106 protein-coding genes (2 of these 106 only partly in view) are annotated in these 113814 nt (G+C 70.8%); 48 read left to right on the forward strand and 58 right to left on the reverse strand.

The genetic code is table 11. The features are described from left to right. Together INT49_RS03850 and INT49_RS03855 are read left to right on the forward strand one after the other, a co-directional pair. Nucleotides 1–171 carry the end of a serine protein kinase RIO gene (locus INT49_RS03850; protein ID WP_193116406.1) on the forward strand. The gene continues 729 nt to the left of window position 1, outside the view, so the window shows 171 of its 900 coding nt (coding positions 730–900); its start codon lies off the left edge, out of view; its stop codon occupies nt 169–171. Then, the gene (locus tag INT49_RS03855) at nt 168–1004 is read left to right on the forward strand and encodes a nucleotidyltransferase family protein (RefSeq protein WP_193116407.1); all 837 of its coding nucleotides are present in this window, start codon (nt 168–170) and stop codon (nt 1002–1004) included. Before INT49_RS03850 ends, INT49_RS03855 begins: the two co-directional genes overlap by 4 nt. A 25-nt stretch (nt 1005–1029) precedes the next feature. On the opposite strand, the gene INT49_RS03860 is transcribed toward INT49_RS03855, so the two are convergent. From INT49_RS03860 to INT49_RS03875, 4 genes are all read right to left on the reverse strand, one after another. Next, a complete protein-coding gene (locus INT49_RS03860) occupies nt 1030–1503 on the reverse strand; it encodes a DnaJ family domain-containing protein (protein WP_193116408.1) in 474 nt (157 codons plus the stop codon). Beyond that, complete coding sequence (locus INT49_RS03865; protein WP_193116409.1) at nt 1500–1982, reverse strand: SRPBCC family protein; 483 nt, start codon at nt 1980–1982, stop codon at nt 1500–1502. The genes INT49_RS03860 and INT49_RS03865 overlap by 4 nt, the downstream gene beginning before the upstream one ends. 2 nt (nt 1983–1984) lie before the next feature. Next, entirely contained in the window at nt 1985–3142 is a 1158-nt protein-coding gene (locus INT49_RS03870) for a YncE family protein (protein WP_193116410.1), read from the reverse strand. A gap of 154 nt (nt 3143–3296) precedes the next feature. Next, nucleotides 3297–4337 carry a GNAT family N-acetyltransferase gene (locus INT49_RS03875; RefSeq protein WP_193116411.1) on the reverse strand — a complete coding sequence of 347 codons (1041 nt, stop codon included), beginning with the start codon at nt 4335–4337 and terminating at the stop codon, nt 3297–3299. A 160-nt stretch (nt 4338–4497) separates the two neighbouring features. Between INT49_RS03875 and INT49_RS20995 the strand changes: the two genes are divergently transcribed. Together INT49_RS20995 and INT49_RS21000 are read left to right on the forward strand one after the other, a co-directional pair. After that, nucleotides 4498–5217 carry a MerR family transcriptional regulator gene (locus INT49_RS20995; protein WP_226849709.1) on the forward strand — a complete coding sequence of 240 codons (720 nt, stop codon included), beginning with the start codon at nt 4498–4500 and terminating at the stop codon, nt 5215–5217. Then, a complete protein-coding gene (locus INT49_RS21000; RefSeq protein ID WP_319021503.1) occupies nt 5184–5639 on the forward strand; it encodes a PP2C family protein-serine/threonine phosphatase in 456 nt (151 codons plus the stop codon). Before INT49_RS20995 ends, INT49_RS21000 begins: the two co-directional genes overlap by 34 nt. Before the next feature lie 33 nt (nt 5640–5672). On the opposite strand, the gene INT49_RS03885 is transcribed toward INT49_RS21000, so the two are convergent. After that, nucleotides 5673–6176 (reverse strand): DUF1648 domain-containing protein, encoded by a 504-nt coding sequence (locus INT49_RS03885; protein WP_193116412.1) that lies wholly within the window; start codon nt 6174–6176, stop codon nt 5673–5675. Nucleotides 6177–6192: 16 nt separating this feature from the next. Further along, complete coding sequence (locus tag INT49_RS03890) at nt 6193–7377, reverse strand: ATP-binding protein (protein ID WP_193116413.1); 1185 nt, start codon at nt 7375–7377, stop codon at nt 6193–6195. An 857-nt stretch (nt 7378–8234) separates the two neighbouring features. On the opposite strand from INT49_RS03890, the gene INT49_RS03895 reads away from it, so the two are divergent. The 3 genes from INT49_RS03895 to INT49_RS03905 all read left to right on the forward strand — a co-directional run bounded on the left by INT49_RS03895 (nt 8235) and on the right by INT49_RS03905 (nt 12735). Further along, the gene (locus tag INT49_RS03895) at nt 8235–10001 is read left to right on the forward strand and encodes an HNH endonuclease (protein ID WP_193116414.1); all 1767 of its coding nucleotides are present in this window, start codon (nt 8235–8237) and stop codon (nt 9999–10001) included. Between the two features lie 119 nt (nt 10002–10120). Then, the gene (locus tag INT49_RS03900; protein ID WP_193116415.1) at nt 10121–12220 is read left to right on the forward strand and encodes an NADPH-dependent 2,4-dienoyl-CoA reductase; all 2100 of its coding nucleotides are present in this window, start codon (nt 10121–10123) and stop codon (nt 12218–12220) included. Between the two features lie 38 nt (nt 12221–12258). Beyond that, nucleotides 12259–12735 carry a nucleoside deaminase gene (locus tag INT49_RS03905; protein ID WP_193116416.1) on the forward strand — a complete coding sequence of 159 codons (477 nt, stop codon included), beginning with the start codon at nt 12259–12261 and terminating at the stop codon, nt 12733–12735. A 9-nt stretch (nt 12736–12744) separates the two neighbouring features. Here the strand turns inward: INT49_RS03905 and INT49_RS03910 are convergent, their stop codons facing one another. Continuing rightward, nucleotides 12745–14673 (reverse strand): penicillin-binding transpeptidase domain-containing protein, encoded by a 1929-nt coding sequence (locus tag INT49_RS03910; protein WP_193116417.1) that lies wholly within the window; start codon nt 14671–14673, stop codon nt 12745–12747. A 29-nt stretch (nt 14674–14702) separates the two neighbouring features. Between INT49_RS03910 and INT49_RS03915 the strand changes: the two genes are divergently transcribed. From INT49_RS03915 to INT49_RS03955, 9 genes are all read left to right on the forward strand, one after another. Continuing rightward, complete coding sequence (locus INT49_RS03915; RefSeq protein ID WP_193116418.1) at nt 14703–15614, forward strand: PfkB family carbohydrate kinase; 912 nt, start codon at nt 14703–14705, stop codon at nt 15612–15614. A 75-nt stretch (nt 15615–15689) separates the two neighbouring features. Next, nucleotides 15690–16175, forward strand: a complete 486-nt coding sequence (locus tag INT49_RS03920) for a glutathione peroxidase (RefSeq protein ID WP_193116419.1) — start codon at nt 15690–15692, stop codon at nt 16173–16175. 60 nt (nt 16176–16235) lie between these two features. Continuing rightward, the gene (locus INT49_RS03925) at nt 16236–17378 is read left to right on the forward strand and encodes an SPFH domain-containing protein (protein WP_193116420.1); all 1143 of its coding nucleotides are present in this window, start codon (nt 16236–16238) and stop codon (nt 17376–17378) included. A 70-nt stretch (nt 17379–17448) separates the two neighbouring features. Next, nucleotides 17449–18912: an arylsulfatase gene (locus tag INT49_RS03930; protein WP_193116421.1), complete on the forward strand. Its 1464-nt coding sequence runs from the start codon at nt 17449–17451 to the stop codon at nt 18910–18912. Nucleotides 18913–19018: 106 nt separating this feature from the next. Next, nucleotides 19019–20098, forward strand: coding sequence for a hypothetical protein (locus tag INT49_RS03935; RefSeq protein ID WP_193116422.1), 1080 nt, complete (start codon nt 19019–19021; stop codon nt 20096–20098). Nucleotides 20099–20122: 24 nt separating this feature from the next. Beyond that, nucleotides 20123–20656, forward strand: a complete 534-nt coding sequence (locus INT49_RS03940) for a hypothetical protein (protein ID WP_193116423.1) — start codon at nt 20123–20125, stop codon at nt 20654–20656. Between the two features lie 33 nt (nt 20657–20689). Next, on the forward strand, nt 20690–23377 hold the full coding sequence (locus tag INT49_RS03945; RefSeq protein WP_193116424.1) for a PD-(D/E)XK nuclease family protein: 2688 nt from the start codon (nt 20690–20692) through the stop codon (nt 23375–23377). Next, complete coding sequence (locus tag INT49_RS03950; protein ID WP_193116425.1) at nt 23374–26619, forward strand: UvrD-helicase domain-containing protein; 3246 nt, start codon at nt 23374–23376, stop codon at nt 26617–26619. The genes INT49_RS03945 and INT49_RS03950 overlap by 4 nt, the downstream gene beginning before the upstream one ends. Then, nucleotides 26603–27265 (forward strand): nucleoside/nucleotide kinase family protein, encoded by a 663-nt coding sequence (locus tag INT49_RS03955; protein ID WP_193116426.1) that lies wholly within the window; start codon nt 26603–26605, stop codon nt 27263–27265. The genes INT49_RS03950 and INT49_RS03955 overlap by 17 nt, the downstream gene beginning before the upstream one ends. Nucleotides 27266–27288: 23 nt before the next feature. Here INT49_RS03955 and INT49_RS03960 read toward each other — a convergent pair whose 3' ends face one another. From INT49_RS03960 to INT49_RS04010, 11 genes are all read right to left on the reverse strand, one after another. Further along, nucleotides 27289–27789, reverse strand: a complete 501-nt coding sequence (locus INT49_RS03960; RefSeq protein ID WP_193116427.1) for an FBP domain-containing protein — start codon at nt 27787–27789, stop codon at nt 27289–27291. 582 nt (nt 27790–28371) lie between these two features. Then, nucleotides 28372–29259, reverse strand: a complete 888-nt coding sequence (locus INT49_RS03965; RefSeq protein WP_193116428.1) for an aldo/keto reductase — start codon at nt 29257–29259, stop codon at nt 28372–28374. Between the two features lie 49 nt (nt 29260–29308). Beyond that, nucleotides 29309–30040 (reverse strand): urease accessory protein UreD, encoded by a 732-nt coding sequence (locus tag INT49_RS03970; protein ID WP_193116429.1) that lies wholly within the window; start codon nt 30038–30040, stop codon nt 29309–29311. Continuing rightward, nucleotides 30037–30813: an urease accessory protein UreG gene (ureG, locus tag INT49_RS03975; protein WP_319021504.1), complete on the reverse strand. Its 777-nt coding sequence runs from the start codon at nt 30811–30813 to the stop codon at nt 30037–30039. The genes INT49_RS03970 and ureG overlap by 4 nt, the downstream gene beginning before the upstream one ends. Next, nucleotides 30806–31462 (reverse strand): urease accessory protein UreF, encoded by a 657-nt coding sequence (locus INT49_RS03980; RefSeq protein WP_193116430.1) that lies wholly within the window; start codon nt 31460–31462, stop codon nt 30806–30808. The genes ureG and INT49_RS03980 overlap by 8 nt, the downstream gene beginning before the upstream one ends. 65 nt (nt 31463–31527) lie before the next feature. Further along, nucleotides 31528–33231, reverse strand: a complete 1704-nt coding sequence (locus INT49_RS03985; RefSeq protein ID WP_193116431.1) for an urease subunit alpha — start codon at nt 33229–33231, stop codon at nt 31528–31530. A 3-nt stretch (nt 33232–33234) separates the two neighbouring features. Beyond that, on the reverse strand, nt 33235–33588 hold the full coding sequence (locus INT49_RS03990; protein ID WP_193116432.1) for an urease subunit beta: 354 nt from the start codon (nt 33586–33588) through the stop codon (nt 33235–33237). Nucleotides 33589–33597: 9 nt separating this feature from the next. Continuing rightward, a complete protein-coding gene (locus INT49_RS03995; protein WP_193116433.1) occupies nt 33598–33900 on the reverse strand; it encodes an urease subunit gamma in 303 nt (100 codons plus the stop codon). A 3-nt stretch (nt 33901–33903) separates the two neighbouring features. Further along, nucleotides 33904–35568: a purine-cytosine permease family protein gene (locus INT49_RS04000; protein ID WP_193116434.1), complete on the reverse strand. Its 1665-nt coding sequence runs from the start codon at nt 35566–35568 to the stop codon at nt 33904–33906. A 131-nt stretch (nt 35569–35699) separates the two neighbouring features. Next, nucleotides 35700–36692, reverse strand: coding sequence for a LacI family DNA-binding transcriptional regulator (locus INT49_RS04005; RefSeq protein ID WP_193116435.1), 993 nt, complete (start codon nt 36690–36692; stop codon nt 35700–35702). 28 nt (nt 36693–36720) lie between these two features. Next, nucleotides 36721–37845, reverse strand: coding sequence for a glycoside hydrolase family 172 protein (locus INT49_RS04010; protein WP_193116436.1), 1125 nt, complete (start codon nt 37843–37845; stop codon nt 36721–36723). Between the two features lie 352 nt (nt 37846–38197). Here INT49_RS04010 and INT49_RS04015 point away from each other — a divergent pair, with 352 nt between their 5' ends. The 4 genes from INT49_RS04015 to INT49_RS04030 all read left to right on the forward strand — a co-directional run bounded on the left by INT49_RS04015 (nt 38198) and on the right by INT49_RS04030 (nt 43172). Then, nucleotides 38198–39547 (forward strand): ABC transporter substrate-binding protein, encoded by a 1350-nt coding sequence (locus INT49_RS04015; RefSeq protein WP_193116437.1) that lies wholly within the window; start codon nt 38198–38200, stop codon nt 39545–39547. Nucleotides 39548–39550: 3 nt separating this feature from the next. Further along, nucleotides 39551–40474 (forward strand): carbohydrate ABC transporter permease, encoded by a 924-nt coding sequence (locus INT49_RS04020; protein WP_319021505.1) that lies wholly within the window; start codon nt 39551–39553, stop codon nt 40472–40474. After that, nucleotides 40474–41376, forward strand: a complete 903-nt coding sequence (locus INT49_RS04025) for a carbohydrate ABC transporter permease (RefSeq protein ID WP_193116438.1) — start codon at nt 40474–40476, stop codon at nt 41374–41376. Before INT49_RS04020 ends, INT49_RS04025 begins: the two co-directional genes overlap by 1 nt. A gap of 401 nt (nt 41377–41777) precedes the next feature. Next, nucleotides 41778–43172 (forward strand): extracellular solute-binding protein, encoded by a 1395-nt coding sequence (locus tag INT49_RS04030; RefSeq protein WP_193116439.1) that lies wholly within the window; start codon nt 41778–41780, stop codon nt 43170–43172. 30 nt (nt 43173–43202) lie between these two features. On the opposite strand, the gene INT49_RS04035 is transcribed toward INT49_RS04030, so the two are convergent. The 3 genes from INT49_RS04035 to INT49_RS04045 form a co-directional block, all read right to left on the reverse strand. Continuing rightward, nucleotides 43203–43418 (reverse strand): hypervirulence associated TUDOR domain-containing protein, encoded by a 216-nt coding sequence (locus tag INT49_RS04035; protein ID WP_193116440.1) that lies wholly within the window; start codon nt 43416–43418, stop codon nt 43203–43205. Continuing rightward, on the reverse strand, nt 43415–44227 hold the full coding sequence (locus INT49_RS04040; protein WP_193116441.1) for an SDR family oxidoreductase: 813 nt from the start codon (nt 44225–44227) through the stop codon (nt 43415–43417). The genes INT49_RS04035 and INT49_RS04040 overlap by 4 nt, the downstream gene beginning before the upstream one ends. A 70-nt stretch (nt 44228–44297) precedes the next feature. Beyond that, on the reverse strand, nt 44298–45221 hold the full coding sequence (locus INT49_RS04045; RefSeq protein ID WP_193116442.1) for a phosphotransferase: 924 nt from the start codon (nt 45219–45221) through the stop codon (nt 44298–44300). A gap of 62 nt (nt 45222–45283) precedes the next feature. Here INT49_RS04045 and INT49_RS04050 point away from each other — a divergent pair, with 62 nt between their 5' ends. Continuing rightward, a complete protein-coding gene (locus INT49_RS04050) occupies nt 45284–45682 on the forward strand; it encodes an NUDIX domain-containing protein (protein WP_193116443.1) in 399 nt (132 codons plus the stop codon). Between the two features lie 81 nt (nt 45683–45763). On the opposite strand, the gene INT49_RS04055 is transcribed toward INT49_RS04050, so the two are convergent. The 3 genes from INT49_RS04055 to INT49_RS04065 all read right to left on the reverse strand — a co-directional run bounded on the left by INT49_RS04055 (nt 45764) and on the right by INT49_RS04065 (nt 48553). Continuing rightward, nucleotides 45764–46882: a mandelate racemase/muconate lactonizing enzyme family protein gene (locus INT49_RS04055; RefSeq protein WP_319021506.1), complete on the reverse strand. Its 1119-nt coding sequence runs from the start codon at nt 46880–46882 to the stop codon at nt 45764–45766. 157 nt (nt 46883–47039) lie between these two features. After that, nucleotides 47040–47927, reverse strand: coding sequence for a glycoside hydrolase family protein (locus INT49_RS04060; protein ID WP_193116444.1), 888 nt, complete (start codon nt 47925–47927; stop codon nt 47040–47042). A gap of 62 nt (nt 47928–47989) precedes the next feature. Further along, a complete protein-coding gene (locus INT49_RS04065; protein WP_226849710.1) occupies nt 47990–48553 on the reverse strand; it encodes a helix-turn-helix domain-containing protein in 564 nt (187 codons plus the stop codon). 140 nt (nt 48554–48693) lie between these two features. Between INT49_RS04065 and INT49_RS04070 the strand changes: the two genes are divergently transcribed. Both INT49_RS04070 and INT49_RS04075 read left to right on the forward strand, forming a co-directional pair. Continuing rightward, entirely contained in the window at nt 48694–49950 is a 1257-nt protein-coding gene (locus INT49_RS04070; RefSeq protein WP_226849711.1) for an MFS transporter, read from the forward strand. 146 nt (nt 49951–50096) lie between these two features. Further along, a complete protein-coding gene (locus INT49_RS04075) occupies nt 50097–51239 on the forward strand; it encodes a DUF4185 domain-containing protein (RefSeq protein WP_193116445.1) in 1143 nt (380 codons plus the stop codon). 40 nt (nt 51240–51279) lie between these two features. Here INT49_RS04075 and INT49_RS04080 read toward each other — a convergent pair whose 3' ends face one another. From INT49_RS04080 to INT49_RS04090, 3 genes are all read right to left on the reverse strand, one after another. After that, nucleotides 51280–53097 carry a glycoside hydrolase family 3 protein gene (locus INT49_RS04080; RefSeq protein ID WP_193116446.1) on the reverse strand — a complete coding sequence of 606 codons (1818 nt, stop codon included), beginning with the start codon at nt 53095–53097 and terminating at the stop codon, nt 51280–51282. A 14-nt stretch (nt 53098–53111) separates the two neighbouring features. Further along, entirely contained in the window at nt 53112–54479 is a 1368-nt protein-coding gene (locus INT49_RS04085; RefSeq protein WP_319021507.1) for an exo-beta-N-acetylmuramidase NamZ family protein, read from the reverse strand. A 155-nt stretch (nt 54480–54634) separates the two neighbouring features. Then, nucleotides 54635–55057: an RbsD/FucU family protein gene (locus tag INT49_RS04090; RefSeq protein ID WP_193116447.1), complete on the reverse strand. Its 423-nt coding sequence runs from the start codon at nt 55055–55057 to the stop codon at nt 54635–54637. A gap of 170 nt (nt 55058–55227) precedes the next feature. Here INT49_RS04090 and INT49_RS04095 point away from each other — a divergent pair, with 170 nt between their 5' ends. Further along, nucleotides 55228–56214 (forward strand): formylglycine-generating enzyme family protein, encoded by a 987-nt coding sequence (locus tag INT49_RS04095; protein ID WP_226849712.1) that lies wholly within the window; start codon nt 55228–55230, stop codon nt 56212–56214. 173 nt (nt 56215–56387) lie between these two features. Beyond that, nucleotides 56388–57662, forward strand: coding sequence for an ATP-binding protein (locus tag INT49_RS04100; protein ID WP_193116448.1), 1275 nt, complete (start codon nt 56388–56390; stop codon nt 57660–57662). A gap of 42 nt (nt 57663–57704) precedes the next feature. On the opposite strand, the gene INT49_RS04105 is transcribed toward INT49_RS04100, so the two are convergent. From INT49_RS04105 to INT49_RS04125, 5 genes are all read right to left on the reverse strand, one after another. Beyond that, a complete protein-coding gene (locus tag INT49_RS04105; RefSeq protein WP_193116449.1) occupies nt 57705–58346 on the reverse strand; it encodes a TetR/AcrR family transcriptional regulator in 642 nt (213 codons plus the stop codon). A gap of 83 nt (nt 58347–58429) precedes the next feature. Further along, nucleotides 58430–59773, reverse strand: a complete 1344-nt coding sequence (locus tag INT49_RS04110) for an MFS transporter (RefSeq protein WP_193116450.1) — start codon at nt 59771–59773, stop codon at nt 58430–58432. A 376-nt stretch (nt 59774–60149) separates the two neighbouring features. Next, entirely contained in the window at nt 60150–61436 is a 1287-nt protein-coding gene (locus tag INT49_RS04115; RefSeq protein ID WP_193116451.1) for an alpha/beta fold hydrolase, read from the reverse strand. Nucleotides 61437–61441: 5 nt separating this feature from the next. Further along, nucleotides 61442–62488, reverse strand: coding sequence for a LacI family DNA-binding transcriptional regulator (locus tag INT49_RS04120; protein ID WP_193116452.1), 1047 nt, complete (start codon nt 62486–62488; stop codon nt 61442–61444). Between the two features lie 225 nt (nt 62489–62713). Further along, complete coding sequence (locus INT49_RS04125) at nt 62714–63337, reverse strand: TetR/AcrR family transcriptional regulator (protein WP_193116453.1); 624 nt, start codon at nt 63335–63337, stop codon at nt 62714–62716. Between the two features lie 124 nt (nt 63338–63461). Here INT49_RS04125 and INT49_RS04130 point away from each other — a divergent pair, with 124 nt between their 5' ends. Beyond that, on the forward strand, nt 63462–64103 hold the full coding sequence (locus tag INT49_RS04130; RefSeq protein WP_193116454.1) for a hypothetical protein: 642 nt from the start codon (nt 63462–63464) through the stop codon (nt 64101–64103). 17 nt (nt 64104–64120) lie between these two features. Here INT49_RS04130 and INT49_RS04135 read toward each other — a convergent pair whose 3' ends face one another. Continuing rightward, a complete protein-coding gene (locus INT49_RS04135; RefSeq protein ID WP_193116455.1) occupies nt 64121–64870 on the reverse strand; it encodes a GAP family protein in 750 nt (249 codons plus the stop codon). A 102-nt stretch (nt 64871–64972) separates the two neighbouring features. On the opposite strand from INT49_RS04135, the gene INT49_RS04140 reads away from it, so the two are divergent. From INT49_RS04140 to INT49_RS04160, 5 genes are all read left to right on the forward strand, one after another. Continuing rightward, a complete protein-coding gene (locus tag INT49_RS04140) occupies nt 64973–66337 on the forward strand; it encodes a sensor histidine kinase (protein ID WP_193116456.1) in 1365 nt (454 codons plus the stop codon). Nucleotides 66338–66459: 122 nt separating this feature from the next. Then, a complete protein-coding gene (locus INT49_RS04145) occupies nt 66460–67158 on the forward strand; it encodes a response regulator transcription factor (RefSeq protein ID WP_319021508.1) in 699 nt (232 codons plus the stop codon). Between the two features lie 449 nt (nt 67159–67607). Further along, nucleotides 67608–69194 carry an MDR family MFS transporter gene (locus tag INT49_RS04150; protein WP_193116457.1) on the forward strand — a complete coding sequence of 529 codons (1587 nt, stop codon included), beginning with the start codon at nt 67608–67610 and terminating at the stop codon, nt 69192–69194. Nucleotides 69195–69353: 159 nt separating this feature from the next. Next, nucleotides 69354–69821, forward strand: a complete 468-nt coding sequence (locus INT49_RS04155) for an AAA family ATPase (protein ID WP_226849713.1) — start codon at nt 69354–69356, stop codon at nt 69819–69821. 28 nt (nt 69822–69849) lie between these two features. Next, complete coding sequence (locus INT49_RS04160) at nt 69850–70617, forward strand: SDR family NAD(P)-dependent oxidoreductase (RefSeq protein ID WP_193116458.1); 768 nt, start codon at nt 69850–69852, stop codon at nt 70615–70617. A gap of 28 nt (nt 70618–70645) precedes the next feature. On the opposite strand, the gene INT49_RS04165 is transcribed toward INT49_RS04160, so the two are convergent. The 8 genes from INT49_RS04165 to INT49_RS04200 all read right to left on the reverse strand — a co-directional run bounded on the left by INT49_RS04165 (nt 70646) and on the right by INT49_RS04200 (nt 78366). After that, complete coding sequence (locus INT49_RS04165; protein ID WP_193116459.1) at nt 70646–71539, reverse strand: dihydrodipicolinate synthase family protein; 894 nt, start codon at nt 71537–71539, stop codon at nt 70646–70648. Between the two features lie 148 nt (nt 71540–71687). Beyond that, the gene (locus INT49_RS04170; RefSeq protein WP_114328080.1) at nt 71688–72185 is read right to left on the reverse strand and encodes a hypothetical protein; all 498 of its coding nucleotides are present in this window, start codon (nt 72183–72185) and stop codon (nt 71688–71690) included. Nucleotides 72186–72542: 357 nt separating this feature from the next. Beyond that, complete coding sequence (locus INT49_RS04175; RefSeq protein WP_143277982.1) at nt 72543–72734, reverse strand: hypothetical protein; 192 nt, start codon at nt 72732–72734, stop codon at nt 72543–72545. Nucleotides 72735–72835: 101 nt separating this feature from the next. Then, on the reverse strand, nt 72836–73378 hold the full coding sequence (locus tag INT49_RS04180) for a hypothetical protein (RefSeq protein ID WP_096197742.1): 543 nt from the start codon (nt 73376–73378) through the stop codon (nt 72836–72838). A gap of 442 nt (nt 73379–73820) precedes the next feature. Next, complete coding sequence (locus INT49_RS04185; protein ID WP_096197741.1) at nt 73821–75125, reverse strand: IS256 family transposase; 1305 nt, start codon at nt 75123–75125, stop codon at nt 73821–73823. 204 nt (nt 75126–75329) lie between these two features. After that, nucleotides 75330–76322: an ArsA family ATPase gene (locus tag INT49_RS04190; protein ID WP_193116460.1), complete on the reverse strand. Its 993-nt coding sequence runs from the start codon at nt 76320–76322 to the stop codon at nt 75330–75332. Next, nucleotides 76313–76597: a cory-CC-star protein gene (locus tag INT49_RS04195; protein WP_193116536.1), complete on the reverse strand. Its 285-nt coding sequence runs from the start codon at nt 76595–76597 to the stop codon at nt 76313–76315. The genes INT49_RS04190 and INT49_RS04195 overlap by 10 nt, the downstream gene beginning before the upstream one ends. Nucleotides 76598–76653: 56 nt before the next feature. After that, complete coding sequence (locus INT49_RS04200) at nt 76654–78366, reverse strand: carbon starvation CstA family protein (protein WP_193116461.1); 1713 nt, start codon at nt 78364–78366, stop codon at nt 76654–76656. A gap of 211 nt (nt 78367–78577) precedes the next feature. On the opposite strand from INT49_RS04200, the gene INT49_RS04205 reads away from it, so the two are divergent. Next, the gene (locus INT49_RS04205; RefSeq protein WP_193116462.1) at nt 78578–78769 is read left to right on the forward strand and encodes a hypothetical protein; all 192 of its coding nucleotides are present in this window, start codon (nt 78578–78580) and stop codon (nt 78767–78769) included. A gap of 145 nt (nt 78770–78914) precedes the next feature. On the opposite strand, the gene INT49_RS21005 is transcribed toward INT49_RS04205, so the two are convergent. Both INT49_RS21005 and INT49_RS04215 read right to left on the reverse strand, forming a co-directional pair. Beyond that, nucleotides 78915–80420, reverse strand: coding sequence for a DUF1990 domain-containing protein (locus INT49_RS21005; RefSeq protein ID WP_226849714.1), 1506 nt, complete (start codon nt 80418–80420; stop codon nt 78915–78917). 227 nt (nt 80421–80647) lie between these two features. Beyond that, on the reverse strand, nt 80648–81289 hold the full coding sequence (locus INT49_RS04215; RefSeq protein ID WP_193116463.1) for a DUF5701 family protein: 642 nt from the start codon (nt 81287–81289) through the stop codon (nt 80648–80650). 371 nt (nt 81290–81660) lie between these two features. Here INT49_RS04215 and INT49_RS04220 point away from each other — a divergent pair, with 371 nt between their 5' ends. The 3 genes from INT49_RS04220 to INT49_RS04230 all read left to right on the forward strand — a co-directional run bounded on the left by INT49_RS04220 (nt 81661) and on the right by INT49_RS04230 (nt 84709). Continuing rightward, a complete protein-coding gene (locus tag INT49_RS04220) occupies nt 81661–81963 on the forward strand; it encodes a hypothetical protein (RefSeq protein WP_193116464.1) in 303 nt (100 codons plus the stop codon). A 9-nt stretch (nt 81964–81972) separates the two neighbouring features. After that, nucleotides 81973–82656 (forward strand): phosphotransferase family protein, encoded by a 684-nt coding sequence (locus INT49_RS04225; protein ID WP_193116538.1) that lies wholly within the window; start codon nt 81973–81975, stop codon nt 82654–82656. Between the two features lie 109 nt (nt 82657–82765). Next, nucleotides 82766–84709: an aconitate hydratase gene (locus INT49_RS04230; RefSeq protein WP_193116465.1), complete on the forward strand. Its 1944-nt coding sequence runs from the start codon at nt 82766–82768 to the stop codon at nt 84707–84709. Between the two features lie 27 nt (nt 84710–84736). Here the strand turns inward: INT49_RS04230 and INT49_RS04235 are convergent, their stop codons facing one another. Together INT49_RS04235 and INT49_RS04240 are read right to left on the reverse strand one after the other, a co-directional pair. Continuing rightward, a complete protein-coding gene (locus INT49_RS04235) occupies nt 84737–85927 on the reverse strand; it encodes a 3-deoxy-7-phosphoheptulonate synthase (protein ID WP_193116466.1) in 1191 nt (396 codons plus the stop codon). 233 nt (nt 85928–86160) lie between these two features. After that, nucleotides 86161–87639: a methyltransferase gene (locus tag INT49_RS04240; protein ID WP_226849715.1), complete on the reverse strand. Its 1479-nt coding sequence runs from the start codon at nt 87637–87639 to the stop codon at nt 86161–86163. Nucleotides 87640–87833: 194 nt separating this feature from the next. Here INT49_RS04240 and INT49_RS04245 point away from each other — a divergent pair, with 194 nt between their 5' ends. Next, nucleotides 87834–88046 carry a CsbD family protein gene (locus INT49_RS04245; RefSeq protein ID WP_193116467.1) on the forward strand — a complete coding sequence of 71 codons (213 nt, stop codon included), beginning with the start codon at nt 87834–87836 and terminating at the stop codon, nt 88044–88046. Nucleotides 88047–88275: 229 nt separating this feature from the next. Continuing rightward, entirely contained in the window at nt 88276–88950 is a 675-nt protein-coding gene (locus tag INT49_RS04250; RefSeq protein ID WP_193116468.1) for a dihydrofolate reductase family protein, read from the forward strand. Nucleotides 88951–89004: 54 nt separating this feature from the next. Here the strand turns inward: INT49_RS04250 and INT49_RS04255 are convergent, their stop codons facing one another. From INT49_RS04255 to INT49_RS04290, 8 genes are all read right to left on the reverse strand, one after another. Then, nucleotides 89005–90198 (reverse strand): ROK family transcriptional regulator, encoded by a 1194-nt coding sequence (locus tag INT49_RS04255; protein ID WP_193116469.1) that lies wholly within the window; start codon nt 90196–90198, stop codon nt 89005–89007. Between the two features lie 132 nt (nt 90199–90330). Next, nucleotides 90331–91284, reverse strand: coding sequence for a sugar-binding transcriptional regulator (locus INT49_RS04260; RefSeq protein WP_193116470.1), 954 nt, complete (start codon nt 91282–91284; stop codon nt 90331–90333). Nucleotides 91285–91435: 151 nt separating this feature from the next. Beyond that, nucleotides 91436–92173, reverse strand: a complete 738-nt coding sequence (locus INT49_RS04265; RefSeq protein ID WP_193116471.1) for a glycerophosphodiester phosphodiesterase — start codon at nt 92171–92173, stop codon at nt 91436–91438. Nucleotides 92174–92181: 8 nt separating this feature from the next. Continuing rightward, complete coding sequence (locus tag INT49_RS04270; protein ID WP_193116472.1) at nt 92182–93561, reverse strand: ABC transporter substrate-binding protein; 1380 nt, start codon at nt 93559–93561, stop codon at nt 92182–92184. Between the two features lie 29 nt (nt 93562–93590). Further along, nucleotides 93591–94538, reverse strand: a complete 948-nt coding sequence (locus tag INT49_RS04275) for a carbohydrate ABC transporter permease (protein ID WP_193116473.1) — start codon at nt 94536–94538, stop codon at nt 93591–93593. Further along, nucleotides 94538–95512, reverse strand: a complete 975-nt coding sequence (locus tag INT49_RS04280; RefSeq protein ID WP_193116474.1) for a carbohydrate ABC transporter permease — start codon at nt 95510–95512, stop codon at nt 94538–94540. Before INT49_RS04280 ends, INT49_RS04275 begins: the two co-directional genes overlap by 1 nt. Further along, nucleotides 95509–95658 (reverse strand): hypothetical protein, encoded by a 150-nt coding sequence (locus tag INT49_RS04285; protein ID WP_193116475.1) that lies wholly within the window; start codon nt 95656–95658, stop codon nt 95509–95511. The genes INT49_RS04280 and INT49_RS04285 overlap by 4 nt, the downstream gene beginning before the upstream one ends. 188 nt (nt 95659–95846) lie before the next feature. Further along, nucleotides 95847–96446 carry a hypothetical protein gene (locus tag INT49_RS04290; RefSeq protein WP_193116476.1) on the reverse strand — a complete coding sequence of 200 codons (600 nt, stop codon included), beginning with the start codon at nt 96444–96446 and terminating at the stop codon, nt 95847–95849. A gap of 177 nt (nt 96447–96623) precedes the next feature. Here INT49_RS04290 and INT49_RS04295 point away from each other — a divergent pair, with 177 nt between their 5' ends. From INT49_RS04295 to INT49_RS04345, 11 genes are all read left to right on the forward strand, one after another. Further along, nucleotides 96624–97385, forward strand: a complete 762-nt coding sequence (locus INT49_RS04295; RefSeq protein WP_193116477.1) for an SDR family NAD(P)-dependent oxidoreductase — start codon at nt 96624–96626, stop codon at nt 97383–97385. Nucleotides 97386–97493: 108 nt separating this feature from the next. Next, the gene (locus INT49_RS04300) at nt 97494–98261 is read left to right on the forward strand and encodes a hypothetical protein (RefSeq protein WP_193116478.1); all 768 of its coding nucleotides are present in this window, start codon (nt 97494–97496) and stop codon (nt 98259–98261) included. A gap of 447 nt (nt 98262–98708) precedes the next feature. After that, entirely contained in the window at nt 98709–100049 is a 1341-nt protein-coding gene (locus INT49_RS04305) for an ABC transporter substrate-binding protein (protein WP_193116479.1), read from the forward strand. Nucleotides 100050–100097: 48 nt separating this feature from the next. Continuing rightward, a complete protein-coding gene (locus INT49_RS04310; RefSeq protein ID WP_193116480.1) occupies nt 100098–100931 on the forward strand; it encodes a sensor histidine kinase in 834 nt (277 codons plus the stop codon). After that, on the forward strand, nt 100924–101679 hold the full coding sequence (locus INT49_RS04315; RefSeq protein ID WP_226849716.1) for a response regulator transcription factor: 756 nt from the start codon (nt 100924–100926) through the stop codon (nt 101677–101679). The genes INT49_RS04310 and INT49_RS04315 overlap by 8 nt, the downstream gene beginning before the upstream one ends. Before the next feature lie 155 nt (nt 101680–101834). Next, nucleotides 101835–103256, forward strand: a complete 1422-nt coding sequence (locus tag INT49_RS04320; RefSeq protein WP_193116481.1) for an MFS transporter — start codon at nt 101835–101837, stop codon at nt 103254–103256. A gap of 24 nt (nt 103257–103280) precedes the next feature. Then, the gene (locus tag INT49_RS04325; RefSeq protein WP_193116482.1) at nt 103281–104315 is read left to right on the forward strand and encodes an ABC transporter substrate-binding protein; all 1035 of its coding nucleotides are present in this window, start codon (nt 103281–103283) and stop codon (nt 104313–104315) included. After that, the gene (locus INT49_RS04330; protein ID WP_193116483.1) at nt 104312–105925 is read left to right on the forward strand and encodes an ABC transporter permease; all 1614 of its coding nucleotides are present in this window, start codon (nt 104312–104314) and stop codon (nt 105923–105925) included. Before INT49_RS04325 ends, INT49_RS04330 begins: the two co-directional genes overlap by 4 nt. Continuing rightward, nucleotides 105922–106983 (forward strand): ABC transporter ATP-binding protein, encoded by a 1062-nt coding sequence (locus tag INT49_RS04335; RefSeq protein ID WP_193116484.1) that lies wholly within the window; start codon nt 105922–105924, stop codon nt 106981–106983. Before INT49_RS04330 ends, INT49_RS04335 begins: the two co-directional genes overlap by 4 nt. Before the next feature lie 84 nt (nt 106984–107067). Beyond that, the gene (locus INT49_RS04340; RefSeq protein WP_193116485.1) at nt 107068–107637 is read left to right on the forward strand and encodes a YetF domain-containing protein; all 570 of its coding nucleotides are present in this window, start codon (nt 107068–107070) and stop codon (nt 107635–107637) included. A 138-nt stretch (nt 107638–107775) separates the two neighbouring features. After that, on the forward strand, nt 107776–109422 hold the full coding sequence (locus tag INT49_RS04345; protein WP_193116486.1) for an alpha-L-arabinofuranosidase C-terminal domain-containing protein: 1647 nt from the start codon (nt 107776–107778) through the stop codon (nt 109420–109422). A gap of 109 nt (nt 109423–109531) precedes the next feature. Here INT49_RS04345 and INT49_RS04350 read toward each other — a convergent pair whose 3' ends face one another. The 5 genes from INT49_RS04350 to INT49_RS04370 all read right to left on the reverse strand — a co-directional run. Continuing rightward, nucleotides 109532–111040 (reverse strand): sulfatase-like hydrolase/transferase, encoded by a 1509-nt coding sequence (locus tag INT49_RS04350; protein WP_193116487.1) that lies wholly within the window; start codon nt 111038–111040, stop codon nt 109532–109534. Continuing rightward, the gene (locus tag INT49_RS04355) at nt 111037–112035 is read right to left on the reverse strand and encodes an aliphatic sulfonate ABC transporter substrate-binding protein (RefSeq protein ID WP_193116488.1); all 999 of its coding nucleotides are present in this window, start codon (nt 112033–112035) and stop codon (nt 111037–111039) included. The genes INT49_RS04350 and INT49_RS04355 overlap by 4 nt, the downstream gene beginning before the upstream one ends. Nucleotides 112036–112112: 77 nt before the next feature. Further along, on the reverse strand, nt 112113–112901 hold the full coding sequence (locus INT49_RS04360) for an ABC transporter ATP-binding protein (protein ID WP_193116489.1): 789 nt from the start codon (nt 112899–112901) through the stop codon (nt 112113–112115). Next, nucleotides 112898–113734, reverse strand: a complete 837-nt coding sequence (locus INT49_RS04365) for an ABC transporter permease (RefSeq protein ID WP_193116490.1) — start codon at nt 113732–113734, stop codon at nt 112898–112900. The genes INT49_RS04360 and INT49_RS04365 overlap by 4 nt, the downstream gene beginning before the upstream one ends. Further along, on the reverse strand, nt 113724–113814 hold the end of the coding sequence (locus INT49_RS04370; protein ID WP_193116491.1) for an ROK family transcriptional regulator. Its footprint extends 1184 nt past the window's final position; 91 of the gene's 1275 nt are visible here — the last part of the coding sequence; its start codon lies beyond the right edge, outside the window; the stop codon is at nt 113724–113726. Before INT49_RS04370 ends, INT49_RS04365 begins: the two co-directional genes overlap by 11 nt.

Here is a 113814-nt window from a genome sequence, read left to right on the forward strand (position 1 = left end):
ATCGACGTCCCCCAGGTCATCGACCTGATCGCGAATCCCAAGGGACCCGAGTTCCTGCGCCGCGACTGCACGAACGTGTGCACCTGGCTGCTCGCGCACGGGGCGTCACCGACGGCCGCGGACCCGGAGGAGTGGTTCGCGGAGTCCATGCGCCGCTGGGAGACCCCATGATCACCGGTGCCCGCCTGCAGGAGGTCGCCGAGCGAGTGGCCGCCGTGCAGGGGATCCGCGCTGTCACCCTCGGAGGCAGTCGCGCCCGGGGGACCCATCACGCCGATTCCGACGTGGACCTCGGCCTCTACTACGAGGCGTCCGAGCTCGATCTCCCCGCCCTGCGCGAAGCGGCGACCTCGATCGTCGGCTCCCCGGTCGACGTCGCGGGGCCGGGCGGCTGGGGCCCCTGGGTCGACGGCGGCGCCTGGCTCACGATCGACGGCACCCCCGTGGACCTGATCCTGCGGGACGTGGACCGGGTGCGCGAACAGTGCCGTCGTGCCCGGCGCGGCGAGTTCGCCGTCCACCACCAGACCGGGCATCCCCTCGGATACGTCGACATCGCCTATGCGGGCGAGGTCGCCACCTGCCGACCTCTGGTCGATCCCCGAGGCGTCCTCGAGGAGCTCCGCCACGGCCTGGACCCGTATCCCGCTCCCCTGCGCGATGCCCTGGTCGAGCAGCTCCGGACGGCGGAATTCCTCGTCGGCGGTGCCGCGAAGGTGACGGGCCGCGGCGATGTCGCCTACCTCCAGCTGTGCTGCGCGACGTCCCTGATGTGGTGCGCGCACGCCTGGCACGCCGATGCCGGCGCGTGGGTGACGACCGAGAAGGGCCTCGTGCCCGCGGTCGACCGCCTCCCCCTCGAGACCCAGGATTTCGCGAGTCGAGCGACAGCCGCGCTGTCCACGATCGGTCAGGACCTCTCGGAGCCCGCGCTCACCGCGGCGGTGCGCACCGTGCGTGCGCTGATCACCACGGCGCAGGAGTCGCTGGCCGACGGGCGCTGAGCTCCGACCCCTCCGAGCTCCCGGCTCATCCCCGTCGGCCGAAGGGCCACCAGCGCCGACGGGGCCGTCGGCCCTCGACCGCGGTCTCGGCCCGCGCCGGTTCGCGGTCGGCCGTCGCGGCGCGCAGCTCCCGCCAGCGCTCCACGGCGTCATCGGGATCCATCTCGGGAGCCATCACACGGGCCAGCGGGTTCGCACGACGATCATCGTGCACCCGCTGGGTGAACTCGGTCGCGAACTCGCGCACGGACTGCTCGCTGGGCAGCTCGACGAGGGTGTCGTCGCGGCGCTCGTACTCGCGGCGCAGCAGCATCACCACGGGCAGCAGCGCGTCGCGGTCCACGTCGTCCTCGGCGAGGCGCTGCCGGATCCACCAGTCGGGATCCGGGGAGGCCGGCAGGTCCAGCGGCTTGCCGGTGCCGGGCAGGTCGTCGAAGTCGCCGCGGGCGATGGCCTGCTCGAGCTCGCTCTGGACCCGGGCGTCGTCCCGCGAGCTCATGGCCCGTCCGCACCCTCGGCGAGCAGAGCGAGCCGGTCGAGCGAGGCTCGCAGATTCTCGGCGGTGTAGCCGGCGGCCTTGGCCAGACGCTTCTCGTCGGTCAGCTGCGACCAGTCGTAGGTGTGGGTGACCAGGGTGCGCCGGGCATCGAGCTCCTCGAGCTCCCAGCCCCAGCGGTGCCCGGGCGGCTCCTGGCCCTCCGGCGCCGGCATCCAGGCGATCTCGCGACCCTCGGAGAAGGCGACGACATGGTTCTCGCGCACTCCCCCGTTGCGGTTGGTCATCACGAACACGTCGCCCAGCGCCGTGACCCGCTGCCCGGTGGCGGCCTCGGCGAGGTTGTCGTTCCCGTCCCAGCGCGGCTGCTCCGCCGGATCGGCGATCAGGGCGAAGATCGCTCCGGCGGAGGCGGCGATCTCCCGGGACGCACGGACGACGCGATCTGCCGGGGTGGTCCCTGCTCCGGTGCTCTCACTCATGGTCACATCATCTCCTCGGCGCGGGTGGTGTCGTCGAAGACGTCGATCGACCCCGCGTAGTTCGCGACCCAGATGCGGCGCTGAGTCGGTTCGTAGGTGACTCCGATCGGGTTCTGCCCGACCTCCACCGTCTGGATCTCCTCCATCGTCTCCGTGTCGAACTTGGAGACGGTGTTCGCGTAATAGTTCACCACGTACAGGGCGAGGCCGTCCGGCGAGATCGTCATCGAGCGCGGCTCGCGGCCGGTCTCCGCCTCCCGGAGCACCTCGCCCGTCGCCGGGTCGAGCTCGAGCAGCCGGTCGGAACCGGACTCGGTGAGGTACATGCGGCTCGCATCCGGCGAGAGCACCAGGTGGCGGGGCTTGCGACCGGTCTCCAGCACCAGCTCGCTCTCGCCGGTCACCAGGTCGAGCTTGTACAGCTCGTCGGCGTACATCGCGGTCACGTAGGCGGTGCGGTTGTCCGGCAGCACCACGCTGCCGCGCGGGGCGGAGTCCACCGGGATCTGGCTGGTCTCGACGCCCTCGTCCAGGTCCACGACGGAGACGCTCGAGTCGCACCAGTTCGAGACCAGGGCGATGCTGCCGTCGGGCGAGAGGGAGATGAACTTCGGGACCCGGCCGACCTCGATGACCTGGTCCCACTGTCCGCTGGCGAGGTTCAGGCGGTACACGGCGGAGTTCCCGATCGCGTCGCCGTTCGTGCAGTCGTCGGTGGCCTTCGCGCCCGCTCCGGGGCCCTTGAGCCGGTACTGGGACACGTACGCATAGGCGCCGTCGGGCGAGAACACCGCCTCCACCGGGGCGCCCTGCGTGGCGCCGGCCCGATCCTCGAACCCGAACTCGGACAGGTCCACCTCGTCGGAGACGGTCGCGGTCAGCTCGAGGGTCTCCGCGTCGTACAGCGTCGAGCTGTGGCTGTACATCATGTTGTTCGCGATGACGGTGCCGCCCGGACCGGCGACCACGGACTTCGGCGTGATGTCCCCCGTGATCCGGGTGCGGTCGTCCATGCGGGTGGAGTTGGACGGGTCCCCCGGCGGCAGCAGCGACGTTCGGTGCGCGGCCGCGTCCCGCTCCTGGGCGGGAGCCGAGGCGTTGGCGAGCAGGCCCGTGAGCATCCCGCCGGACATGATGACGGCCATGATCGCGATCATCATGGTGAACTGGTCATGCGGCCGCCCTGGCCGCAACGATCTCCTACGATGCCGTGCCTGCACGCTGGTCCCCCTCGGCCGGTGGCCACGAACCTAGGCCGAGGAGAGCCCGTCGGCGCGGAGCCGACGAGACCTGGGCGTGTCGCCGGGGCCGGCCTCAGTGCTGCGGGCGGCCCTGCAGCGCGATCTCGCGATACGCGATCCGGTACCCGAGCGCCTCGTTGATCGCGATCATCCAGGGGTTCACGTGCGAGTTCCAGGTGGCGATCGAGCGCACCTGCGGCGTCTGCTCCGTGAGCAGCCGGTGCGTGGCGACCTTCAGCGCGAGACCCAGCCGGTGTCCCCGATGATCAGGCATGACCAGCGTGTTCTCCTGCCACGCGATCGTCGTCCCCTCCGCCTGCTGGAGGTGCACCTCGCAGTTGCCCACGAAGCTGCCGTCGGGCGCGACGGCGACCGCGATGATCGCGCGGGTGCCCGCATCCTGCATCCGCTGGACCATCGTGCGGATCCGCTCAGGCGTGTACTCGGTCGCCTCGTGCTCGATCTCCTCGTCGGGCTCGTCGAGCTCGAGCTGGCGCATCAGCAGCCCGTAAGCCGTCAGATGCTCCTCGGGGATGCCGCCGTCCCACAGCTCGACGCGGTACTCGCCGATCTTCTCGTCGACCTGGGCCTGCAGCCTCTCCAGCAGCGAGGTCTCGAGCGGGAGCGGCAGGATGCGGCACACGGCGACGTTCTTGCGGGAGATCCCGAGGCGCGCGGCGAGACGGTTCGTCGGCTCCGACGGATCATCGGGGTCGCCGTCGGCCGGGATCGCGCCGTAGCACTCCACCAGGGCGCGCCCGGACTCCCGGATCGCCGGGATCAGCGCCTCCTCGACGAGCGCGGTGGCGATGCCCTGCCCCCGGAACGCCGGGTGCACGGAGGCTCCCACCGAGATCGTGTCGAGGTTCTCCTGCTGCGGGAGGTACACCGAGGCGATCCCGGCGAGGACCTCCCCGCCCTCCACCGGCTCGGCGACCGCCACCCAGCGCTGGGTGCGGTAGTAGGGGGTGTCGGTGAGCAGCACCCGACGCTGGGCGAGCGTGAACACCTCGCTGCCGCCGTGCGCCGCCTCGTCCAGCGCGACGTCGAGGGCGCCGTACTGCGTGAGCTCGAGATCGGAGGTGGGGTCCAGAGGACGGATCGAGAAGTGCATGATCGCAGTGCATCACAGAGAATCGGTGCGGGTCGACGGAATATCCGGACACTCCCGACCAGGCACGCTTGACTCTGCCCCGGGGGCAATCCCGAGCGTGGTCCGTGCCGGGAACGCCCCGGTGCCCGAGGACCTCGGGCGAGGCACGACCGAGGAACGCATGGCGAAGGTGGACCGGGATGCACAGCTGCTGAGCATCGGCGGGCTGGCGGCGGCCAGCGGGCTCAGCCCGAAGGCGCTGCGCCTGTACGCCGAGTCAGGACTGCTCCCGCCGCGACGCATCGATCCCTTCACCGGGTACCGCTCCTACGGGGCCGACCAGGTTCGGCGGGCGCAGCTGATCGCGTCCCTGCGAGGGCTCGGGATGGGGCTCGCCCGCATCCAGGTGCTCTGCGATCTCGAGGCTGCGGCCGCCGTCTCCGAACTGCGTTCCTGGTGGCGGCAGGAGGAGGCCGACGCCTTCTCCCGCGGCGCCGCCGTCGACGACCTCGTCCGTGACCTCGGGGAACGTCCCCAGGAGGACAGCACCATGACGACATCCACCACGACCCGCTCCACCGGACCCCTGCACGTCGCCACCGCCTCGCATCGCGGGCTCGTCCGTGGGTCCCAGCAGGACGCCGTGCTCACCCGCAAGCTCTCCGACGAGTCGCTGCTGCTCGCGATGGCCGACGGCTTCGGCGCCGACGACGACCTCTCCGCACGGATCCTCTCCGCCTTCGTCGACGCTGTCGACGCTGTCGACGCTGTCGGGGCTGTCGGGGCTGTCGGGCAGGACCCGTCGGCCGATCCGCTCGCCGCGCTGGAAGCCGCCTGGAAGCCGCCTGGTCCGCCGCCGAGGCGCTGGTGCCGGCCGACGGGCCCGACGGCGCCACCCTGACGGCGGCGCTCCTCCATGCCGGCCGTCTGCATGTCGCGCACATCGGCGACACGCGCGTGACGCTCGTGCGCGGCACCCGGATCGAGGCGGTCACCCAGGACCACACCCGCCTGCGCTCCCTCGTCGCGGCGGGCCGCATCGCCCCGGAGGAGGTCGCCGCGCATCCGGATCGCGCCGTGCTCAACCGTGCGCTGGCCGCCGGCGCCCCGACCGCTCCGGACCTCCTGATCCGTCGGCTCGAACCGGGCGACCTCGTGCTGCTCTCCTCGGACGGGCTGCACGCGGTGGTCGACCCGTCGGCCCTCGCCGATGCCCTCACGGCGCCGGCCGCCGACGTCGACCAGCTGGCCGACGACCTGGTGGCCCTGGCCCTCGAGACCGGCGGACCGGACAACGTCGCGGTCGCGCTCGCCCGAATCTGACGGGGTCAGGCAAACGGGCGAGGTGCGTGGCCCTCAGGCGGCTACGCCCTCGGCCGTCCGCGCCGCTCGCACCAGTCGCACGATCCCGAGGACCATGCAGGCCACCAGCAGGACCAGACCGAGAGCCAGGAGGGCCGACCCCGCGCCGTCCGACACGGACCGGCCGAGACCGAGGTACACGACCTGCATGCTGACCAGCGCCAGCACCAGCATTCGCTCGCCCTCGCGGTAGATCGCCTGCGCGTTCGTCTTGGTGATCACCGTCGGATAGTTCAGCATCGACGGGCGCAGGGACAGAACGGCGAGGAACAGGGTCAGGGCCACCATGAGCGCGGCGAGCACCAGGGCCGTGACCTTGCTGCCGTAGTCGTCGGCCGCACCCCCGGGGCCGAAGTGCGTCGCGATCGTCTGCGGCATCGTCCGGTACGCGAGCACGAGCCAGATGGTGATCGTCAGCGCCCCGAGCAGTCCGATCGCGCGCAGGATCCGTACGGGGAGGCTGGTCCGGTACGTCCGGGCAGGTCTCGAGTTCGTCATTCCCCCACGGTAACCATCAGCGGGTGCCGCGGGGGCGCCGCGAGCGATGGGACCGCGTCAGCCCCTTCCCCGGCTCCGTCGCGGCCCCCTCCGCCTGCTCATGGATCAGCGCTGCCCCGAGGTAGGGCAGGGCGAACTCCACGAGGCCGCGGCCGGCGGCGCGGATCAGCTCGTCGTCGATCAGCCGTTCGCGATAGGTGGACTGGTTGCGCGGGTCGATGCCCATGCGCTCGGCGATGTCCCCGACCTTCGAGGGCCCGTCGTCCGCGAGCATCGTGTGGAGGTACTCGCGCTTGCGGGCGCTGAGGCCGCGCAGGGCCGGGCCGTGCACGTTCTTGATCATCGCCGCGACCACGCCGTCACGCCCGCCTCGCACGTCCTCGATCTCGATCGTGTCGGCGTCACCGCTGTTCTGCCAGGCCTTCGAGCCGATGAGCTGGATCAGGTACGGGTAGCCCTGCGAGATCTCCCCGGCGAGCACCGCCGCCTCGGGCGTGATGGTCTTCGCGGTGTCGGCGATGGTCATACGGATCGCCTCGGCCGCGGTGCCCACGTCGACGCTGCCCACCTCGATGCGGTGCGCCCGGCGCAGGAAGGTGGTGCGCTCGTGGTCGAGCAGGGCGTCGACCCCGGGGCGGACCCCGGCCGCGAGGAACGCGACGGCGTGCCCGGACCCGATGAGGTCCTGCACGTGCTGGGTGATCGCATGCAGCTGGTCGCGGTCCACGGACTGCAGCTCATCGAGGGTGATGAGCAGACCGCCGCCGTCCTCGTCGGTGAGCGCCGCGAGCCGGTCCAGCACCGTGGTGAGCGGCTCTCCTTCTCCCTCATAGCGCTGGTGGATCTCCCGGGAGGCGCCGGCTCCCGAGATCCGCGCGGAGGTGAGCCGAGAGGTCTCCGCCTCGGGGTCCAGTTCGCGCAGGCGGGCGATCGCCGTGCCCCGCAGCTCCTCCACCAGCGAGCTCGAGGAGGTGTGCACGCGCAGGTCGGTCCATCCCGCGTCGAGGGCGAGCTCCTTGAACTCGGTCAGCAGCACCGTCTTCCCGGAACCGCGCGCCCCGGAGATGAGGATCGCGCGCGCCTCGGGGACGTTGCCCGCCAGCGCCGCTGTGAAGTCCTCGATGGCTTCGGCGCGGCCCGCGAGGATGAACGGTGTGAGGCCGAATCCCGGGGTGAAGGGGTTGCCGGTCCGGTGGTCCATGGGGTCCCGTCTGGAGTGGGTGGGGGTGTGCGGAGGGAGCGGGCGTGGAACAGTGCCGCGCCCCGACGACTCTCTCGTGTGGGTGACTGTATGTAAAGGGGCCGACGGATCTGCAGGGCGGGCCAGCGGATCTGCAGGGCGGGTCGACGGGCCCAGCCGACGAAACCCGGTCGACGAGACCCGGCCCGGCGGCCGCCACCGCGACCGCGACGCCGACGCCGACGCCCCGAGGTTCAGCAGCCCAGATGCGCCGTCAGAAGTCCACCACTTCCACCGGCCACAATGCGACCGATATATGCACTCCCGAACGTCCCCTCTCCCATTCTTTCCTCCACAGTGGCAGGTTATCCACAAAACGCAGGTCGCACCCTTCACTGACCGAACTCCCTCCCCTGCAGAGCACTCGCGCCTCGGCCCGCCAGCGCGACCTCGAAAATCTGGACACCTTCCACACAGTGACCTCTGACCTGCGTTGACGTACGAGACCTCGACCATCTGACCACCTCTCCGACCGCCATGCGCGCAGCCCTCTCCCCTCGGCGTCACTCTCGCCGAGCGTCACCCTTCCTCCCCAGTGGGTGGTTATCCACAAATTCATACACATTGCTGGTTGGGTCTATCGCAAAGGTGTTCGATCGCGTAAAATGAAGTGAAGTCGTCGGCAGTGGGGTCGGTGTTTTCCAGGGGTGGAAGGAGGGGTCGTTGTGGGTGAGGAGTTCGAGCAGGATTCGCTGTCCAATGGTGGGCAGGATGGGCCTGCGAGCAACGTTCCGGGCGACCGCTCCGCTAGTCACTCCGACGGTCCTTCTGGTGCCGCCTCCGATCCGTCTTCCGGTCCCGCCTCTGATTCCAGCGTCGTGCCTGCGGTGCCGGTGTGGCCGGTGCGGGCTCGGCGGGTGCTGACTGCGCAGCGGGTGATCGAGGCGTGTGAGGCGGAGCCCGAGAGCGAGCAGGCGGTGCGGGCACTGGCGATCCACGACAACATGCGTGAGCGCACGATGCTGTATGCCCGGGAGCAGGAGTTGTTGACGGCGTTTCTGACGCGGGATCCGGAGTCTGATGGGTGCATCGATTCAGCGGATATCTCCGCGTTGAAGGTCGCCACCGGTCTGCGGGCGTCCCTGCATCGGGCGGAGTGCCTGATCCGGGACGCTCACCGCTCCGTCACCCTCATGCCCGGCACGTTCGAGGTCCTGCGTTCGGGTGATCTGCCTGAGGATTTCCATCGTCTGCTGCTGCGCAAAGTACGGGCACTGCCCGATGACCAGGTCCGTGTTGTGGATGAGCATGTGGCGGGGTGGGATCTGGCGTCGATCTCGCGGGATCAGTTCGCCCGCCACCTCGGCTCCCTGATCACCCTGGTCACTGCGGGCACGATCCCCGTGACCCCGGAATCAGAACGGCGCGTGGACCTGGAGATCATCGACCCGGCGCGGGGGATTGCGACGTTGTCGGTGACGGGGCCGACGTTGGAGATCAAAGCCCTCGCCCACCGCCTCGATGTCGCGGCTCAAGCGATCCAGAAAGCCCAGCGCCACGCCCTGAACGACCAGGACAGCGACGCCCCGATCCCCTTCGATGTTGATGAGGTGCTGCGTCAACGTGGCCGGGCGATGTCTCTGGCGGCGTTGCGGTATGCGGTGCTGACGCAGTCGATGCTCGACACGAATCCGGTGCCCGAACCCGTCTCCCCCTACAAGCTGCTGGTCACGGTGCCGGCGATGACGCTGCTGGGTGAGAGTGACGCACCCGGGGTGATCGACGGCCTGATCCCGGTCCCGGCGGAGCAGGCCCGTGCGCTGGCTGCGGGGCAGGCGACCTGGCAGCGGATCCTCACCGATCCCACCACCGGTGCCTACCTCCCCGTCACCGCCGACACGTATACGCCGACTGCGCAGATGCGGCTCCAGCTCCGCCTGCGCCACCCCGTGTGTGCGGCCCCCGGCTGTACGCGGGCGACGGTGCTCGCCTCGGAGGATGACCACATCGAGGAGTACGACCACGACGATCCTGCCGCTGGCGGCCCCACGTCCCTGGCGAACCTCCACCGACTGTGCTGGCTGCACCACACGATCAAGACCGCGGGCCTCATCGACCCCGAACGCGACACCGATCCCGACCCCGGTGCGGACATCAGTCCTGATCCTGCCCCGGACAGGCTCCGGAATGTTCCCGAGGATCCGCCTCGGTTCCCGCCTGCCACGTTGCCTCCCCGCCCGGTTCCGCGCCGGCCGGTTGTCGAGCCCACCCAGACTCGGTGGACGATCGATGGTGAGCTCCGCACCGCGACCTATGAGGAACACGACCTGCTGACCCCTGTCCTCGCCGCCGCGCTGGATCGGGCCTGGGACACGCATCTGCGTGCCCACGCCGACGCGGTCCGGATCGCCGAGATCGAAGCCGCACGCCCCGCCCGCGACCGGATCATCGAACAACGCCGCATCGAACGCCAGTGCATGACCGAAAAACGCGGATCACGCGGCCAGTACGACGGACAGGGCGACGGCGCGGGCGACGACGACGGCCTCCAGGAGTTCCTCAAGAACAACCCCCTGCCACCCCTGAAGCCACCGCCGCCCCCACCCCGCCCCTCACCCGACGAACCCGACGACAGCCCCGCCTGACTCGGCCATGAGGCGGATGCCCGAGGTGACGACGCAGCGACGGCGGAGCGTCCCGCCGCACCTCACCGGTGACGCACCCTGGTACCGAATCACCCGGCAGACCCTGGCACAATCGCGGCATGGCAACGCCGCTTCCCCACCCCACCGCACCCCGCTCGTACCCGACCCTGCTCTCCCCCCTGGACCTGGGCCGCTTCGAGGTGCGCAACCGGATCGTCATGGGGTCGATGCACGTGGGCCTCGAGGACCGCACCTCCGATGCCAAGAAGCTCGCGGCATACCTCGGCGAGCGCGCCCGCGGCGGCGCCGGGCTGATCGTCACCGGCGGGTTCTCCCCCGACCGCACCGGCCGGCTCACCCCGCGCGGGGCCCAGGCCACGGAGCGCACCCTGCGCAGCCATCAGCTGGTGACCCGCGAGGTCCACGAGGCCGACGGCCGCATCATCCTCCAGCTCCTCCACGCCGGCCGCTACGCGTTCCACCCGCTCGCCGCGTCGGCAGGCCGGGGCCGCTCCCCGCTCTCCCCGTTCCGGGTCCGTCGCCTCACCCGCCGCGGCGTCGGACGCACGATCGACCACTTCGCCGAGGCCGCCCGCCATGCGATCGCCGCCGGATACGACGGTGTCGAGATCATGGGCTCCGAGGGCTACCTCCTCAACCAGTTCCTCGCCCCCGCCACGAACCGTCGCCGGGACCGCTGGGGCCGCAGCTCCGAGGGCAGGCGTGCGATGCCCTTCGCGATCACCTCCGCAGTGCGCGAGGCGATCGGTCCGGATGCCCTGCTCAGCTACCGCATCTCCCTGTTGGACCTGGTGCCCGGCGGGCAGACCTGGACGGAGACCACGGCCCTCGCCCAGGGCCTCACCGCACGCGGGGTGGACGTGCTGTCCACCGGCATCGGCTGGCACGAGGCCCGGGTCCCGACCATCGTGACCTCCGTGCCTCGCGCCGCCTTCACCCAGCAGACCAGCCTGCTGCGCGAGCTGGTCGACGTACCCGTCGTCGCCTCGAACCGGATCCACGACCCTGCCGTCGCCGAGCAGGTCCTCGCCGATGGCCAGACCGACCTGATCTCCATGGCCCGCCCGCTGCTGGCCGACCCGAACCTGCCCGCCAAGCTCGCCGACGGCCGCGCCTCCCAGGTGGTCGCCTGCATCTCGTGCAACCAGGCCTGCCTGGACAAGGTGTTCGACGGCAAGCGCGCCAGCTGCCTGGTCAACCCCCGCGCCGGCCACGAGACCGAGCTGGTGCTGCGCCCCGTCACCCAGCGTCGGGCGCGCAAGGTGGCCGTCGTCGGCGCCGGCCCGGCCGGACTCGAGGCCGCCCTCGCCGCCGCCGAGCGCGGCCACGTCGTCACGCTGTTCGAGGCCACCGGCGAGATCGGCGGCCAGCTGCGTCTGGCCGCGCGCATCCCCGGCAAGGAGGACTACGCACAGGCGCTCCAGTCCTGGCGGATGCGCCTCGCCGCGGCCGGGGTCGGGATGCGTCTGGACCTCCGCCCCAACGCGGAGGACCTGCTCGGCTTCCACGACGTCATCATCGCCACCGGGGTCACCCCGCGCGAGCTGGACCTCCCGGGCGCCGGTTCCGCAGCGGTTGACGGCGCCGACGGCCCGACGGTGATCAGCTATGCCGACCTGCTCGAGGGCCGCGCCGAGGCGGGCCGACGGGTCGCGATCATCGGCGCCGGCGGCATCGGCGTGGACGTCGCGGAGTTCCTCACCTCCGCCCGACCCTCCCCCACCCTCGATGTCGCCGCCTGGCGTACGCACTGGGGCGTCGTCGATGCCGATGCCCACCGCGGCGGCGTGATCCCCCGCCCGGACGGCGACCCGGACGACGGCCGGCTGTCCCGCGAGGTCCACCTGCTGCAGCGCAAGGAGACCCGGATCGGCGCCGGACTGGGCCGCACCACTGGCTGGGTGCACCGCGCCGAGCTGCGCCACGCGGGGATCATCCAGCACAAGGGCGTGACCTACCAGCGGATCGACGCCGAGGGCCTGCACATCCTCGAGGACGGCGCCGAGCGCGTGCTCGAGGTCGACACGGTCGTGGTCTGCGCCGGGCAGGTCAGCGTGAACGCCCTGGCCGACGAGATCCGCGGCGCTCGTGCGGGCCGCACGCCCCGGGTGCACGTGATCGGCGGCGCCGACGTCGCCGCCGAGCTCGACGCCGAGCGTGCCATCCGGCAGGCTGTGGAGGTCGCGGCGGGCCTATGATCCCGCCGACCGTTGACCTGTGAGAGAGGATCCCACCCATGAGCACCGCAGCTGAGAACGACCACCTCGACCGTGCCATCGACCTGGCCGCCGCCAACGTGGCCGAGGGAGGCGGGCCGTTCGGGGCGGTGCTCCTCACCGCCGACGGGCGCGGCTTCGACGGGGTCAACCGGGTCACCGCGGACCACGACCCCACCGCGCACGCCGAGGTCCTGGCGATCCGGGCGGCCTGCACGGAGCTGGGGACGCACGAGCTGCCCGGGGCGGTGCTCTATGCGAGCTGCGAGCCCTGCCCGATGTGCCTGGCCAGCGCGCTGTGGGCACGGATCGACACGGTGGTGTTCGCCGCCGATCGCGAGGACGCGGCGCAGGCGGGCTTCGACGACGCCGCGTTCTACGGGTACTTCGACACCCCCGGATCCGACGACCTGCTGCGCACCGAGCAGCACCGTCGGGCGGGCGCGGCCGCGCCGTTCACCGCCTGGCGCGACCACGAGGACCGCGCGGAGTACTGAACAGCTGACCTACTGACCCTCGAGCACCTCGCGGGCGATCGGCCCTGCCGTGGTCGAGCCGTAGCTGCCGTCCTCGACGAAGGCGACGACGACCAGATCGCCCTGGGCGACGATCACCCACGAGTGGAGCTTGAGCTCGCCGTCCTCGTTCGTCCACTCCGCGGTGCCGGTCTTGCCGATCACCGGCTCGCCCGGGAGGTCCGCGAACTCGTCGAGGCTGCCGTAGGTGACGACGCCGCGCAGCAGCTCCTGCATCTGCGCGGTCTCGTCGGCCGTCAGCGGGTTCGGCACCTCGGGCGCCGCCGTCTCGTCGTCGGCGAGGATCCGGGGATGGACGGTGCTGCCCTGCTGCACGCTCGCGAGGACCACAGCCATCGACAGCGGCGAGGTCAGCACGCGGCCCTGGCCCATCATCGCCGCGGCGTGCTCGGTGCCCGTGTCCTCGGGGTCGACGGACCCCATGAACGCCTCGAGGCCCTTCGGGGCCTCCTGGCCGATGCCGAGCGTGGTCGCGGCATCGGCGAGAGCGGGCTGGTCCACTGTGTCGTACTGCAGCAGCAGCGCCGTGTTGCAGGAGTGCGCGATGACGTCCCGCAGCGGCATCGGCCCGAACAGGCCCGGATTCATCGAATCGGCGTTCTTGAAGCTGCGCCCCTCGACGGTCGCGGTCTCCGGGCACTGCAGCTCGGTATCCGGGGTGACGCCCTCGCGCAGCAGGGACAGAGCGGTCACCGCCTTGAAGGTCGAACCGGGTGCGTACTGGCCGACCAGCCCGATGGGATAGCTCTGGCCCGTCGGCCCGAGCGCCGAGGCGAGCACATCGCCGGTCGACGGCTTCAGCGCGATCACGGCGGCCGGGGCATCCTGGTCGGCGATCGCCTCCGTGGCGCGTCGCTGCAGCCCGTCGTCGAGCGTGGTGCGCACCTCGGTGCCGTCGCTCGCCTCGACCTTGTGCAGGGACCGCTCGGCGTCCGCGTCGGGGTCGACGGCGACCACGTTGACGCCGGCGCTGCCCACGAGGGCGTCATGCTCGGCGGCGACGACACCGCCGGTGGCGACGAGGTCCCCGGCGACGATCTCGCCGTCGGAGCCGTCGACGTCCTCCTTCGTGGCCTCCCGCAGCGACCCCAGCACGCCCGGGGCATAGTCGCGCTCGACGGCCAGCGGCTGGCTCTTCTCGAGCGCCCGGTAGCCCGGGACCTCCTCGGCCGTGGCCAGCGGGTAGTCCCCGAGGTCCTCGACGCGGATCGTGAGCGCGGGGACGAACGCCTCGGGTCCGTTGCCCGCGACGGAGCTCGCGTAGTTGTCCTCGTCGATCCCGAGGTGCCCGGCGAGCGCCCGTGCGGCGTCGTCCAGCTCGGACTCCTCGAGCTGCGCCTTGTCCAGACCGATCACCTGCACGTCGTGGGGACCGTAGAGGATGTTCCCGTCGCGGTCGGTGACCGTTCCCATCGTCGGGTCGAGGCGCTTCAGGTCCAGGTGGTCACGGGCGCTGAGGTCAGGAGCGAACACCGTGGGGGCGAGCTGCGCGGCCCAGCCGTCCTCGCCGCGCCGCAGCACCGCTTCCGTGGTGTACTCCCAGGTCCCGGCGTCCTGCGGGAGGGTCCAGGTCCACTGCAGGGTCGCGGTGCGGGACCCGTCCTCAGCGTCTCCGGCGTCGACCAGCTCGACCTGCGGGGGCGTCTCGACCGCCTCGAGCAGCGGGCCGAGGACCCGCTCGTGCTCGGTCGCGGCGGCCGAGGCCGAGAGGTCCTCGAGCGCCACCTCGGCGAAGTCCCCCTCCGGGAGCGCATCCGCCAGGGCCTGGGCCTCCTCGGCGCCGTCCCCGAAGCGATCACGCCACAGGAGCACACCGACCACGAGGGCCACGATCACGACGGCGGCGAGGGCGATGAGCAGGGGTCCGCGGCGTCGCGGGCGGGAGGAAGCATGGTCCATGGGACCATCGTCCCACCTAGACTCGGGCCATGTCCCGCGTGCTGCACACCGCCCAGGCCCTCGTCGACATCGTCGTCGAGGTCGAGGACCTCCCCCCGCGCGGCGGCAACGCCAATGCGCTGAGCGAGCAGTGGTACGCCGGAGGAGCGGTGACCACGCTGGTCGCGGCCTCCCGCACCGGCGCCGAGGCGGTGCACGGCGGCGCGCACGGCGCCGGCCCCCACGGGGACCTGATCCGCGAGGCACTCGCGACCGACGGCGTGGGCCTCTCCGACGAGGTGCGTCCCGACTCCGACACCGGGTACTGCGTGGTCATGCTCGAGCCGTCGGCCGAACGCACCTTCCTGACCGTCTACGGCGCGGAGCGCGAGATCACCGCGGCGTCCCTCGCGACCCTCGACCCACAGCCCGGCGACCTGCTGTGCCTGTCCGGGTACAGCCTGTTCGAGCCGACGCGCGACCCGCTGCTGGCGTTCCTCGAGACGGTGCCCGAGGGCGTCGAGGTGGTGCTGGACCCGGGCGCGCCGTTTGCGACCTTCCCCCGCGAGGTGCAGGAGAGGGTGCTCGCGCGCACCACCGTGTGGACCTCGAACGCGGACGAGGCCCGCGCGCTGACCGGGCTCGAGTCGCTCCAGGACACCCCGGAGGCGCTGCGCCGACGGATCGGCAGCCATGCCGTGGTGATCGTGCGCGACGGCGACCGGGGCTGCCTCGTGTTCCATCACGGCCGTGGCACCGAGATCCCCGCCTTCCCGCAGGAGGCCGTGGACACCAACGGGGCGGGCGACACCCACACCGGCGTGCTCCTGGCCGAGCGCGCGCTCGGGGCCGACTGGGAGTCCGCGGCCACCCGGGCCAACGCCGCCGCCGGGATCGCCGTGACCCGGAGGGGGCCGCAGAGCGCGCCCACCCGCGCGGAGGTCGACGCCTTCCTGGCATGACGCCCACCCGATGCCCAGCGCCCGGCCCTACGATGGCCTGGCACGACGAGAAGACAGCGGCGAGAGGATCGCGCAGTGACCACGAGCTTCCATGACTTCCGGGCCACCACGGTCGATGGCGAGCTCCAGGAGATGAGCAGATACCGCGGGCGGCTGGTGCTGGTCACCAACATCGCGACGCAGTGCACCTTCACCCCGCAGCTCCGCGGCCTGCAGGCCCTCCAGGACCAGTACGGCGAGCACGGCTTCACGGTGCTCGGCTTCCCGTCGGACCAGTTCCACCAGGATCCCGGGACGGACCAGGACACCCACGACGTCTGCACCTCGACCTACGACGTCACCTTCCCGCTGTTCTCCAAGATCGACGTCAACGGTCCCCTCGCGCACCCGCTGTGGCAGTGGATGTGCGCCCAGAAGGGCGGGGTGATGGGCGGTCGCATCGCCTGGAACTTCACGAAGTTCCTGATCGACGGCGACGGCCAGGTGCTGCGCCGCTACGCCCCGCCGGTGCCCCCGGTGCGGATCGCCCGACGGATAGAGACCGACCTCGGTCTGCGGTAACCGCACAGGCCCACCCTGTAGCGTGGGACACAACTACGTCCCACTGGAAAGGGGTCCCTCATGGAAGGCGCAGTCATCTTCCTCGTCGTCGCGGTCGTCGTGATCGTGGTCGTGATCATCCTGGCAGCTCTGCTGTTCGGTGGTCTGCGCACGTCGGTCCTGTTCACCGTGCACTCGCGCGAAGCCGTGATCGTGGAGCGCTTCGGCAAGTTCAGGCGCGTCGCGCACGCCGGCCTGAACTTCAAGGCACCGTTCGTCGACAACACCACCCGGCCGATCTCGCTGCGCGTGCAGCAGCTCGAGGTCAACATCGAGTCCAAGACCAAGGACAACGTGTTCGTCAACGTGCCCGTCGCGGTGCAGTACGTGATCAAGGAGGAGCAGGTCGTCGACGCGTACTACAAGCTCTCCAACGCCGAGGCGCAGATCCGCTCCTATGTGTTCGACACCGTGCGCTCCGCCCTGTCGGCCCTCGAGCTGGACGCGGCCTTCGAATCGAAGGACGATATCGCCCGCAGCGTGGAGAGCACCCTCTCGGCCCGCATGCAGGAGTTCGGCTTCAACATCATCAACACCCTGGTCCAGGACATCTCCCCCGACCAGCGCGTGCGCGACTCGATGAACTCCATCAACGCCGCCCAGCGCGACCGCGTCGCCGCCCAGTCGCTCGCCGAGGCGGACAAGATCAAGCGCGTCACCCAGGCCGAGGCCGAGGCCGAGTCCAAGCGCCTCCAGGGTGAGGGCGTCGCCGCCCAGCGCAAGGCGATCGCCCTGGGCATCGCCGAGCAGTACGAGATGCTCCGCAAGGTCGGCATAGAGAACTCCGCCGAGCAGCTGCTGCTGATGACGCAGTACTTCGACACCATGCAGGACGTGGCGCGCAACGCCCGGTCCAACGTGCTCTACCTGCCCTCGAACCCGGGTGCAGTGGGCTCCATGGGTGACGAGATCCGCACCGCCATGCTGCAGTCGCAGGCGGCCGCGGAGGCGAGCAAGGACGCCGATGTGGCCGACGCCGATTCGCGCAAGCGCGTCTCCGCCGAGCAGCTGAAGCAGCAGGAGCAGGAACGCGCCGAGCGTGCCCGCTCCGCGGCCGAGCAGAAGGCCCGCCAGGCGCAGCAGCAGGCCCAGAACGGTGGGCAGCACCGCGGCGGTCCCGGCACGCCGCCGTGGGCGCATCCCGGATCCGCGAACCAGGGCTGATCCGTCGTCGAGGGCCCGGGGTGCTGCACGCACTCCGGGCCCTCAGCGTTCCCCAGAGAGAAGGACTCCGATGAACCGCCCGAACATCATCCTGGTGTGCGTCGACGAGATGCGGGCCGACGCCATGGGCGCGGCCGGCAACGAGCACATCGACACCCCGAACCTCGATGACCTCGCGCGCGGCGGCTACCGCTTCACGCGGGCCTATTCGGCGACGCCCACGTGCGTGCCCGCCCGGGTCGCGATGTTCACCGGGAAGTCCCCCGACCTGCACGGCCGCTACGGCTACCGCGAGGGTATCTCCTTCCCGGACGCGTACCCGGTCACGCTGCAGTCGACGCTGCGCGATGCCGGGTACCAGGCGTTCGGGGTCGGCAAGATGCACGTCTTCCCCGACCGTGCCCGCTGCGGCTTCGACGACGTGCAGCTGCACGACGGGTTCCTGCACACCTCGCGGAGGCTGAGCGGCGGGCCGTCGGCGGCGATCGACGACTATGTCGACTTCCTGCGCCGCGAGACCGGGGACCCGCGGGCCGACTACCAGGAGACAGGGATCGGCTGCAATGCGATGACCGCCCGGCCCTGGGAGCGTGAGGAGCGGCTGCATCCCACCCGCTGGGTGGCCGATGAGTCGTTCCGGATGCTCGAGCGGCGCGACCCCACACGCCCCTTCTTCCTGTACATGTCGTTCCATCGGCCGCATGCCCCCTTCGATCCGCCGCAGTGGCTGTGGGACAAGTACCGCGGCCGCGAGTTCCCGCCGAGGCCGCTGGGCGACTGGGTGGAGCGGTTCGACGAGCACCGCCGCGACTTCGCCTCCGAGGCCGAGTTCGGGGCGCAGAAGGAGACCACCCATCAGCAGGTGCGCGCGGGCTACTACGGCTCGATCGAGTTCATCGACCTGCAGCTGAACCGGCTGCGGGAGACGCTCTCGGACCACGCTCTGCTCGAGGACACGATCATCGTGTTCGTCTCCGACCACGGCGACATGATGGGCGACCACGACATGTACCGGAAGTCCGTGGGCTACGAGGGCTCCGCGCGGGTGCCGCTCGTGGTGCACGTGCCGCCGCGTCACCGCGAAGGGTGGGGCGCGCCGGGCGAGGTCGAATCGATCGCCGAGCTGCGCGATCTGATGCCCACGCTGCTGGGGCTCGCGGGCGTCGAGGTGCCGGGCGGGGTCGACGGGATGAGCCTGCGCCCCGGGGGCCCGGTGCGCGAGCATCTGCACGGGGAGCATCTGATCGGCTCGCTGGGCAGGCACTCGATGCAGTGGATCCGCTCGCAGCGGCACAAGTACGTGTGGTTCTCCGGGGATGGCCATGAGCAGCTGTTCGACCTGGTCGAGGACCCGCAGGAACTGCGGGATCTCGCCGCGGATCCAGGAGCGGCCGACGAGCTGGCCCGGCACCGGGAGATCCTGGTGCGGGAGCTGAGCGGGCGGGAGGAGGGCTTCGTCGCGGACGGCGAGCTGGTCGCGGGCCGGCCGGTGCAGTCCGAGGCGACGTGGGTGCGGGAGTTCGCGCGGCTCTGAGTCCGTCGAAAGTCGTGTGTTCTCCGTCGGATGGTCCCTCAACCGGAGGTGCGTTCCGCGCCCCGGGACCGATGCGGCCCACACGCAGATCCGCTGGACTGGGGTCATGAGTGATCCCTCCTCCTCCCCTGTGGTTCCGTCCTCCGCCGCCCCTCCCTCCGACGACTACTCCGCCGAGAAGCGCATCGGCCGCCTCGTCGCGGTGACGCTGGGCTGGTGGGCGCACGGCGGCGTGCGCCTGTTGCTCGCGATCGCGCTGCTGTACTACGGCTTCGCGAAGATCGTGCTCGGGCAGTTCGGGGTGGCGGACATGGGCGATGCGCTGGTGACCCAGGGCGAGATGAGCCCGATGGGGATGCTCTGGCGCATGGTCGCCTTCTCCCCGCTGTTCCAGGTGCTCGGCGGGGTCGCGGAGGCTGGCGCCGCACTCGCCCTGCTGTGGCGAAGGTCGGTGCCGCTGGGTGCGCTGATCGCCGCGGCTGACATGTCCCTCGTGCTCGTGCTGAACCTCGGCTACGACGTGCCGGTCAAGCAGATCGCCCTGGCGCTGCTGATCATGTCGGTCCTCGTGCTGATCCCCTGGATGCCGCGACTGGCCAGGACGTTCATCGGCCGGGGCGAGATCCCGCGCGGACCGCTGCCCACCCTGGTCCCGTGGCGACCGCTGGCCCGGGTCCTGGACGTGCTGGGGCCGATCGCCGCCCTCGTGCTGGTGGGTCTGGTGGGCTGGGGCGTCAGCTCGATGTACCCCGAGCGCACCACCGACGAGTCCGCTCCCGCCGGGGTGTGGGAGGTGCAGGAGGACGCCGCCGAGCCCGCCGCGCAGCTGAGCGAGGACACACGATGGAGCGCGCTCTCCTTCGGCGAGGTCGCCTACGACGGCGCCGCCGCCGTGCAGATCCGCCAGGCGGACGGGGAGCTGCTGACCGGCCGCTACGAGCGCCTCGGGGAGGGCACGGTCGAGCTGTCGCTGCGGCCGCTGCGTGCGCCGGGGCAGACGCTCGCGGAGCACACGGAGATCGAGCCGACGACGATCACCCTGCAGATCGACGAGCAGGTCGACGGCACGCTGCGCGTGAGCGGCGAGGGCCAGGAGCTGGTACTCGCCCCGGACGACTCAGGCTCGGTCTACTACGACCGCGGCTTCAGCTGGGGAGTGCGTGCGGACGATCCGTTCAACCGCTGATCGCGCCGGCCGTAGCATCGCCCCATGCGACCACACCGCCGCTACGGCATCCTCTGCCTGCTCGCCGCGGCGTGCTGGGCGCTCACGGTGGTGATGGTGGTCGTCGGCCTCCTGGTCGGCGTCTACTCCGCATTCCTGGGGGCCTCCGCCGTGCTGACCCCCTCCCCGTCGGACGAACGGGACGGGCAGTTGGCATTCGGCGTGCTCATCGCGGTGACCGTGGGAGCCGCGGCGCTGGCGGTGCTCACGCTGGTGCTCGACGCCGTGGTGGGCGTGATGTCGATGCGCCGGATCGGCGGAAGGGCGCATCCTGCGGCGGTGCCGGTGATCTCCCTGGTCGCGGTCGCCGTGTCCACCGTCGTGCCGGTGCTGATCACGACACTCGCCCTCACCGCCGGGGCGCTCGAACTGCAGCAGACCGCCGTCGGGGCCTGGTGGCTGCTCGCCGGGACGCTCGTGCTGCTCGCTCCGTGGGCCCGCACTGCCCAACTGATCGGCGGGATCATCGAGACCGCGTCGCCGCGATCGCAGCCCCCCGATGTCGGCCCCCTCCCCTAGTCTGGGGCGGGACGCGACGACGGAGGAGCCCAGATGCAGATCGAGTTCGGCTGGTCGCTGGACGGCACCGCCTGGGCGGATGGTGCCGGTGCGACCGGGACCGTGCGGATGGGGCCCCGCGGCCTCGTGCAGCTGCTGCAGACCCGGCTCGCGCTGACCCGCCCGTCGGTCGATCCCGCGGTGCGGACCGCGCAGTACGCGCGCGCGATCGCCGCCGCGGACCACGAGTGGGCACGGGCCTCGTTCGACGTCGATCCCTGGTCGACCGCGAGCACGATGCTGTCCTGGCGCGATGCGGCCGTGACGGCCGGGGCCACGCTGCGTCGGGCGCCCGGACTGCCGGCCCGGATCGATGCCCTGTGCGCGATCGAGCAGGAGGCCGACATCGCCCCCGGCGCGGCCGACGACCTGCGGGAGATCATCGACCTGCTCGCGGAGCTCGCCGTCTCGCCCTGGCCGCTGGGCATCGAGCAGGTCCTCTGCCACGAGGAACCGGCGACCCTCCCCGGGCTGTGGCCGCAGCTGCTGGAACTGCTGGCCGGGGCCGGGGTGGAGGTGCGCCCGGCAGGCGAGATGCCGGCCGGACGACCCGAGCTGGTGCTGCTCGAGGCCGACGACGAATGGACGGCCGCGGAGACCGCCGCGCGGTTCCTCGCCGGGCGCGACGGAGACCCGGTCCATGTCCTCGCCACGGAGGACACGATCCTGCTGGACCAGGAGCTTCACCGCCGCGGCGTGGCCGCGATCGGGGTGGCGGGAGCCTCCGCGGACCGCACCAGCCTGCAGATCCTCCCGCTGTACCTCTCGATCGCGATCGCCCCGGTGGACGTGCAGCAGCTCGGGGCGTTCCTGGACCTGCGCGTGCTCGATGCCCCGGAGTCCGACCGCGAGCCGATCGGCCTGGTGCCCTCACGGGTGCGTCGCCGTTTCCTCGATGCGCTGGCCGCCGAGCCCGGCACCGGCGGTCCAGCCTGGGAGGCTGTGCTCTCCGAGCTCGCCGCCGATCCCGAGGAGGTCGCCGCCCTCGAGATCGCCCGAGCGGTCTCGGCGCTGGTCACGCACCCGCTCGACCCGGAGCAGCTGACGCCCCCGCGGCTGCGGGTCGCCACCGCCTGGCTCGGGGAACGGCTGCACGCCCTCGGGCAGGGCGATCCGGGGCTGGTGCGGGCGAGCGCCCATCTGCAGACGGTCCTGGCGGTGCTCGACACCCTCGGCGATGATCATCTGCTGGGCGCGCGAGAGCTCTCCCAGATCGTCGAGGCCTCCGCCGGGCGCGCCGCCTCTCCGGTCGCCCGGCCCGAGGCGACCGATGCCTGGACCGCCTGCACCCGCCCGGCGCAGCTGCGCCCGCGCGGTGGGGACGTGCTGTGGTGGGGCGCGGACAGACAGGACCCGCAGACCGGCGTGACCTGGGACGCCGTCGAGATCGCGGCGCTCGAGGGCCTCGGGGGGCGTCTCGTGGAACCTGCCGCTCTGGCCGCTCTCGAGACCGATGCGGGACTGCGCGGGCTGCTCGGCACCGGACGGCTGATCGTGGTCCGCACCCGCGGCCGCGCCGAGAAGGCCACCGCTCCCCACTCCCTGCTCGCCCACCTCGCGGCAGAGCGGGCCGCGCCCGGGGAGGACGTCGCGAAGGTGCTCGAGCAGTTCCGGGTGGATCCGCGCACAGCGGTCGGAGACGGGGTCTGGGAGCTCGCGGGGTCGCGTCGGCTGCTGAGCGTTCCTGCGCTCGTCGGCCCGGCGGAGCCTGCGCAGGATCTCACCAAGCGCACCGGCCCGGCACCGCATCTGGTGCCGACCGCGCTGAGCTACTCCCAGGCGGAGAACCTGCTGGGCTGCCGGCAGAAGTGGACGTATCGCACGGGGCTCGGGATCCGTCCCGCCTCGGTCGCGAGCGTGCCCAGCGGCAACCAGATGATCGGCACCCTCGTGCACACCGTGGTCGAGGAGCTGGTGAACACCCGTCGGGAGCAGGGCGGTGCGCCCTCCGCCGAGGAGATCTCGCAGGTGCTCGAACGACTCGTTCCGCAGCTCGCCTCGGAGCTCCTGCTGCCCGGGCGGGAGGTCGAGCTGACCACGATGCGGGAGACGGCCGTGCGCTCGCTGGTGGAGTTCTTCGGCCGCCTCGCGGAGGCCGGGCTCGTGATCACCTCCGTGGAGTCCCGCTTCGAGGAGCCGCTGACGCTGCATCTGGAGCGCGGGGACCTCGAGGTGCCGTTCCTGGGCTACCGCGACGTGCTCGCCGACGACGCCGCCGGGAAGCCTACCGTGATCGACCTGAAGTGGACCTCAGCGGCCAAGAAGTACCCTGAGCTGTTCGACGCCGGGGAAGCGCTGCAGCTCGCCTCCTATGCATGGTCGCTGCATGACGACTCGGCCGACGTCGGGTATTTCCTGCTCAAGCAGGGCGAGTTCGTCTCCGCGAACCCGGCGCTGGACCCGCACGGCCGGCCCACGCTGGACATCGCCGGGGCGTGGTCGAGAACGGTCGGAGGGATCACCGAGGCGCTCGACGCGATCGGCGAGGGCACCGTCACGGCGCAGTCCGGGCAGATCCTGCGCGACGCCGGGCAGGGGCTCGGCACCCCGCGCACCGAGGCGAAGAAGACCTACGCGGCGGCGCAGGAGGAGGCGCGGGCCGGCGGCGGGATCGTGGTCGACGCCCGCTGCGACTACTGCGACTTCTCCCTGCTGTGCGGCCTGAGAGGCGATGCATCATGAGCTTCACCCTGATCAACGCCTCGGCCGGGTCCGGCAAGACGTACACCCTGACCCGGCTGCTCGCCGAGCGCCTCGAGGCCGGGCTGGACCCCTCGCAGGTCATCGCCACGACGTTCACCGTCAAAGCGGCCGACGAGCTCTCCCAGCGGGTGCGCTCCACGCTCCTGGACCGCCAGCAGGTCGAGGCGGCGCGCGGCATCGACAGCGCTCTGATCAGCACCGTGAACTCCGTCGCCGGGCGCCTGGTGACCGAGTACGCGCTGGACGCGGGCATCTCCCCGCAGGTGCAGGTGCTCGACGACACGACCCAGAAGGCCGCGTTCGCCGCGGCGATCGACCGCACCGCCGCCGCGGCCGGGGTGCGCTGGGCGGCGATGCTGGCCCGCACCGAGCACGACGGCGACGAGAAGGACACCGGCTTCGGCTTCGGGACCCGCAAGCAGGCCTGGCGGGGCCGGGTGAAGGACGTCGCGGACGCCGCTCGCACCAACCTGCTCGGCGCCGAGGAGCTGCGCGCCGCCGCGACCGTGTCCTGGGAGGAGCTCCGGGAGGCGGCCCGGCTGCCCGAGCCCGGGGAGGACCTGCGGGGCCGCTGGCTGCATGAGCTGGGGCAGCGGATCGGAGATTTCGCCGGGGATCTGGCCGCGTCGGTCGATGAGTCCGGGGAGGGCATCAAGGGCGGGCCGATCTCCCCGCGCAGCGTGAACAGGGCCCGGGGCGACCTCGAGGCGCTGCGCCGGCTCGAGCGGACCCTGCGCGATCGGGAGCGGGCACCGTGGTCGAGCTGGCTGAAGCTGGCCGGCGGAAGGTACGGTGCCCCGGCGAATCGGGCCCTGGAGCCGCTCGCGATCGAGGTGGGCGAGGGCTTCGCGCAGAATCCTGCCTGGCAGCAGGACCTCCGCGATCTCATCGCGCTCGTGCTCGACGTCGCCGCGGACTCGCTGGACGCCTACGAGACCTACAAGCGCGAGCTGGGCCTGATCGACTTCATCGACCAGGAGGTGCAGGCGCTGCGCCTGCTGCAGGATTCGCCGCGGGTGCGCGAGTCCATCGCCTCGCGCTACCGCCTCCTCGCGGTCGACGAGTTCCAGGACACCTCCCCCGTGCAGCTGGCCCTGTTCCTCGAGCTCTCCCAGCTCATCGAGGAGAAGATCTGGGTGGGCGACCCCAAGCAGGCGATCTACGGCTTCCGTGACGCCGACCCGCGCCTGATGCAGGACATCATCCGCGCGCTCGAGGGCGGCGGCACGGTGTTCGGGACCGGCGAGGTGCAGAACCTCTCCCACTCCTGGCGCTCGCGGAAACTGCTCGTGGATTTCACCAACGCCCTGTTCACCCCGGTGTTCGCGCCCGACGGCGAGGGCCTGGAGCGGGTGCGGCTCCAGATCCCCGAGCAGCGGGAGGCGGAGGCCGGCGGCGGCACGCTCGAGGTGTGGGAGGCGACGAAGAACGACCGCCGCGTGGTCTCCGCGCAGAAGCATGCGGCGATGATCGCCGAACAGATCCGGCGCCGGATCGACGAGGGTGCGTTCACCACGGGATCGACCGCGGTACTGGTGCGCAGCAACACCCAGCGGGCCTCCGTGGTCGCCGCCCTCCAGGAGCGCGGGGTGCCCACCGCCGGCGCCGCCCATCCGCTGCTCGCGACGAGGGAGGCGCAGATGGTGCGCGCGGCGCTCGCGGTGACCCTGGACGGCTCCGACACGCTGGCGCTGACCGAGCTGGTGACGCTGCTGAGCGATCACGGCGCGCACGAGGACTGGTTCACGCAGCTGATGGCGGCGTCGGACCGGGAGGCGCGCAGGGCCGTGTTCGCGAGGTGGTGGGAGGATCCCGTGCTGGCCGGGCTGCGCGAGGTGCGGCGGGCCTGCATCGGCTTCACGCCGGTGGAGATGATCAGCGCGCTGATCGACGCGCTGGACCTGCCGCAGCGGATCAAGCGCTGGACCGGGCAGGGCTCCCGCCGTCGCACCCTGGATGCGCTGCGGGCGATGGCGCAGGAGACCACGCAGCGGCGTCGGGCGGAGGGCTCCCCCATCACGCTGACCGGCCTGCGCGCCGAGCTCGACGCCTGGACGGAGGGACCGGACCTCTCCGCCCTGCCCGAGGCGGTCTGGGTGGGCACTATCCATGGCGCCAAGGGCCTGGAATGGGATCACGTCGTCGCCTACCTCGGCGCACCCCCGAAGGAGCGCGACCACTCCAGCGGCGTGCTCGTGGTCTCCCCCGGGGCGCTCGACGTCACCGCCCCGCTCGCCGGCCGCAGCCTGCGGTTCTGGCCGAAGGTCGCCGCCCCGGCGGAGGTCGCGGAGAACCTCGCGGCCTCGGGGTTCGCGAACCGCCGGCGCGATGCCGAGGCGGAGGAGTCCGGGCGGCTGCACTACGTGGCCCTCACCCGCGCCGCCCGCACCTCGGTGCTCGCCGTGCCCGGCACCTCGACGGTGCTGGACACCCTCATCGAGACCCCGCCGCTGGTGAGCTGGTCCGACGACGCCCTCACCGTGCACGGCACCGAGGGCACGCTGCCGGCGAGGGTGAGCACGGTGAACGTCGACGACCTGCTGGACGAGATCCCGGCGCAGCTGCCGCGCCGGGCCGATCCGCTCGCGGCGACCGACGTGCCGCTGCGCCCGGCACCGGACGCCGCTGCCCGGGTGTCGGCCCGGTTCCAGGCGTCCGGCGTCGGCTCGGGAGAGACGCTCGGGGAGGTCGCCGAGCCGCGGAGCATCGGACCGGTGCTCGTGCGCGGGGGCGGCCCGCAGTGGGAGCGCGTGGGAGAGGCGGTGCACGCCTATCTCGGCCTGCCGCTCGAGCATCTCTCGCCGGAGCAGCGGCTCGCGGCCGCGGAGCGCCTGCTGCAGCGCTGGGTGGTGACCCGGACGGTCGACGCCCAGGTGCTGCTGGACGCCGGGGAGGCCTGGGCGCGCTTCGTGGACTCGGAGTTCCCCGGGGCCGCGCAGCTCACCGAGCAGCCGATCACCTGGTGGAACGAGGACTCGCAGGTCATGGAGGGATGGATCGACACCCTGCTGCGCCTGCCCTCGGGCGAGATCGTGCTCGTGGACCACAAGGCGTATCCGGGTGATGACCCCGTGGGGCACGTGCGTCGGCACTACCTGGGCCAGATGAGCACCTATGCGCAGGCGCTGGCCGCCGCCGGCCGCGCGCCGGACCGGATCCTGATGCACCTGCCGCTGCGGGGAGAGATCGTCGAGGTGAGGGTTCATGGGCAGGAGCACTGAGGCGATCGCTCCCGAGGAGGCCGTGTCCAGGGCTCTGCTGCTGGTCGACGAGGCGCGGCGGTCGGGCACCCGGCGGTTGCTCGGGATCGCCGGGGCGCCCGGCGCCGGGAAGTCCACGCTCACGCAGCTGCTGGAGGAGCGGCTGCCGGAGAGCTCCTGCGTGGTGGTGCCGATGGATGGGTTCCACCTGGCGGATGTGGCGCTGGAGCGGCTGGGCCGAGCGGACCGCAAGGGGGCGCCGGACACCTTCGACGCCGGCGGCTATGTGGCGCTGCTGCAGCGGATCCGCTCCGCGATGCCGCAGGATCCGTCCGTGTGGGCGCCGATGTTCGAGCGCGAGCTCGAGCAGCCCCTGGCCGGCGCCATCGAGGTGGACGCGCAGGTGCCGCTCGTGATCACCGAGGGCAACTACCTGCTCTCCGACGACGGCGCCTTCGCGCAGGTGCCTGCGCTGCTGGATGCCCGCTGGTTCATCGAGGTGCCCGACGCGCTGCGGCACGAGCGGCTGATCGCCCGTCACGTGCAGTACGGGAAGTCCCCGCAGGCTGCGCGCGAGTGGACGCTGGGACCCGACGAGACGAACGCCCGCCGGGTCGCAGCGACCCGCGACCGCGCCGATGCCGTCGTGGACCTCACGGCCCGCTGACCACCGACCGCAGCACCGACCCGTCAGCTGCGGGCGAGGAGGGCCTTCACGAAGGTGGTGGAGCGCTCACGCAGCCCCTCGATCCGCATCTCGCGGTGGTAGGCCAGCAGCGCCGGGTCCTCGGTGCGCAGCTCGTAGGGCTGCGGGGGCCGGCGCACGTGGCGCGAGCAGCTGAAGTCCGCGCACACGGACGTGCCGATCGAGTTGCCGCGCCGGCCGGGAGCACCGGCGAGCGGGGCGACGAACGAGGCGGCATGCAGGCCGTCGACCACGTCCTCGCACCAGGCGCACATCATCTTGCGGCCCGGCGGGTTCTCGGCGCCGCGCAGAAGCAGCACCACGAGCTCGTCGTCCAGCTCGAGGGCGACGTAGTGCTGGCGGGGCCGCTTGGCGTCCTGCCAGCCGAGATAGTCCAGCCCGGAGAAGTCGATCGACTCGAGGTCGGGCAGGGCCGCGCGCTTCGCCTCGCCCTTGCTGGCGTTGACGAAGGCGTTGCGGATCTGGGATTCGGTCAGGGTGTTCATGGGGGTGTCCTCACGATGGGCATGCCGACCCACGGCCGATGGCACGGCCGAGCTGTGGAGGGCATGCGGGGATGGAGCGATGGCGGATGCGGCCGTGCCGCGTCACGCCGAGAAGGCCCGGTGGGCCGCCTCGCTTCCTGCATGCTGGGTGCGCATGCTCATCTCCTCGCTGCATCGTGGTGCCGCGCCCCTGACGGGCGCCGACCGCGGACACGCTACGCCTGCGACCCCGCGGGGACAAGCACTTTGTGCGCCGCGACGCTCACCGCAGCGGCGGCGCCGTCCCGATCGAGCCGGTGCGGGCGGACACCTGCTCCAGCTCGACGGTCTCCGGGCCTGCGCCCGCCTCCTTCGCCGCGACCCAGATCGCGAGGGTTCTGAGGCGGTGATGGTCGGCCTGCGGGCCGACGATGAGCTCGAGCCTGCACCATGTGTCGGTGAGCGGCCGCTCAACGACACATGGTGCAGGCTCGAGCCGTTCCGCAGGCGCGCGGGCGGGGCGGGGCGCCGTGCGGGGGGGGCGGGCCCGGGGCGGGAGTGGGGCAGCGGGGCAGCGGGCCCCGCCCGGCGGCCCCGCTCGGATCAGGCGATGATCTGGTTCAGCTGCTCGAGGTCCTCGGCGCCGAGCTCGAGGGCGATGGCGCCGGCGGAATCGGTGATCGACTCGGGGCGGCTCGCCCCCGGGATCGGGACGACGTGCTCGCCGAGCGAGAGCTCCCAGGCCAGGACGACCTGCTGCGGGCTCACCCCGTGGGCTTCGGCGATGGCCTGGATCTGCGGGAACCGCTCCCCCACGGCGCTCGCGCCGCCGCCGGTGCCGCCCAGCGGCGACCACGGCACGAAGGCGATGCCGTGCTCGCCGCAATGCTCGAGCTCGCGCTTGGAGGTGTGGAAGAAGGTGGGTGAGAACTGGTTCTGCACCGCGGCGAGGCCTCCCTCTCCGAGGACCTCGAGGGCCACGTCGATCTCCTCGACGTTCGCGTTGGAGATCCCGATCTCCCGGATCAGGCCCTCCTCCTTCAGCGCGGCGAGCGCCTCGATGCCCTCGGCGTAGCGGATGCTGCGGTCCGGGCGGTGCCAGTAGTAGAGGTCCACCGACTCGATCCCGAGGTTCGCCAGGGACTTCTCGAGGGCGGAGCGCAGGTACTCGGCGGTGCCGTTGCGGCCGCCCACCTCGCCCTCGGAGCGGGTGATGCCGCCCTTGGTGGCGAGGACCACCGAGGAGCGGTCCCCGTCCCAGGTGCGCAGCCCCTCGGCCACGGCCTTCTCGTTGTGGCCCATGGTGTCCCAGGTGGGGGCGTAGATGTCGGCGGTGTCGAGGAAGGTGACACCGGCATCGAGCGACGCGTGGATCGTGGCGTTCGCACGATCCTCCGGCGCGGGTTCGCCGCGTCCCATCGACAGGGGCATGGCGCCGAGGCCCAGGGCGGAGACGGTCAGGGAGCCGATACGGCGAGTGGGTGCAGTCATACGGAAAGCCTATGCCGTCGGCGTGGCCCAGGTCACGAGCTGTCCGCCGTCAGCCGAAGCCGGCATCGGTGAGCAGCTCCTCCGACCACTGGGCGAACACGCCGTCGAGGCCGGTGCGGTGCGTGGCGTCCGCGACCGTGCGGGCGATCGCCCCGGGGGCATCGAGGTGGAGCATCACCGGCCCCGCCGGCCCGTCCTCGGCGGTCGCCGCAGGGCGACGGCCGAGCTGGATCACGCTGTCCAGGACGCGATGGGGGCCGAGCACGCCCGCCGCGGGGCTGTCGCCGGAGAGCTCGAGGTCCTCGAGATGCAGCGGGGACGCTTCGGCATCACGGACGTGCAGGCGGTTCCTGATCTGGCCGCCGCGCTCGCCCGTACGGCCCAGCACGAGGGTCTCGCGCAGGCAGAGCGCGGCCCCGTCGTCGAGCGTCGCCGTCATGTCGCGGTCCACGGCCGCACCGGCGGCGATCACGAAGGGATGCGCCCGCCACACCAGGGTCGCCCCGCGGTCCAGCCGGATCCGCACGTCGAAACGGCTGCGCCTGCCGTCGGTCGGGTAGGCGACCATGCCGCCCACGTCCTCCAGATCGAGGGTGCAGCGGGCCCCGACGTGGACGTCGACGCCGAGATGGTCACCTCCGACCAGCGTCGCCCCGCCGGCGACCAGCGCGACCTGCGCGCCGGTCGCATGGCGCTCGATCGTGCGCGCCTGGAGCAGCCCCGGGGTGATCGCCACCCGGACGGGACCGCGCTCGGCGCGCAGGATGCTGATCCGTGTCATCCGGCGTGGACGTGCTCGTGCTCGTGCTCATGGGGGTGGTCGTGGGGGTGGTCGTGCTCGTGGGGGTGGTCCTCGTCCTCGGCGTGGAAGTGCGGCGCCATCGGCCCCGGGTCCTGCGGAGCGTGGGTGCCCGCGGTGTGGGCGGCCAGGATCTCGAGCACCCAGCCGCGCAGGGCGGCGACGGTGTCCTCCTGATGGCGGGAGACGCCCAGCACGGGGCCGCCCTCGCGGGCCTCGGCGGCGTCGGCGAGCATCAGCTCGACGTCCACGCCCACGTGGGGGGCCAGGTCGACCTTGTTGACCACCAGCAGGTCGGCGCGGCCGATGCCTGGGCCGCCCTTGCGGGCCACGTCGCCGCCGCCGGCGACATCGAGCACGAAGATCTGCGCGTCCACGAGCGCCGGGGAGAAGGTCGCGGTGAGGTTGTCCCCACCGGACTCGACGAGCACGAGGTCCAGCGGGTCGAAGTCGGCCTCGAGCTCCTCGACCGCGGCGAGGTTGGCGGTGACGTCGTCGCGGATCGCGGTGTGCGGGCAGGCGCCGGTCTCGACCGCCCGGATGCGCTCGGGCTCGAGCACTCCCGCCGAGCGCAGGAAGCGGGCGTCCTCGTCGGTGTAGATGTCGTTGGTGATCACGCCGATGCGGATCTCGCCGGCCAGGGCGCGGCAGATCGTCGCGATCAGGGAGCTCTTGCCGGTGCCGACGGGGCCGGCGACCCCGAGTCGCAGCGAACGCTGCGGGGCCACGGATATTGGGGCGGTGTTCTCAGGCACGGAAGAGCCTCCTCGGCAGGGTCGACTGGGCCTCGGCCCAGCCTTCGGTCAGCGGTGCCCCGGTGCACGGGATGTGCACCGGGTCCTCGAGCGCGGCGAGCTCCGCCACGCGGGGTTCCAGGAGCGCGCAGGCCTCGAGCACGAGGGCTGCGGCGGAGCGCGGATCGCCGGGCTCGAGCTTGAGCAGGGCGGCGGCGACGGTCTGCGCATCGTCGTAGGCGACCAGGCGCACGAGGTCCTCGGCCGCGAGGCCCGCCGCCGCTGCGACCAGGCCGAGCACGAGCGGACGCGGCCAGGGCCTCTCGCGCGAGATCGGGGCCGGGACGGCGCCGGGCCACAGCACGTCGGCGAGCCGTCGCAGGCCGTCCCCGAGGGCGCACGCCACCTCACGCTGGGCGCGGCTGGGGGTGCGCGCGGCCCATTCACGCAGCAGGGGCTCGAGAGCCTCCGGAGCAGGGGCCCGCTCGGCGTCGAGCGCGATCCGCCGCGCCACGACCGCGGCCCCCGCCTCGACCTCGGTGACGGTGCGCTGGCGGGAGGCGAGGTAGGCCGCGACGGCCGACGGCGCGAGACCGTCGCGGAGCGCCGCCTCCAGGGCGTTCGAGCTGACGTGGGCGCCGGCGGGCAGCCGGGAGTCCGCGAGCAGCATCGCAACTGTCGTGGACGCGGGAGATACAGGGGGCGCGGGGAATACAGGGGTCGTGGGCACGGCGCTCAGAACATCTGGTAGAGCTGGGCGAGCGGCACGGTGCGGGCGGGCCGGGGTTCGACCAGCTCCCCGTCGATCCGGATCTCGAAGGTGTCGGGGCGGATGTCGATCTGCGGCAGGGCGTCGTTGTTGCGCAGGTCGGCCTTGGTGACTTCCCGGGTCGGGGCGACGGGCAGGAGCTCCCGGCGCAGTCCGAGGCGGTCGCGCAGTCCGTCGTCGATCGCCGACGGCGCGACGAAGGAGACGGAGAGGTCCGCGCCGATCGCGTCCCCGAACGTGGGCCTCATGAGCACGGGCTGCGGCGTGGGGATCGAGGCGTTCGGATCGCCCAGGGCCGCCCAGGCGATCGCGCCGCCCTTGAGCACGAGCGCCGGTCGCACCCCGAAGAAGCGCGGGTCCCACAGCACCAGATCGGCCAGCTTCCCGGGCTCCACGGAACCGATGTGCGCGTCGACGCCGTGGGCGATCGCGGGGTTGATCGTGTACTTCGCGACGTAGCGCCGGGCCCGCTCGTTGTCGGCCGGGAGGGAACCGCCCAGGGAGCCGACGCGGTCCTTCATGACATGGGCGACCTGCCAGGTGCGCGTGATGACCTCGCCGATGCGACCCATCGCCTGGGCGTCGGAGGAGGTGATCGACAGGGCTCCCAGATCGTGCAGGAGGTCCTCGGCGGCGATCGTCGAGGCGCGGATGCGGGACTCCGCGAAGGCGAGGTCCTCGGGGACCGAGGCCTTGAGATGGTGGCAGACCATGAGCATGTCGAGATGCTCGGCGACGGTGTTCACGGTGTGCGGCAGGGTCGGGTTCGTCGACCCCGGCAGCACATGGGGCAGCGAGGCGATCTCGAGGATGTCCGGTGCATGGCCGCCGCCGGCGCCCTCGATGTGGAAGGCGTGGATCGTGCGCCCGCCGATCGCGGCGATCGTGGACTCGACGAAGCCGGATTCGTTGAGGGAATCCGAGTGCAGGGCCACCTGCAGGCCGTGCTCGCCGGCCGCCCGCAGCGAGGCGTCGATCGCGGCGGGCGTCGCGCCCCAGTCCTCGTGGACCTTGTACCCGGCGGCGCCGGCGAGCGCCTGCTCGGCGAGGCCCTCCGCGGAGACCGTGTTGCCCTTGCCCAGCAGGAGCACGTTCACGGGCAGATCGTCCAGAGCCTGGAGCATGGTCCCGAGGTGCCAGGCGCCGGGGGTGACCGTGGTGGCGCGGCTGCCCTCGGAGGGGCCGGTGCCGCCTCCGCCGATGGTGGTGGTGCCGGTGGCGAGCGCCTCGTGGATCTGCGACGGGGAGAGCAGATGGACGTGGGTGTCGAAGGCCCCGGCGGTGAGGATCCTCCCCTCACCGGCGATGATGTCGGTCGACGGGCCGATCCTCAGGGCGGGATGGATCCCGTCGGAGACATCGGGGTTGCCGGCCTTCCCGAGCGCGACGATGCGACCGTCGCGCAGGCCGACGTCGGCCCGCACGACTCCCCACCAGTCCAGGACGATCGCGTTGGTGATGACCGTGTCCGGGGCGCCCTCGGCGCGGGTCGTCGTCCCCTGGCCCATCGACTCGCGGATCGACTTGCCGCCTCCGAAGACGGCCTCCTCCCCGCCGAAGGTGCGATCCTCCTCGACCTCGATCCACAGGTCGGTGTCGCCGAGCCGGATCTGATCACCGGTGGTGGGGCCGTAGAGCGCGGCGTATCGCGCGGAGCTGATGACGGCCATGGATCAGACCGCCTTCCCGTGAGGATCGTGGGGAGCACGGATCTGGATCCCGGGCACGTGTGCGGCGCCGCCGAGGCGCACCAGCGGCAGCTCCCGCGAGGCGCCCGGCTCGAAGCGCAGGGAGGTGCCGGCGGGGATGTCGAGACGGAAGCCCTGAGCGGCCTCGCGATCCAGGACGAGCGACGCGTTCACGTCGGGAAGATGGATGTGCGACCCGATCTGGATGGGGCGGTCCCCGGTGTTCTCGAGGACCAGCACCAGACGGTCCTCCTCCCGGTCCCGCACGTTGAGCACCCGGTCGCCGGGGCGCACCCGGATCGCGCCGGGTCCCGCCGGCGCGCTCTCTGCCTCCGTCATGGGGCCCTCTCAGTCGATCGGATGGTGGATCGTGACGAGCTTGCGGCCGTCGGGGAACGTCGCTTCGACCTGCACGTCGGTGAGCATCGCGGAGACGCCCTCCATGACCTGGTCCCGGCTGAGCACCTCGCGGCCGCTCACCATGAGCTCCTCGACGCGGCGACCGTCGCGGGCGCGCTCGATCACCCAGGTGGACAGCAGCGCCACGGCCTCGGGATGGTTCAGCTGCACGCCGCGCTCGAGACGGTCGCGGGCCACCATCCCCGCGACGGACAGCATCAGCTTCTCGGTGTCACCGGGAGTGAAGCGCATGGCTCACTCCTCCGGCAGCACGTGCTCGCCCGTGCGGTCGGTGGCCAGGGCCAGGGAGCTGAGGTACTGCTTCTCGCCGTTCGGGCCGGGCTTCGCCGAGGCGATCATGTCGGGGCGCTCGAACTCCAGCCCGGTGACGCAGCACGTGAGCGTCTCCCCGGAGGGGTTGCCGTCCTCGTCGTACATCGGCAGGTCGATGCCGTCGTCGGTGCGGCGCAGGTAGTACCGGCCCTGGGTGATGACCGCCATGAGCGGGGTCGCCACCACGGCGATGCCGACGGCGAACAGCGGGGAGTAGGGCTGGACGGCGGCGCCGAAGGCCCCGAAGAAGATCGCGATCGAGATGCCGCCGGCGAGCGCCATCGCGACCAGACCCACCGGGTTCCAGTTGTAGAGCATCCCGCGGCGGAACTCGGGCTTCTTCGGCGAGAGTCCCAGGAGGTGCTTGTTGATGACGATGTCCGAGGCGACCACCAGGATCCAGGACATGGCGAGGTTCGCGTAGAAGCTCAGGATCCCGTTGAGGAAGTCGAACATGTTCGCCTCCATCAGCACCAGGGCGATGCCGAGGTTCACCCCGAGGAACACCAGGCGCCCGGGATAGCGGCGCGTGAGCCGTGTATAGGCGTTGGTCCAGGCCAGCGAGCCGGAGTAGGCGTTGGTGACGTTGATCTTCACCTGGGAGATGACCACCAGCACGACGGCGAGGAGGAGGGCCAGCCAGGCGGGCATGAGCTGCTGGTAGGTGACCAGGAACTGCTGGACGGGCTCGTTGGCGAACTCGCGGGCGCCGGGCACCGTGGCGACCAGGTAGATCGCGAGGAACATGCCGAGGATCTGCTTGGTGGCTCCGAAGAGCACCCAGCCGGGCCCGCCCAGGATGGTGGAGGCCCACCACCGGCGCCGGTTCTGCGCGGTGCGCGGGGGCATGAACCGCAGGTAGTCGATCTGTTCCGCGATCTGCGCGATGAGCGAGAGGCACACGCCGGCGGCGAGCATCGCGGAGGCGAAGCTGACTCCTCCGCCGCCCTCCCCGGTGTGCGCGAAGAAGTTCTGCACCGACTCGGGGTGGGAGACGACGAGGTAGACGACGGGGATGACCATCAGGACCAGCCACACCGGGGTCGTGGCGACCTGCAGCTTCGCGAGCACCTTCATGCCGTAGATGACCAGGGGGAAGATCAGCAGAGTCGAGATCAGGTACCCGATCCAGCGCGGGATCCCCAGGCCCAGGAAGAGGCCCTGCGCCATGATCGAGCCCTCGAGGGCGAAGAAGATGAAGGTGAACGACGCGAAGATGACGTTGGTGATGACCGAGCCGTAGTACCCGAAGCCGGCGCCGCGGGTGATGAGGTCGAGGTCGAGGTTGTAGCGGGCCGCGTAATAGGCCAACGGGAACCCGCTGAGGAAGATGATCGCGGCGGCGACGAGGATGCCGATGATCCCGTTGAGCGTGCCGTGGGTCAGGCCGATGTTCGCGCCGATGGAGAAGTCCGCGAGGTAGGCGATGCCGCCCAGGGCGCTCGTCGCGACGACACCCGGCCCCCACCTGCGGTACGAGCGCGGGGCGAATCGGAGGGTGTAGTCCTCGAGGCTCTCGTTGGTCGCGGCGCGCGCATCGGCGGGGAGTCCGGGGGCTTCGGGACTGGGTCTGGCGTCAAGGCTCACGGCAGCGCTCCGTTCGGTGGGGGCAGGCCAGAGGCCTGTTCGGGACACCGGAACCGTAGGGCGCAGGGTCCGTCGACGTCTTCGCCGGACGTCGCCGTGACCCGTTCGTGACCAGCCGTCTCAGCGCTGGATCAGCGCGGGCGGGTCGATTCCCGGTCGATGATCCGGGAGCGCAGCAGGGTCGTCGAGGGCTCCTCCTCGGGATCGGTCATGCGCTGGCCGAGCATGCGAGCCGCGGCCCGGGCGGTCGCCCGCACCGGCTGGTGCACCACGGAGACCGACGGGGTGACCAGGCGGGTCCACAGGTCGTCGTCGGTGGCGAGCAGGGCCGGGGCGTCCTGGACGCCGCGCATCGACTCGAAGGCGCCGGCGGACATCCGGTTGTTGGTCACGTAGACGCAGTCGGCCTCGCCGGCGGCGAGGATCTGCGCCATCAGCTCGCGCCCGGACTCCAGATGCAGGTCGCCGCGGGCGATCACGGAGTCCGGGGCCGCGACTCCCAGCTCGCGCCACGCGGCGAGATGGCCGACGACGCGCTCCTCGGTGGTGCGCAGATCGGAGGGCCCGGTGAGCACCGCCGGGGCGCGGAAGCCGCGCTCGTGGAGATGCCGGGCGGCCTGCCTGCCCGCCTCGATGTTGTCGGTCGCGACCAGGTCCGTCGCGGCGCCGTCGATCCAGCGGTCCACGAGCACCACGGGGATGCCGGCATCGGTGAGGGGCGACAGATCGGTGCGGGCGCCGTGCACCGGGACCAGCAGCACCCCGGCGACATGGCGGCCCACCAGCTGGGCGAAGCAGTCCCGCTCGAGGTCGAGGTCGTCCTCCGTGTGGGCGACCGTCACCGAGTAGTGGTCGGCGCGCACGATCCGCTCCACCTCGCTGATGATCTGCGTGAAGTAGGGGTTCTCCGCATCGGGGGTCACCACCGCGATCTGCGCGGTCCCGCCGCGGCGCAGGGAGCGCCCCAGCGCATTGGGGACGTACCCGGTGGTGCGCACCGCGGCACGCACCCGTCGGGCGAGGTCCCGGTCGACCGAGGCGACGCCGTTGACGACCCGGGACACCGTCGCCGAGGACACGCCGGCGGCGGCGGCCACATCCATGATCGTGGGTCTCTGCGACACCGCGGTCCTCCCTGCTGATGGGCGCCGCTCAGGCGCGGACGGGACCTGCGGGGCTGTGCGGGCCGGCGCCGGATCCGAGGTGGACCTCCATGCCGTCGAAGGTCGGCGGCTCGGGACGCGTGGTCACCGGACGGTCGAGGTAGAAGATCGCGGTGGAGGCGATGTCGTCGCGCAGCGGCAGGTAGCGGCCGGCGCTCTTCCAGCCCAGGGCCTGGATGTCCACGCGAGGCAGACCGGTGGTGAAGTGGATCGGGTCGGCCACGTGCCAGCGGTACATGCCGAAGCGCTGCTGGGCAATGTAAAGCCCGTCGGGCCGGATCACCTGCGGCATGCCCAGGTACGGCGTGGAGAAGGCCGTGTAGCCCTCGCCGGGGATGTCGAAGTTCCAGGCGCCGCCGAAGTAGTCCTCGGTGCCGGTGCCGGCGATGGTCGGGAAGCCGCCGTCGGGCTGGTCGTCGTCGAGGTAGAACTTGATCTCACCCTCGCCCCACCAGCCGTTGGAGTGCACGCCCCAGGCGATGTAGGTGCCCACGTACTGGCCCTGCCCCTCAATGCCCTCGAGCAGCACGTGCTCGGTGGCCTCCGGGAGCGGGTTCGAGCGGCGCCACTGCGCGTGGAAGTAGGCGTCCTCACGGTGGTCGCCGCCGAGCTCGTAGGTCACCTGGTAGTAGACCCGGGCGTCCTGGTCCGAGGTGTTCTCCAGCGTGAGGCGAGCGCCCTCCCGGAACGGCATCGGCCAGTAGGAGTTGAAGCCGCCGTGCGGGTTCGCGGCGACCATCTGCGAGTCGACCTGCGCGAACACGCCCCAGCCATTGGCGAAGAAGTCGCCGTAGGGCACCTCGACCGCGGGCTCCTCGGCGCCGTCCCAGTAGGCGCGCACCACGAGCTGGCGCCAGTGGTCGGTGTGGGTGGTGATCCAGATGTGGGTGATGACCCCGGCCGAATCGATGTCGGCGAGGGTGAAGGTCTCCCCCGCCTTGACGTCGACGCTCGGAGACACCTTCCAGCCCTGGCCGAGGTCGCGGGCGGCGTCGGCACCGGTGCCCTCGGTGGCGCGGCCGCCTCCGCCGACAGAGCCGTCGACGTTCTCGGGGCTGATCGAACGGGTCTGGACGGGTCGCAGCGCGGCGAGGTCTCGGGCGGGGTGGGTCACGGGGTACTCCCAGAAGATCGGCGATGATCAGGAAACGTTTACCGGCACGATACGGAGCGGGGCGACCGGCGTCAACGGTCCGCGACCTGGCACTGGTCGTTGACACCTTCGGCACCCCGGACTACGTTGGCGCGCAAACGATTACCGACCGAGGCGAAGAGGCGTCGAGTCGGGATCGATCGGCACATCGGACACCCTCGACAACGTCGCTGAGCGGTGGCCCCGACGTCTGGCCGGCATGGTCCCGAGCCCAGCGCCTCCGCGCATCCAGCACGTCCACCCAGCAGCGGAGCTGATCGGCCCGACGCAGCTCCTCCCCCGACATGGCAGCACCGACGCAAGGAGCAGCACCATGAAACGACGCACCCTCCTCACGGCGACCGCGGCGTCCGCAGCCGCGGCATCCCTCGCCGCCTGCGGCAGCGGCACGCCCGGTGAGTCCAAGGACGATGCCGCTGAGGCCGACGGACGCACCCCGATCGAGTTCTGGCATCGCACCTTCACCCCCTTCGAGAACGAGTGGTACGCCGGGATCGTCTCCTCGTACAACGACGCCCAGGAGAAGTTCTTCGTCAAGGACGTCGAGGTCCCCGCAGACGCCTGGGACCAGCGGGTGAAATCCGCCCAGGCCGCGGGCACCATGCCGGATGTGTACACGGACCCCTCCACGATGGACGAGGGCGCGCGGCTGGGACAGTTCCTCGCCCTCGACGACCTGCTGGACGCCGAGCAGCTCGAGAACCTCACCGACCAGGCGAAGGAGCTCGTGACCGTGGACGGGAAGGTCTACGGCTACCCGCTGCTGCTCGAGCCGCAGTCCGCCCTGTTCTGGAACAAGGACATGTTCGAGGCGGCCGGGCTGGACCCTGAGAAGCCGCCGACCTCCTGGGATGAGCTCTACGCGACCTGCGAGAAGCTCCTGCCCACCCTGCCCGACGGGGCGTTCGCGCTGACCACAGCCGGCGATCAGGACACCTTCGCCTGGGCGACGGTCGGCCAGCAGTTCCAGGTCGCGGGCCACTTCCCGATCACCGACGACTGGTCAGAGGCCGATGCCGAGGATGCCCAGTACGAGGAGCTGCTGGGCTTCTACAAGACCCTGCGCGAGAAGGGATACATCCCCAAGCAGCCGCTCGGCGCCTATGTCGAGGCGAAGGCGTACGGCGAACAGAAGTGCGCCATGATGACCTCCGGGTCCTGGGCCTTCAGCGAGATCGCCTCGGACTACGACGACCTCCTGGGCGTCACCGGCATCGCGCCCTTCCCCACGAGCGACGGCGACCTGTCCGCCTCCGTGGCGACGCTGGGCAACTTCAAGTGGGTCATCGACGCGAAGACCGATCAGCCGGATGGCGCGGCGGACTTCCTGTCCTGGTGCCTCGCCGGGGACGTCGCGAATCTGGTGCCCTTCTTCGTGGGCACCCAGTTCACGAAGGCGCCCGCCCGGCCCGACGTCGCCGACGCCGTGCAGGCCGCGCCCGAAGCGGCGGATGCCCCGTGGTCCGCCGTGGTCAGCGAGGACATCGCACCGGCGTCGGTCCCCACCCCGTCCTACCCCTGGGACATCCTGCTCGCCATGGGCAAGGCTCTGGAGAAGGGCATGAACGGCGAGGATCCCGCGAAGGCGCTGAGCGGCGCGAACGGCGAGATCCAGAAGGTCATCGACCGCGAGGAGCTCGCGGGCAAGGCACCCAGGGACTGACCGGTGGCGACGAGCTCCCCGACGGCGCAGGGCTCCCCCGCTCCCCTGCACTCCCACCCGCCCCGCGACACCCGCATCACCCTGCTGATGCTGGCGCCGGTGCTGATCCTGCTGACGATCTTCGTCATCGTGCCCACGATCTCTGCGATCTACCTGAGCTTTTTCAACTGGAGCTTCTACCAGGAATCGGAGTTCGTGGGTCTGCGGAACTTCGTCAATGTGCTCACCGATCCGGAATTCCGGGCGGCGATCCGGCGCGGCCTCCTCTTCGTGCTCATGACTCTCCCCGTTCAGCTGCTGCTGTCCTTCCTCATCGCGAGCTTCGTGACCGGGGTGGGGCGACGCCTGGCCACGACCCTGAAGATCGCCGTCTACATCCCCACGATCATCTCCGCCGTGATCACCTCGATCACCTTCGCCCTCATCTACGAGTACTCCGGCGGGCTGCTGAACGCGGCCGTCGGGCTGGTGGGGATCGAGGACCAGGCGTGGATCGGCGACGTGCGCCTCGCGCTGCCGGCGATCGCGGTGCCAGCGATCTGGATGGGGCTGGGACTGATGACCCTGATCATGATCGCGGCGATGCTCGACGTGCCGGAGAGCTTCTACGAGGCCGCGCAGCTCGAGGGTGCGAATTGGTGGCAGCGCACCCGGTACATCACCATCCCCCAGATGAAGAACGTACTGCTGTACCTGCTGATCACGGGCTTCGTGGCCGCGATCCAGCAGTACGAGCTGCCGCTGGTGATGACCGGTGGCGGGCCGCTGGACTCCACCACGCTGCCCAACCTCTTCATCTTCAACCACTTCCGCGGGGACACCTATCAGGGCTATTCGATCGCGGCGGCGCTGCTGCTGTTCCTCGTGTTGGGAGCGGTCTCCGCCCTGATCTTCCGCGTGCTGAACTCCGAGAAACTGGTGGACTGATGACCGTGCCCCTGGAGACCTCCCGGCGCCTCGCGCCGGCCTCACCGGTCTCTCCTTCGCAGCCACGACGCCGGCCTCTGACCGTGCGCCGGGTGCTCACCGCGATCATCCGCACCGTCGTCGCGATCGTCATCGTCACCGCCGCCCTCTTCCCGTTGGCGTGGATGGCCATCGCCGGATTCAAGTCGAAGCAGGAGGTGGTGCGCACCCCGTTCCAGTTCTTCCCCGAGGTGTGGCGACTGGAGAACTACCAGCAGATCCTCGCCGACCCCGCCTTCGTGCGGACCCTGGCGATCACCGGTTTCGGCGCGGTGCTGTTCACCCTGCTGAGCCTCACGGTGAACTCCTTCGCCGCCTACGCCTTCGCCCGGCTCGAGTTCGCCTTCAAGCGCACGCTGTGGGTGGTGGTCATCTCCACGATGTTCATCCCCGGCATGACGATCCTGCTGACCAGCTTCATCGTGGTCACGAAGCTGCACATGCTGGACACCCTCGCGGTGCTGATCCTGCCCGGCGCGGCCGCGGCGGCCCACGTGTTCTTCATCCGGCAGTTCTATCTGAACATCCCCCGCAGCCTCGAGGAGGCCGCGATGATCGACGGCTGCGGGAAGTTCGGGATCTTCCTGCGACTGTTCGTGCCGCTGTCGAAACCGCCCTTCGTGGTCGTGGGCATCACGTCATTCCTGGTGTTCTGGAACGCCTACGTGTGGCCGGTCATGACGATCACCAGCCCTGACCTCTACCAGGTCCAGCAGTACCTGGCGACCTTCCGCTCCGAACGCTCCAGCGAGCTGGCGCTGCTCATGGCAGGATCGACGCTCGCCGCAGCACCCGTGATCATCCTGTTCCTGATCTTCCAGCGGCAGATCATCGCGAACATCAAGATGGCCGGGCTGAAGTAGTCCGAACGCTCCAAACCAGGGCGACCAGCGAGCCGTACCGTGCGACTCCCGGAGCCGGGCACAGGCACAGACGCGATTCGCCGATGTTCGACTGGCCGATGGTGAGGTGAGCTGTCCATATCGCCAGCTCGCCTCACCATCGGCCCGTGCGTGCCGCCGCCCGCACCCTCCGAGCCGCCGCTGCGTCCGATGACCCATCCGGGGCAGCCGGGACACGCAGGACCCTTCGCGACCCGAGCAGCGGCGTCCGTCGTGCGAACTCGCGCGTCCGCCTGTGGCCTATCGACCCCCGTGTCCCCTGGATACGGTGACGGACCGGGCCGCACCGTCGCCGCTCGGGGAAAGGTCGATGATGAGTGCTCTCCTCCCAGCCGGAACGACGGCGTTCCCGGGGTGCCGCCATGATTGATCGCCGAGAGTTCCTGCGCGCCCTCACCGCCGGGGGCACGGTCTCCGTGGCCGGCGGTGCCATCACGGGATGCACGAATCGCCCCACCGGATCCGATCGGGACCCGAACACGGTGACCCTGTGGGGCATCTGGGCGAGCGACGTGGACAAGGAAGCCGAGGTCATCGAGGCGTTCACCGAGCAGAATCCCGGCATCACCGTGGCCGTCTCGCAGGTGCCCAGCAGCTCGCAGGGCGATGCGTCCCCGGTGATCACGGCCGTCCGCGGACGCACGGGACCGGACGTCTATTTCATGGGACGGTTCAGCGGTGCCGAGATGGCGTCCCTGGGCCTGCTCGAACCGCTCGACGAGCTGATCCGCGACTACGAAGGCGTCGAGCCCGAGGAGTTCATGGCGAACTGGGTGAAGTTCTCGACGGACGAGGTGCTCTACGACGGCCAATGGTACGGGCTCCCGCTGGATACGGACACCCGGGCCATGTACTACAACAAGGCCCTCACCGAGGAGGCAGGGGTCGATCCGACGCTGCTGGACCCGGCGAACGGCCCCATGACGCTGGACCAGATGTGGGAGATCAGCGACGCCTTCGACATCCAGGACGAGCAGGGAAACTACGAGCGGATCACCTGGATCCCCTGGGACGGCGAGGCCTCGCTGCTGATGTGGGCGATGGCCTCCGGCGTCACGTTCTTCGACAACAGCACCTGCAGCATGACGCTCGACTCCCCGGAGATGCTGGCCGTCGCGACGGAGTATGCGAGCTGGGTGGATCGGCTCGACTTCCCCCGCGTCGACGCCTTCAAGGCGACCTACCAGCCGCCGAACGCCCCGCCGACGCAGACCTCGTTCTTCTCCGAGCGGCAGATGTTCCAGATCTCCGGCCCCTGGGGAGTGCAGTCCCAGAGCGACTACAAACCGGACATGCGCTACGGGGTGACGCACGTTCCGATCGCCGACGGGAGCGACGACCCCTTCACCTGGGCAGGCGGCTTCGGTCTGGCGATGCCGAAGGGGTCGAGCAGGTCCGAGGCGGCCTGGAAGCTCATGGCGTTCTACGCCGGATACGAGGGGCAGCGGATCCTCATGCCGCAGATCTCCCGGATCCCGACGAGCATGGATGCCGTCCAGGACCCCGAGGCCTGGGATCCGAGCATCGAGTTCTTCGTCGAGATCATGGAGTTCGCCCGCTCCCGCCCGCCGCTTCCCGTCGGCACGAAGCTCTGGGACGCCATGATGATGATGCAGGACAGCCTCAACCAGAGATCACGCACCCCGGAGGAAGCGGTCCGGTTCGCCCAGGACTACGTGGACCCCACGATGCAGCAGTTCTGTCCGGTCAGGCTCCCGGAGGGGTTCGGGGAACCGGACCCCGACTTCAGCCTCTGAACCGTCGCCGGACCCGTCGGGCCACCGTGTTCAGTTCCCGAGCTTCGACAGGGCCGAGCCCTTGTGCGCGGCGACGTGGTCGGTCGTGTCGCTGCGGATCTCGTACTGGGGCTCATCCGCGCTCGCGCGACGGGTGTGCCCCTTGTAGTCAAAATCGGCGGTATGGACCGCGGTGATGGTTCCTGAGACCTGCCCGGCCTCGGAGTTCCAGCTCACGTGGTCGCCGACGGCGAATTCCGTGCTCATGTCCGATCTCCTCCCTGCCGGGGTGCGCCCCCGGTCATCGTGTCGTGGGGCCGTTCGTGCTCGTCGAGCCACTGCTCGTAGGTCTGGCCGACGGTCGGCACCTCGGGGCCGGGCAGCATGCCGCCACGGGACATCGACTCGCTGGCCGGAGCGCCTGTGACGGGGGTGGCGTCCCCGCGTGCGGCGAGCAGGCGCCGGGCCTGGTCCAGGGTGTTCTCGACCTGAGGTCCGGCGATCTGGAGCAGCTCGTCGGGCTGCTCGGCGAGCGCCGTGCGCAGCAGCAGGGCGGCGACCGCGCGGGTGTCGACGGGCTGCGAGGGGGCCTCCATGACCTGCAGACCCTCGCCGTCGCCGTCGCCGTCGCCGTCGCCGTCGCGCACGAGCATGTTCCCCACGAAGTCGTGGAACTGCGTGGCACGCACGATCACCGTGCCCGGGCAGTGCTCGCGCGCGGCCTGCTCATGCGCGAGCTGGGCACGGTAGAAGCCGTAGTCCTGCATCCCGTCGATGCCCACGATCGAGGTGACCACCGTGCGCGTCACGCCGGCTCGGCGTGCCGCGTCACCGAGGCCGCTCATCGCCTCGTGGAACCACTCCGTCGCCTGCTCGGCCTCGAGGGTGGGCGGCTTGAAGCAGTCGATGACGAGCTGGACGCCGCGGAGCGCCTCGTCGAGGCCCTCACCCGTGACGATGTCGACGCCGCGGGAGCGGGCGATCTCCCGCACCTCGAGCCCCTCGGCGCGGGCCACCTCGACGACCGTTCGTCCGAGCGTGCCTGTCGCGCCGACGACGGCGATGACCTGGGACATCTCTGGCTCCTCTCCGACGCTGACCGTCGACTCCGGGGTGTCTCGGATCGTACGCCTGGAGACGGAACCCTCACCAGCGCTCGCGGACCACGGCGACCAGGGAGTCACGGAACCGGCGCCGATGCTCCCCCAGCAGCGGCAAGCTCGGGTCGTGGGGCCACCGGGCGGCGTCGACGAAGAAGGCGAGGATCCCCACGAGCACATCGGTGCCCACCTGCCTCGGCAGTCCGTGACGGTCCAGCACCGCATCGACGCGGTCGTTGACGCCCAGCGTGCCGTCGGGGTCCGGGACCGAGGCGAGCAGCTGGAGGGCGTCGGCGATGCGGCTGCCGCGCGAGGCCCAGGCCCAGTCGACGAGGCTCACCTCGCCGTGCTCGGTGACCAGGATGTTGTCCGCGCGCACGTCGGAATGGCACAGCGTGTCCCCGTCGAGCGCGCCGATGCCCCGCCTCGCCGCCTCGCGCAGCGCGTCGAGACGCTCGGCGATCCACGGGTCGAGATCCGTCGGCGGATCCTCGGCGACCCGGTCGAAGCCGAGCATGTCGGGGCCGAGCGACTCCGCGACGCTGCGCAGGCCCGGGACGGGGCACGGGGTGGCCGCGGCCTGCAGCTCGTCGAGCGCTGCGAGCACCTGGTCAAGCTGCGCCACGGTCCAGGGCTCGGCCGGGAGGGCCCCGGGCGCCACCTCGGTGACCAGCACGAACCAGTCCTCGTGGTCGAAGGCCGCGACCAGCGGTGGGACCGGGGCGGAGGCGGGGATGCGCGCGAGCGCGGCGGCCTCGGAACGGTTCAGGGCCATCGAACCGGGATTGTCGCGCTCGCGCACCGCCTTGACGAAGAGCCGACGCCCGGCCTGCGAGCGAAGGATCTCGGCGCTGCTCGACGAGAAACCTCCGCGACAGGACTGCGTGGACACCACGGCTCCGCCGAGCAGCTCCTCGAGGCGCGCACGGAGCGGGTCGGGGAAGTCGGTCCAGGTCAGCCGGTGCGTCATGGGCACACCCTTCCACGCGGCCGACCCGACGGCACGGGATTTTCCGCCGGTACGCTCGGGGCATGCGCATCCGAGCAGCCGCCGTCGTCGTCCGCGACGGGTCGGTGCTGGTGATCGGCCGACGGACGTCCGGCCGGGAGTATGCGGTGCTGCCGGGCGGCGGCGTCGAGCGGGGCGAGAGCGTCCAGGAGGCCTGCCTGCGGGAGCTGCAGGAGGAGACCGGTCTGATCGGGCGCGACCCGCAGGAGCTGGAGATCCGCTCCGATCCCGCGGCGAGGTACTTCGCGGTGACGGTCGCGGACGGTCCGCTGCGTCTCGGCGGGCCGGAGGTCGAGCGGTCATCGGACGAGAACGTCTACACGCCCCGCTGGGTGGAGATCGTTCAGCTCGCGGACATCGGGCTGGTTCCGGAGGGCGCGGTGGTCGCCGTGGCGGCGGCCCTCCGGAGTCACGGCGCCTGACTCCGAGCGGGAGCGCCGGCGGCTCAGCGCCGAGGCCGCGCGCCCGTCGGCCGACGCGATCCGGCGATCCGTCGGCCGGCGTCAGCCGCCCAGATGCAGGCCGAAGCCGGGATCGTCCGGCAGCGTGATGGCCCCGTCGAGCAGCGTGTAGCCGGTCGCGTCGACGCCCTCGGTGCGGCCGGGGACCGCCTCGACGACGGGGATGGTGCCGAGCCCGGCGGCGAGCTGCGCGGCGTAGAGGGTCTTCAGCGGGTGGCCCCAGGCGTGGGGCGAGGCGAGCACGCCCGCCTCGCGGACTCGCGGCATGATGCGGCGCCAGGCGGTGAAGCCGAAGGACAGCACGTCCATGAGCAGCACGTCCAGCAGGCCTGCCGCGGCGAGGTCGAGCACCTGCTCCACGTCGGGGTCGAACTCGCCGTCGGCCACCAGGACCCGCGAACCGGTCCGGTTCAGGTGCTCGCGCACCGCGCGGAGACCCTCGGCGTGCTCGGCGAAGGGCTCCTCGATCCAGTACAGGTCGCACTCCTGGACAGCGTCGAGGAACCGGATCGTGCGCTCCGGGCTGTAGCCGTCGTTCATGTCCACGAGCAGTCGCGCCTCGGGGTAGGCGTCGCGCACCGCACGGACCACCTCCACGTCCCGGGCGAAGCCCTCGTCGGCCGGCATCCACAGGTTGCCCCGGCCGATCTTGAGCTTGAAGGCGCGGTAGCCGGCGTCCCAGTCGGCCGCGCAGGCCGTGAGCACGCCGTCGAGGCCGCGCGGGCTCTCCTCGGGGTCGAGGTCGTCGAAGTAGATCGCCCCGGAGTAGCAGGCCACGGGCACGGTGCCGTGCCCGCCGAGCATCGCGTGCACCGGCACGCCCAGGATCCGCCCGGCGAGGTCGTGGAGGGCGATGTCCAGGGGCAGGGCAGCAGGGTCGATCACCCCGAGAGCAGGGTCGAAGAGCTCTTCGAGGGGTCGGCCGACGCAGGCGGCGAGGTCGGGCTCCGGTCCCTCGTAGAGTCCCCAGCCGCTGGCACCGGCGTCGGTGCGCACGGTGATCGCGAGGACGTCGGGCCCGTCGCCGTGGGCCCCGAGCCGGGCGTTGCGGCCGATCGTGCGGGGGTACCTGCTGCGCACGCGGGTGGAGTCGACGGCGGCGATCCAGTGCCCGGCGAGGGCGCCGGTTCCGGGCAGGTCGGTGGGGAGGTCTGCGGGCACGGGGGCTCCTCGTCGAGCGGTCCGGTGGGGACGGGGCGGGACGGGAGAACGCTCGCCCGCCGGGTTCGAGCTTAGTGCGGGGCGGGGCCGACGTATATGGCTCCGCCCCGTGGAATCGAGCGACCCTGGCGACCCGGACGCCCCGGTCCGCAGCCCCTCAGGTCCGCACCTCGAGCGGGCGGATGGTGAGCCCGCCCCTCCCCCAGCCGCCGCCGGTGGTCCAGGTGCGCGGTCCGTCCACGACGATCTCCGCGCAGTGCTCGTCGAGGTCGACGTCGAGGGAGCCGGAGTCCTCGAAGTGCAGCGGATCGGTGGAGTAGTAGGCGAGGGTCCTGTCGTACTGGGTGGACTCGCAGACGAACAGCACCCAGCCCTCGCCGGCACGGATCACGAAGGGCGATTCGGTGGGGCCGCCCACGGTCCCCGACTGCGTCGAGCGATAGGCGACGACAGGCTCGGACCAGGTCAGGAGGTCCTCGGAGGTGCGCACGGCGACCTCGTGGAAGCCACCGTCCGGCGCGGAGGTGCGCGTGTAGTACAGCAGCCAGCGCACGCCGTCGCGGATCACCATGGGATCTCGAGCGTCGAAGCCGTCGGTGAACAGCGGCGGCTCGTGGCGGGTCCAGCTGAACAGGTCCTCGCTGGTCGCGAGCGTCAACCGGTAGGAGGTGTGGTCGGCGGTGCCTCCGGCGTAGAACATCCAGTAGCGACCCTCATGCTCGATCACGTGCGGGGCCCAGACGTGGGTCTCGCCGAGATCCGGCCGTGCGGGGAGGACAGAGTCGTGGACCGTCCAGGGGGCGCCCTCGAGGTCTGCTGCGGTGGCGTGGAGGAAGAGGTCCTCGTGCAGCGGGTCGGCGGGCTCGGGGTGCCAGATGCCGAAGGCGTGCCAGGTGCCGTCGGCGGCACGGATCAGCGTGTGGTCGTTGACGTACCAGGGTTCCTCCGGGCGCGGGGAGGCGTCGAGCAGGCGCCGCTTCTCGCCGGGGACCAGGCGGACGGGTGCTGCGGGGGCGGGGTTCGTGGGCGCAGGAGGTGCGGGCACAGGGGCTCCTCATCGAGCGGGTGCGGTCGCGGCGGAAGCAGCAGCTCCTGCCTCCGCCGACCCTAACCGGCGCGGGACTGCAGCGCGACCGAGGTGAACACGGCGCCCTGGGCGTCGCGGGCGCGGTATACGTACTCCTGGTCGGTGATCACACGACCGGAGCCGCCGGCCTCGATGACCTGCACATCCTCGCCGCACACGATCTCCAGGGCGCCGTCGATCACGTGGATCATGACACCCGGCGAGGGCACGCCGGAGCCGTTGGGCCGCTGGTCCTCGCCCACCAGCTTCCACTTCCAGGTCTCGACGGAGAGGCCCTCGGTGTCGATCGCATCGAGCAGCACGGACCAGCTGCCGCCCTCGGTGGACCACACCTCGACCCCGTCGGGCGGGGCGTCGGCGCCCACTCCCATGAGCGCGGCGAAGGTGGTCCCCAGCCCGGCGGCCACGCGATCCAGGGTCGAGACGGAAGGGTTGGCCTGGCCCAGTTCGATCTGGGTGAGCATGCGGCGGCTGACGTCGCTGCGCTCGGCCAGGGCGGCGACGCTGAGGTCGAGCTCCTGGCGGGCCGCACGGATGCGGTCGCCGAGCTGCTCGACGACGGCGGGGCGCATTCCTCCGGTCATGGCGACGAGCTTAGCGGGAGTGATGGGAACTATATTGCGCATCCTGGTCGATGAGCACTATGTTGCTCATAGCGAGCGGGCTCGCCATCCTCTGCGCTCGCCCTGCGCGCTCGTCCACACCACTCCGAAGGAGGACACCCATGCGTCGCCCCACCACCGATGTGCGCCTGCTGCGCTGGTTCGCCTCCTCCGGGCTCTTCGCCGTGCCGCAGGCCGCCGCCCCGATCGCCTTCGCGCTCATCGCGCTGCCGCTGACCGGGGATGCCGCCAGCGGTGCCGCGATGATGCTCGCGATGACCCTCGCCCAGGTGATCGGCGCCGTGCCGATCACCCGCTTCGGCCGCCGCTTCTCGCCGCTCCCCTTCGTGCGCACGCTCATCGGCCTGCGCGCCCTCGCCCTGGTCGGGATCGCGGTGCTCGCCGCGACCGACGCCCCCTTCGCCCTCGTGGTCGGCGGTGCGGCCGCGGTCGGCCTGGTCAACGGCGCGGCCTTCGGGACCCTGCGTGCCGTGCTCAACCACCTCGTGCCCGTCTCGCGCCTGCCGCGCGCCCTCGGCGTCGCCGCCACCCTGAACGAGGTGACCTTCGTGGCCTCGCCCGTGCTCGCGGCCGCACTCGGCGGGATCTCTCCCCAGGCCGCCGTCTGGGCGATGGTGCTGCTGGGCGTCGGGCCCCTGTTCCTGCTGCCCCGCGTCGCGAGCGCCACCGCTCCCGGCCCGGAGCACCGTCGCAGCCGCCTGCGCCTGACCCCGATCATCGCCCTGTGGTTGGTGTGCGCAGCGGCGAGCGCGGCCGCGATCTCCGCGATCGAGATCGGCGCGGTCTCGATGGCCGTCTCCTTCGGCCTGCCGGCCGCCTGGGGCGTCGTGTTCCCCGTGGCCCTGTGCGTGACCTCGATCTGCGGCGGGATCTGGGTGAGCGTGCGCAACCGCGTGCCCCGCCGGCGCACCGTGCTCGCCTGGCTCGCCGTGACCGGTCTCGGCGTCGCCTCCGTGGGGCTGGGCCATTCGGTGACCGCCACCGTCGTGGGCGCCCTGCTCGTGGGCTCCGTGCTCGCCCCGCTGGCGACCTACTACTCGCTGGTCCTGGATCGCCTGGTCGAGCCCGAGCACCGCGCCGAGGTCTTCGCGCAGCTGCGCACCGCGAGCGCGCTGGGCATCATCCTCTCCAGCGCGCTGATCTCCCTGGTCTCGCTCGAGGCCACGTTCACCGTGGTCATCGCCCTGATGGGCGCGGTGCTGCTGCTCGCCGGCGGCGTGTTCACCCGGGCCTGGGTGCAGGGGCGCCGGCGCCGCCTCGCCCGCGAGGCCGACGCGCTGCGTGCTCACGATGCGCTGCGGACGGACGCGGTGCGCGAGTCCGACGCGACCGAGGAGCCCGTCGGCAGCTCGGTGTGAGTACACGATTGCTGACGTCCCGGTGACTCCGTAGGGTGGTCGGAGAACCTGCGTGATCCTCCAGCTTTCGTCGTCGAGGAGCTCCGAGACGATCACGACCCCGCACGCCGCCGTGCGGGGGCACCGAGGACCCGAGGAGGTCCGCCATGCTGTCCCGTTCCACCTTCCTGCACGGGTCCGCAGCCCTGGCCGGGCTCGGCGCGACGACGACGACGGCGGCCGCCTGCGGCGCGGAGGAGGTGCCCGACGCCGGCACCGCCGCCACCGAGAAGGACTCGTCCTTCGGCCCCGTCCCGGCGGAGGCCTGCCCCCGCATCGAGCGGATGCCGCCGATCACGGGCCCCGGGGTGACCGACCGTTTCCGCATGGCCGCCACGGATCTCGGCGCCCCCGCCGTGGCTCCCGATGGACGGATCCTGTTCGTCTTCGGCGACACCTTCGAGGAGCCCGTGGTGGGAGGTGGCTTCTGGCGCTCCCCCGTCGGCCTCTTCGCCGATCCCGACCATCCTCTGGACGAAGGGATCTCCTGGACCTCCGCCGTCGGCGGGGAGATCGCCGAGCAGCTCGTGCCCTACGAGCACGACGAGGACCCGGTCTCCACGATCCTGCCCGGGGACGTGCTCACCGTGGGCGAGACGATGTACCTGTGGATGATGGTCAACCACGGCTTCGGCACCGTCGCCGGCACCGAGATCTGGACCTCCGAGGACTCCGGGAAGAGCTGGGAGCGCACCGCGGAGATGTTCCCCGGCGACCACGCAGGCGGGCTCATGCAGCAGTGCACCTGGTCGACCCACCCCGAGGACGGCTTCGTGTATCTGCTGACCACGGGCTTCCAGCGGGACAAGGGCGTGATCCTCTCACGGGTCGAGGCCGGCTCGATCCTGGACCCCGAGGCGTACGAGACCTTCAGCGGCGACGGCACCTGGGGCGGCGACGGGGTCACCGTGCTGGACGGCGCGATCGGCGAGATGTGCCTGCGGCTCGTGGAGGACCAGTGGGTCCTCACCTATTTCGACGCCGGGAACTACCGGGTGGACGTCCTCGCCGCCGACTCCCCCATCGCGATCGCGGGCGCGACACCCTCGACCCTGCTGCACGGCGGCGACTGGGGCGAGGAGGCGCACGACGTCGTCGCCCAGCTGTACGGGCCCTTCATCGTGCCGGGCTCCACGCTCGAGGTCATGCACCTGGTGTGCTCGCAGTGGCGCACCGGCCCGGACTGGCCGTATCACGTGGAGCAGTTCCGCATCGAGGACCCCCTGGGACGGCGCTGCGGGGAGGGCTGAACCGCCCCGCAGCGCCCTCATGCTGCCAGTGGACCGTCTGTCAGCGCAGGCCGTGCCCGAGCGGGAACGCCTCCCCCGTGCCGTCGGCCGTGGGGATCGCGACCGGGAGCTTCCCGCGGAGGTTCACGGCGCCCGCGACCACGCCGGCCACGGCCCGGAGGTTGCAGTCGGAGTTGCCGTAGGCGGCCATCGACGCCGCGACCTCGCCGACGTGCACCACGTCGTAGGGATTGCGCAGCGAGGCGTGCAGCACAGGGACGTCTCCCCCGGCGAGCTTCTCGACCGTCGCGACCTGCGAGGCGGGGGTGGTGAATCCCGAGGACGAGGTGAACACGAGCACCGCGTCGACGCCGCGGGCGGCCGCTTCGGCCTCTGCCTCGGCGCCCGCCGTCATCGTGCGACCGTCGCTGAGCATGACCAGGGAGTTCGCCTCCAGCCCGTGCTCACGCAGGGCGGCCACGGCCACATTGAGCTTCGCAGCGGTGCCGACCCCGGTGACCAGCACCGTGGAGCCGGCGGCGAGGGGCAGGATCCCGGAGTCGTCCGTGATCAGGGTGACCGCGTCATCGGCGATCGCCTGGGCGCTTCCCACCGAGCGCTTCGTGCCGATCGTCGAGGCGGCCGTCGCGGCATCGACCTGGACCTCGTCGAACAGCCCGCGGCGCAGCTTCTGGGCGAGGATCCGGCGTACCGACTCCTCCACGCGCTCCTCGGTGATCTCCCCCGAGGCGACCGCCTCGCGCACGCCGTCCATCGCGACCACGAGATCGGGCGGCATGAGCATCTGATCGGCGCCGGCGAGGATCGCCTCGACCGGCACCCGGTCGTCGCCGAACAGGGTGCGCACGCCCTCCATGGCGAGCGAATCGGTGACGATCACGCCCTCGTAGCCGAGCTCCTCGCGCAGCAGTCCGGTGAGGATCGGGTGCGAGAGGGTGGCGGGTCGGCCCGAGTCGTCGAGTGCCGGGACCACGATGTGGGCGGTCATGATGACGTCCACGCCCTCGTCGATCGCGGCCAGGAAGGGCGGGAGGTCGATCGCGTCGAGCTCCTCGCGCGTGTGGTCGATGACGGGCAGCCCCAGGTGGGAATCCGTCGCGGTGTCGCCGTGGCCGGGGAAGTGCTTCGCGGCGGCGGAGCAGTTCGCCCCCTGCAGGCCCTTGATCTGGGCGGCGCCCAGGCGGGCGACGGCCGCGGGGTCCGCACCGAGGGAGCGCACCCCGATCACCGGGTTCTGCGCCTCGATGTTCACGTCGACCACCGGGGCGAAGGCCTGGTGGAGGCCGGCGGCCCGCAGCTCGGAACCCACGATGTCCCCGGCCTTGCGCGCGTGGGCCCGCGAGCCGGTCGCGCCCAGAGCCATCTCGCCGGGCAGCGGGGTGGCCGGGGCGGGCAGCCGGTAGACGACCCCGCGCTCCTCGTCGGCGCTGATGATCAGCGGGATGCCGCCGGAGTCCAGGGCTGCGGCCTGGACGTCATTGGACAGGGTCGCGATCTGCTCGATGTCCTGGAGGTTGTCGCTCCAGGTGAAGTAGATCAGCCCGCCCACGTGATGGGTGCGCACGATGTCCGCGATGGTGTCGACGCCGGTCGTGGAGGTGTTCGAGTCGTGGGGCTCGTCGGCCGCGGAGCCGTAGCCGACGGCGACGAAGAGCTGGCCGATCTTCTGGTCCAGGCTCATGCCGGCCATCAGCTCGTCGATCCGTGCGGTCTCGTTGCCGCGCCCGGCAGGAGCGGCATGGGCGGCGGCCGGGAGGGCGACGGCACCGCCGGCCAGGGCCACGGCGAAGGCGCGACGGGACAGGACGGGACTGGTGGATGTGCTGGGACTGCGGGGACTGCTGTTCTCGGGTGTCATGGGAGCTCTCCTGCTCAGTAGCGGCGGTAACGCTGGGTGGTGGCCTCGAAGCGGCGGGATTCGCGGCGCCAGGCGGCGACGATGGCCTGCGCGCCGTCGCCCGCCTCGAGCATCGCGCGGGTGCGCTTGGTGCCGGAGAGCTTGTCGATCCAGCAGACGTCGTCCTCCGTGCGGCAGTCCTCCCCCTCGCGCCAATCGACCTCGTCGACGTTCGCGAACAGGGCGGCGAGCACATGGATGCCGGTGCGCACCGGCTCGTAGGCCGCGGCGTCGGTGACGTGGAGCTGCAGGCCGCCGCAGAACTCGCCGGCGTGCTTGGAGCTGGCGGGCGTGGCGAACATGGGGCGGTAGAGCACACCGGGCAGCTCCGCGGCCTGCAGGTCCGCGATGATCGCGTCGACCTGGGCCTCGGTGATGAAGGGGGCGCCGAACCACAGGAACGGCGTGGTGGTGCCGCGGCCCTCGGAGATGTTGATCGCCTCGATCAGGCCGGTGCCCGCGTAGACCACGGCCGTATCCGGGGTGGGGATGTTCGGGGAGGGCAGCACCCAGGGCAGATCGGCCGACGGCGGAGCCTCGGGGTCGTAGCCGCTCATCTCGATCACCTCGAGGTCCAGGGCCTTGCCCAGGAACTCGCCGTTGAACATGGAGGCGAGCTCGCCGACGGTCAGGCCGTGGGTCTGCGGGATCTCCTTCAGGCCCACGAAGCTGGACAGCTCCGGCTCGAGCACGAAGCCCTCGATGTCGGTGCCCAGCGGGTTAGGGCGGTCCAGCACCACGAAGCGCTTGTCGTTCTCACCGGCCGCCTCCATCGCGTAGTAGAGGGTCCAGATGTAGGTGTAGAAGCGCGCGCCGATGTCCTGGATGTCGAAGACCAGCACATCCACGTCGGCGAGCATCTCCGGGGTGGGCTTCTGAGTGGCTCCATAGAGAGAGCGCACCGGCAGGCCCGTCTTCTCGTCGATGTAGTCGCCGACGGAGCCGCCGGCCGGCTCCGCGCCGCGCACCCCATGCTCGGGCCCGAACAGCGCGGCCATCGTGTAGCCGCCGCCCTCCTGCGCCTCGACCAGGAGGTCGATCGTGGAGCGCAGCTGCTGGTCGGCGCCGGTGGGGTTGGTGATCAGGCCGACGCGCGCGTCGCGCAGCGACTCCAGGGCTTCCGGGGCGAGGAGGTTCTCGACGCCGAGGGCGAAATCGCCCGAGCCGGAGCCCTTCCCCGTGCCGGCGGGGGCCGCCTGGGCAGCTCCGGCCGTGGCGAGCACGGCGCCCGCGGGGAGGGCGCCGAGCGAGGCCAGGACGCGGCGGCGACCTGGTCTCTTCCCCTCCTGCCCGGTGCGGTCGTGCATGGTCTGAGCGCGGGGCTGAGGGGCAGGGTGCGACACGTCGCGGTCCTCCGTCATCGTCGTCGGATCTGGTCCCGTGCAGGGCGGAGGGGTCCGCACCACGTCGTGCGGCATCCACCGAAACGATTTTCGGCGCTCTGCTCGGAGCCCCGACGCTAACAACGAAGCGACCCGGTGACAACCGTCACACGCGCTCAGCCCTCGTCGTCCCCCACCACGCCCTTGCGCAGCATGACGCAGCCGTACTTGCGGGTCTCCAGGGTGCGCAGCACGGCGAAGACGCTCCGGCCCCGCTCGTAGAAGTCGAAACGGTCGATCCACTCGAGACAGTCGGTCCGGGCCGCCGCGGACTCCTGCAGCTGTGCCTGCACCTCCTCACCGGTGCCGGGCTCCGGCGTCATGAGCGTGACCGAGGGGCCCTCGTACATATCCACGGGCAGCACGGTGCGCACGGCGCGCACCGCCTCGGGCGAGCTCACCGCCAGGTCGATCACGGGCGCCCCCATCGCATGGGAGGGATAGTGCGCGTCGGCGATCAGCAGGGTGTCGTTGTGCCCCATGTGATCGAGGATCCGCAGCAGGTCTCCGGTGAGCAGGGGGTCGATGCCGGTGAGCATGGGTGGGGCCTTTCGGGAGGGTGGGGCGGGCGGACGCCGAGTTCGCGGCGACCTCGCCGTCGGTGCTGGTCCCGGCCCGCGCCACAGCAGGTCCGGATACCGTATGGACTGGCTTGACGGCGTGTCAACGACGCCGCTGGACGGACCTCACTGACGGAGAGAGACCTGGCATGAACGAAATCGAGCACCCCGCTCCTGCGACTCCGACCGCCTGCTGCAGCGCCGGCCGGAGCGCGGTCGAGATGCCGTCGGCCGCACCCTCACACCTCGGGGACCCCGCCGATCAGGGGCCGCACCCGTGGGCGGCGCCCGTCGCGGAGGTGCGCGGCCGCGCCGATCGCGCCGTCGCGATCCCTGCCGGGCCGTTCCGGATGGGCTCGGAGGACCGCGACCGCAACCCCGGCGACGGCGAGTCCCCGGTGCGCACGGTCGACGTCCCGGCCTTCCGGATCGATCCGACCTGCGTGACCAACGCGGAGTTCGCGGCCTTCGTCGACGAGACCGGATATGTCACCGAGGCGGAGGAGTTCGGCTGGTCGTTCGTGTTCGCCCCGCTACTGGAGAAGGAGCTGCGCCGCGCGAGCCGCAAGCCGCCCGGCACCCCCTGGTGGCGAGCGGTCGACGGGGCCCGGTGGGACCAGCCCGAAGGTCCTGGATCCGATGTCGCTGAGCGAGCCGATCACCCCGTCGTGCACGTCTCGTTGCGGGACGCGGAGGCGTTCGCGACCTGGTGCGGGATGCGTCTGCCCCGGGAGGCCGAATGGGAGAAGGCGGCCCGCGGCGGCCTGGACCAGGCACGGTTCGCCTGGGGTGATGAGCTCACGCCGGGCGGGGAGCATCGCTGCAACATCTGGCAGGGCGCCTTTCCCGTGCGCAACACGCTGGAGGACGGCTATCTCGCGACGGCGCCGGTGCGGTCGTTCCCGCCCAACGGGTTCGGGCTGTACGAGGTGGCGGGGAACGTGTGGGAGTGGTGCAGCGACACCTGGTCCACCGGCGATGCGCCCTCGCTCGACGGTGACGTGCGGGTGATGCGCGGCGGCTCATACCTGTGCCACGACTCGTACTGCAACCGCTACCGGGTCGCGGCCCGCAGCTCGACGGCCGCGGAGGACGCGAGCGGCAACAAGGGATTCCGCCTCGCGGCCGATGCCTGAACATGCTGCGGCATGTCCCGATTCCGGGAGGATCTACCCTCATGCCCGGCAGGAGGGCTAGTAGATGCCTGGCAAGAGGGCTAGTAGATGCCTGGCAAGAGGACTAGTAGATGCCTGGCAAGAGGACTATTATGAACCGTAGCACCTGCTAGCGACGTGTTGGGAGGAGATCCATGGCGCTCGACGACACGTCATCGACCACCGGCTATCTACGGCGGTACGTGGACGATGAATTGGACGCTCTGCTGCCAGAGCTGGCAGCTATTGCCGTCGACGGCCCCAAAGGGGTCGGGAAGACGGCGACCGCTTCGCGGCGCGCCGGAACAACCCTCCCTCTGGACGACCCCGCCGTCCGACAGCTCGTGGCCGCCGATCCGTCCTTTCAACTCCGTCGCAGCGAAACCGTTCTGATCGATGAGTGGCAGCACCTCCCGGAGGTCTGGGATGTGGTCCGCCGAGCAGTGGACTCCAGGACAAACCACACGTACCTGCTCACCGGGAGCGCGACACCCAGAGACGGCGTGGACACACATTCTGGGGCCGGACGGATCATCTCGTTGCGACAGCGACCGCTGAGCCTCTCCGAACGACGAGGAACCTCACCGACCGTCCGCATCCAGGACCTCTTCGAGCCCGAGGTCACGATCGCAGGGGCGACGGATCTGACCCTCGCGGACTATGCGCGGGAGATCTGCTCCTCAGGGCTGCCCGATATCACTGACCTCTCGCAGAGAGCTCGGCGCTACGCCCTCGACAGCTACGTACGGAACATCATCGATCGAGACATCGTCGACCAGGGCGTTTCGCTTCGAAAGCCGGCAACCCTTCGAGCATGGATGGCGGCCTATGCCGCGGCCTCGTCGACAACGACCGAATACGTGAAGATCTTGGACGCTGCCACGTCCGACGAAAGCAACAAGCCGGCGAAGGCAACCACGCTCGCCTATCGCGATGTGCTGACGAAGATCTGGATCCTCGACCCCGTGCCAGCCTGGCTCCCGTCGATGTCACCTCTGTCGCGACTGGTCCAGGCACCCAAACATCAGCTCGCGGATCCTGCCCTCGCCGCCACGCTCCTGAATGTGTCGGAACAGAATCTCCTGAGCGGGACTCAGGGCTCCGGAGAGCTGTTCGGCAATCTCCTCGAGTCACTGGCGACACTGACGGTGCGCAGTGCCGGAGCGGCCGCCGAGGCCCAGACCTACCATCTGCGCACTCGGGGCGGGGATCACGAAGTCGACCTGATCCTCGAGCGCTTCGACGGGGCGGTCATCGCTTTCGAGGTCAAGCTCGCGCGTTCAGTCGACGATCACGACGTCCGCCACCTTCACTGGCTGGGTGACACGATCGGGGACCGACTGAAGAACAAGGTCATTCTGACGACAGGAACCACCGCCTATCGCCGCAAAGACGGTGTCGCTGTCGTGCCTCTGGCACTCCTGGGCTGACAGCGATGAGCCCAACCGTCAGCCCCAGCGTGAGCCGATAGTTCAGGCAGGGCCTGCGCTCCATCGTCGCTTGAGCTCGGCGACGTGATCGCCAAGGGCCACCTCCATGTCGATCTCCGGATCCAGCAGCCACTGCACCTGGAGGCCGTCCATCAGCGCCACCGTGGAGCGCGCGATGCGGTCCGCTGGGGCGTCGGGCTGCATGTGACCGTCGCGCTGCGCGACGCGGACGGCGTCGGCGAGCGTCCCGACGACGGCTGCGTAGTGGCCCTTCAGCCATTCGTGCGCGGGGTGCTCGGAAGTCGCGGCCTCCCCCATCATCGTCGTGTACAGGAGCACGAGCTGGCGCCGCTCCATGTTCAGCCAGGCCACATGCACCAGGTGGTCGAAATCGGCCCAGGGGCCGTCCCCGAACTCCTCCCGAGGGAAGCTGTCCACCGTGTCACGGTGTTCGAGGACCGCGCCGAGCAGGGCCTTCTTCGAGGGGAAGTGATGGACGAGCCCGGACGGCGAGATCCCTGCGGCGGCCGCGACCTGCGCCATCGAGGTCGCCGCGAAGCCCTGCCGCGCGATGAGGTCGATCGCCGCCCGCATCGCGCTCTCGCGCACCACAGCGGAGTCCTGCCCGCGGGGCCGACCGGGCCGACGGCGGGCGGGGCGGGAGTCCTGGCCGGTGGCGCTCATCGGTCGCGGGGTCTCCTTCGGGAAGTGGGAGCAGGACGGCCGGAACAGATCGCTCCGTCCCGGCCGTCGATGTCAGGCGATCACTATTTCACGCCGCGGATGAACATCGTGAGGATCGCGCCGGCCACCGCGGAGATCGCAGCGGCGACGAGCAGCGCCGTGAAGTCCGTGCCGCCGCCGAGCTTGGCCAGGAGGAAGCCACCGACCCCGGGGGCGAGGGACTGAGGCAGGGCGTTGGCCATATTGAACACACCCAGATCCTTTCCAGTCTTCTCGCGGTCCGGGAGCACCTCGAACACGAGGGCGAGGTCGACGGCGAGGTACATGCCGTAGGCGACACCCATGATCGCCTCGCACACGTAGAAACCGGTGACGGTGTCGGCATGCAGCAAGCCGTAGGTGCCGATGCCGAAGATGAGGATCGCGATCGCGACCATGACCTTGCGTCGCCCGAGCCGGTCGGAGATCCATCCCGCCAGCAGGCCGGAGACCATCGAGGCGACGGTATAGATCGTGACGCCGACCGCGACGGCGGCCACCGCCGATTCTCCTTCAGGGAGGCCGAGATGGCTGGTCATGTAGAACGGTCGGAAGGTGATGAAGAGGTATGACGCCAGGATGATGAGGAAGCGCCCCCACCAGGCCAGGCCGAAGTCCGGGAACTTCACCGGATTGGTCCAGAAAGTGGCGATCAGCTCCCGCAGGTTGAACGGGTAGCGATTCTCCTTGAGCACCGGCTCCGGGAGCATCAGCGCATACACCGACAACAGGATCAGGCCGAGCACTGCGGGAACCATGAAGAGCAGAAGCATGTTGCTGGAGAATGCCGCGCTCAACCAGGTCGCGACCATGATCGCCGTGTTCTGCGCGATGCCGATCATGCCGGAAGTCTTGCCGTACTGCGCCGAAGGCAGCTGATCGGCGACGGAGGCGAGGTACGCGGCAAAGGCGAGATTCGCACAGGCCTGCGAGAGGAACCAGCCGATGCCCATCAGCAGCGGACCGGTGGCGAGCGCGATGAGCAGCAGCGAGAGTGCCAGGCCCAGGATGCCGAGGACGATCCACGGCCGGCGCCTGCCCAGACCGGAGGTGGTGCGGTCCGAGATGCGCCCCCCGAGTGCATTGAAGATGACCGCCGCGAGCGCGCCGGGGGCGATGACCATCGCTGTCATCGCGACCTGCTCGGCAGGATCTGAGGTCAGGGTCTGCGTCTTGAGCTGGATCGAGACTGTCGCCGGGCCGAGCAGAGCCACGAAGATTCCGAACTGGGCCAGCACGAGCCCTGCGATGAACCAGAGCGGCCGCTTGGCCTCGGGCTTGATCCCGAGGTGCGGGATCGGGAGCTTGGGGCCGATCAGGTTCGGGCTGCCCTGGAGGTCGATGGTCGGGTCCGGGGCGAAACCGGTCCCGCCTGAGGGGGTCGTCACGGATGGACTCCTTCGTCGTGTGCCGCATGTGCGTCATTGCCGGCCGCTCGAAGCAGCCACGACGAGCATTATTAGTTCCATCGCACTAATAAGTCGAGCCGATACCGACCACTGGTCACTAAGTCGTGGGGTGGCAACCCTGCGGCCAGGCACTTCAGCGATGCGCAGTGGGGTGGATCACAGCACTGGCGGTGTCCCGGGAGGGAACAGGTACGAGGTTTCGTCAGCAGGCGTGGCACCAACGCCCTGGAGGAGTTGAGACCACGCCTGCTGACAAGAGTTCGTATGCCCGGATCGATCCGAGCCGACCATCAGCTGGGCCCGACAGCCGGGCTTCCCGGGCTACCGCGGGCCAGTCGTCGGCTGGCCCCGACGGTCAGGCGGCCCGGCGGCCGGTGGCGAGGTCGAGGAGGTGGTCGATGACCCCGTCGCCGCTGGCGCGGAGGCCGTTGTGCTCGTACTCGCTGGTCACCCAGGGCGTCACGCCGCTGAGCAGCTCCGCCGTGGCCAGGGAGTACTGGCGCGGCACGTAGGCGTCGTCGTAGTAGACGGCGGCCGCGCCGGGCACGTCGGCCGCGCGCAGGGCGTCCTCGTCGTAGAGCCGGGGCCACTCGTGCTCGGCGAGCAGGTCGGCGGCCTCGGCCCAGGGCATGAATTCCGGGTCCTCCGCGAACAGGTCGCGGTGGATGTGCTCACCGCCCAGCAGGGTCGGATCCTGGCGCACCGCCTCGGGCATCATGCGGTCGGCGGTCCAGCGGGTGGCCACGCCGTCGGCCCAGCAGCTCTCGTGGATCACGGCGTACAGCGGGTTGCGGCCGCTGAAGGGCAGGGCGGCCGCGAGGTCATGGAGGAAGGCCGGTGATGTCGGCTCGAGATCCAGCAGGTAGTGCAGGCGTTCCTGGCCTCCGGAGGCTCCGAGCAGATGGCCCAGGCGGCGCAGGCGCTCCACGCCCACGCTCTGCCCGTCGGCCAGGCGCAGCTGCCCGCCCGCGGCGAGATCGGAGAGGGCGCGCAGGCGATCGCGGTCTCCGGGGAAACGTGCCCAGTAGCGCTCGCTGCGGGCGATCATGCCGTCCCAGGTGGTGGCGTAGACGGTGTCCATGTCCGGGCCGAGCGTCGGCAGTCCGCCCGTGAACAGGGCCTTGTCGACGCTGCCGGCGTGGGCGCTGAGGTAGCGCAGGGTGGTGAAGCCACCGAAGGACTGCCCCAGCAGCGACCAGCTCGACGCCCCGAGATGCTCGCGCAGCAGCTCCGCGTCGTGCGCGATCGCGTCGGCCCGGAAGTGGGTGAGATAGGCGGCCTGCTGTGCAGGGCTCGCCGCGCGGAGGGTGGTCGCGCCGTCGATCGCTCCCTCGGGCAGGGGCGCATCCAGGCCGACGGGCGTGGAGCGGCCGGTGCCGCGCTGGTCGAGCATGACCACGCGGTGATCGCGCAGGGCGCGGGCGAGCCACGGCGGGGACCCGGCCTCCAACGGGCGCGGCGCCTCGGATCCCGGGCCGCCCTGGAGGTAGACGAGGAAGGGTCGGTCCTGGCCGTCGGGCTCCGCGACGATGCGGGCGAACAGCTCCAGGGTCGGCGAGGCGGGGTCGGCATGGTCCAGCGGGACCGGCAGGGTGACGTCGCGCAGGTGCAGGCCGGGCAGGGTCCAGGTGGTGGAGGGCATCGGGCTCATTCGTCGAGGTGGGTGGTGGCGCCGGGGAAGAACTCCCAGTCGAAGGTGTGCTTCTCGCCGGCTCGTTCACCGCGCCGACGAGCGGCGTCGATCACCACGGCGGAGATGCGGGCGAACACGTCGTCCACCCCGTAGTAGCTGATCGGGCCGAAGTACTCGGATTCTGCGGGCACATCGCCGATGGCGATGATCTCGAGGTCGTCGGGGACGTTCAGGCCCAGCCGCTCGGCGGCGAACTGGAGGGCCACAGCCTGATAGCCGGTGAAGCAGATGACGGCGCGGGGGCGATCGGGCGCCACCAGCCACTCCAGGCTCGACAGATAGGTGTCGCGGCCGCTCTCCGGGGTGAGGCGGAGCAGTCGTTCGGGCGCCTCGTCCCCATGCTCCTGAGCCGCATCGAGGAAGGCGAGGGTTCGGGGATGGTTGATCGTGCCGGGGATCCGGCTCGCCAGATCAGGGGCCAGCAGGTGCACGGTCTCGTGGCGGGCCCGCAGCCGGGCGTAGGCCTTGGCGATCGCGCAGTAGGGCGTCGAGGAGATGACGTCGAACCCCTCGGGCTCCATCTTCGCCGTGAAGGCGACGATCCCGGTCTGGACGGCTGCGGCCAGTCGCCGCACCTTCTCGGGACCGTCCTCCTGGAAGTCGACGCTGGTGATGAAGCCGGCGTCTGCCGAGGCGCCCGAGAAGTACTCGCTCCAGCGCTCATCGGCCAGGACCAGGGTGGACAGGTCATACTCGAGCGCATCATCCCTCACCTGCTTGGCCAGCTGCACGCCCCACGGGTCACCGAGGGTGCCGAGCGCGAGCACGATGCCGCCGCCGCGGCCGGTGCGCATCGCCTGAGCGTTGCGGTTGGGCACGTACCCGAGCTCCTCCGCGGCCGCGCGCACCTTCGCCTTGGTGGCGGGCGAGCCGGCGGAGCGGCTGCCGTCGCGGCCGCTGAGCACGAACGAGGCGGTCGCGATGGAGACCCCCGCCGCGCGGGCGACGTCCGAGAGGGTCACCGCCGTGCGGTGGGTGGGGCCGGTGACGCCGTTGCTCATGACTGCAGGACCTCCTGGTCGACGGGGCCTGGACCGACGGGGTGGGCGGGACGGGCGGGATCGCCGGAACTCTGCGGGAATGCCATCGCCCTGCCCCCTCATCGGTCCGCCGCACCCGACGGCCCCGGTGGCGGGGCCGCTGCCCTCGAATGCTACCGCGCAGGCACCAGGTCACGGCCGGGAACCCGCCCGGGTGCCGAGCCGTCCGGGCGCGCTCGGGCCCGCTCAGGGGCTCGTGGGCTCCAGAATGTCGTCGAGGTGGCGCACGAGCACGTCCCGAGCGCGCTGGGGGGACAGCTCCTCGGGGTCCAGTCCGCGCAGCGCCAGGCCGTCCAGCAGTGCCGCCAGGCGATCGATCTCGACCTCCACCTGGACTCCGTCGCGCAGCGCCTGCGCCTGCTCGAGCCCGGCGAGGATCCGTGCGATGACCATCACCATCCCCCGACGGAGCCGGGCGACCTGCGGGCCGACGCTCGGATCCGTGCGCGCCGCGACGGTGAACTCCAGCGACACCGCCATCTCCGATCGGCGCCGCTCGTCCAGCGGCAGCAGCTCCTCGAGCGCGCGCTGCGCCAGCGCCCGACGGGGCAGAGCCCCGGCCTGCACGGCGGGCAGATCCGCGAGGTGCGCGCGGAACCTGTCCTCGAATCCTGTGGACAGCGCCTCGACGGCCAGCTCCCGGATCTCCTGCTGACTGCCGCAGTAGTGGCGCACGGAGCCGATCGCGAGGCGGGCCTCGGCGGCGATGCTGCGCAGGGAGGCGCGTGCGAGGCCGTCGCGGGCGACGACTACGAACACGGCCTCGACGATGGCGCGACGACGCTCCTCGGGGTCCACGATCTTGGGCATGCCTTTTTATAGCACGCCCTTGCCAGAATCGGCGATTGATTCTACTGTTTTAGCACGTACTTGCCATAACCGGAGAACACGCCGATCCCGTCGGCCGTGCACGGTCCCCGAAGGAGCTCTGTCCATGATCCGCATCCTCGAGCTCGTCGGCCTGCTCGCACCCCTGGCAGGTCTGGCGCTCCTGATCGTCTATCGGCGCACCACGCCCCGCGCCTCCCTGGTCCTCGCGCTCAGCGGGTGCGCGCTCGCGATGCTCGGCGTGCTGGTCGGTTTCCTCGGCCGTCGCGCACTCCCCCTCGGCTCGCTGCACGGCGGAGGGTTCGCCGGGATGGCGGACCTGATGAGCCAGGTGTCCCTGCTCCGGCTGGCCCTGCTCGGAGTCGCGGCTGCGCTCCTCGCGGTCGCAGCGCTGCAGGGGCGCTCTGGTCGTGCTCGGCGTTCCGGTCGGGCCACGGCCCTCCTCTGGCTGGCCGCAGGCGCCGTCCTGCTCGGGATCGGCCTCGTGGTGACGGTCCCCGTGACCGGGCTCGAGCATGAGCTGACCGGGCGAGACCACGAGGGGCTCGCCCTCCTGGCCGGGCTGATCGGGGAGACCGTCGAGTTCGCGACTCTCGGCCTGGGCATCCTCGCGCTGACAGTCGCGGTCACCACGGGCCGTCGGGGCGAGGACGCGGGCACCGGGCGCCGCTCGAGCAGGGACCCCGCGGTCGTCGTCGTGGACTCCGCCCGCTCGGCGTGGGCGACGTTCCGGACGCTGAGGCGCTGAGCATACGGGGCCGGATCTCAGGCGCCCTGGCCGCCGGTCAGCAGGGTCAGGGCGGGGCCGATCGTGTTGAGCAGGATGATCACGCCGATGATGCCCACGACCCAGGAGAAGGCGCTGGTCACATTCTTCACCGCCCACTCGTGCACGCGGTCCAGGAAGGCGTCGGCCCGGGCACCCAGAGCGGCGCGCACTCCACAAAGCCCCGCGCCCGGCACGATCATCACCGCGCAGTAGCCCACCAGCACGAGGGCGCCGCCGCCCAGACCGATCCCCATGTCGGCGATGATCCCCATCGCCGCGAGGTACGGGATCATCGAGGCCGCCTCGACCACCCCCGCCAGCAGCGCCAGGGAGATCAGCAGACCGGGCCGCCCGGACGCCCGTCGGGCGCGATCGGTCCAGCGCCGGGCGGACGCCTCCGGATCCCCGCCGCGCTTGCGCACCGACTTCGGGTCCAGACGGAAGGACCAGACCACCAGCAGCACCCCGGACACGGCGAGCGCGAGCATCACCGCCGGCGAGGCGAGCAGGTACCCGAACGACTCGATCAGCGGGAGCAGCCCGGCCAGCAGCGCGATCCCCAGCAGCAGATAGAAGAGGCCGATCACCGCGAGATAGAGCAGCGTGCGCCCGGCGATGCGCAGCGCCCCTCCCTGACCCACCACGAGCAGGATCACGGGGATCACCAGCGTGCCCATCGAGGTGGAGTCCACGAGGGCGAGCAGGACCAGGCCCAGGGGGCCGGCGGCGTCGGGGAGCGATTCCATGCCCACCATCGTGGTCGCGACATCTCCTGCGGTCCTCCTCCCAAGGTGCCGACTGTGCGCCGGGAGGAGGCGACCCGCACCGGCTCCGCGTAGCCTCGGAGCATGTCTGCAGACCCGTTCGGGACTCCCGAGCGCCCTCGGCTCACGCGCCACGACGCCCTCGCGGCGGCCGGCTACGCGGGGGCGGTCGTCCTGCTCGCGGCGACCGGCGCCAGCAACTCCGGGTTCGTCGGCGGCGCGCTGCGGTGGCCGACCTGGGTCTCGGTGGTGATGCTGCTGATCGCCTGCGTGAGCCTGCTGTGGAGGCGCAGCCGACCAGGGATCACGCTCCTCGTGGCCGGGCCCCTGGCGATCGCGGAGATCGTCGTGGGCGGCCAGATCTCCGCCTACCTGCTGCTGTTCGAGGCGATCTTCGACCCTGTCCTGCACGGCACCAAGCGCCTCGCGCACCTCACCACGGCCCTCGCGATCGGCCTCGGGGTCGTCTCCGTGCTCGCCGCGCTGGTGCTCGGCGCGCCGGGTCCCATCGTGCTGGTGGTGCTGCTGGTGGCCGCGCTCGTGCTGTCCACCCCGCTGCTGTGGGGCTGGGAGGTGCGCCATCACCGCGACGCACGCCTGGGCGCGGAATCCCTCGCCGACCTCGAGCACGAGCTCGCCGCCGCGCGGGCCACCCAGGCCGTGGAGACCGAGCGCCTCACGATCGCCCACGACCTGCACGACGTGATCGCCGGCCACCTCAGCGCGGTCTCCCTCCACACCAACCTCGCCGCCTCCCTCGAACAGCCCGAGGCACGGGACCGTTCCCTGGTCACCGCCCGGGAGTCGGCGCATGCGGCGCTGCGGGACCTGCGCTCGATGATCGGGGTGCTCTCCACCGCGGAGTCCGGCACCCAGCCCACGGTGACCCTGGACTGGCCCTCGCTGACCACGCGCCTGCGCGGACGCGATCCGCAGGCCCGCGTGCAGATCGACCCGGCCGTCACGGATCCTTCGCGCGTGGAGCCCTCCGTGCAGGCGGCCCTGCTGCGCATCGCGGCGGAGGCCTCGACGAACGCCGTGCGGCACGGGCTGGCACCGATCTCCCTCCGCATCGACGTCGGGGCCGACGAGGTCACGCTCGAGCTGCGGAACCGGCGCGCCGAGCGCTCCGTGCCCGGCACCGGCGTGGGTCGCGGCGCCCTCGCGTATCGGGCGACGGCCGTGGGCGGGAGCGCCACCTCCGGCCCTGGTCCCGATGCGGAGGCCGACGTCTGGCGGGTCCTCGCGCAGCTGCCCGTGCGGGCGCCCAGCGTGGTGGATGCGCCGGAGGACCGGCCGGCGTCCGCGCATCGGGCCCCCTCGACGACACCGGCCCCACCGACGACCACCACAGGACCGACGGTTACGACGACAGAGACGACCGAGACGACTGCCGAGGAGGGCGATCCGCGCACCTCCTCCCACGCCGCCCAGGAGGCCACACCGTGACCGATGCGACCTCGCGCCCCAGACCGCCTGCGCCCACGCAAGCACCCGCACCCGCACCCGCACCCGCACCCGCACCCGCACCCGCACCCGACGAATCGTCGACCTGCCCGATCCGCGTCCTGGTGGCCGACGACCACCCTGCGGTGCGCTCCGGCCTGGTCGCGCTGCTGGACTCCGCGGTGGACATCACCGTCATCGCCGAGGCGGCCGACGGGGACTCCGCCGTCGCCGCCGCCCGCGAGCACCGGCCCGACGTGGTCCTGACCGACGTGCGGATGCCCGGCGCGACCGGTATCGAGATCACCCCGCGCCTGCGCGAGACCGGAGCGAACGTGCTGGTGATCTCCGGATTCGACCTCGACGATTATGTGCTCGGGGCGCTCGCCGCCGGGGCCGACGGCTACCTCGTGAAGTCCGAGGACCCGCAGAGGATCCTCGCCGCGGTGCGCGATGTGCACCGGGGCGACGCCGTGCTCTCCGCCGCGGCGACCCGCGCCGTGGTCCGGGCGCTGCGGGGCCGATCGGCAGCCGACGACCGGGATCGTGGAGAGGCATCGCAGCCATCACCTGATCCGGTCCCGACGTCGGGCCCCGCCTCTGACCGTCGGCCGGTCCCGGGCGACCTCCTCGAGCCCGCCTTCACCCGCCGGGAGGAGGACGTGCTGGCCCTGGTCGCACAGGGGCTCTCCAACCAGCAGATCGCCTCGCAGCTCTTCGTCGAGATCACCACCGTGAAGTCCCACCTCTCCCACGCGCTCCTGAAGCTGCAGCTCGACTCCCGCGTGCAGGCGGCGCTGTGGTGGCGCCAGCACCGCGGATGACCCTTTCGGACGCTCTTCTCTCTCGAGCCTGCAGTGTGTGTCGTTGAGGGCGCTCTCACCGACACACACTGCAGGCTCGACGGAGGGCTGAGCCCCGGCAGGAGGCCTGATCGCGTGCAGGAGGCCTGAGCCCGACGGGAGGGCTGATCCCCGACGGGAGGGCTGGACCCTGACAGGAGGGCTGATCCCCGACAGGAGGGCTGGACCCCGACAGGAGGCCTGATCCCAGACGACGTGCGTCGGCCGGGAATGCGGGAGCACGACCCGGCGTTGGGGGATGCGTACAGCACATTCCCTACGGGGATGCGAGCGCCCCTGAAAGACTTGTCCGGGTCGCGGGCACTGCCCGTCGGCCCCACCGGATGGTGACCTGACTGCTCCGCCCTGCAGCGCGCGGACGTGCAGGTTCCGGCCCTCCGGTCCCTCGATGCAGAAAGCATGCCACCCCTATGACCTCCACCCGTCAGCCCACGGGCGAGTTCCCCGCCGTCGATGCACCCGGCATCGTCTCCGGCGGCTCCGCCTCCGCCGACGCCGAGTACGCCACCCGCGACGGAGCCGACAACCCCGGCACCACGGTGAAGGACGGCCGCGCGCCCACCTCCTACAAGGTCGCCCCGATCATCGCGGTCCTGGTCGTCTCCGCGTTCGTGATGATCCTCAACGAGACCCTGCTGTCCGTCGCGCTGCCCACCCTGATGGCGGACCTGTCGATCACCGCGGTCACCGCCCAGTGGCTCTCCACGGGCTTCATGCTCACGATGGCCGTCGTCATCCCCACCACCGGCTTCCTCATGAAGCGACTGTCGGTGCGCGCCGTGTTCATCACCGCGATGCTGCTGTTCCTGGTCGGCACCGCGATCGCTGTGGCCGCCCCGACCTTCCCCGTGCTCCTGGGAGCCCGCGTGGTCCAGGCCGCCGGCACCGCGATGGTGCTGCCCCTGCTGATGACCACGATCCTCGCGCTCGTGCCGATCACGGCACGCGGCCTGGTGATGGGCCTGGTGGGCGTGGTCATCTCGGCCGCCCCCGCGCTGGGCCCCTCGATCTCCGGGTTCATCCTGGAGCACTGGAGCTGGCACTACCTGTTCGTGATGATGCTGCCGATCATCGTGATCGCCCTGGTCATCGGCCTGATCTTCATGCGCAACTACACCGAGCCCGAGAAGGTGAAGCTGGACGTCACCTCCGTGATCCTCTCCGCGATCGGCTTCGGCGGCGTCATCTACGCACTCGCCTCGATCAGCCAGATCGTGGAGGGCGAGGCCCGCCTGGTGCCGCTGCTCGTGGCCGGCATCGGCGTGCTCTCCCTCGCGGTGTTCGCGAACCGGCAGGTGCGCATGCATTCCCGCGGCAAGGAGCCCCTGCTGGACCTGCGCCCGCTGAAGGTGCGCACCTTCTCGGTGTCCGTGCTGGTGATCCTGCTGGGCTTCGCGACCATGCTCGGCACCGTCGTGGCGCTGCCGCTGTACATGACCGGGTCGCTGGGCATGTCCACCCTCGACGTCGGCCTGGCCATGCTGCCCGGCGCGGCCGCCTCCGGCGTGCTCGGCCCGCTGGTCGGCGCTCTGTTCGACCGCGTGGGTCCGCGCCCGATCGTAGTTCCCGGCGCCGCGCTGATGGCGATCGTGTGCTGGCTCGAGGTGCTCCTGCTCGATGCGGAGTCGAGCCAGGGCCTGATCGTCGCGCTGAACGTCCCGCTGGGCATCGGCATGGCCATGGTCATGACCCCGCTGATGGCACTGTCCCTCGGGGCGCTGCCGCGGTCGCTCTACGGCCACGGCTCGGCGATCCTCAACACCCTGCAGCAGCTGGCCGGCGCGCTGGGCACCGCGGTGTTCATCGCCCTGCTCACGCTGGGCTCAGTTCTCGCGGTCGAATCCGGTGCCACGGCGCAGGCCGCTCAGGCCAGCGGCGCCACGTGGGCCTTCGCCTTCGGCGGCATCATGACCACGATCGCCGTGGTGCTCGCCGCCACGCTCAAGAACAACCCGGCAGAGGTCGAGCAGACCGAGCAGGTCGCCCAGACCGCCTGAGCTGCTCTGGTCGCTGCGCTCCACCCGGCGCGCACGGCCGGCCCCACGAACTTTCGGTCCCCAGCGTGTCCTCACCGCCTCCACGGCGTCGAGGCAGCGCTGGGGACCGAATGTTTTGCAGAGACCGCTGAGTCGGTGCTGCTGCCCTACGCTGGCGCGATGAGCAGGGTGATCTTCATGTGCGGCCCGGCGGGCTCGGGGAAGTCGACCATCGCGCGCCGCTACGAGGCCGACGGGATGGTGCGGCTGTCCGTGGACACCGAGGCCTGGGCCCGCGGCCACCGCACGATGCCGCTGCCCGAGGCCGTGGGCTCCGAGATCATCGCGAAGCTCGAGGAGCGCCTGCTCACGTGCGTGCGCGACGGGCAGGACGTAGTGCTGGACCTGTCGTTCTGGTCGCGGGAGATGCGGGATCACTGGCGGGCGCTGCTCCTCCCGTCGGGCATCACCCCGGAGATCGTGCAGGTGGTCGTCTCCCGAGCGACCGCGCTGGCCCGGATCGAGGCGCGGGCCGAGCAGCACGGCGACGACTTCCGCCTGCCGCGCGCTCTCGCGGAGATCTACTACGACCACTTCGAGCCGCCGACGGACGACGAGGGCCCCATCACCGTGATCCGCACCGACTGAGCCGGCGCGGAGTCGCTACGCTTCGGCGATGAGCTCCTCCCCCACCCTCGAGTCCCTGTTCGGCCTGCGCGGACGCACGGCCCTGGTCACCGGGGGCAGCTCTGGGATAGGTCGCGGGATCGCGGGCGCCCTGGCCGGCGCCGGGGCACGCGTGCTGATCGCGGCCCGCACGCAGAGCGCGATCGACGAGGCCGTCGCAGAGATCCGGGCCGACGGCGGCACCGCCGAGGGCCTCCGCGCAGATCTCTCCACCCGTGCCGGCGCCCACGCCCTGGCCGACGTCGCCGGTGAGGTCGACATCCTGGTGAGCTGCGCAGGCATCAACCTGCGCCCGCCGATGTCGGAGCTGGACGAGCCGACCTGGGACGCGACCATGGCGGTGAACCTCGACGCGCCGTTCGTGCTCGGCCAGCGCCTCGCCCCCGGGATGGCGGAGCGCGGCTACGGCCGCCTGATCCACATCAGCTCGCAACAGGCGCATCGGCCCTTCGGGAACAGCGGGGCGTACGGGGTCTCCAAGGCCGCGGTGGAAGGGCTCGCCCGGGTGCAGGCGGAGGCCTGGTCCTCGCGGGGGGTCACCGCGAACGTGCTGATCCCGGGCTTCGTGCGCACGCCCCTGAACCGCGAGACGATCTCCGATCCGGCAGTCATCGACGCCCTCGCGGCCCGGACCGTTGTCGGCCGGAACGGATTGCCTGAGGACTTCGCAGCCGCCGCGGTGTTCCTCGCCGGACCGGGTTCGGCCTATGTCACGGGCCAGTCGATCGCCGTGGACGGCGGCTTCTCGGTGCATTGAGCCGGATGCTCCTCGCCGGTGATCGGCCTCAGGAGAGCAGTCCCAGCTGGTCGGCGACGGCCACCGCCCGCTCCCTCTCCGCGCCGCGCAGCCCGAGCAGCGGACGGGGCAGGCACGGCGCGTCGACCAGAGCGAGATGCTCGGCGAGAGCCGCGGAGACGCGCAGGCTGCCGAGCTGAGCGACCAGGTCCCACAGCGGGGCCAGGCGGGCCGATGCGGCAAGGGCGTCGTCGGCCCTCCCGTCGAGCGCGGACCGCGCGATGGCGGACATCGCCTGCGGGATCGTGCCGCCCACGGCGGTGAACCAGGCATCGCAGCCGGCCAGCAGCCCGGACGCTGCAAAGCCGTCGCCGGAGATGCCGATGCGCACGTGCTCGGGGATCACGGCCCGCATCGCCCGCACCCGCTCGCGCGCTGCATCGACTCCCTGGGTGATCGGCGGGATCTTGATCGCGTCGACGTGCGGGAGGTTCGCAATGTGCGCGTAGAGATCCATCGAGAACGTGACGTGCGTGGTCGCGGGGTTGTCGTAGACGACCAGCGGCACCGAGAGCTCGGCGGTGACGTCCTCGTAGAGCGCGGCCACGTCGTCCTGTGTGAGGGCCTGGTAGCTCATCGGGGCGAGCAGCACGGCGTCGGCCCCGGCCTGCTGGGCGTCCTCCGCGAGGGCCAGCACCTGCGAGGTGCGCAGAGCTCCGATGCCCGCGATCACCGGGATGCCGGCCGCGCGGTCCACGCTCGCCTCGACGACGGCGCGGCGCTCGGCGCGGTCGAGGTAGGCGTAGGAACCCGTCGAGCCGAGGGCCCCGATCGAGTCGACGCGGGCTGCGACGAGGCGATCGATCAACCCTCTGTAGGCCGCGAGATCGACCTGGTCATCGCGCAGCGGGGTGAGCGGGAAGGCGCTGAGGCCGGAGAACATGCGGGCTCCTGGGCGACGGATGGAGAACGGATCGTGGACGCTACACGCGAGGGGAGGATGGCCGGTGATCCGGAGAAATTGTCAAGACCTGTGGATCGGTGTTCCGCTACCCGACCGAGGAGTTGCTGGCCGGCGCTGTGAGCGCCGGTCACTCGGACCGGAATTGTTCCCCAGTCATCGCCTTCGTCTGCTCGTACTTCTTGCGGATGTCGGCTTGGGTGTCCCCTTCGACCCACGGGCGCTCTAGCACGACAAGGGCGGCCCAGTAGACCACGGTGGTGACAGCCATCGTGTTCAGAGCCCCGGAGGACGCCGGCCCGAAGGGCAGTCCGATGAGGAAGCTGATCGGCAACGGAAGTACGGCGACAATCGCCGTCATCGGGACGCTTCCGGGGTCCGGGTGCCGGTGACGGAGAACGAAGATTCGCTCCACGCCGGTCGTGGCAAGCTCGACGGCGACCATCACGACCACAGCCGTGATGATCGCCGTTCCAGCAGGAAAGCTTGCAGTCCACCCAGTCAGACCCAGCCCCCATAGCAGCAGTGCAATTGCGACAACCTTGACCGCCCCAGTCGCAAGATGCCCCGTGAGGGCGAAGGAGAACGCCGGGGGAGTGAAGTCGCTGACATCGCTGTTACCTGCCATCACAGTGGATCCCTTCGGGTGAGCGATCGGGTCAGAGAGAGCAGGCGGAGACGACGCCGCCCACTCCGAGGATTCTTTCAAGAACCTTCACCGCATCCTCTCCGATCTCCGCAGCTGCGGCTCCGGAGCGGATCGTCGTCCAGATCCCCGGACTCCACCCCCAGATCGCGCGGGCCGTCGAATCCAGCCGACGACCTTTGCCACAGGGAACCCGTACTCGACGATCAGCGGAACGATAGCTGCAGCGCAGGCGGCCGCGTTGAATGCTGGGGCGATCCCGCCCGAGGGAGTGGAGTGCCATGCCACACCCTTACCAGTCGAGATTTTCGCAGCGCTTCGCCTCCGCCCCACTCCATATCAGCGACGGCGATTTCGTGCTCTGCGTTCCTTCGCCTGTTCCCACAGATAGCCGACAGCGAGCAGGACGGCAATGCCCACTAGCGTACCGAAGAACGTGATGATGCCGTCTGTGGGACTGCCGAAAACGGCGTCGCCTGCGCCGAAGAGTAGGGCAGTAGGAAATCCGATGATCACCACCACGGCGACCACAGCGATCCAGCCGATGAACCTTCCGGAGGCACGACGACTCCTGTTGCGAACGGGCGAGTCGTGTCGCTCGGGCCGACCCGGGTCAGAGCTCCTCGCCAAGACTAGATCTCCCCGAGAGCGCACTGCCCGGCCGCCAGAGCGAGCACGCCGACTACGCCACCCGGAAGGACGGAGTGCGCGGCCTTCTTGATGAGGAATTTCGCGATCTTAGGAGACGTCTTCTTGAGGATATTGAAAGCGATGGACGAAGCCTTCTTCCATTGCTTGCTCTTCAGTGCCTTTCGCACCTTAGGTTCGGCAAACGCTTTGATAATTGCTTTGATGTCCGCGATGCCGATCTTCTTTGCGAGACACTTGCCGAAATGAGAGTTGTCCCATTGCGGAGTGACAGCTGCGGGACTCCTGGAAGTGGCGGCTGCGACCAGCGCGGTCTGGTTCGTGTGGCCACCATCTAGCGCCTCGAACAGCATGTCGAAGTCGAAAGCTTGGAAGGTTCCGTCCTCCAACCTAATTCCGCCGTTGGTCTCCACGTCCGCGAGTCCAGCAGCAGTGTTGTTCACGACAGCCACCTCTTCGTCGGTCAGCGAAGAGGTGTCTGCCAGAGGGTCGGAGCCCTCAGCCCGGGCAACGGCGGGCGCGGTCATCGAAACTCCAGCGACCGATGCGGCAACAAAAAGCGATCGCCGAGAAGGCGAGTAGTGCGCGCCCGTTGCCTCGTTCGGTCCTGCGGCTTCGTCATTGCGTGTTGAACGCTCCATTGCGTGCACTATCTCTCTGCGGGATCTAACGGAACCCTCGGGGAAAAACTCGACCGTAGCATCCTCCACGTAGTGGGTCGAAGTTGCCGGCCGGGCCGGACTTCCATCCGAAGCCTCTACGCTGAGTACTCCAGTGGCGAGCTGATCACGATGGTGTCGAGCTTCCGCCTGGTCCGCGTGGGGATGGCGCGCCTCGTCCGATGGCCGGATCGCACCGTTCGGATGTAGTGGTGCAACACCAGCATCCGCAGCATCGAACACGCCCTCCCATTCGCGAAGGGCGGCCCGGGCTGCGGTGGACGTGCCGGCACACGTGTTCGTCCACGTCTCAGGCGGCATGTTGTTGCTCTCCTGATTCGTGGTCGGTCTGGTCGTCGGGGCGTTCGACGAGGCGGCCTTTCTCGAAGGCCGCGCCAGCGCGGACGAGGGCGACCAGGTGGGGTGCGTTCACGGCCCGCCAGCGGGTCTGGGCGGACTCGATCAGCTTGAACGCCATCGCGATCCCGGCAGCCCGGGAACCGGGGCCCTTGGTGACGCGCTGGCGCAACCGGACGGTGGCGAAGGTCGACTCGATCGGGTTCGTGGTGCGCAGGTGGACCCAGTGCTCGGCGGGGTAGTCGTAGAATTCCAGCAGCACATCGAGATCGTCGGCGATCTTCGCGACCGCCTTGGGCCACTTGACGCCGTACTCGTCGGCGAAGGTTGCCGCGGCGGCTTCGGCGTGGGCGCGGTCTTCGGCCTGCCAGATCTCGGCCAACGCCTTCTTCGCGCCCGGCTGGGCGGACTTGGGCAGCGCGTTGAGCACGTTGGCGATCTTGTGGAACCAGCAGCGCTGTTCCCGGGTGGCCGGGAAGACGTCGCGGACGGCGGACCAGAACCCCAGCGCCCCGTCGCCGATCGCGAGGACCGGGGCGGCCATCCCGCGGCGTTTGCAGTCGCGCAGCAGGTCGGCCCATGACTCGGCGGACTCGCGGTGGCCGTCATCGAGGGCGATCAGCTCCTTGGTGCCGTCGGCGCGGACGCCGATCATCACCAGCAGGCAGATCTTGTCCTGGTTCAGGCGGACCTTGAGGTGGATCCCGTCGACCCAGACGTAGACGTAGTCGGTGTCGGCCAGCGACCGGGTGTTGAACGCGACCGCCTCGCCCTGCCACTGGCCGGTCAGCCGGGTGATCGTTGCTGGCGAGAGCCCGGCAGCCGAGCCGAGGAACTGCTCCAGCGCCGGCGCGAAGTCGCTGCTGGAGAGCCCGTGCAGGTACAGCAGCGGCAGCACCTCAGCGACCTGTGGGGACTTGCGTGCCCAAGCAGGCAGGATCGCCGAGGCGAACCGTTTGCGCTGCCCGGTGGTCTCGTCGACGCGTCTGTCGTTGACCCGCGGCGCGGTCACCGGCACCGCGCCGGCCGCCGTGGTCACCTCCCGGGCATCGTGATAGCCATTGCGCACCACCAGCCGGTGACCGTTCTCGTCGACCTCGTCGGCGTGGGCATCGACGTAGGAGGCGACCTCGGCCTGCAACGCGGCTGCGAGCATCTGCCGGGCACCGTCGCGCACGATCGCATCCAGCAGCGACGATCCGTCCGCCGCGCCGTCGTCGTGGTTGGCGTCATCGTTGTCGGGGACTATCTTGAGCATAGGGCGTACCTTCCCGAACCAGCGCTCCAACGCCGGTCCTTGATCAGAGTCTTCGTTCCTTGCAGATCATCCTCGGGAAGGTGCGTCCCTTGCACGCCACCTCGCCGAGAGCCATCCACAGGTTCTGATCATTCCTCGGTGATCCGTCCGGGATCGCCATAGTGGCCTTGGAGCAGGCGGAGCGCACAGAGCTTTCAGAGGCTCTCAGAGCAGCGTCGCGAAGCGCTCCAGAGCGGCCGGGCCGACGACGTCCTCCTCCCCCAGCGGCACCTCCTGCAGCGGCACCCGCGGCAGGGCGTCGCGGAGGGTCACGAGGTGCTCGTCCTCGACGGCGCGACGGCGAGCGAGGAAGTCGCCGCGATCGGCGGGCGAGCGCTTGTTGACCACCAGGGCGCCGATGTCGACGCCGGTGCGGGTGAGCTCCGCGTTCAGCTCGATGGTCTCCAGCACCGGCAGGCGCTCGGCGGCCAGGACGATCGCGAAGGACGAGAGCGCGGAATCCACGAGCACCTCGCGCAGCCCGGCGAGGCGGTCGCGGCGGCGCAGCAGGATCGAGCGGATCTCGTCGTCGCGCTCCTCGATCGGGTCCCGCGGGGCAGTCGACCCGAGCACGGTCCTCCCGCGATCACCGTCGAGCCCGCGCATCGCGGCGCCGAGCTTCGCGGACTTCTCCCGGCGGTTCAGCAGGCCGTCGGTCCAGGCGGTCATCACCTCCGGCAGCGCCATCAGCCGCGCGGTGTGCCCGGACGGGGCGGTGTCGAAGACGACCAGGTCGTAGTCCTGCATCCCCATCTCGACCAGCTCCGTCATCCGCTCCAGCACCGCAGCCTCGTGGGTGCCCGGGGACCGTCGGGAGAGGTCCATGTGCTTGTCGACCTCACCGGCGAGGTTGTCCGGCATGAGGCGCTTCAGGGTGTGGGCGACGTCCTTCAGATGGCGGTCGGTGGTGGCGTCGGGGTCGATCTCCAGGCCCCGCAGCCGGCCGCCCACGCCGTCGCCGAGCGGGGTGGCGCGGTCCCCGATCCTCTGACCCCACAGATGGCCGAGGTTGTGGGCGGGGTCGGTGGAGACCACGAGGGCGCGTCGGCCCTCGCGGGCCGCGGCGAGAGCCACGGCGGAGGCGACGGTGGTCTTCCCGACGCCGCCCTTCCCGCCCAGGAACAGCACGCGGCGCTCGGCGGCGAGGGTCAGCAGCATCGGTAGTCCTCCAACGGTGAGCGCTCCATGCCCATGCGGCGATGCCAGTCGTGGAAGCTGTCATAGAGCACGGGCAGCAGCTCGGCGGTGTAGTACGCGGCCGGGTTGGGGACGCCCAGCATCTCGCTCATCACGAGCATCCGGAACAGGTCGTCCTCATCGCGCTGGGCGCGGGCGAAGGTGCGGCGGTAGGGGGCGACGTAGAACTCGCGCAGCCCGTCGCTGAACGCCCGCCAGCGCTGCCTGACCGTGGGGCGGGAGCGTGCGGGGGCCACCCCGTCGGCGGGCCGGTCCGGAGACCCGCCGACGGGAGCTGGGGTGGACGGGCTGGTCACTCGCCGGCGCCTCCGTCGGCGCCGACGGGCTCGCGCTCGTCCTCGTCATCGAGCTCGGGCTCGTCTTTCCGGGCCCGGTTCAGCGCCACCGCGGATTCGACGATCACCCAGACGGCCGCGATCAGGATGATCACGTCGAGCACCAGCAGCAGCCAGTTGCCGGCCGCGAGGAAGTCGCCGAGCTGGATGATCAGCGCATACACGCTGACGAAGAGCACGAACACCAGCGGGATCACGATCGGCAGCACCGGGCGGCGCTTGCGCATCAGCATCACCGCGAGGATCGCGAGGGTGAGTCCGGCCAGGATCTGGTTGGTGGTGCCGAACAGCGGCCAGATCAGCATGCCGCCGGACCCGTCGGCCCCGGCGCTGAAGGTGAGCGCGAGGCACACGACCAGCACGATCGCGGTGGCGACGGCGGTCCCGAGCTTCACGCCCACGACCTGGGCGATCTCCTGGACCACGAAGCGCTGCAGGCGCACCCCGGTGTCCATGGTGGTCGCTGCGAACAGCACTGCTGTGGTGGCCAGGATCGTCGCCGACAGCGATGTGGGGATGCCCAGGCCGGCGTTGACGATCGCGCCGCCGCCGTTGACGAAGGCGCCCACGCCGCCCTCGCCGAAGGCCGAGTACACGGCCTCCCAGTCGGCGAGGGTGCGGAAGCCGGCGGTGGTGGCGATGATCGCGCCGAGGGCGAGCAGGCCCTCGCCGACCGCACCGAAGTAGCCCACGAAGCGAGCGTCGGTCTCCTTGTCGAGCTGTTTCGAGGAGGTGCCGGAGGAGACGACGCCGTGGAAGCCGGAGATGGCGCCGCACGCGATGGTCACGAACAGCAGCGGCATCAGGCCCGGCGTGCCGTCCGGCACGGCCGTGTTGAACGCGGGGGCGACCATCTCGGGGCGGACGATGAGCACCGCGCCGTAGAGCAGCCCGAGCGCGATGAACAGCTGCAGGCCGTTGATGTAGTCGCGCGGCTGCAGCAGCACCCACACCGGGAGCACGGACGCGATCGCGGCGTAGACGAACAGCACGACGATCCAGAACGCCTCGGCGGAGAGGCCCAGCACGGTGTCGGGCAGCACGACGGGGACCGCGTTGCCCAGCACGATCAGGGCGTACAGCGCCACCACGCCGACCACGGAGACGATCGGCAGGTTCCACTTCAGGCGGTAGATCGCCTGGCCGATGAGCACCGCGACGACGAGGGCGCCCCAGGTGGGGATCACCGCCGTGGGCGTGGAGACCAGGAGCCCGGCGATGACCACGGCGAAGGCGGCGTTGACCATGAGCAGCAGCAGGAAGATGACCACCAGGAACAGGCGGCTGCCGCGGGCACCGATGTACCGCGCGGAGAGGGAGCCGATGGACTGGCCGCGGTTGCGGACCGACGCCCACAGCGAGCCGAGGTCGTGCATGCCCGCGAAGAAGACGGTACCGAGGGTGACCCAGAGGAAGGCGGGCAGCCAGCCCCAGATCACGGCGACGGCGGGGCCGACGATCGGTGCGGCGCCGGCGACGGAGGTGAAGTGATGGCCCCACAGGATGAACTTGTTGGTGGGGACGAAGTCGACCCCGTCCTCCAGCTCATGGGAGGGGGTGCGGAAGGAGGCGCGGAGCTTGAACACGCGCCTGCCGAGGTAGCGGGAGTAGAGCATGTAGCCGGCGACCATCATGGCGATGCCGACCACTGCGAGGATCAGGGAGTTCACGGGGGCTCTCCTGTCGAGGGCGGGGAAGGGCCGCGGCGACAGGGCGCGAGGGCGGACGACGGGCACAGCCGCCGGGCACTCGTCACGTCGTCATCGCACGCGATACGGGCCACCGTAGCGGACTCGTGCGCTGTCGCGGGATAGATGCCCTCCGTCAGGGTGGTGGCCCGCGAGATACAGTGCTGACCGACGGAGGAGAGGGGGTGCGTCGATGACGGACAGGGCTAAGTACCTGACGCTCGTCCTCGCGCTCTATGGCGGCACGGTGGCAGTCATCGTCGGAATGGTCGCGGCGATCTTCCAGCGCGCATTCCTGGACGTCACGGTGGACCTCGCCCCGGCGATCATCATCTGCCTGTTCGCCTCGATCATCCACGGGGTGAGGCACGACCTGGACTCCTGAGAGACAGAGCCGTCGAGCGGTGCCACGACGTGCAGGCCCGAGGCACGCGAGTGCGCTCCCCGCGGGTGCGCTCCCCCTGGACCCCTGCTCCCGTCAGATGCTTCCCGCCCACCCCGTACCGCCTGGCATGTCGTTATCCAGGGGGCTATCCGACGCGTCGGGCCATATCGACTACCGGGGCAGCGCGCGTGGACAGGGCGCGGAGGTAGCGGCGGGTGACGACCTCCTGGACGACTCGGGAGACGGGCGCGCCGAGCCGGGCGTACCAGGCGGCGGGCTTCGAGACCGCGTCGAGATGGAAGCGCACGACGCCGGTGTCCGTGCGGGTCACGGTGAACTGCTCGATCCCGGATTCGGGGTGTCCGGGCAGCGTGCCGTAGGCGAAGCCGGCACGGTCCGGTTCGTCGATCACCCACAGCACGCGGCAGGGGGCGAGGATCGAGAGCGGCCCGATGCCGAGGCGCAGATGCACCTGCGCTCCGGGCTCGGCTTGGCGGTGCGAGGCAGCGACCTGCAATCCCGCTCGTCGGTGCACCACCCAGCCGCGCACGGCGGAGCTGGCCGTCTCGAAATCCATGGCAGGCACCAGGGCGCTGCGGCGCATCCGGCGGTACCCCTCAGGCGGATTCTCCAGGGCATCGAGCGGAGCTGTGATCGTCTGCTCGGAATCGACCGCCGTGGCGTACCTCGTCGGCGGCGCGGAGCGTCCCGTCCGCAGCCGGTGGATCCGCCCCTCGAGGGGAGCCGGGAGCACGGCGAGCGCAGTATCGAACAGGCGCGCCGGCCATGGGTCACGCAGCATCTCGTTCTGCCACGTCGACTCCATCGGGCTGAGCGGTTCGATCGGCGGGCACAGCGGCCGCGGCGTCCAGTCGTCGGCCCAGGGGCTGGCGGTGATCCGCAGGGACGTGGCGGGATCATCGGTTCCGCTGCCGCTCTCCGCGCCGAAGGACGTGCGCATGCTCGCGCCATCCGGAGATCTCACCACCTCGCTCGCGCCGTCGACGATCGACAGGATCGCCTGGTCGAGCTCCTCGAGCAGATCGCGGGAGCCGGAATCGCAGGCGTCGCACAGGCAGTCCGGCTCCAGGACCGCGACGGCGGGCTCGCCCAGGCCGACGACGAGGTCCGGGACCGCGGCGGCGTCGTCGGCGAGGTCGATGCTGCCGGTGCTGCCGGCGCTGCCGGCGGCATCGTCCGGGGCGGTGCGGACGAGCACGAGTGGCTGGGCTTCGGGCCGACGGGGGCGCAGCACCGAGGTGCGATAGCGGTCCACGCGCGGGTCGACGGCCCAGCTGACCTGCGCTCCGTCCTCGAACTCGACCGCGTCGGCCCAGCCACGAGCGATGAGGACTTGCACCCAAGCCTCGGCGCGGGTCCACAGGATCCGGTATTTGCCGGGGTCCGAGCAGCGGCTGTACTCCTCGTCGCGGCTGTCGCGCCGCTCGCCGGGTGCGGTGGAGTCGTGGTGCGGGTCCTCCCAGCCGGGGGTGTCCGCGCCGGTCTGGGCGAACGCGTCCTCGACGTCCGCCAGCAGCGCGAGGAGGTCGGCGGAGAACGGCGGATCCTCGACGGTGAGGTCGTTCTCGGCATCGCGGGACACGAACGCCTCGCGCTCCTCCCACCAGGTCGGGGCGGAGGGGAACGTCATGAGGTGACGGTACCGGCAGGCGCGCTCTGATCTCCATCTCTTTGTCGAGGTCACGCCCTGTTGCGTCGAGGTCAGGCCGTGTTGCGTCGAGGCCACGCCGTGCTCGAAGGCAGCAACCCGAGTTCGTCGAGTTCGAGCCTGCATTCTGTGTCGGTGAGAGGGCGCTCACCGACACAGAATGCAGGCTCGACGGATGGTCCCCACCGCGTGGGGTCGTCGACCCGGGGTCAGACGGCCGTTCGCCGGGCTGCGGAGGCGAAGCCGAGCCAGGTGTGGCGGTTGCCCCACCAGCACCAGCCGAGTTTCGGGGCGTCCTGGCGGTCCTTGCCGTCACGTCCGGTGCCGTTGCTGATCCAGAGCGCCGGGGTGCGCGAGTCGAGCTTCCCGGTGGGCTTGGTGAGGCGCGAGCCGATCGTCATGAAGCAGTGGCCTCGCTCGAGGATCTCGCCCTGCTGGAGCACCCAGTGGAGGCCCTCGCTGAGAAGCAGCGGCGTGCGGTCGCGGCCGGTGATCGCCGGCAGCGCCTCCTCCGCGGACCAGTTCTCGTACTCGTCCCCGCGCTCCAGTCCCTCGACGAGGTAGAGCGCCTCGCGGCCCAGCTCGAGGCCGGTAGGCGCGAACTGGTCCACGTCGGTCATGTCCTCGACCACGAAGCCGGGCTTCTCCCCGCGCCGCAGCAGCGGGGTGAGGGCCGACGGCGGCGCGAGCGCCGGGTCGATCGCGAGGAGGGCGTCGGTGCGGTCGCTCCCCCACTGCTCTACGGCGTCGCGCAGGGCCTGCTCGCTGAGCCCGGCCAGGGTGTGCACCTCGAGAGCGATGAGCCGCCCTGCCTGCTCGGCGAGGGTGGGGAGCAGGGTCTCTGGGGGCATGGAGGTCTCCTTCGAGGCGGGGCGGATGTCAGTGGCCGGGTTGACAGTCGGCGCGGTGGCAGCTGGCGCTGCGGCGGGCGCTGCGGCGGCGGTCGGCGCGGCCTGAGACGCAGTGGGCGAACGCAGAATGGCAGAGGGATGCGAGATGGTCTCTCCTGGGGTGGGGTCGCGCGGACGATGCTCCGCACGGATCAGCACTCAACGCCACCTGCCGACGGCCTATTCCCGGCGGTTCCGTGGCCCCGTGGCCCCGTGGCCGACCTCAAGACCCGGCAACTCTGCAGCTCCCCCGCCCCATCCCCGCCAACTCCTCCAGCTCCGCCACTCGATATCCGTTGAGGCTGCCTCGCCCGTCTGGCAGGGTCGACCCCATGCCGCCACCCGAGGATCACGACCCCGACCAGGCCACCGATCCGTCGCGGATCCCCGCGCTCGATCCTGCCCTGCGCTCCTGGCTCGCCCCGATGGTCGGCGAGGTCTCGGTGGTCCGTTCGCTGGTCGGCGGGATCACCGGGCAGATGCTGCAGCTGCGTCGAGCCGACGGCGAGGCGGACATCGTGGTGCGGCGCTGGCCCGCCGAGCGGGACCATGCGCGGGACGAGGACCCGTCCGGTGACAGCCGCTGGCAGCAGGGCATGGTCCGACGCGAAGCCGTCGGGCTGGAGGCCCTGTGAGGGACCGGGCTGCCGGCGCCCGCGCTGATCGCCGCCGACCCCGACGGCTCCGCGTCCGGCCGCCCGACGACGGTGACGACGTTCCTTCCCGGCCGGGTGGAGCTCTCCCCGCCGGACCTGCGCTCCTGGGTGCGGAGCCTCGCCGAGATGCTGGTGCGGATCCATGCGGTGCCGCCCCCGGAGCTGGCCGCCTGCGAGCTGTGGGCCTCGAGCGATCTGCGCTGGCTCGAAGGGGATCACGAGGATCCCGTGGCCCTCGACGTCGCCGCGGACGGCGGGCTGGCTCGCGAGGCCCGGGAGCTCGCGGCCCGCCCTGCGGATCCGGCTCGCGCCGTGCTCAGCCATGGCGACTACCAGCACTTCAACGTGCTGTGGCAGGGCGGGAGCATCTCGGCGGTGGTGGACTGGCCCACCGTCGGCCGCGCAGATCGCGGTCTGGACGTGGGGCACTGCCGGCTGAATCTCGCCGTGCTGTTCTCCGCCGACGCCGCGATGTGGTTCCTCGAGGACTACGAGCAGATCGCCGGGAGGCGGGTCGATCCGGCGGCTGACCTCCAGCGCCTGCTGAACTTCGGACCGAACTGGCCGGAGTTCATCCCGCTCCAGGTGGCCGGGCGTGCCCCGGTCGACGGTCCGGGGATGGCTACGCGGGTGCGGGAGACGATCATGCGCACGCTCCGCCGGGCCGGGTGACGTCGCCGCAGCCCCCATCCTGGGCACCCGCGCTGATCCGGCCTACCCTGGCAGGGAGGTCCGCCGTCGGACCGACGACGGCGGGCCGCTACCCCAGGAGGACTGCGCTGTGGCACGGAACGTCGCTCAGAAACTTCTCGCCTCTCACCTCGTCGACGGTGAGCTCACACCCGGGGCCGAGGTGGGGCTGCGCGTGGACCAGACCCTCACCCAGGACGCCACCGGCACCATGGTGATGCTGGAGCTGGAGGCCATGGGCCTGGACCGGATCCGCACCGAGCTGTCGGTGCAGTACGTGGACCACAACCTGCTCCAGACCGACGAGAAGAACCCCGAGGACCACCTGTTCCTGCGCTCCGCCGCCGAGCGGTTCGGGCTGTGGTTCTCCCAGGCGGGCAACGGGGTCTCCCATCCGGTGCACCAGGCCCACTTCGGCCGCCCCGGCGCGCTCCTGATCGGTTCCGACTCCCATACGTGCGCGGCGGGCGCGCTGGGCATGCTCGCCGTCGGGGTGGGCGGTCTGGAGATCGCGATGGCGATGGCCGGCCAGCCGATGTACGTCACGACCCCGGACGTCTGGGGCGTGGAGCTGACGGGCACCCTGCCCGAGTGGGTCTCCGCGAAGGATGTGGTGCTGGAGATGCTGCGCCGCCACGGCGTCAGCGGCGGCGTGGGTCGCATCATCGAGTATCACGGCGAGGGTCTGGCGCAGCTGAGCGCGATGGACCGGCACGTCATCGCGAACATGGGCGCGGAGCTGGGCGCGACCGCGACGGTCTTCCCGGCCGACGATGTGGCCCGCGACTATCTCGCCGCCGTCGGCCGCGAGGACGACTTCGAGCGCTGGGAGGCCGACGCCGGCGCGTCCTACGACGTCACCGAGCAGATCGATCTGTCGACCCTGGAGCCGCTGATCGCGCGCCCCTCCTCCCCCGGCAACGTGGTGACGGTGGCCGAGGCGGCCGGCGAGGAGGTGTTCCAGGTGGTGGTCGGCTCCTCCGCCAACCCGGGGCTGCGGGACTTCGCCGTGGTCGCCGAGATCCTCGCCGGGCAGCAGAGCCACGACCAGGTCTCCGTCGACATCAACCCCACCTCCCGCGAGGTGCTCGCGGATCTGATCACCGGCGGCTGGCTGACCTCGCTGGTCGCGGCCGGCGCCCGCATCCACCAGTCCGGCTGCATGGGCTGCATCGGCATGGGCCAGGCCCCCGCCGCGGGCCGCAACTCGCTGCGCACCATGCCGCGGAACTTCCCGGGCCGCTCCGGCACGGAGGAGGACGCGGTGTGGCTGTGCTCCCCCGAGACCGCCGCAGCCGCCGCCCTGACCGGGAAGATCACCGATCCGCGCACCCTGGCCGGCTCCCACGGCCTGACCTGTCCGCGCCCGACGATGCCGGAGCGGTATGCCCATCTGCCCTCGATGCTGGCCGCTCCCCTGCCGCCGGAGGAGGCTGCGGAGGTCGAGCTGGTGAAGGGCTCGAACATCTCCTCGCTGCCGGACTTCGCCCCGGTCGAGGACCACCTGGACGTGCCCGCGATCTTGGTGATGGGCGACGACGTCTCGACCGACGAGATCCTGCCCGCCGGGTCCCGCGTGCTGCCCTTCCGCAGCAACATCCCCAAGATCGCCGAGTTCGCCTTCACCCGGATCGACCCGGACTATCCGCGGAACGCGCAGGCCGCCGAAGGCGGGCACGTGGTCGTGGCCGGGAGGAACTACGGCCAGGGCTCCTCCCGCGAGCACGCCGTGATCGCGCCGCGCTACCTGGGACTGAAGGCCGTGATCGCAGTGGGCTTCGCGCGGATCCACTGGCAGAACCTCGCGAACTTCGGGATCCTCGCCCTCGAGTTCGACGACCCCGCGGACCTCACCCGTATCGGGACGAACGACCAGGTGGTGCTCGACGGCGTGCACGAGGCGCTCCGCAGCGGCACCTCGGTCACGGCGCAGATCGGAGGCCGCGAGGTGGGGCTGCACCACCGGCTCTCGGAGCGCCAGGTGCAGATGGTCCTCGCCGGCGGACGGATCCCCCTCGCGGCGCGCGAGGTCTGAGGGTCGGCCGCTGCCCCGATCTGCCCGTCAGCGTGCGAGCGCGGCGTGACCTCCTCGCCGCCGACGCACCCCGCCCGCGAGAGCGCGCAGCACGTCCTCGGTGGCTGCCCAGTCCATGCACGCATCGGTCACGGACTGGCCGCGCACGAGGCCCGTCGGTCCGGCGTCGACGTCGAGCTTCTGTGCGCCGGCGACGAGGTTGCTCTCGAGCATGACCCCGGCGATCGCACCGCCGGCAGCCGCGCTGCCGTCTGTCGTCCTGCCGTCCACCGCGATCTGGTCGGCGAGCATCGTGGCGACCTCGGCCTGGCGCACGTGGTCCTTGCCGGAGTTGCCGTGGCTGGCGTCGATCACCAGGCGCGGCGGCAGGCCCTGCTCCGCGAGGCGCTCGGCGGCGGTGCGCACGGGGCCGGGGCCCCAGTTCGGGCCGTCGGACCCGCCGCGCAGGATCAGGTTGACGTCGGGGTTGCCGGTGGTCGAGACCAGGCTCGCCCGCCCGTCGGCCCCGATCCCGAGGAAGGACTGCGGGGACGAGGCCGCCGCAACCGCGTCCAGCGCCACCTGGATGCTTCCGTCGGTGCCGTTCTTGAACCCGATCGGCATGGACAAGCCGGAGGCGAGCTGGCGGTGGATCTGCGATTCGGTGGTGCGGGCCCCGATCGCGCCCCAGCTGATGAGGTCCGCGATGTACTGCGGGCTGATCGGCTCGAGGAACTCGGTGGCGCAGGGCAGGCCCAGACCCGTGACATCGAGCAGGAAATCGCGGGCCCGGCGCAGACCGGTGGCGATGTCGTGGCTGCCGTTGAGGTGCGGGTCGTTGATCAGGCCCTTCCAGCCGACGGTGGTGCGCGGCTTCTCGAAGTAGGTGCGCATCACCAGCAGCAGGTCATCGCCCAGCTCCTCCTGGATCCCGGCGAGCAGGCAGGCGTACTCGAGCCCGGCCTCCGGGTCATGGATCGAGCAGGGGCCCACGACGACGAGCAGGCGGTCATCGGTGCCCTCGAGCACCGCGCGCACCTGGTCGCGGGCACTGCCCACGAGATCGGCGAGGTCCGGCCGCAGCGGCAGCTCGGCGAGGAGCTCGGCCGGGGTGGGCAGCGGAGTGAGGCTCGCGATGTGGCGATCGGGGGTGGCCGCGGAGGCCGAGGCGGCGGAGGAGGCTGCGGTGGCCGTGGCGGCCGGGCCTGTGCTGGCTGGGACTGTGTCGAGAGCTGTCATGGGTCCTGTCCTGAGGGAGAGCGGACCCGATGCAGAGCCCGCCGGGAATGGCGAAGGGCAGAGCGAATGCTCTGCCCCGGCGGCTCTGAAGGGATGGTGACGCTATGGCATCGCCGGCCCCTCCAGGGCCGACTTCGCATAGGTAAACCATCGGTTCGTCATGCCAGGAGAGTACAGGCCCAGGCGCACGACGCAAGCCCGGTCCGCCCGATGGTCGGCCGACAGGACCAGGGTCAGGCGGCCTTGGCTCGGAGGCGCCACAGAGTGGTGACCTCCTGGCGGCGGGCGGCGTGGAGCAGGTCGAGGGCGTCGGCGGCGCGGCCGTGGCGCGGCGTGGTCGAGTCCTCGCCGGCAACCTCCAGACCGGCCCGGCGGATCAGGCGCCGCAGCTCGTCGCGGCTGCGCAGCTCGAGGTGCTCGGCGAGGTCGGACAGAACCAGCCAGCCCTCCCCTCCGGGGGTGAGGTGATCGGCGAGGCCCGCGAGGAAACCACGCAGCATGGTGGAGCCGTCGTCGTAGATGCCCAGCTCGAGCGCGGAGGTGGGGGTCCCCGGCAGCCACGGCGGGTTGCACACCACGAGGTCGGCGCGCCCCGGCGGGAAGAGATCCGTCTCGATCACGGTGACCGCCGACGTCAGCTCGAGTCGCTCGATGTTCTCCCGGGCGCTCTCGACGGCGCGGGGGTTCACGTCGGTGGCGACCACGTTCACCACACCCCGTCGGGCGAGGACCGCCGCCAGCACCCCGGTGCCGGTGCCGATGTCGAAGGCCGTGAGCTGCTCCCTCGTGGTGGGCAGCGGCACCCGGGCCACGAGGTCCACGTATTCGGAGCGCGAGGGCGAGAAGACGCTGTGACGAGGGTGGATGCGGGCACCGAGCGCCGGGACCGGGACCCCCTGCTCATGCCACTGGTAGGCGCTCAGGACGCCCTGCAGCTCGGTGAGCGAGACCAGCGTGGGCTCCTCCAGCTCGCCGTAGGCCTCACGGCAGGCGTCCGCGATGTCCGGGGCGCGGCGCAGCGCGAGGCGGCCGCCGGGCTCGAGGAGCACGACGATGCCGCCGAGCACCTGGGAGCGTTCCGCCCTCTCGGCGCGATGCGCACGGAACAGGGCCGAGATGCCCAGCTTGCGCGAGATGCTTCCGTGATCGATGCGCCGGGAGACGGCCTTGAGGAGCTGCCGGGCGTTGTGGAAGTCGCCGCGCCACAGCAGCGAGCTGCCGGCGCGCAGGTGGCGCAGAGCGGCGTTCGCGGTGAGCGTGTCATCGGCGATCTCGACCGTGACGGGCGGAGGAGCACCGTTCTCGGAGCGCCACCGCGCCGACTGCACAGCGTCGTTCTCGGTCCAGCTGACCAGGGGCATCGGTGTCTCCCAGGACGTCGACGAACGAGGATCCGGCGCCGCATCCGGGTCGGTGCACAGAAGGGCTCCTCGCGACGAGTCCTTCTCGTCCGGTCCGAAGAGTGTCTCACCTGCCCTGCGATCGCGCTCTGCGATCACGGTCCGGGCCGGACCGGGCCGAGGCACTTCCCGCGCCACCGGCGCCTTCGCCGTCGTGGTCAGCACCGCCATCACCCACCCCACCACCCTCACCACCTGGTTCCACCAGGTCGTCACCACCGCCTGACCCACCCCGCCAAGCCCCAGCCCCAGCCCCAGCCCCAGCCCCAGCCCTACGACCTTCTGCTCCCCAGCGTCGGCTCTACGCTCCATACGCCTCGAGCCGACGCACAGCGACGAAAGCTCGTATCGCTCAGTGCGCACAGCGGGACTATCCGGACGTGGCGTTCGCAGGGACGGCCGCTGACCTGAACTGGGCTGACCGGGAGGTCGGCGCTCGCCCAGCCTCCGTTCCTATACTCGGCACCGCAGGCATCCTGTGTTCGTTTCGACGAAGGAGGCACGTCATGAGTGCAGACGAGAAGTTCGAGAACGCGACCGACAAGATGGGCGGCCAGGCCAAGGAAGGTTTCGGCAAGCTCACCGGCGACAAGGAGACCCAGGCGGAGGGCCAGGCCCAGCAGGGCAAGGCCGACGCCAAGGACAAGCTCCAGGACGCCCGCGACACCGTGAAGGGCGCGGTCGGCGGGATGTTCGGCAAGAAGGACAAGACCGACTGATCTGCCGGGACGGCAGCGGCTCCGCGCCGCCGTCGACCCGATCCGAGGGCGGCTCCACCTGGTGGGGCCGCCCTCGACGCGTCCAGGGCCGCGACGCCCAGCCCCGCAGGCACCGGACGGGGGCAGGACTGGACGGGACTGGACGGGACTGGACCGGGCGGGACAGGACCGGACGGAGTAGCGTGACCTGCCAGCGGCACGCCGCCGCAGCCTCGACAGGAAGTGCGCGATGACGCCACGAGAACAGCCCCAACGGGTCAGGGTCCAGAACTTCACCGTCTCCCGCGACGGCATCGGCGCCGGGGAGCACCAGAGCCTCGAGCGGCCCTTCGGGACCGTGAGCACCGGCCCCCTCGACCCCAGCAAGCTCATGGCCTGGAGTTTCGAGACCGCGAACTTCCCCGGACGCACCGATGGTGGCGGCACACGAGGCCTCGAGGACCGCCTGACCAGAGACTTCTCCCAGAACATCGGCGCGGAGATCATGGGGCGCAACAAGTTCGGCCCCGTGCGCGGCCCGTGGCCGGATGAGGAGTGGACCGGCTGGTGGGGCGAGGATCCGCCGTTCCACACGCCCGTGGTCGTGATGACCCATCACCCGCGGCCGTCGTTCTCGCTCTCGGACACCACCTTCCATTTCGTGGACGGCACCCCGCGGGAGGCGCTCGAGCAGGCCTTCGCGGCGGCCGACGGGAAGGACGTGCGCATCGGCGGCGGGGTCTCCACCGTTCGCCAGTTCCTCGAGGCGGACCTCATCGATGAGCTGCACGTGGCGGTCGCCCCGCTCGAGTACGGCAGCGGGCTCCGGCTGTGGGATGCCCCGGAGGACCTCACGGACCGCTTCCATCTGGAGAAGGTCCTCGCGCCCAGCGGCGTCACGCACTGCTTCCTCTGGCGTCGCTGAGCACCCAGGGTCGATGCCGGTCGGTCCGACGGTGTCTCTCGCCCGACGGACCCGCTAGGAGCCCACGCCGGCTGTGTACGCCTCGCGAGTGAAGGGGCGCAGCCCCGTCGTCGGATCGGCGAGGGTGGACAGGATGTCGCGGGAGGCGAGCAGGGCGGCTCCATGGGCGCTCGCGAACTGGTCGAGCTGGGAGATGCCGAGCTCGGGTGCGATCTGGGCGTGGGTCGCGAGGTACTCTCGCAGATCGTCCTCGAAGAGGTGCGCGAGCGGGGTGAGCGCACCGCCGACGACCACCAGGGACGGGTCCACGAGGGTGGCCGCCAGGGCGAGCGTCTCCGCGACCTGTCCGGTGTAGTCCTTCACCGTGGCCAGCACCGCCGGGTCCCCGTCGAGCGCGGCCTGCACCATGTGGCCTACCGGGTCCCGGATGCCATCGGCGTCGCTCCGCCAGGCACGCAGCTCGCTCGTGGGCCGCAGCGCGGACATCGACAGGTCCCCCGCGATGTGATGGACGCCCTGACGCGGGACCCCGCCCAGCAGCAGCGCCATCGAGGGTCGCCGTCCCAGCTGGATCTGCACCACCTCCGTGTGCCCCCGGGAGACGCCCACCCGGTGCTCCGCCCAGAGCGCAGCCCGCACGTCGTTGTCAGCCATCGTGATGCCCTGGATGCACTCGCCCAGGAGATCACCCGGCCGGTGCCCTTCCCAGGCGGGGAGCGTCACCGATCGGGCCAGCCGGCCACCGTCGTCGACGGTTCCGGACAGGGCGAACGCCGTCACCCACACCTCGGAGGCGTCGTCGGTGCACTCCGCGACCACGGTCGAGACGGCCTCGTGCACCGGCGAGGCATCACGCCGGATCTCCCCGTCGGCCACCTCGCACTCGGCACGACGCACGGGCTCCCCCGCGAGGTCCGTGCTGACGGCGCGCACGGAATGCGGCCCGATGTCGACCCCGAGAACCTGCCCCGCGGGGGTGCGAGCGCTGAACATCTGGGACGGCCGGCCCGGACCGCTGACCCGCGCGGGGCCGACGTCGGCCCAGCCCTTGTCGCTCAGCCCGCGCAGCACCTCGGCGAGGGTGGCCTGGGAGAGCCCGGTGGAGCCGACGAGCTCGGTGATGCGCTGGGGGCCGTCGGTGCGGAGGGCGTCGACCACGGCATATTCGTTCCAGCTGCGTACCGAGCTGGGATCCGCTCGGCGTCCCGTGCGGTGCATACCCTCCACCCCCTTCGTGACGCCGGTCACGTCCGGATCATCCCAGTATGGCACCCTGCGCCCGGTCCGCGTGAATCGGCTGTCACCGACGGCCGAAATGCTGCTGGCGGGAATGCTGCGGGCAGAGCCGCGGGTCACCTCACCCTGGCCACTGAGCCCGCGTCACACAGGCATCTCGGGAGCATCCGCCGCGGCGAGCGCCAGCTCGGCCGAGCGCACGTCCGTGATGATCACGTGGGCGAGTCCTGACCGGAGGGTCGCGAGCACTCCGCGCTCCTTCCACTCGCCGCCGCCGATCGCCACCCGGAGAGGCACCCAGCGCAGCTCCGTCTCCGGGATGCCGATGAAGCGGCCCTCGAGGCCGCTGACGCTCCGACCCTCGATGTCCAGCAGCGTGGTGCCGAACTCGGCCACCACTCCCCTCTCCTCGAAGGTCTCCCGCTCCCCGTTCTCGGCGAGGATCTGCGCCAGCAGCGAGGAGTCGGGCCAGCCGCCGATGGTGAGGAAGGCCTTGCGGACGTGCCGGAACCTCGCCATGGTCTCCTGGATCGCGGGATGACGGAGGATCGGCGTCGCCTCGAGCTCGATGAGGATCGGGACATACAGCGGCGAGGTCGCTCCCCCGGCCGCGCGGCCGATGTTGGAGATGACCTCGACGCCGTCCTCGAGCCGCGGCCAGCCGATGCCGGTCAGCTGGACGACGTCGGCGCTGGGCAGCGCGTCGATCTGCCGGGAGGCGAGCACGAGGGTGCGGCCGGGCGCGAAGCCGAGCACGTCGTCCTCCTGCACGGTCTCGCGGATGAACCGGGCGGTGACCGCGGCGATGGCCTCGCGCACCTCGGCGTCCTGCGCGGAGCGGGTGGCGACCACGAGCGCGGACTGCAGGCCGTAGCGCCGGGCGAGCCGCGTCGAGAGGTCCACGTCGATCGGGACCTCCACGGCCGGGCGCACCTCGATCAGTCCCAGGTCACGAGCCTTTCGCACCATGCGCGCGGTGACGAAGCGCGACTTGCCGATCTCCTCGGCGATGTCGTTGACGGTGCGTCCGTGGGCGAGATTCTGCATGGCGACGTACACGTGCAGGATCTGCTGGTCCAAGGGCATCTGTGCGCTCATGAGCGCATGGTATTGCCGCATCCGTGCAGATATCGGGGACGACGGGTCGTCCATGGATGGCCCTCGTTCCTCCCCGTCCGCCGGACAGTCAGGTCGCGAACCGCCTCCGAGCGGACTCCGGTCCGCCACCCGACGGTCGAGCGGCGGACGGTCAGGTGGAGGCGGCATCGGCCTCGTCGAGCCAGTCCATGGCGAGTGCCGGGTCGTCGGCCGTGGTGCCGTCGGCCCCCAGGCGCACCGCCTCGCGCATGTTCTCGAACGAGCGCATCGGCCACAGGTGCAGCTCGAGGCCGCGGTCCCGGAACGCCTGGACGTGCTGGTCGGTGAGCCCCTCGAAGCCCACGCAGATCCGGGACGCGCCCGTGTGGTCCACGAGCTTCTCCCAGCCGCCCTCGAACTCCTCGGCTGCGGCGATGTCGTGGCGGATGATGCCGCGCGGCACGTCGGGGAACAGCTCCATGGCCTCGCGCAGCGGCTCCTCCTTGAAGCTGGTCAGCTGCGTCCGTGCAGCGTGCTCGGGATGGGCCTCGAAGTAGCGCGCCAGGTAGGGCACGGTCTCCGGGGCCTTGATCTCGAGCTGGATGACGGTGCGGGTGGCCTCGTACATCTCCTGAAGCGTCACCACGCCGAAGCCGGAGTCCAGCACCACGGAGCGCAGCTCGGCCAGGGTCATCTCCCTGGCCGGGCCGAGGCCCCGCGCGGAGTCGTCGCCGGCGGTGCGGTCCAGCGTCGCGTCGTGCAGGAGGAACAGCTCCTCGTCGGCGCTGAGCCGCACGTCGAGCTCGATCTCGTCGACCCCGATCTGCTCGGCCAGCTCGTAGCCCTCCAGACTGTTCTCGGGGGCGTGCGCCATCGCGCCGCGGTGGCCCACGATCAGCATCTTTCCCATCGTGCCTCTCACTCTCCCACTCTCTGCTCGTACTTCTCCCGGACCCGGTCGATCGCGGGCTCCAGCTCCTTCTCCATCCTGGTCAGCACCTTCTCGGCGTCCTCGCCGGCCGAGTAGACGGACTGGATGGCGTTCTTGGCCTCAACGAGCGTCTCGGGCACATAGCGTCGGGCGACGTCGGGCCCCTGCGCGATCTCGAGCTGGTCGATGCCGACCTGGTAGCGGGGGTCCTCGGCGGAGCGCGCCGCGATCTCGTCGGACTCCATCGCGTCCTTCGTGGAGGGCACATAGCCGCTGCCCAGGGTCCAGTCGATCGAGGCCTGCCCGGTGCTGAGGAACTTGATGACCTCCCAGGCGGCCTGCTTCCGCTGCGCGGAGGCGTACTTCATGATCGACAGCCCGCCGCCGCCGGTGGGGACCCCGGGGCCGACCTCCTGCGGAAGGTACCCGCAGCCGAAGTCGAAGGTCGCGGCCTCCTTGATGCCGGAGAGGCTGCCGGTGGACTGCAGGGCGGTGGCGCAGGCACCCGAGGAGAAGTCGCCGGTGGCGTCGGCCGCGAGATAGCCCGAGCCGTCGTCGTGGATGAACGTCCGGTCGTACTCGAGCGCGGCGATCGACTCGTCGGTGGTCAGCGTCATGTCCAGGCCGTCGGAGTAGGCGCCGCCGAAGGCCCAGATCGAGCCCGAGAAGTACCAGTCGTCGCCGCCGATGTAGGCGCGCATGGCGACCTTGTTGCCGTGGTACTCGTAGCCGGTGACCTCGCGGCCCCACTCGGCGTACTCGGTGTAGGTCTCCGGCGCGCGGTCCGGGAGGCCCACGGCGTCGAAGATCTCGCGGTTGTAGTAGAACAGCGGCGTCGAGCGGCCGAAGGGGAGCCACCAGATGTCGTCCTTGACGGTGCCCTCGGCGAGGAACCGCTCGTGGTAGGTGTCGGTGCCGAAGGAGTCGTCGAAGTAGCCCTTGAGCGGCTCGAGCACCTCCGCGAGGTAGAAGCGGTTCCACACCACGTCGCTGAACACGACGATGTCGGGCACCTGGCGGGCCTGCAGGCTCGCGGAGAGCTTGGACTCCACGCCCTCGTAGCTGTCGAAGATCTGCACCTCGACGTAGATCTCGCTCTGCGCCTTGTGGAAGGCGTCGATGTTCGCCTGGATCACCTCGGCGTTGTGCGCGGTGTAGGCGCTCCAGATGACCACGCGCTGACGGCCCGCGAACTCCTCGGGGGTCTCGCCGCCGGGCTGCTCGAGCACGAGCCCCTCGGTGTCGCCGAGGCCGAAGCAGCCGCCCAGCAGCGGTGTCCCGGCGGCGAACAGTCCGGCGCCCAGCAGCAGCCGGCGCGAGGGGGTGCGGGGGCGGGCGGAGCGCCCGCGGGAACGGGTGGAAGGCATGGCTCTCCTTGCAGGACGGGGCACGGTGCTCAGCGACCGTTGCCGGCGGCGGCGCCGGTGAGCCCGGAGACGATGTAGCGCTGGGCGCACAGGAACACGAACAGCATCGGGAGCACCACGATGAGGGTGCCGGACATCAGCACGCCCCAGTTGGTCAGGCCGTCGTTGGACTTCAAATACATCAGCCCGATGGGCAGGGTGCGCATGTTCACCGAGTTGGTGATGATCAGCGGCCACACGAAGTTGTTCCACTCGTCGATGACGGCGACCAGGGCCACGGTGACCACGGCCGGGATCGACATCGGCAGCGTGAAGGAGATGAGCCGGCGCAGGTGACCACAGCCGTCGACCTCCGCGGCCTCGAACACCTCCGCGGGCAGCGACATGAAGTGCTGGCGCAGCAGGAAGGTTCCGAAGGCGGAGGCCACCCCCGGCAGGATCAGGCCCGCGTAGGTGTTGATCAGGCCCATGTTGCCCATGGTGATGTAGTTGACCAGCAGCGTGACGTGACCGGGGACCATGAGCGCGCCGAGCATCACCACGAACAGCCACTTCTTGCCCGGGAAGGGCAGGAACGCGAACGCGTAGGCGGCGAAGACGGCGAGCACCACCTTGAGCGTCGCCCCGATGACCGTGACGATCACCGAGTTCTTGATGAACGCCCCGAAGGGTGCGATCCGCCAGGCCTCGCGCATGTTCTCGAAGGTCAGCTCGCTGGGCAGCCACTTCATGGGCCAGGAGTAGATGTCGCCGTTGGTCTTGAACGACGTGGACAGCAGCATGTACAGCGGGATGAGGAAGACCAGGCCCACAGCGATCAGCAGCAGGTATCCCCACCAGCTGCGCCTCAGGGGGCTCGGGCGGCGGCGACGGGTGGAAGACGCGGGTCCGCGGGACGTGCTGCCGGTGCGGCCGACGGACTCGTCGGCCCGCTGGTCCCCCTCGGCCGCCGTGCGGGTGGTCGTGGGATCCGCCATCAGTAGTGCACCTTCTTCTCGACGAACCGGAACTGCAGGGCCGTGATGACCATGAGGATCACGAACATGACGGTGCCGGCGGCGGCGGAGAGGCCGACGTTGGAGCGGGAGAACGCCTGTTCGTAGATGAACCAGCTCAGCGTGGTGGTGGAGGAGGCCGGGCCGCCGTTCGTCATCACCGCGATCAGGTCGAACGCCTGGAAGGCGCCGATGGTCTGGGTGATGACCAGGAAGAACGTGGTGGGCGAGAGCAGCGGGAGGATCACCCGGGTGAAGGTCTGGAACGAGTTGGCGCCGTCGAGCTCGGCGGCCTCGAGGACGTCGGTGGGCAGCCCCTGGATGCCGGCGAGGTACACGATCGAGACGAAGCCGACGCCTTTCCAGATCGAGACGATCAGCAGGGCGGGCAGCGCCCAGTCGGCGTCGGTGGTCCAGCTCGGCGAATCCGCCCCGACGAGGTTGAAGACCACACGTGCCAGGCCGTAGTTGGGGTCGAAGATGAACAGCCACACCACGGCGATCGCGGCGCCGGAGACGACGTGCGGGGTGAACACGATGCCCGTGGCGACCGAGGTGCCGGGCAGCTTCTTGGAGAAGAGGGCCGCCAGCAGCACACCGAGCACGAGGCTGATGCCGACCACCACGACAACCCACACCAACGACACCCACAGCACCTTGTGGAAGGAGGGCGAGACGAGCATCGAGGTGTAGTTCGTCAGCCCCACGAAGAGCGGCTCGGGAGAGATGAAGTCCCAGCTGGTGAGGCTCAGGTAGAGGTTCGCGATGATCGGCCAGTACGCGAAGACGGCGATGAGCGCGAGGTTGGGGAAGGCGAACAGGGCGAACAGGCCGTAGCCGCGTCGCAGGCGTCGGCGGCGGGCGGCGAGGCGCTCCGCCGACAGGGGCGGCAGCGACGTCACCGAGGTCGGGGCCTCCTTCCGCGACCTCTCCGGGGCCGTGGGACTGGTGCTCATCGGGCCTCCCGGGGGTGCTCGGTGTCAGGGAGGCCGCCGGCTTCGGTGCTCACCAGCGCCTGGAACGGGGCGAGGGTGGGGACGGGGACATCGCGGATCTCGAGGGTTCCGATCTCCGGCATCACCGCGGCACGGTTCGGCGTCATGGTGGTCCTTCCGGGAGCGGCCTGGCTCCTGCCTGCTGTGGCCCACCGTCCGCAGTGGGCCCGGTCACGTCGGGACCCACCGTAACGCCGCTGCTCCGTTGTGCTGGATCGGTGCTCTTATGTGCACTGGAGACGTGGCGCGATGTTCATCCGGGGTTTCCGGCGCAGGTCCCGCGGAGACGTCCCGCTCACACCCCGAAGATGCCCGAGCTCCGGATGGCGATGGGGCGGCCGTGGCGTCGGCACCACTGCGCGTAGTGGTCCAGGACGAGCGCGGCGTCGGGGTGGGGATGGAACTCCCGGTCCGGCCCCCGACGGGGGTTCAGCTTGAGACGCCCGATCCCCACCCAGCGCCCCGTGGACAGCGCGACCAGGAACGTCGCAGTCCGGGTGGGGTAACGGGGGTGGATCATCTCGGTCACCTCGGCCCAGGGGATCACGAGGGTCCCGGCGAACGGCTGGCGCGCCACGATCCCGTGCTCGTGGATCGAGAGGGAGGACTGCAGGGTGCGATGGGCGAAGAAGCAGAGCCCGCCGATACCTGGCAGGCCGACGATCGCCACCACCCCGCCGACGACCGCTGAGGACGGCTCGCCATGGACGACGGCGAGCACCATGAGGATCCCGACGGCGGCGAGCACTCCCAGCCCCAGCAGCACGAGCATCGCGAGAAGAACGCTCAGCCCCCGGCCCGCAGAGGTGCGGCGCAGGGCCCCGAGGTCCATCAGCTCGGCCCCCAGCGGGTGCGGTCCGGGCCCGACCCCGGCGCCTGCCATATCGTTCTGCATCGATCGCACGCTATCTCAGTCGCCGTCGCTCCCCCAGCCGCGGCACCTGGCGACCCTGGCGGCGAGCGATGGGGAACGACGGCGCTCGAGCTCGCCGGTGCGCCGCACCCGCTGGCTCCGCGATGTCCGGCAAGGTGGAGGGACGACCGGTTGTCGGGCCGACGGAGAGGAACCACCATGAGATGTGCACTGGTCACGGGAGCATCCCGCGGGATCGGCCGGGCCACGGCGATAGCGCTGAGCGAACGCGGTGAGAAGGTGGCCGTGCACTTCGGTGCGGACCAGGCCGCCGCGCAGGAGACCGTGAGCCTGCTGCACGGCGAGGGACATGTGCTCGTGGGCGGCGATCTCGCGGATCCGGCGACGGCTCAGCGCGTGGTCGCCGAGGCGGAGGCCGGGCTCGGCCAGATCGACGTGCTGGTGAACAACGCCGGGATCGCGCCCGGGCCGGGCACCGACCACCGGGTGGACGAGACCGACTTCGCCGCGTGGCAGCAGCGCTTCACGCGGATGATCGACGTGGATCTCACGGCGCCCGCGAACCTCACCTACCTGGTGGCGCGGTCGCTGATCGCCCGCGAGGCGCCCGGGGTGATCGTGAACGTCGGCTCACGCGGGGCGTTCCGCGGTGAGCCCGACGCCCCCGCGTACGGGGCGGCGAAGGCTGGGCTGCACGCCTTCGGCCAGTCGATGGCGCTCGCCCTGGCCCCGCACGGCATCGCGGTGGCGTCGGTCGCGCCGGGATTCATCGGCACCGAGCGCCAGCAGCCCAAGCTCGAGGGCCCGGCCGGCGACGGACTGCGTGCGCAGAGCCCCTTCGGGCGGGTGGGGACGGCCGAGGAGGTCGCCGCCGCGATCCTCTACCTCACCTCCCCCGAGGCGCAGTGGGCCTCCGGCGCGGTGCTGGATCTGAACGGGGCCTCGCACCTGCGGACGTGAGGGGCTGCGGTGGGTGACGAGGCCGGACCGTGGCCAGGGCTGAGCCGGGGCACTGCACGTCATCGCCATGAATTGCGCTCTCGCCGTCAGCTTTCTACCCTGATCGACATGAGTGCAGAAAATCCTCTGAGTGCCGCCGCGCCCGCAGGCTCCGACCCGTCCGACGGACACCCCGAGGAGAAGGAAGGCTGGCTCCCCGGCTGGGTCATCCTGCTCGTGATCGCCGCGCTGGTGGTGGGCGCCGTGCTGATCGCCCCGCGCATCGACGTGCGCGGAGGCTCCGGAGAGCCGATCCCCACGGGCCTGAAGGCCGAGCTGGGCGCACCGTCGATCCCGGATCCCGCGGAGGAGGGCGTCGAGGGCGCCACGACCGAGGAGGAGATGGTCGCCGGCGTGCTGCGCTACGCGATGGAGAGCCGTGTGCTCGAGCAGGCGAAGATGAAGCTGCCCACCAGCTCGGAGTGCACGACCTCCGACAGCACCACCTACGAGTGCACGGTGACAGTCGAGGATCAGTCGGCACGCTCGACGATCCAGGTCGATGATGTCTCGAACCTGACCGTCACCTCCGGCGAGCAGACGGTGATCGACAGGGACACCATCCACTACACCGTGCTGGAACAGGAGATCGTGGTCACCGACCGCGCCATCCACCTCGAGGCCCAGCAGACGGTCGCTGAGTCCCAGGAGGGCGACTCACCGTACGACGCGCCACGCTGCGACGAGGACCTGCCCGCGCTCCAGGTGGTCGCCGAGGGCGAGGAGGCCGAGGGCAACTGCTACGCGAAGCCCAACGGCTGGCGTGCCTGGCCGAACTGGTCCGCGACGCTCACCATCTCCACGGACTCGACAGGCCCCAGCCTCTGGAAGGACTGACCGGGGCTGGGAGGAAGGATTGGGGCCGGAAGGACTGCATGGCCGTCGGGCACCTCGGCCCCGCCTGCCCGGCGTCCCACCCTTCCGCGCGACCCGGCTCCAGCACGCGAACTCGCCGCGGTGAGCTCGATGGTGGCTGGCGAGCAGCCGGCAAACAGGCGTCCCCGCGCTGAGGGGCGAGCTCTCGCAGTGCACAATCCCTGCAAACGTTGCGGCGGGACGGGAAATCGCGGCAACTCCCGGCCACCCCGGACAGCGCTATCCACAGTCTCGTATGCTCCCGGCACACCTGGCAGTTCCTGAGGTCGACGACGCTCGAAGGACATCTCCATGCACACTGCACCGCTCCCCCGCACCACTCTCCACGTCGCTTCGGCGCACGGCTCGGCTCATGGCTCCCCAGATGGCTCAGCGTTCAGGCGCCCCCGCTGCCCGTCGGCCCACGCGATGATCCCCACCTCGCCGCTGCTGCGCAGCACCGGGTCGGGCTGCGTGCGCCGGAGCGCCGGCGGGCCCCGACGTCGCACCGTGCTCGCGGGCGGGCTCGCCTCCTCGATGCTCCTCGCCGCCTGTGGGCCGTCCTCGCGCAGCGCCGAGACCTCGAACGAGGTGAGCTTCATGTTCTGGGGCCCGGCCTTCTATCAGGAGTTCACCGGCGAGATGGTCGATGCCTTCGCGGCGGACAAGCCCGAGGTGGACGTCTCGCTGCAGCCCTCGGAGTGGGACGGCTACTGGGACAAGCTCGCCACGCAGGTCGCCGGCGGCACCCCGCCGGACGTCATCAACATGGACGGCAAGTACATCGCGGAGTACTCCGGGCGGGGCGTGCTCGCCGATCTGGAGTCCCTCGAGGGCCTGGACCTCTCGGGCCTGGACTCCGCCGATCTGGATGCCGGCCGCGTGGACGGCGTGCTGACCGGGCTCTCCACCGGGTCCAACGCCTGGGTGGTCGTGGCCAACCCGGCACTGTTCGAGAAGGCAGGCGTGGAGCTGCCCGATGACACCACGTGGACGTGGGAGGACTTCGCGGAGATCGCGACGGCGATCAGCGACTCCGGGGTCGCGACCGGGATGACCGGCGGGGCCAGCTACGCGGACCTCACGATCTTCCTGCGTCAGAAGGGCGAGGATCTGTGGGCGGCTGACGGGATGGGCTGCACGCCCGAGTCCCTCGCGCAGTGGTTCCAGCTCTACCTCGACCTGCAGGAGTCCGGGGCGACCCTTCCGGCGGACGCCGCCGTGGAGGACAGCGCCACGGCGCTCGAGCAGCAGGCGTTCTCCACGGGCCGCTCAGCGATGAGCTGGACCTGGACGAACCAGCTGCAGTCGCTGCGCGACGCCGTCGGCTCCGACGACGACGTGGTCATGCTGCGCCCGCCCTCGCTCTCCGGCTCGGCCTCCGAGAACGGCCTGTTCAAGAAGGCCTCGATGTACTGGTCGATCGCCGCGACCTCCCAGAACACCGAGCAGTCCGCGCAGCTCGTGAGCTTCCTCGTCAATGACCCGAAGGCGCAGGCGATCCAGCTGCTGAACCGCGGGGTCCCCTCCGACCCGGCCGCGATCGAGGCGATGGGCGACGCCCTCACCGCCACCGACCACGATGTCGTGGACTTCCTGGAGGCGATCACGCCCGAGCTGGCCGATGCCCCCGCCGTGCAGCCCATGGGCACCGCCGATTCGCAGAACACGTTCACGCGCCTGCTGACCGACGTGCGCTTCGGGACGACGACGCCGCAGGAGGCCGCGGAGGCGACCATCGCCGAGGTGAACGGGATGGTCACCAGCTGAACAGGGCTGCTGTCACCGCCGGACCGCATCCACGAATACCCTGGCCATATGTCAGGAGATGTCTTTCAGCTCGCGGGGTGGCAGCTCGCCGCTCTGCTAGGTGCTGCCCTCCTGCTGGGAGCTCTTGTCGGCGGCGGAGCGATCGCCCTCGGGAAGCGTCGATCGTCGACGTCTGCAGACGGTCACGGCGCGACCGGAAGCGGCCCTCTCGAGAAGCTGTCCGCCCGGGTCCTCTCCCACGAGATCCGCACCCCGCTCACGCTCGTGAAGGGCGCGGCCGATCTGCTCGCCGAGGAGACCCCCGGACCGTTGAACGCCACGCAGCGCTACTTCGTCGACACGATCGTGGGCAACACATCGCTCGTGGTGAGCATGGCGGAGGACTTCCTGCTCGAAGCCAGGCTCGAGACGGGTGAGCCGACGCTGGACCGCACCGCGGTCGACATCCGGTCGCTGGTCCGGGAGACGGTCCTCGAGCTGCGGCGGATCCGCAGCACGCCTCTGCATCTGGACAGCCGGGGTGGACCCCTCGTGCTCGACGTCGACCGTGCCATGATCCGCCAGGTGCTGTGGAACCTGATCAACAATGCGGTTCGCCACGCGGGCAGCGATGCCGAGGTCACCGTCCGTGTGGAGGCGACCGCCGAAGGCACCACGATCGCTGTGTCCGATGAGGGTGCGGGGATGAGCCCCGAACAACGTGCTGAGCTGTTCGCACCCCAGGTCAGCGACCACCCTCAGGGCACCGGCCTCGGGATGGGCGTGATCCGGCAGATCGTCGACGCGCACGGCGGACGCGTCGTCGTCGACTCCCTCGTACGCCGCGGCACCCGCATCCTCGTGGTGCTTCCGTGGCCCTCCCAGGAGGACGCCCATGTCTGACTCCATGAGCTCCAGCAGCCCCACGGCCCCGGAGGCGCCCCTGGTCCTCATCGTCGACGACGAGGAGCAGATGACGGCGATCATCTCCTTCGCGCTCGAGACCCAGGGGCTGCGGACCAGCACCGCCTCCGACGCGACCGCGGCACGCGCCCTGCTCGACTCCGAGCCGATCGAGCTCGTCGTGCTCGACGTGATGCTCCCCGGGGAGAGCGGCATCGAGCTGTGCCGGTCGCTGCGGGAGACCTCCGACGTGCCGGTCATCCTGCTCACCGCGCTCGGGGAGGTCGACGACCGCGTCGCCGGGCTCACCGCAGGTGCCGACGACTACCTCACGAAGCCGTTCAGCCCCCGCGAGCTCGCCCTGCGGGTGCAGGCGATCCTGCGACGCTCCTCGGGGTCGACGTCCGTCGCGGACTCTGCAGGCCAGGCGCTCCGCTGCGGGCCGCTGCGGGTCGACCTCGAGTGGGGCAGCGCGAGCTGGGACGGCGCCGAGCTCGACCTGCCGGAGACCGAGCTGCGACTGCTCGGCCGCCTCGTCCAGGACGCGGGCCGTGCGGTGCCTCTGCGGACTCTGCTCCACGAGGTCTGGGGCACGAGCCGCGCCGAGGGCGGGCGCGACATGGTGAAGTCCATGATCTACCGGCTGCGCCAGCAGCTGCGCGCCCAGGGCGCGCCCGCGGACCTCATCGAGGCGGTCCGGGGCCAGGGCTACCGAGTGCGCGTGCTTCCCTCGACCCGTCCGCACTGATCTCGTCACCGATCGTCACCGAGCGCCACCCCACGGTTACCGCCGCCTGGGCAGGCTGAAGGGGACGGACGCACGTGCTGCAACGGAGCACCGGTCCCGGGGAGCACCCGGGGCTCGCCCTGCGTCCGGTCCCTCCCCGATGACGAAGGAGAACGATGTCTGCCCCGACGAAGCGCCGCGGGTTCCTCTCTGCCCCGCCCCCGAAGCCGCGCCTGGACGACGCGGAGGTGCAGCGGGTCTATCCCCGCCGCCGCCTGAACGTGTTCCTCGGGATCTTCCTCGGCTATGCCGGGTTCTATCTGATCCGGAACAACGTCTCCCTGGTGGCCCCGCTCCTCATGGACGACAAGGGGCTGAGCACCCTCGGCATCGGCCTGATCGCCAATGCCGTGCTGTTCGCGTACGGCCTCTCGAAGTTCTTCATGGCCACGGTCTCCGACCGTTCCAACGCCCGGTACTTCCTGCCCATCGGCCTCGCCCTCTCGGCGCTGACGAACCTCTTCGTCGCCTTCGTGCCGTGGGTCTCCGGGTCCATCGCGGTGTTCGCGACCGTCATGTTCATCAACGGCTGGTTCCAGGGCATGGGATGGCCGGCCTCGGGCCGCGTGCTCGTGCACTGGTTCTCGACCAACGAGCGCGGCTGGAAGACCTCCATCTGGAACACCGCGCACAACGTGGGCGCAGCCGGGCTCGGCGTCGCCGCGGCGGCCGCACTGGCCTGGACGGCCGACGACTGGCGGGCCGCTTTCTGGTTCCCCGCGGTGATCGCCCTGATCGTCGCCGTGGTGGCGTTCTTCCTGATCCGCGACACCCCCGTCTCCGAGGGCCTGCCGCCCATCGAAGAGCACCGCGATGATCCGGCGAAGGTCGAGATCGACGACGCCGATGAGCATCTGTCCATGTGGCAGTTCGTCCGCAAGCACGTCCTGACCAACCGCGTGATCGTGCTGCTGGCCGTCGCCAACGTGTTCGTCTACGCCCTGCGCTACGGGGTGCTGAACTGGATCACCGTCTACCTCGCGGATACGCGCGGGGCGGAGATCTCCGATGGCATCACGGGCTTCGTGGTGTTCGAGCTGGCCGGGATCGTCGGCACCCTGCTGTGCGGCTGGGTCTCCGACAAGATCTTCCGCGGCTACCGGTCCGGCACCGGCATGCTGTTCATGGCCCTGACGGCCATCGCCCTGGTGGCCTACTGGCAGGTTCCGGCCGCTGCTCCGCTGTGGATATCGATCGCGCTGGTGGCGGTCATCGGCGGCCTCATCTACGGCCCGGTGATGCTCATCGGCCTGCAGGCCATCGATCTCTCCCCGCGCCAGGTCGCCGGGACCGCCGCAGGCTTCACCGGTCTGTTCGGCTACCTGCTGGGCGCGACGCTCGCCTCCTCCGGCGTGGGCCTGATGGTGCACGCGTTCGGGTGGGACGTCTCCTTCGCCGTGCTGACCGCATGCGCGCTGCTCGTCGTCGGCATCATGTGGGTGATCGGCAAGGACGAGAAGGCGCTGATGCGCGCCCGCGAGGAGAAGCGACTCGCGGCGGAGGCGGAAGAGGCTCAGGCCCCCACGGCCGACAGCTGATCCCTGGCCTACCCTCGAAGGATCATGACTCCTCCTCGTCGGTCGCCGCGCGCCGTGAGTGCGCTGGTGGTGCTCGCACTGCTGGCCCTCACGGGCTGCACGGCGACCGGCGACAGGCAGATGGATGATCGCGACCTCGCCGTCCTCTGCTCCAACGACGCCGAGGTCTGCCGCGCCTGGGCGGGTGCGTTCACCGAACGCACCGGGTACGGCGTGACCACGGTGCGCCTGCCCACGTCGGAAGCCCTCGAGCGGATCCGGCACGGCGAGGATCTGCCGGAGTTCGACGTCTGGCACGGCGGCGGCTCCGAGATGTACGTCGAGGCCGCCGACGAGGGCCTGCTCGCCCCGTACCGCTCCGCGCAGGCCGCGGGGATCCCCGAGGACTTCCGCGACCCCGAGGACCGCTGGAGCGGCGTGTACTCCTCGATGCTGGCCTTCTGCGTGGCTCCGCAGGCGATCTCCGACCTCGGCACAGAGATCCCCCGCACCTGGGACGATCTGCTCGATCCGGCTCTGGACGGTCAGATCAGCACCGCATCCCCTCGCACCTCCGGCACCGCCTACACGGCGATGTCGCTGCAGATCGACCGCCTCGGCGAGGACGCCGGCCGCGATTATCTCGCCGGCCTGTACGGGCAGGTCCTCCAGTTCACCCGCTCCGGCACGGCGCCGGCGCAGGTGGTCGCGCGTGGGGAGACTGCCGTCGCCATCACCTTCGCGCCGTACTGCGAGGCCGCCCGCGCCGCCGGCAGCCATGTCGAGGTGGTGCTGCCCGAGGACGCGACGAGCTACGAGGTCGGAGCCGTCGCCATGCTGGCCGATGCCCCGCATCCCGGGACCGCCCGGGAGTACCTCGACTTCGCGCTCTCGGCCGGCGGCCAGACGGCCGGCGCCGCGAGCGGCATCGACCAGATCCCGACCCGCTCGGACCTTCCCGGCAACCTCGCCGAGGTCCTCGCGGACGGTCGCTATCCGGTGATCGGCGCCTCGCTCGCCGAGCGCTCCTCACGCCGGGATTCTCTCCTCGCCTGGTACACGGAGGAGGTCGAACGGTGAGCAGGATCTGGCCCCGTACCGCTGCAGCGGCCTCCCTCGTCGTCGCCGGCGCGGGCGCAGCGGTCGTCGTCGGCTGGCCGGTGCTGCGCATGGTGTCGCAGGCGATCGCGGCGGTCGCGACCACAGGCGTCGTCCCTGGTCTCGGGCGCACCCTGGCGGTGTCCTTGGCCCTTGCCGTCGTCGTCACCGTGATCGGTACCGCGGTGGGCCTCGCGCTGGCGCTGACCGCTCGCACGCTCTCCCGGGGATGGAGGCGTGTGCTCGACGCGTCCATCGGCGGGCTCCTGCTCGTCCCTCCCTATGTGGTCGCAGCAGCGGTCGTCGCCGTCGGCGGGCGCGGTGGTCTGCTCACCGGGATCCTGCCCGACGTCTACGGAGCGCTGGGGATGACCCTCGCCATGGTCGTGGCGCATCTGCCGATCCCGTATCTGACGATCAGGATGGCCTGGCGCGAGGTGGATCCACGGCTCGTGGAGATGTCCCGGGTCACCGGCGCTCGCGCGACGGAGGTGATCCGACTGGTGCTGCTGCCACCGCTGCGCGTCCCGCTCGCGGTCTCGACCGCGCTGCTGTTCGTCTCCGCCCTGTCGGATCCCTCGATCCCGGCCGTGCTGCGCGGTCGGATGCCGACTCTCGCCCACACCGCCTACATCGAGGTGATCGCCTGGGGCGGGGAGAGCACCGCCGCGCTCATCGCCGTCCTGCTGACCCTGCCGGTGCTCCCCCTCCTCCTGGCGATGTGGCGCCGACGGGAGGCCGGAGCGCTCGTGGATCCCTGGCAGGGTCACGGTGCGAGCCCCCGGCTGGTGCTGCCCCGCTCGATCCTCGTGCACGGCTGCCGGGTCCTGAGCGTCCTGGTCCTGGCCGTCGTGCTGCTCCTGGTGCTCGCCTCCGCCGCCACGATGATCCGGGCTCGGGGGTCGCTGCTCACACCGACGATGATGGACGTGATCGGGTCGACCGTGCGCTACGCGCTGGTGGCACTGCTCCTCGCCGTCCCGGTGGGCCTGATGACAGCATGGGCCTCCGACCGGGGCGGCACGCGTCTCGCCCGCGGCGTGGACCTCCTGCAGACCTCCTTGCTGCTGATGCCGGGCACCACCCTCGGCATCGCGATCTTCCTGGCCTACGGGTTCGAGACCCCTACTCCGTTCGGGCAGCTGCCCGCCCTGGTCGGCGGGGCATCGCTCGCCTCCGGATCGGTGGCGCTCGTCGCCGTGTTCATGGCACCCGCGGTGCCGATGGTGCATCTCGCCGCGCGTGCCGGGCAGCGCCGGGTCCCGCGGGCCCTGCACGAGACCGCCGGCGTGCTCGGGGCGGGCCGACGGCGCATCACCCTGCAGCTCGTGGTGCCGCAGACCGGGGCACTCGTCGCGGCGACCGCGGCGGCGGTGGTCGCCCGCAACATCGTCTCCGTCTCCCCGGTGGTGTTCGTCTCCACCCCGGATGCACCGATGGTGGCCTCCTTCGCCCTCGACCTGCTCGATCGGGCCGCCCTCGAGCAGACCTTCGCCCTGACGGGGATCGTCGCCCTCGTCGTCGGTGGAGCGAGCGCCCTGGTCGCCTCGGCGAGCGCCGCGGCCCTCGGCGCGCGAGCGAGGTCCTCATGACCGCGCGGGCCGGGCTCCAGCTGAGCGGCGTCGCCGGGGTCGATCTCCACGTGAGCCCCGGGGAGATGATCGCCGTGATCGGTCCGTCGGGCTCGGGGAAGACCACGTTGCTGCGACGCGTCGCCGGACTCGAGCGACTTCCCACGGGCACCGTTCGCATCAGCGGCCGCGACATGGCGCGGATCCCGGTGGAGCGGCGCCCCGCGACGATGATGTTCGAGACCCCAGTGCTGTTCCCCCAGCTCACGGTCTCCGAGAACGTCGCCTTCGCGGTGGAGCGCCGCGAAGGCGACCTCACCGCCGCCGACGTGCTCGACGTCGCGCTGACCTCCTTGGACCTCCGCACCCTCGCCGACCGGCTCCCCCATGAGCTCTCCGCGGGCCAGCGTCAGCGCGTCGCCCTGGCCCGCGCCCTCGTGCGTCGGCCCGAGGTGATGCTGTTCGACGAACCGCTCGCGCACGTGGACCCTGCCGCTCGCGGAGGTCTGCTGCGGGAGATCTCGCGGATCCACCGGCGGATGGGGAGCGCCTCCCTGTTCGTCACCCACGACTGGTCCGATGCGCTCGCCGTGGCCGACAGGATCGCCGTCATGCGTGACGGGATCCTCGTGCAGGTGGACACCCCGCGGGAGGTCTACTCCCATCCGGCGAGCGCCTGGGTCGCTACCCGTGTGGGCGTCCCCAACTATCTGTCGGCGCAGGTCGAGAGGCTGGTGGACGACGGCGGCGGGCATCGGGCGCAGGTGAACATCCTGGGTTCGTCATGGGAGGTCCCGGCATCCTCCGAGCTGCGACGGGAGGGGGATGAGTGCATCGTGCTCGGGCATCCGCACGCCTTCACGATGACGCGGATCGAGGAGCGCCGAGGCGTCGATCCCCGTCTGGGGCGAGTGCTCTCGACGACCTTCGGCGGCGACCACGTCGACCACGACGTCGAGACCGATGCGGGAACGCTCGTGGTCCGACGGCCGCTGGGGCCGACGGACGATCCGTGGCCGCCGGGGACCCTGGTCGAGGTCGGCCTCGTACCGGACGCGGTGTGGGCAGTCGCGGAGTAGGCGGACGAGCCGCTCCCGGCACGGCCCGGACCTTCCGCAGGGCGTCCGTGCCCGGCGCCGCGGCCGGTCCCCGACAATGGACGGATGATCGACTGGAACATCATCTGGCGGGACTACCTCGGGATCAGCTGGAGCGGCGCGCTGGGCGTGGTCCTCTCCGCCGTGGTGCTGTACGCCTTCTTCTCCCTGCTCGTGCAGGTCTCCGGCCAGCGGCTGATGGCGAACCCCACCGTGGGCAGCTTCGTGGTGCTCGCCGTGATCGGCGGCGTCACCGCCCGGGCCACGCTGGGCGAGTCACCCACGCTGCTCGGAGCGCTGCTCGTGCTGAACACGCTGATGCTCCTGGAGCGGCTGATGGGCACGCTGGGGCGGAGCGGTCGCGCTCGCGCGATGGGCTCTTTCCGCCGGCCCACCGTGGTGATGATCGGCGGGCGCACCGTGGCGGGCGCTCTGCGTCGGCGTCGGCTATCGGAGCCGGACCTGCTGAACCGGCTGCGGATCTCCGGCGTGCTGGACCTTCAGCAGATCGAGCTGGTGATCCTCGAGAACCGCGGCACGCTCACGATCGTGCGCCAGGGCTCCACGATCGATGCGTCGCTGGTGGCGGGCGTCGACGGGCGCGAGGCGATCCCGGAGCGCCTGCTCGTGGGGTGAGCGCGGGTCCGGACCGGGGCTGCGCCGTCGGCCGCCCGTCCAGAATCGGGGCACGCCATTGCGGGACCCGCCGGCCGCCACCATGCTGCCGGGACGACGAACGGGTCGACGAGGCCCCCAGTTCTCCGAAAGGCACCCATGACCCCGCAGTCCCCCGCCCGCATCGATCTCACACAGACGACCGGACCGCGCCCCATCGATCCGAAGATCTACGGCCACTTCCTGGAATCCGCGTTCTTCGGCAACATCGAGGGCGGAGTGTTCGACGAGGGCTCGGAGCTGTCGGTGAGCGGAGATGGCCCGCTCAGCGGCTGCCGGCAGGACGTCATCGACGCCTGCCATGACCTCGGGCTTCCGGTGGTGCGCTGGCCGGGCGGGAACTTCACGTCCGCCTACTGGTGGCAGGACGGCACCGGCCCGCGCGATGAGCGCCCGCGCCGCCTCGAGCTCGCCTGGGGCTCGGAGGAGACCAACCGCTTCGGCACCCCGGAGTTCCTCGCCTGGTGCGAGGCCACCGGCGCCACCCCGTATCTCGCGCATGGCTGCCGCAGCGTCGAGGATGCGGTGCGCTGGGTCGAGTACACGAACTACGCCGGGGACACCGAGATGACCCGACGGCGCGCGGCCGACGGCCTCGAGGGCCCTCGAGCGGTGCCGATCTGGGGCATCGGCAACGAGGTCTACGGGCCCTGGCAGATGGGCCACCGCAGCCCCGAGCACTATGCAGCCGATGCCCTGGAGCATGCGCGGTTCATGCGCGCGGTGGATAGCTCGATCCGCTTCGTGTGCGTGGGGCTGGACGATGACCGGTGGACGGACGTGGTGGTGCGTGAGCTCGGCGAGATCACCGACTGGTTCTCGGTGCACGCCTACGGTGCGAGCTTCCACCTCGTGGATCCCTCGCGCGAGGAGTTCGACGCCGTGGTCTCCCAGGCGGTGCACTTCGAGAAGGTGCTGCAGGGGTTCTCCGAGAAGGTCGCCGCCGCCGCGGATCGTCACGGCATCTCCAGCCCCCTCGAGATCGCCTTCGACGAGTGGAACATGCGCCACTTCGAGCCGCGCAGCTGGGAGGACCCGCAGCCCGGGGCCGACGGCGGCATCGCCGAGCGCGACACCTCCGGCCCCTCCGACGTGCCCGGAGTCTCCGCGGAGAACGGCTGGCGGGTGAGCCGCTATTCGCCGCGCACCCTGGCCGACGCCCTGTTCTACTCCGGGGTGTTCCACGCGATCCACCGCACCGCGGGGAACCTCGTGCCGGTGACCATGGCGAACACCGTGAACCTCGTCAACGCCAACGGCCTGCTCGCCGTGCGCGAGGGTGGCCTGGTGCGCTCGGCGACCTTCCACGTGTGGGACCTGTACCTCAACCATTTCGGCACCGTGCCGCTCCCGGCCCGGGTGGCCGGGCCCGCCGTGACCCAGCCGGTGCGGCGCGAGCAGGGCTGGGGCGGCGAGGCGCACTGCGTCTCGGTGCTGACCACCGTGGGAGTGCTCGACGTGAGCGCGTCGGCCTCGAAGGACGGCTCGTGCCGGTATGTCGCAGTCATCAATCGCTCCGCCGACGAGGACGTCGAGGCGGTGCTCGCCGTGGACAGCGAGCTGGTCGACGGCCCGGTCACGGTGCACACCCTGGGCGCCGACGCCCAGGACCTGTTCGCCGTGAACACGCTGAGCTCCCCCGATGTGCTGGGGATCCGCGAGAGCACGCGGGAGCTGACGGGCGGGGTCTTCGTGGCGCCGGCGCACTCGGTGAGCGTGGTGTCGTGGGAGGTGGTGGACGGCTGAGCCGCCGCCTGCCCGAGAGTCGCCTCGAGAGAGGAGGGCGCCCTCAGAGAGCAGGGCGCCCTCCTCGACGCGGGGAGCCCGCGGGGGTACGGCGACGAGGGACGCCCCGTCACCCCGCGGCGACACCTCCGTGGGCACCCTCGTCGAGACCGCTCATGCTGGGGTCGTAGTCGACCTCCCCGATGTCGTACATCGAGGTCATCCAGTGATAGAAGTTGTCGCCCCTATCGCGCAGGCGACGGTAGAGGTTGCTCATCAGGTCGGTGCGGAGCGCCCGCATCTCCGGCTGCTCGTAGCGGTTGTGGAGCTCGTCGGGATCGAGCTCGAGATCGTAGAGCTCGTTGACGGATTCCGGGTTCACGACCAGCTTGTAGCGGTCGGTGCGGAGCATCCGCTGGGGGTAGGGGAAGTGATGGCCGTGGTACTCGCACACGATCGCGTCGTCCCACGGGACGTCCTCCCCGCGCACCAGCGGCAGCAGAGAGCGCGAGTCCACGGCCGGTGCCGGGTCCAGCCCGCACCAGTCCAGCACGGTCGCGGTCGTGTCCAGCAGGCTCACGAACTCCTGGCGCACCTGGCCGGCCGGCGCCCCGGGGATCCGCACGATGCCCGCGGTGCGGTAGATGTCCTCGTACATCGCCGGGCCCTTGTCATGCAGGCGGTGGGATCCGGTGAACTCGCCGTGGTCGGAGCTGAACATGACGGCCGTCGACTCGAGCAGGCCCAGGGACTCTGCTTCGGCCAGCACCCGGCCGATCTGTTCGTCGATGAGGGTGACGTAGCCGCGGTAGACCGCGATGAGCTTGCGGCTGTCCGCCTCGGTCATCGTGTCGAAGGTCCAGTGCGCGGAGTAGTTGGCCTGCACCGGGGGCTTGTCCGTGAAGGTCTCCTGGATCGAGGCGGGCAGCTCGATCTCGTCGGGGTCGTACATGTCGAAATAGGCGTCGGGAACGATGTAGGGCAGGTGGGGCCCGAAGAAGTGCAGCGCGAGGTAGAAGGGCACCTGGTTCGCGTCGAGGTCCTCGGCGTAGCGCCGCAGCTGCTCGATGGCGCGTTCGGCGAGGTAGTGCTCGAAGGTCGCCTCGAGCGGCTGGTGCAGCCGGGCGGCCAGTAGGTTCCCGGGCCCGCCGTTGGGGAGGGTGCCGCGCATCTGCTCGGAGATCTCGTACCCGGGCAGGTCGTGCTCGGCGAGATAGGCGAGGTAGTCCGGATGGTCGACGGGGTTGTGCCAGCCCTGCAGCTCCGCGCCCTCGAAGCCGTAGTCGGCGCGCAGCTTCTCGGTGCCCGCGTGCCATTTCCCGAGTAGGCCGCAGTTGTAGCCGGCCTCCCGCAGAGCTCCCGAGAAGGTGAACTGCCCGTCGGGCAGGTCCTCCTGGTAGCCGACGTTGCGCTCATAATTGGCGAGCAGCTTGTGCCGGAACGGTGCCGCGCCGGTCAGCACGCTGGCGCGGGCCGGTGTGCAGATCGCGGTCGGGGTGTACCAGCGGTCGAACCGGGTGCCGGAGGCGGCGAGCGCATCGAGGTGCTCGGTGCGCACGTCGGGGTTGCCGTAGCAGCCGAGGGTGTCGGTGCGGTGCTGGTCGGTGAGGATGAACAGGACGTTCCGGGGCTCGCTCATTCGCCCGCCTTCGTGAAGAGATCGAAGGTGTAGTAGTCGGCGGGGGCGACGGTCTCCCCCTCGATCTTCCCGTTGTCCTCGAAGTAGGTGTTCATGGCCTCGAGCCAGGTCTCGATGGTGCCGTCCTCGATCAGCCCGTCGAGATCCGCGGCCTTGTAGTACTCGCCGTTGGCGGCGTCCCCGGCGACAGCCTTCGCATCCGCCTGGGTCATCGTCGCGACCAGCTCGATCGTCGCGTCCAGGTCCTCCGCCCGGAAGTCCATGGCGGTGCGGAGCACGGAGAGGACCTTGATCGTGGTCTCCTCGTTCTTCTCCGGGTAGTCGGCCCCGGTGACCATCACGTTGGGGAACTGCATGATGTCAGCGAAGTCCGAGTTCTGGGCGAGCTCGACGAGGTCGGGGACCTGGGCCTTGATGGTGTCGATCAGCGGGTACCAGATCCCGGCGGCGTCGACCTGCCCGGAGGAGAAGGCCGAGACGACGGTCGCCGGATCCATCGCGACCTTCTCGATGTCCTCGATGCTCATCCCGGCGCCCTCCAGGGCGAGCTGCACGATCATGTCGCCGGAGGTGCCCTCGGGGATGGCGACCTTCTTCCCGGCGAGGTCCTCGATGGCGGCGATGCCCGGCTGGGCGATGACCCTGTCGGCCTGGCCCACGCCGTTGACGGTGACGACCTTCGCCTTGCCGGAGGCCGGCAGCCACATCGCGCCGGGGCCGATGTACCCGAAGTCGAGGTCCCCGGTGCCCAGGGCCTGGATCTGGAGCGGGCCGTTGGTGAAGGTCTGCGTCGTGACCTTCAGCCCGTTCTCCTCCCACAGGCCCTGGTCCTCGGCGATCGCGAGCAGGCTGGCGCCGTTGAAGTCGGGGATGTAGCCGTAGGTGACCTCGGTGAGGTCGCCCGAGCCGGAGCCGGAGCTCCCGCAGGCGGCGAGGGCGCTGAGCGCCGGGAGGGTGGCGAGGCCACCGAGGAGGGTGCGGCGGGTGACGTCCATGGGGATCGTGTCCTATCGGGGTGTGGGCGGGCGCAGTGAGCGCGGGGGCGGTGTCGTCGGCGTCGGTGCCGGCGGGGTCACTGGTGGTAGACGGAGGTCCAGATGTCGTTGCGGATCGCGGTGAACTCCGGGCTGAGGCGCACGTCCTCGGTGCGCGGATACGGGAGGTCGACGTCGATGATGCGGTGGATGCGGCCGGGCCTGGCCGCCATGACGACGACGCGGTTGGCGAGGAAGGCGGCCTCGTCGACGTCGTGGGTGATGAACACGATCGTGCGTCTGTCCTGCTCCCAGGTCTCCAGGAGGTGCTCCTGCATGCGCACCCGGGAGAGGGCGTCGAGCGCGCCGAAGGGTTCGTCCATCAGGAGGATCGAGGGGTTCATGGCGTAGGCGCGGGCGATCGCGCAGCGCTGCTTCATACCGCCGGAGAGGGTCTTGGGCAGCGAGTCCGCGAAGTCGGCGAGGCCCACCATCTCGATGAAGTGCTGGGCGGTCCGGCGTCGTTCGTCGGCCGGGACCCGCGCGGTCTTGAGCCCGAACTCGACGTTCTGGCGCACGGTCAGCCAGGGGAAGAGGGCGTACTGCTGGAAGATGATGCCTCGCTCCGGGCTGGGCCCGCGCACCTCCTTCCCATCGACGACGGCGGAGCCGCTGGTGGGTTCGTCGAGGCCGCCGAGGATGTTCATGAGCGTGGACTTGCCGCAGCCGGACGGGCCCACGACGGTCACGAACTCGTTCTCCGCGACGTCGAGGCTCACCCCGCCGAGGGCTTCGAAACGTTTGCCGCCCACCTCGTAATGCTTGGTGATGTCGCGGACCTGGATCTTCCGGTCCGTGGCGGTCAGGGTCTGTTCTGCCGGGTTCATCGGCGCTCCTGCCAGACGGTCAGCTTCGATTCGATCGCGAGCAGCACCCGGTCCATCACGAGGCCGAAGAGCCCGATGACGAGGATGCCGACGAAGATCGTGGGGAGGTCGTAGTAGATCTGGGCCTGCTGCATGCGATAGCCGAGACCCTGCTGCGCCGCGATCAGCTCGGCGGCGACCACGGTGGCCCAGGCGGAGCCGAGGCCCACGCGCATGCCCACGAGGATGAACGGGGTGGAGGCGGGCACGACGACGCGGGCGAAGATCGTGCCGTCCTTCGCGCCCAGCACCCGGGCGGCGTTGATCAGCGTGCGGTCCACCTGCACGACCCCCTGGAACGTGGAGATCACGCAGGAGAGGAAGGCGGCGAGGAAGATGACGAAGATCTTCGGCTGCTCACCGATGCCCATCAGCACGATGGCCAGCGGGATGATCGCCAGCGGCGGGACGGTGCGGAAGAACTGCACCCACGGTTCGAGCAGGCCGCGCGCCCAGCCGTACCAGCCCATGAGGAAGCCGACGGGGATGGCCAGGGCCGTGCCCAGCAGGAACCCGGTGAGGACACGGGTCAGGGAGGCGACGATGTCGGTGAGCAGGATGCCGGAGGCGGCCAGGTCGATCCCGGCCAGGAGCACCTCCACCGGGCTGGGGATCTGCAGCCCGGTCAGCGAGATCAGCCACCACAGGCCGAGGCCCAGGAAGATCGTGGCGATGTTGAGCACGAGCAGCGAGGGCGCTCGCCGCTTCGTGCTGGTGACTGCAGCGGTGGGGCCGCCCTCGGGTGGGGCGGTGCCGGCGGTGCTCACCACCGCGGCCTGCGGGTCAGCGGACATGTCGACCTCCAGAGGTCAGGTAGGGGCTGCGGCTGGTTCGCGACGCCGCGAAGTAGTCCGGCAGCTGGTCGGTGGAGCGC

It is taken from the genome of Brachybacterium tyrofermentans (assembly GCF_014897585.1).
GTDB classification, from domain to species: Bacteria; Actinomycetota; Actinomycetes; order Actinomycetales; family Dermabacteraceae; genus Brachybacterium; species Brachybacterium tyrofermentans.

Coding starts and splice junctions, on each gene's coding strand:
- INT49_RS03855 (WP_193116407.1), top strand. CDS start 168: ATGATCACCGGTGCCCGCCTGCAGGAGGTCGCCGAGCGAGTGGCCGCC.
- INT49_RS03860 (WP_193116408.1), bottom strand. CDS start 1,503: ATGAGCTCGCGGGACGACGCCCGGGTCCAGAGCGAGCTCGAGCAGGCC.
- INT49_RS03865 (WP_193116409.1), bottom strand. CDS start 1,982: ATGAGTGAGAGCACCGGAGCAGGGACCACCCCGGCAGATCGCGTCGTC.
- INT49_RS03870 (WP_193116410.1), bottom strand. CDS start 3,142: ATGATGATCGCGATCATGGCCGTCATCATGTCCGGCGGGATGCTCACG.
- INT49_RS03875 (WP_193116411.1), bottom strand. CDS start 4,337: ATGCACTTCTCGATCCGTCCTCTGGACCCCACCTCCGATCTCGAGCTC.
- INT49_RS20995 (WP_226849709.1), top strand. CDS start 4,498: ATGGCGAAGGTGGACCGGGATGCACAGCTGCTGAGCATCGGCGGGCTG.
- INT49_RS03885 (WP_193116412.1), bottom strand. CDS start 6,176: ATGACGAACTCGAGACCTGCCCGGACGTACCGGACCAGCCTCCCCGTA.
- INT49_RS03890 (WP_193116413.1), bottom strand. CDS start 7,377: ATGGACCACCGGACCGGCAACCCCTTCACCCCGGGATTCGGCCTCACA.
- INT49_RS03900 (WP_193116415.1), top strand. CDS start 10,121: ATGGCAACGCCGCTTCCCCACCCCACCGCACCCCGCTCGTACCCGACC.
- INT49_RS03905 (WP_193116416.1), top strand. CDS start 12,259: ATGAGCACCGCAGCTGAGAACGACCACCTCGACCGTGCCATCGACCTG.
- INT49_RS03910 (WP_193116417.1), bottom strand. CDS start 14,673: ATGGACCATGCTTCCTCCCGCCCGCGACGCCGCGGACCCCTGCTCATC.
- INT49_RS03915 (WP_193116418.1), top strand. CDS start 14,703: ATGTCCCGCGTGCTGCACACCGCCCAGGCCCTCGTCGACATCGTCGTC.
- INT49_RS03925 (WP_193116420.1), top strand. CDS start 16,236: ATGGAAGGCGCAGTCATCTTCCTCGTCGTCGCGGTCGTCGTGATCGTG.
- INT49_RS03930 (WP_193116421.1), top strand. CDS start 17,449: ATGAACCGCCCGAACATCATCCTGGTGTGCGTCGACGAGATGCGGGCC.
- INT49_RS03935 (WP_193116422.1), top strand. CDS start 19,019: ATGAGTGATCCCTCCTCCTCCCCTGTGGTTCCGTCCTCCGCCGCCCCT.
- INT49_RS03940 (WP_193116423.1), top strand. CDS start 20,123: ATGCGACCACACCGCCGCTACGGCATCCTCTGCCTGCTCGCCGCGGCG.
- INT49_RS03945 (WP_193116424.1), top strand. CDS start 20,690: ATGCAGATCGAGTTCGGCTGGTCGCTGGACGGCACCGCCTGGGCGGAT.
- INT49_RS03950 (WP_193116425.1), top strand. CDS start 23,374: ATGAGCTTCACCCTGATCAACGCCTCGGCCGGGTCCGGCAAGACGTAC.
- INT49_RS03955 (WP_193116426.1), top strand. CDS start 26,603: ATGGGCAGGAGCACTGAGGCGATCGCTCCCGAGGAGGCCGTGTCCAGG.
- INT49_RS03960 (WP_193116427.1), bottom strand. CDS start 27,789: ATGAACACCCTGACCGAATCCCAGATCCGCAACGCCTTCGTCAACGCC.
- INT49_RS03965 (WP_193116428.1), bottom strand. CDS start 29,259: ATGACTGCACCCACTCGCCGTATCGGCTCCCTGACCGTCTCCGCCCTG.
- INT49_RS03970 (WP_193116429.1), bottom strand. CDS start 30,040: ATGACACGGATCAGCATCCTGCGCGCCGAGCGCGGTCCCGTCCGGGTG.
- INT49_RS03980 (WP_193116430.1), bottom strand. CDS start 31,462: ATGCTGCTCGCGGACTCCCGGCTGCCCGCCGGCGCCCACGTCAGCTCG.
- INT49_RS03985 (WP_193116431.1), bottom strand. CDS start 33,231: ATGGCCGTCATCAGCTCCGCGCGATACGCCGCGCTCTACGGCCCCACC.
- INT49_RS03990 (WP_193116432.1), bottom strand. CDS start 33,588: ATGACGGAGGCAGAGAGCGCGCCGGCGGGACCCGGCGCGATCCGGGTG.
- INT49_RS03995 (WP_193116433.1), bottom strand. CDS start 33,900: ATGCGCTTCACTCCCGGTGACACCGAGAAGCTGATGCTGTCCGTCGCG.
- INT49_RS04015 (WP_193116437.1), top strand. CDS start 38,198: ATGAAACGACGCACCCTCCTCACGGCGACCGCGGCGTCCGCAGCCGCG.
- INT49_RS04025 (WP_193116438.1), top strand. CDS start 40,474: ATGACCGTGCCCCTGGAGACCTCCCGGCGCCTCGCGCCGGCCTCACCG.
- INT49_RS04030 (WP_193116439.1), top strand. CDS start 41,778: ATGATTGATCGCCGAGAGTTCCTGCGCGCCCTCACCGCCGGGGGCACG.
- INT49_RS04035 (WP_193116440.1), bottom strand. CDS start 43,418: ATGAGCACGGAATTCGCCGTCGGCGACCACGTGAGCTGGAACTCCGAG.
- INT49_RS04040 (WP_193116441.1), bottom strand. CDS start 44,227: ATGTCCCAGGTCATCGCCGTCGTCGGCGCGACAGGCACGCTCGGACGA.
- INT49_RS04045 (WP_193116442.1), bottom strand. CDS start 45,221: ATGACGCACCGGCTGACCTGGACCGACTTCCCCGACCCGCTCCGTGCG.
- INT49_RS04050 (WP_193116443.1), top strand. CDS start 45,284: ATGCGCATCCGAGCAGCCGCCGTCGTCGTCCGCGACGGGTCGGTGCTG.
- INT49_RS04065 (WP_226849710.1), bottom strand. CDS start 48,553: ATGACCGGAGGAATGCGCCCCGCCGTCGTCGAGCAGCTCGGCGACCGC.
- INT49_RS04070 (WP_226849711.1), top strand. CDS start 48,694: ATGCGTCGCCCCACCACCGATGTGCGCCTGCTGCGCTGGTTCGCCTCC.
- INT49_RS04075 (WP_193116445.1), top strand. CDS start 50,097: ATGCTGTCCCGTTCCACCTTCCTGCACGGGTCCGCAGCCCTGGCCGGG.
- INT49_RS04080 (WP_193116446.1), bottom strand. CDS start 53,097: ATGACACCCGAGAACAGCAGTCCCCGCAGTCCCAGCACATCCACCAGT.
- INT49_RS04090 (WP_193116447.1), bottom strand. CDS start 55,057: ATGCTCACCGGCATCGACCCCCTGCTCACCGGAGACCTGCTGCGGATC.
- INT49_RS04095 (WP_226849712.1), top strand. CDS start 55,228: ATGAACGAAATCGAGCACCCCGCTCCTGCGACTCCGACCGCCTGCTGC.
- INT49_RS04100 (WP_193116448.1), top strand. CDS start 56,388: ATGGCGCTCGACGACACGTCATCGACCACCGGCTATCTACGGCGGTAC.
- INT49_RS04105 (WP_193116449.1), bottom strand. CDS start 58,346: ATGAGCGCCACCGGCCAGGACTCCCGCCCCGCCCGCCGTCGGCCCGGT.
- INT49_RS04115 (WP_193116451.1), bottom strand. CDS start 61,436: ATGCCCTCCACCACCTGGACCCTGCCCGGCCTGCACCTGCGCGACGTC.
- INT49_RS04120 (WP_193116452.1), bottom strand. CDS start 62,488: ATGAGCAACGGCGTCACCGGCCCCACCCACCGCACGGCGGTGACCCTC.
- INT49_RS04125 (WP_193116453.1), bottom strand. CDS start 63,337: ATGCCCAAGATCGTGGACCCCGAGGAGCGTCGTCGCGCCATCGTCGAG.
- INT49_RS04130 (WP_193116454.1), top strand. CDS start 63,462: ATGATCCGCATCCTCGAGCTCGTCGGCCTGCTCGCACCCCTGGCAGGT.
- INT49_RS04135 (WP_193116455.1), bottom strand. CDS start 64,870: ATGGAATCGCTCCCCGACGCCGCCGGCCCCCTGGGCCTGGTCCTGCTC.
- INT49_RS04140 (WP_193116456.1), top strand. CDS start 64,973: ATGTCTGCAGACCCGTTCGGGACTCCCGAGCGCCCTCGGCTCACGCGC.
- INT49_RS04150 (WP_193116457.1), top strand. CDS start 67,608: ATGACCTCCACCCGTCAGCCCACGGGCGAGTTCCCCGCCGTCGATGCA.
- INT49_RS04155 (WP_226849713.1), top strand. CDS start 69,354: ATGAGCAGGGTGATCTTCATGTGCGGCCCGGCGGGCTCGGGGAAGTCG.
- INT49_RS04160 (WP_193116458.1), top strand. CDS start 69,850: ATGAGCTCCTCCCCCACCCTCGAGTCCCTGTTCGGCCTGCGCGGACGC.
- INT49_RS04165 (WP_193116459.1), bottom strand. CDS start 71,539: ATGTTCTCCGGCCTCAGCGCCTTCCCGCTCACCCCGCTGCGCGATGAC.
- INT49_RS04170 (WP_114328080.1), bottom strand. CDS start 72,185: ATGGCAGGTAACAGCGATGTCAGCGACTTCACTCCCCCGGCGTTCTCC.
- INT49_RS04180 (WP_096197742.1), bottom strand. CDS start 73,378: ATGACCGCGCCCGCCGTTGCCCGGGCTGAGGGCTCCGACCCTCTGGCA.
- INT49_RS04185 (WP_096197741.1), bottom strand. CDS start 75,125: ATGCTCAAGATAGTCCCCGACAACGATGACGCCAACCACGACGACGGC.
- INT49_RS04190 (WP_193116460.1), bottom strand. CDS start 76,322: ATGCTGCTGACCCTCGCCGCCGAGCGCCGCGTGCTGTTCCTGGGCGGG.
- INT49_RS04205 (WP_193116462.1), top strand. CDS start 78,578: ATGACGGACAGGGCTAAGTACCTGACGCTCGTCCTCGCGCTCTATGGC.
- INT49_RS21005 (WP_226849714.1), bottom strand. CDS start 80,420: ATGACGTTCCCCTCCGCCCCGACCTGGTGGGAGGAGCGCGAGGCGTTC.
- INT49_RS04215 (WP_193116463.1), bottom strand. CDS start 81,289: ATGCCCCCAGAGACCCTGCTCCCCACCCTCGCCGAGCAGGCAGGGCGG.
- INT49_RS04220 (WP_193116464.1), top strand. CDS start 81,661: ATGCCGCCACCCGAGGATCACGACCCCGACCAGGCCACCGATCCGTCG.
- INT49_RS04235 (WP_193116466.1), bottom strand. CDS start 85,927: ATGACAGCTCTCGACACAGTCCCAGCCAGCACAGGCCCGGCCGCCACG.
- INT49_RS04240 (WP_226849715.1), bottom strand. CDS start 87,639: ATGGAGCGTAGAGCCGACGCTGGGGAGCAGAAGGTCGTAGGGCTGGGG.
- INT49_RS04245 (WP_193116467.1), top strand. CDS start 87,834: ATGAGTGCAGACGAGAAGTTCGAGAACGCGACCGACAAGATGGGCGGC.
- INT49_RS04250 (WP_193116468.1), top strand. CDS start 88,276: ATGACGCCACGAGAACAGCCCCAACGGGTCAGGGTCCAGAACTTCACC.
- INT49_RS04260 (WP_193116470.1), bottom strand. CDS start 91,284: ATGAGCGCACAGATGCCCTTGGACCAGCAGATCCTGCACGTGTACGTC.
- INT49_RS04265 (WP_193116471.1), bottom strand. CDS start 92,173: ATGGGAAAGATGCTGATCGTGGGCCACCGCGGCGCGATGGCGCACGCC.
- INT49_RS04270 (WP_193116472.1), bottom strand. CDS start 93,561: ATGCCTTCCACCCGTTCCCGCGGGCGCTCCGCCCGCCCCCGCACCCCC.
- INT49_RS04275 (WP_193116473.1), bottom strand. CDS start 94,538: ATGGCGGATCCCACGACCACCCGCACGGCGGCCGAGGGGGACCAGCGG.
- INT49_RS04280 (WP_193116474.1), bottom strand. CDS start 95,512: ATGAGCACCAGTCCCACGGCCCCGGAGAGGTCGCGGAAGGAGGCCCCG.
- INT49_RS04285 (WP_193116475.1), bottom strand. CDS start 95,658: ATGACGCCGAACCGTGCCGCGGTGATGCCGGAGATCGGAACCCTCGAG.
- INT49_RS04290 (WP_193116476.1), bottom strand. CDS start 96,446: ATGCAGAACGATATGGCAGGCGCCGGGGTCGGGCCCGGACCGCACCCG.
- INT49_RS04295 (WP_193116477.1), top strand. CDS start 96,624: ATGAGATGTGCACTGGTCACGGGAGCATCCCGCGGGATCGGCCGGGCC.
- INT49_RS04300 (WP_193116478.1), top strand. CDS start 97,494: ATGAGTGCAGAAAATCCTCTGAGTGCCGCCGCGCCCGCAGGCTCCGAC.
- INT49_RS04305 (WP_193116479.1), top strand. CDS start 98,709: ATGATCCCCACCTCGCCGCTGCTGCGCAGCACCGGGTCGGGCTGCGTG.
- INT49_RS04310 (WP_193116480.1), top strand. CDS start 100,098: ATGTCAGGAGATGTCTTTCAGCTCGCGGGGTGGCAGCTCGCCGCTCTG.
- INT49_RS04315 (WP_226849716.1), top strand. CDS start 100,924: ATGTCTGACTCCATGAGCTCCAGCAGCCCCACGGCCCCGGAGGCGCCC.
- INT49_RS04320 (WP_193116481.1), top strand. CDS start 101,835: ATGTCTGCCCCGACGAAGCGCCGCGGGTTCCTCTCTGCCCCGCCCCCG.
- INT49_RS04325 (WP_193116482.1), top strand. CDS start 103,281: ATGACTCCTCCTCGTCGGTCGCCGCGCGCCGTGAGTGCGCTGGTGGTG.
- INT49_RS04335 (WP_193116484.1), top strand. CDS start 105,922: ATGACCGCGCGGGCCGGGCTCCAGCTGAGCGGCGTCGCCGGGGTCGAT.
- INT49_RS04340 (WP_193116485.1), top strand. CDS start 107,068: ATGATCGACTGGAACATCATCTGGCGGGACTACCTCGGGATCAGCTGG.
- INT49_RS04345 (WP_193116486.1), top strand. CDS start 107,776: ATGACCCCGCAGTCCCCCGCCCGCATCGATCTCACACAGACGACCGGA.
- INT49_RS04350 (WP_193116487.1), bottom strand. CDS start 111,040: ATGAGCGAGCCCCGGAACGTCCTGTTCATCCTCACCGACCAGCACCGC.
- INT49_RS04355 (WP_193116488.1), bottom strand. CDS start 112,035: ATGGACGTCACCCGCCGCACCCTCCTCGGTGGCCTCGCCACCCTCCCG.
- INT49_RS04360 (WP_193116489.1), bottom strand. CDS start 112,901: ATGAACCCGGCAGAACAGACCCTGACCGCCACGGACCGGAAGATCCAG.
- INT49_RS04365 (WP_193116490.1), bottom strand. CDS start 113,734: ATGTCCGCTGACCCGCAGGCCGCGGTGGTGAGCACCGCCGGCACCGCC.